Source organism: Tardiphaga sp. 862_B3_N4_1 (genome assembly GCF_051811085.1).
Classification (GTDB): Bacteria; Pseudomonadota; Alphaproteobacteria; order Rhizobiales; family Xanthobacteraceae; genus Tardiphaga; species Tardiphaga robiniae.
In genome coordinates, this window is sequence record NZ_JBPWQB010000001.1 from 1083787 (window position 1) to 1196636 (window position 112850).

Sequence of the window (112850 nt, forward strand, 5' to 3'; positions counted from 1 at the left end):
GAAAACGGGCGCCGTGTGATCACACGGCGCCCGTTTTCTTTTGCGCTGTGAGCGCTTGCGTCAGTTGAGCTTGCGGACGGGGGCGCTGTTCAACCAGCCGCCGATGCCCTCGATCATCTCCGCATAGATCCGCTCGTAGTTTTCCGCGGTGACATAACCGAGATGCGGCGTGATCACGACATTGTCGAGCTTGCGCAGCGGGCTGTCGAGCGGCAGCGGTTCATGGGAATAGGTGTCGATACCTGCACCGGCAATTTTCCCGGCCTGCAAGGTCTCGAGCAGCGCGACTTCATCCACGATCGGGCCGCGTGCTGTGTTGATGAGATAGGCTGTCGGTTTCATCCGCGCGAGATCCACCCGTGACACCAATCCGCGTGAGCGATCACTCAGCACGAGGTGGATCGTAATGATGTCGGCCTGAGCGAACAGTTCTTCTTTGGTGGCATAGGTCACGCCGGCTTTTTCGCAGGCCTCGGGCGTCAGATTGGTGCTCCAGGCAATGGTCTTCATCCCAAGCGCGCGGCCGATGCCGGCGACCTGGCTGCCGAGCTTGCCGAGGCCAATGATTCCCAGCGTCTTGCCTTCGATGTCCTCGCCGACGGTAACCTGCCAGGGCTTGCCGGCCTTCATGCGTGCGTTTTCAAAGCCGATCTTGCGGGTCAGTTCCAGCATCAGGCCGATGGTCAGGCCGGCCGTCGGATTGCCCACCATCGCGGTACCGCAGACGGTGACGTCATGAGCCTTCGCGGCCTCGAAATCGATCGCGGCATTGCGCATGCCGGACGTGATCAGCAGCTTGAGTTTCGGCAGCGCCTCGAACATCGCGCGGGGAAACGGCGTCCGCTCGCGCATGGCGCAGATGATTTCGAAATCCTTCAGCGCTGCAGCCGCTTCGTCCGCTGAGGCGAACGGCTTGTCGAAGACGGTGATCTCAATGCGGTCGGCGAGTGCGCTCCAGTCACCAAGCGTCAGGGCCACGTTCTGATAGTCGTCGAGAATTGCACAGCGCAGCCGCGTCATGGGATCGTCCATCCGGTGTGGTGATGACGGTGTTGAAGCCGTCAGGGGATGGACACATTGCGCGCCTCGCGGGCGTGCGCAAGCGTCTGCATCGTCGGCGGCAGTGCGATCAGCTTAATGTGAGGGCGGGACCGGCGCGGACGGGTCCTTGGCGCGACAGGCGGGGCCCGGGCCGCGCATGTAATGCTGCTCGGGCCGGTAAGGATCGAAGGCGGCGACGAAGAACAGCTGCCAGAACGTCCGGATTTCGTGGAGTAGGCCTGGGCGCGCCGCGCGGGTTTCGGCGGCGGCTGGAGAGGGGACTGATGTAGTGATCGCCATGACGAGGCTCCGCCTGTCTGCCCGCGACTTCAGTCGCGAGGGGCATGATTGATCGCCCTGGGAGCACTCTTGGCGGAAGTCGTTAAAAAGCGGTTTTAATTGTCACAACGGCTGCCTCGAAGAAGCGCAGAGTTACCAAATCCTTAAGACCCCCGGTTGCCCTTTCGGGGCCACGCCGCTACATCAGCGACAACCCATTTTTCACGCCCGCGACGGTTTTCAAGGATCACGATGGCTCGCCAATTCGTCTACTTCATGCAGGGTCTGACCAAGGCCTATCCGACCCGCAAGGTGCTGGATAACGTCCATTTGTCGTTCTACCCGGACGCCAAGATCGGCGTGCTCGGTGTCAACGGCGCTGGTAAGTCGACGCTGCTCAAGATCATGGCGGGCCTCGACAAGGAATACACCGGCGAGGCCTGGGTCGCGCAGGGCGCGCGCGTCGGCTATCTCGAACAGGAACCGCAGCTCGATGCGTCTTTGAACGTCCGCGAGAACGTCATGCTTGGCGTCGCCAAGCAGAAGGCTGTTCTCGATCGCTACAACGAGCTGGCGATGAACTACTCGGAAGAGACCGCCGACGAGATGACCAAGCTGCAGGACGAGATCGAGGCGCAAGGCCTCTGGGATCTCGACAGCAAGGTTGACCAGGCGATGGACGCGCTGCGTTGTCCGCCTGACGATGCCGACGTCACCAAGCTCTCCGGTGGTGAACGCCGCCGCGTCGCGCTCTGCAAGCTGCTGCTCGATGCACCCGAACTGCTGCTGCTCGACGAACCGACCAACCATCTCGACGCCGAGTCCGTCTCATGGCTGGAAGGCCATCTGCGCAACTATCCCGGCGCGATCCTGATCGTGACCCACGATCGCTACTTCCTCGACAACGTGACGTCCTGGATTCTCGAACTCGATCGCGGCCGCGGCATTCCCTACGAGGGCAACTACTCGTCCTGGCTGGTGCAGAAGCAGAAGCGTCTGGCACAGGAAGGCCGCGAGGACGCAGCCCATCAGAAGACGCTGGAACGCGAGCAGGAGTGGATCGCCTCGTCGCCCAAGGCCCGTCAGGCCAAGTCGAAGGCGCGCTACCAGCGCTATGACGAGCTGCTCAAGAAGGCCAGCGAGAAGCAGACCCAGGGTGCGCAGATCACCATTCCGGTGGCCGAGCGCCTCGGCGACAACGTCGTCGACTTCGAAGGCCTCACCAAGGCCTATGGTGATCGCGTGCTGATCGACGATCTGACCTTCAAGCTGCCGCCCGGCGGTATCGTCGGCGTCATCGGCGCCAACGGTGCCGGCAAGACGACGCTGTTCAAGATGATCACCGGCCAGGAGAAGCCCGATAGCGGCACGATCACCGTCGGCGAGACCGTTCATCTCGGTTATGTCGATCAGTCGCGCGATGCGCTCGACGGCAAGAAGACCGTGTGGGAGGAAATCTCGGGCAATAACGAACTGATCCTGCTCGGCAAGAAGGAAGTCAATTCGCGCGGCTACTGCTCGTCGTTCAACTTCAAGGGCGGCGATCAGCAGAAGAAGGTCGGCGCATTGTCGGGCGGTGAACGCAACCGCGTGCATCTCGCCAAGATGCTGAAGTCCGGCGCCAACGTCCTGCTGCTCGACGAACCGACCAACGACCTCGACGTCGACACGCTACGCGCGCTGGAAGAGGCGCTGGAAGACTTCGCCGGTTGCGCCGTGATCATCAGCCATGACCGCTGGTTCCTCGACCGTATCGCGACCCATATGCTCGCTTTCGAAGGTGACAGCCACGTGGAATGGTTTGAGGGCAACTTCCAGGACTACGAGAAGGACAAGATGCGTCGTCTCGGGCAGGATTCGATCATCCCGCATCGCGTGAAATACAAGAAACTGACGCGCTGAGGAGAACTCTCAAATGGCCGACTGGAGCGCGCAGCAGTATCTGAAGTTCGAGGACGAGCGAACCAGGCCGGCACGGGATCTGCTCGCGCAGATTCCGCTTCTCGATGCCCGCAAGGTCGTCGACATCGGCTGCGGACCCGGCAACTCGACGGAGCTTCTGGTCAATCGCTGGCCGCAAGCATCGGTCATCGGTGTCGATACGTCGGCCGATATGCTGCGGCAGGCGCGGGAACGGCTGCCCGCGCAGACGTTCATCGAGGCCAATATCGCCCATTGGGTGGCGCCGGCCGGCTCCGATGTCTTGTTTGCCAATGCCGTGTTTCAGTGGGTGCCGGATCACATCAAGCAGCTGAAGCGTCTTGTCGGTGCCTTGCCTGACGGTGGCGTGCTGGCCGTGCAAATGCCGGATAATCTCGACGAGCCCTCGCACATCCTGATGCGCGAGGTCGCCTATCTCGAGCCGTGGCGCGCGCAGCTCTCGAAGGCTGCGGAGCTGCGCGACTCGCTGCCGAAGCCCGGGGCCTATTACGATGCGCTGCAGCCGCTGTGTTCGCGGGTCGAGATCTGGCACACCGTCTACAATCATGCGTTGGCCGATGCCGCCGCGATCGTGGAATGGGTGAAGGGCACCGGGCTGCGTCCGTTCGTCGATCCGCTGGAGCCGCCGGAGCGCAAGGCTTACATCGCTGAGTATACCGCGCGCATCGCCGCCAGCTATCTGCCGCAGGCGGATGGCAAGGTTCTGCTGAAATTTCCGCGGATCTTCATTGTCGCTGTCAAATAGCTGATGCGGCCAGTTGCCGCGCATTCACGACATCATCGCGTCCAGAACGCGCCGCTATAAGATCGGCGCTTCCATTGCATACCGATTCGACCCATAGCGAGCCCCCCATGTCCATGACGCCCGAAACGCCATTGCCGCCCAGAGGAAAAGGCGGGGCGATGCGACCGATTCCGGCGCTGATCTTTGGCTCGCGCTGGCTGCAGCTGCCGCTCTATATCGGCCTGATCGTGGCGCAGTGCGTCTATGTCGTGCTGTTCCTCAAGGAACTCTGGCATCTGATCGCGCACTCGTTCGACTTCAGCGAACAGCAGATCATGCTGGTCGTGCTGGGCCTGATCGACGTTGTGATGATCTCCAACCTGCTGGTGATGGTGATTGTCGGTGGCTACGAGACCTTCGTGTCGCGGCTCAATCTGAACGGCCATCCGGATGAGCCGGAATGGCTCAGCCACGTCAATGCCAGCGTGCTGAAGATCAAGCTGGCGATGGCGATCATCGGCATCTCCTCGATCCATCTGCTGCGCACCTTCATCGAGGCCGGCAATCTCGGAAGCACCAGCGCGCGCACGACGAACTACACCGAGGTGGGCGTGATGTGGCAGACCATCATCCACATCGTGTTCATTCTCTCGGCCGTTGGCATCGCCTATGTGGACAAGCTCTCGAACGGAGTTGTTCCGCATTCGTCAGAAAACGGTCACGGCAAGCAGGGCCATGGAGGCCACGCGCATTGAAATTGAAGCCGGGCATGTGGACGACACTGCGACCGCTCTCAGTCGTCGTCATCCTGTGCCTGATAATCGGGCCGGTTCCGTTGCTTGCTGCACCTGACGCCGGCTTCACCACCTTCATTGCTTCGCTCTGGCCTGAAGCCCAACAGGCGGGCGTCTCGCGCAAGACCTTCGATGAGGTCACGCGCGGGCTGGAGCCGGACTACAAGCTTCCGGATCTCATTCTGCCCGGCCGTCCTGCGACTGGCGCGCCGTCGCAGGCGGAATTCGTGCAGGTGCCCGCGGATTATGTGAAGGAAGCCAGCATCATCCGGCTGGCCGGCGAAGGGCAGCGGCTGCTGCAGAAGCATCGCGCGACACTCACCGCCATCGAGCAGCGCTTCGGCGTGCCGGCAACAATCATTCTGGCGATCTGGGGGCGCGAGACCGATTACGGTCGGTATGCGTTGCCCTATGACGGCATTCGCGTGCTGGCGACGCAAGCCTATGTCGGTCGCCGCAAGGACCAGTATCGCGGCGAGTTCATCGCGGCACTGAAGCTGATCGAGCGCGGCGACGTATCGCGCAAGGATCTGCGCGTGTCCTGGGGCGGCGCGACGGGGCTCACGCAATTCCTGCCGTCGGAACTGGATAAGCACGGCGTCGATTTCGACGGCGACGGCCGTGTCGATATCTGGAAGTCGGTGCCGGATGCGCTGGCATCAGCGGCGCAGCAACTCACGAACAAGGGTTGGCAGCGCGGTCTGCGCTGGGCCTATGAAGTGCGTGCGCCGGCCAATGCCGACTGTACGATGGGTGTGCCAGAAGTCACCCGGCCGATTGGGGAGTGGATTCGTGCCGGCTTCATTCCGGTCCGTGGCGAGAAGCTCAGCGCGGCGGAGCAGGCGCAGCCCGCATCACTGCTGCAGCCGGAGGGGATCTATGGCCCGGCCTTCCTGACGACGAAGAACTATTTCGTCATCAAGGAATACAATTTTTCCGATCTCTATGTGCTGTTCGTCGGCCATCTCAGTGATCGAATGGCCAATGCGCAACCATTTGCAACGCCGTGGTCGGCTTCGAACCAATTGCGCAGCACCGATATCGAGGCCATGCAGCGGCATCTGACGAAGCTTGGTCTCTATGCCGACAAGATGGACGGCAAGGCCGGCATGAAGACGCGTGCCGCGCTCGGCGCCTATCAGAAGTCAGCGGGCCTCAAGGTCGATTGCTGGCCCAGCGAGACGGTGTTGCGCGCGATGAACGCGAGATAGTTCGAGATCGAAGTCGCCCGAAATCTGATCACTCAACGAAAAACCCGGCCGCGCGAGCGGCCGGGTTTTGAATGTGGATCGCCGCGCAGTGCTACGCGACGGTTAGGTCAGATCAATCGCAAACTTCGACCGGACGCGAACGCCAGACGCCGCGATATTCGTCCCAGACGCGCTGGCGGACGACACGGCATTCCGGTTCGACATAAACCGGAGCGGGGGCGTAGCCGTAGCCATAGGCCGGAGCCGGACGGCTGGCTGCAATGGCGCCACCGAGGAGAGCGCCACCGATCAGGCCACCGGCAACGCCAGCGGCGATGCGGCCACCGTCGGCCTTTGCGGCAGGCGCAACAGCAACCAGCGAACCGGCAACCGTCGCGGCGGCGAGCAAGGCGGAAATCGTCTTCTTCATCTCAAGTCTCTCCAGAAGGGCGCCGCAAGCGACGCACGGTTAAAGGTCTACTCACGCTGCGATTCGAACTGACGGTCTCACTTAGAAGCGCCCAACCGTCAATTCGATGTAAACGTTAGCCAGTCAATGATCCGGAAAAGCGGTTTTTTCGGGCCATTGCAAGCATCACGCACTGGAAATGTCGTAGGTTTCCGATGCGTAACAGGAGATCAGAGTGATCTCAGAGATCACATGATCCCGCGATCTCAGCCGCACACGCGGACGCGGCGAATGCGCCAGCCATAGCCGTCCCAGAAACGCTGACGTTGCCAGAAACAATCGCCGTAATAGCCCGGGCCGGCCACATAGGCAGGACGGCCGTAATAGCCGTAGCCGGGACCATAGTATCCCGAGCCGGCAGCGATCGCGCCGCCAAGCAGGGCGCCGCCAATCAGACCTGCAGCCACCGCGCCACCGCCGCCATGTCCACGCCAGTGCTGCGCGCTTGCCGATGTCGGAGCCATGGCGGAAGCGGCCAGGGTGGCAACGGCGGCAATGGCCATCAGAGTTTTCTTCATGGCATTCCCTTTCTCAATCGGGCTGCGCTCACACATAGCGCTGCCTGACGTGAAAAGTTTCATACTTCACTTGAATGATCAATGAACGGGACCGCGCGATCCAGGTTACATCTTGATATTAAAGCCATTCCGGACGGAGGTCCGCGACCCTCCCCAAGGGCATGCCGCGTTGCAGGCGGTTACTGGACAGGGGCATCTGTCGGCTAGCCGTCTTCTGATCATGGCGCTTGCGAGCGCTCAGACGAATTTTAGATTCGTTCCAATTTCTTCCATGCGATCAGTAGTTTGGAATAGCTTCAAAGTCGGCGTTTTCCTTTTGCATCGGGTCGGTCTCTTACATATCCAAGAGGGGTCCTGACCTGCGAGTTCGCCTTCATCTCATGATCGTTTGTTCCTGCAACGTCTTTTCCGACCATGATGTTCGTAGTGCCGTTGCCGGAGCGCGTCCGCCGCGTACGCCGGGGCAGGTCTATGGATGCCTCGGCTGCAGCGCCCAGTGCGGACGGTGCGTACGGACGATCAAGAAGATCATGGACGAAGCGCTGGGCGCCTGTGCCAAGTCCTGCTGTGCCGGCTGCCCGCATACGGCGGCCCATGGGCAGTCTCACACCGAGACTCATGCGCATATCGAACTGGCAGATATTGCCTCGATCGAAGCGGCAGCCTAAGCACTTATAAATTCAACAGCTTTCCAGCTTTTCCACGCTCCTTCCCGAATTGAGCAAAGAAGGGTTGTCCTGTCGGTGAATCTGATTTAGAAACGTTCTAAATTCAGACGAGGGCCTGTTTCGGACGGGTTCAGCAGACAGGAGAACATCATGAAGGGCGACCCGAAGGTCATCGAATTCCTCAACAAGGGCCTGCGCAGCGAGCTCACCGCGATCAGCCAGTATTGGCTGCACTTCCGGCTCCTGAATCACTGGGGCTTGGTCGACATGGCCAAGATGTGGCGCAAGGAATCCATCGAAGAGATGAATCACGCAGATCGTTTTACCGATCGCATTCTCTTCCTGGACGGCTTCCCGAACATGCAGGTTCTCGATCCGTTGCGCATCGGCCAGACGGTCAAGGAAATCATCGAATGCGATCTCGCTGCCGAAATCGGTGCCCGCACGCTGTATGAAGAAGCCGCCACCTATTGTCACGGCGTCAAGGATTACGTCTCGCGTGATCTGTTCGAGAAGCTGATGAAGGACGAGGAAGGTCACATCGACTTCCTCGAAACCCAGCTCGATCTGATCGAGCGGATCGGTATCGATCTCTACACCCAGAAGCACATGGGTGGCCTTGAGAGCGAGTTCTAGGCCAGGATCATCCCCGGCGTCTCAATAGACGCCGGACAATGTCGTCCGCCCCTGTTCCGGCAGGGGCGGTTTAGGCATATCGCATTTGGAGAATGCCGCGCGGATCGCGGCAGTCGATCCCTCCAGCGGATATTCTACGGCCGTTCGACCCCCGTTGATCGACCTGATCCGGACATACAACGTCTTCGCACCGGCAAGCTCGCTGACGAAGGTCGCGATCTCTGCCCTGTCTTCGATGACGATGATCTGGTTTCCCCGCACCACCCGCGAGCCGACGTCGTCGTGACCAGGTTTTCCATCGAAGCGATAGCCGAGCACCGTGTTGCGGTTGCTGCCGATCTTGAAATCAAAGGCGAAGCGGATCAGCGGCGCGCCATCGATGCATGTCAGCAGCAATGACGAGACACGTGGAAAATCCACATTGCTGTTTGACGCTTCGGCAAAGACATAGGCGCTGGGCAATTCGGCGCCGGTGATGCGGTCGATCTGGTGCGGGATCAACCATTCGCCCGCATAGGTTTCGTCCCGTTCTGTCACGAATGGATCGCGCGCGCAGCCGCCTAGGATGACGCCCGCGACCGTCATCAGCTGAATCAACGCAACGCCACGCACAACGCTCTCCCCAAGCGTCGTCATTATACAACCTTAAGTGATAATTTCAAATAGGGGTTGTGCGTGGATGGCCGCGGCTGCCGGAGCTCCTTTTGGCTCCGGACGAGGCCGACGAGCTACAGCTGCTGGCGATAGGCGACGTCGATCTGTTCCTGGGTCATCGGTTCACCGAGTTTGGTCTGGTCGTGAACCATTTCCGAGATGCTCGGCATCACCGAGCGCTTCACCTGCACCTCCGGCGACCACAGCTTCGAACGCATCAGCGCCTTGCCGCAATGAAAATAGGCTTCGGTCACGGTGATGCTCAACACCGCGCGCGGGAGCTTGCCGAACTCCTCCATCGACGCCATCAGTTCCGGGTCTTTAATCAGCCTGGCGACGCCGCTGACACGCAAGGTGTCGTCGATGCCCGGAACGAAGAAGATCAGCTGCACGTGGCCGCTGCCCGCCATCAGATTCTGGAACGTATCGATGCGATTGTTGCCAGGACGATCCGGCATCTGCAATTCGGTCGGCGAGGCAATCCGAACGAAGCCGACGCCGCCACCGCGCGGCGATGCATCGACAGTCCCGTCGGGACCCGACGAAGCAAGCACGCAGAATGGCGATAGCGAGATGAACTTGCTGGAATGCATGTCAAGCGTCGGTCGCGCCTTGGCGATCACGCGTGGATGCGGCGTTGGATAAATGGTGCGGAGTTCGTCTGCTGCGACGTCGGTCACGTCTGCTCTCCCGATGCAATTTGATGGTGCAAAACTAGCATGGCGGCGCCTTGCAGAAAAGTCGCGCAGACAGCACCGCAACCGACGCCGGAGTCACCATGTGACTCCATAACGTATGTGGTTTGTCGATTTGGCCCGTTCGCTATGAGTCTGTGGCGTCTTTGTGTGGCCCGGGCCAATTGATGACGCCGGCCCACCAATTCAACCGTGTGCGTGTCACAAGTGCAAGCGATGCGGCGATTTCAATGACGCCGCGGCGATGATGAGTTCGCGCGCGAAGGGCACCCAGGCGGGCGTGACGAGCAACAACTTCTCCGGCATGGCGAGATACGGCAATGCCGGCGCCATTGGACGCGTTGACGTCAGTTGGATCATTCACCTGTCTTCGCGATCAGGCCTTGTCGATGATGTGGGTGTTGGGACGATCACTGCCCGAGGCAGTTTCCTCGTGCCACTGCCCTTTTTCGTCCTCATAGGCGATCACCTCGGTGCGTCCCGGCACTCTCTGCTCGGCCGCGGCGCGCTTGGCGGCTGCGGTGGCGAGTGCGTGCGTCGCATACGGCTCGGAGAAGACGGCGCCAACCTTATAGGCCCAACCGCCATCATGCTCGACGATCACATAGGTCACTTCCGTCATATCGATCTCTCTTTATCCTGTAGCGCCCGCGGCGAGGTGACGGCGGGGCCAGAGTGACCTAACGCGCCGCGCGCAGAATTAGCCTCAAATTGGGCCCGATTGCCTGTGGATTGCAAGGCCGCACCCTGGCACCGTTTCGTGATCGTCATCACGCGGCGTCAGCCGGAACGAAACAGCTGATGATGATCTCGCCGCGATGGCGCACATACCAGACGACGGCTTCGCCAACGGGGTTGCCGCGATCGCGGATCACGGCGCGCGTCGGCACCTCCGTCCATATGCCTTCGATCGGCACCCAATAGGAGCCGTTGCGGACGTCATATTCGGTGCGATGGCCGTCGGAGATATCGCAACACGGCACGCCATTAGGGCTGATGACGCTTTTGAACCAGTTCCGGATATCGTCGGGCACATCGTTGAACTGGCCGCGATCGATGGCGTGAGCGGTCGTCGCCATCACGGTAAGCGCTGCCAGCAGCACCACTTGAATCAATCCCCGCATGCGAACCTCACGGTGTTGCATCACGCGCGGACGCCGGGTGCCGCACGGGACGACTCGGATTCTTGCGATGATTAAGCCCGAGCTATGGCGGCGACGCCTGCCCAAAGATTATACCCGGCGCGACGAGCTGGGGATCGCTGCGCTGCAGTATCGATCTGTTGGTCTCCTGGCTCGCGCTGCCATGCTAGCATCTGTGTCAAGCGGCCCGATCAAATGGCTGCGCCGGGGAGGATGACGATGCCCAGCCGTTCTATGCGCGCGTTGTGCGCTGCTGCTGTCGTGACATGTGCTTCGCTTGCTGCCGTGACCGCGTTCGCCGCTGATTATCCGGCGCCAAAGCAGGGCGACTGGATCGCGAAGGATTTCAAGTTTCATACTGGCCATGTGATGCCGGAGTTGAAGCTGCATTACACCACGGTAGGCGAGCCGAGCGGCCAGCCGGTGCTGGTGCTGCATGGCACCGGCGGTTCGGCGCAGAGCATATTGACGCCTGCTTTTGCGGGTGAGTTATTCGGCGCGGGCCAGCCGCTCGATGCCGCAAAATACTACATCATCATTCCCGATGCGCTCGGCCACGGCAAATCGTCAAAACCCTCTGACGGGATGAAGACTGCATTTCCGAAGTACAATTACGACGATATGGTCGATGCCCAGCACCGGCTGCTGATCGAAGGGCTCGGCATCAAGCATGTGCGGATGGTGATCGGCAATTCCATGGGCGGCATGCATGCGTGGATCTGGGGCGCTAAATATCCCGATGCGATGGACGCTCTGGTGCCGATGGCATCACAGCCTACGGAAATGAGCGCACGCAACTGGATGATGCGGCGCGTGATGATCGAGACCGTGCGCGCCGATCCAGATTACAAGGCCGGCAACTACACATCGCAGCCTGGCATGATCAAATTTGCCAGCGTGATGTATGGCATCGCGACAGCTGGCGGCACGCTGGCCTATCAGATGCTGGCACCAACCGGCGAGGCCGCCGACAAGAATGTCGATGACCGGCTCAAGGCGCCATTTGTCGCCGATGCAAATGATTTCATCTATCAGTGGGAATCGTCGCGCGACTACAATCCATCAGCAGGTCTGGAGAAGATCACATCCGTCGTGCTCGCGATCAACGCTGCCGATGACGAGCGCAATCCGCCGGAGACCGGGCTGATGGACGCCGCGCTGAAGCGGATCAAAAACGCGAAGATGCTGCTGATTCCGGCGAGCACCGAGACCCGCGGTCATCTCACGACAGGCGGTGCGAAATTCTACAAACAGCAGCTTCAGGATCTGCTGCAGACCGCACCGCAGCGGACCATGTAAAAAGTAAAGGCGACGGGCCGGCATTGCGGCGCGTCGCCTGATCTGTTGTTGCGCGTCCGTATCGAACGACGCAGCGGTGCTAGTCGTCCTTGTTCTTCTTGCGCTTCTTCTTTTTCTTGCCGTCGTCGGTTTCATCGGACTCATCCGCGATGGCGGCTTCGGCCTCGATCATCGCGGCGACACGTTCAACGGCTTCCTGCTGCTCGCGCAGCAGCGCCTCTTCGCGCTCCTGGGCTTCGCGCAGGCGCATCTGGCGGTGGTCTTCCCAGGCGTCGAACACCATGTGCAGCCACGGCATGATCTGCTCGAGGCTCGGCAGCGTGCCGGGAGGACCCTGCTCGCCGCGCGGCCCGGCTTCACCCTGCACACCGGGTTTGCCCTGAAGGCCCTGTTCACCCCGTGGTCCCTGCGGCCCGGCCTTGCCCTGCGGTCCGATCGGACCAGGCTTGCCGTCGGCGCCAGCCTTACCATTGACGCCAGCCTTACCCTGAGGGCCTGCTTCGCCGCGCTTGCCCTGCGGCCCCGGCTTGCCATTGGCGCCGGCTTTGCCGGCCAGGCCCGGCTTGCCCTGCGCGCCGTCCGGCCCCGGCCGTCCGGGATGGCCCTGCGGTCCGGGAAGTCCCGGTTCGCCGCGGGGGCCGCGTAATCCGGTTTGGCTGATCGTATCTTTTGCCACGCCTCACACTCCGTATTGATTCTGTCCGGCCGCTTTTAACAGGGGATGGATGACGGCTTCAATTCGCCGCTGCTGCCATGCCACCACAGACATTGCCGGTTGCGCTTCACCACATGCGGACTAGCATCGGCTGTCGCTCGACCTGCTGGCACCCGCGCCAGTTTGGCGTGGCGGCGAACAGACGATCAGGGAGGAGAACATGCGGAGAGGGCAGGTTCTGTGGTTGCTATGCGGCGCTGTGGCGCTGCTGGGGGCACCTGCGCCGGCCGCGGCTGCCGGACAGCTCGCCGTCGCGGTGGCCGATTTCGACTATAGCGACACCTCGGGCGAGGAGGCCGACCAATCCGCGCAGCATCGCGACCGCATGACCATCTTCGCTGCACTGCTGCGCGACGGGCTGGCGCAGCGCGACTACCGCGTGGTGCGCCCGGCCTGTCCGCAGCCCGCCTGCACTGCCATCAGCATGGCGCCCGACGATCTCGTCGCCGCAGCGCGGCGCGACGGCGCGCGTTACCTTGTCTATGGCGGCATCCGCAAGATGAGTACGCTGGTGCAATGGGGCGAGGTGCAGTTGTTCGATGTCGAGCGCGAGCAGCTGGTGATGCGTCGCGCCGTCACCTTCCGCGGCGATACCGACACAGCGTTCCGCCGCGCCGCCGATTTCGTCAGCGAGACGGTGAAGGATGCGATGGCCGGCCGATGACCGTCGTCAGAACGTGCAGGATCGCGTTCAATGCGCCGCTGGACGCGTCGCGCAGCCTGCGGGTTATCGATCACGCATCCAGTAGCGAAGCCACACACTCGATCTCGATCAGCATTGCCGGATTGGGCAGCGCCTGAACCACGCAAGTGGTACGCGCCGGATACGGCGGCGGTCCGAAGGCTTCAGCATACAGAGCATTCATCGCAGCCACGTCGGACGCGCGCGTCAGCAGCACGTTGACCTTGACGAGGTGCGAGATGTCGGTGCCGGCATCCTTCAGCACCCGTTTGATCGTGCGCACCACAAATCCGAACTGCGCCTCGAATTGTTCCGGTAATTGGCCATCAGCGTCGAAACCGGGAATGCCGGAGACGAACAGGAGATCGCCGACCCGCGCCGCATAGGACAGCGGCGGCGCCTTGATTCCGGGAGGGGGCGGGAAGTGCTGGATGGGCATGATCAGGCCTCGCGCTCATGTGTGACGGGCTAGCGTAGCAGGTCTAGGCAAGGTGCGCCCGCGAATTGCCGGGCCCTGTCGAACCGGAACGGGATCCGCGGCGACTTACGCTCTCATCAGGGCAACGGGCGACGACATATGAAATCTTATCTGGCGCTGCTGACCTTGTTGGCCCTCACGAGCGCAACGCATGCCGGCGAGATACACCTAGGGGCGTCCATGCAGGTGAAACCGGATTCGATCTGGTTCGAGGATCGCCCGAATCTGGCGCGATGGCAGGCACTGAAGAAAGCCGGCGATTCAAAAGCTCTGGCGTCGTATCAGGAGGGCCTGCTGCAGGCGCGCGAGGCATGGCAGTTCACCAGGCCGCTCACTGTCAGAATTCGCGGCTTTGAGCCGAAGGCGCATCTGGTCGATGTCGAGATGCAGACCGAAGGCCGGCTGCAGGGCTCCACATGGGTGCTGGATAGCAGCGCGCTCCAGCAATAGCGCCATCAGCTAGCCGTGCGCCGGCACGTCGGCCCCATCCGCTGAATACTGTTTGATCTTGTTACGCATGGTGCGAACGGAGACGCCGAGCACGCGGGCGGCATGGGTGCGATTGCCGTCGCAGCGCGCCAGCGTCTGCAGCATCAGTTCGCGTTCGACCTCATGGACTGTCGCGCCGATCAGCATCGTCACGACCTCGCTGGGATCTGACGAGGGGGCAAACATGTCCATTTCAGCCGGCGAATCGTCACGCGGGCGGCGAAGGGACTCGTAAAGGGATTCCTGGATCATGGGTATCTCCCGATCAACGCCTGCTTCGTTGCGCGAAGCAACAACATCGAGAACGAACAGCCCCCAGCCGTTGCGTTGCGGCAGGTTGGGCGCGATTGGTTAACGAAAGGTTAATCAATGGGTACCATTGGATGTGCCGCCAGAGTTTTGCAACAAAGAAAGTCGCTTTGTCTGCCCTTGGCGCCTTGGAACCCGGCATTTCGATAAGCGCAGAGGACGCGCGTGCCTTTGATGTCAGTGAGGATAGGGGAGTGGTGCGAGCACAGCCAGTGATCGCCGATTATGACGCCATGCCGCGGGTACTGCATTGGTCGCTTTCAAGGTTACGATTGGTTCAGGCCGTTACCCAATCTACGCTTTCTCGATCTGTCGCATGAGCGTGCGACGTGTGCCCCATGCATCGTGACCGAGCATGCCCACCGCCATTGCGACGACGAACACAATCACCGGACGGCCTAGCCCCGCGAGGTTGACCAGCGCGGGGCCAGGACAGAGCCCCACGAGGCCCCAGCCGATCCCAAACAGCGTGGTCCCGATAACAAGCGGTGTGTCGACGTCCCTGCGTGTCGGCCACAGGTTCTTTGCGGCAAGGACAGGTGTGCCGCGCCGCCGCGCCAGTGCGAAGCCAAGACCGGTGACCGCGACTGCGCCGGCCATCACGAAAGCCAGCGTCGCGTCCCAAGCCCCGAAGATATCGAGGAAGCCGAGTACTTTCCCGGTGTCCGTCATGCCCGAGATCAGGAGGCCGATGCCGAACACGAGACCGCAAGCAAAGCTGACGAAAACAAGTAGCATTGCATCAGCCTCCGATACCGTGACGCACGACGGCGACCGTGGCGATCGCTGCGGCCATGAAGATCGCTGTGGCGACGATTGAACGTGCTGACAGGCGTGCGATACCGCATACGCCATGGCCGGATGTGCAGCCGCCGCCCATGCGGCTGCCGAAACCGACCAGAAGCCCGGCGATAACGATGACGATCAGGCTCGCCGGCATCGCTGGTGCTGGCAATGGTGTGCCCGAAACCGAAGCGAGCAGGGGCGCTGCCAGAAGTCCGGCGACGAAGGCGATGCGCCAGCCGCGATCGCCGGCACCGGGTTGGAGTAGCCCCCCGAAAATGCCGCTGATCCCGGCGGTGCGCCCGGTCAGCAGCATCAGCATGGAGGCAGCGAGCCCGATCAGCGCGCCGCCGCCGATTCCAGAAAGAGGCGTAAGGTGATGCATGGCTCTGGCCTCCACCGACGGTGTGGTCGTTCAGTGGTGGATGTTATCACACTGCTACGGAGATCTTGTAGAGCCCGTAGACGATCCGCTCCTTGCCGGTCGGGCCGGATTTGGGCGCCCAGCTGAAGTAGCGCACCCGCGAGTCCAGCGTGCGCTCTGAAAGACTGTTGACGCAGCCGACATAGGCGTTGAGCTTTTCGGTGGCGGATGAGCTTTGCGCTGCGGCGCAGTCGATGCCGGTGGCATTCAGAGCAAACGTGAAACCCGTGGGAACAGCGAATGCGCGAAAAGAAATCATCGACCAAATCTCCAACGTCTTGCGGCGGTAGGTTTCGTGATGGCGGCGAAGATAGGGGAGAGGTGCATCTGCAGCCAGCTATAGCCGCGCATGGCGTTATGTCGCCGTCACGGCGTTGGTCGCGATGGAGGTCCTGATTGGTTCCCGGAGCAAAGAAATACAGGTTGGAACAGGTTTTCCGGTTGGGACGAGTAGCGGAATCGATTGCTGCTCGGTTTAAGAAATTCGCGCGTCTGAGCGCGAAAACGTCGCATCAGAACGCTTGAACTGTATTTCCGGTCATCTCAGCGCGCCATTCGAAGAAAGCCAAGCTGCCATCCTCATTCGGGTGAGGGGTGAGGATGCGTAAGGTATCGCCCGGTGTTATCGTGGTATCTTGAGAACGAATTTGACGAGGAGTCTTGTTACCGGAGATTGGTGGATTGAATAATGGGACATAGCAATAGGTGACCCAAAATTGTCTGCCGTCTACTAAACTTCCTTCTTCTAGTAGACGGGTCTGGGCATCTGCCGCTTTCGGAAATTCAAAGAGCTGATTAGTTGCGCCGATCGATACAGTGAAGATTAAGGTTTCATCGATCGTCGGTGAGGCAATCAGGTGGACGTTCGATGAAGCTGGTTGAGGGGTACGCAATAGCGAAGTCCCTCTAATGAAGATGCGCCATTCTATGCTGCGACCATGGCCGATAGGCGCGCCGGTCCAAGTAGCTTTGTGACGGGAATCGCCAGTTGCTTTTATGGCGTTCGATAGTGCGCCCTGTGCAGTGTAGTCAAACCCGAAGTGGCGTTTCCAAGTGGGCTTGTCAGGTCTTGGACAATGAACCGAAGCTTTGATCTCGCTCATGCCGCGGACCATCAGATATAGGTCCGGGTTATTTTTCCCTGTCCAGAGGTGCCAAACGCTTGAATGTGCAGAGCCGCCAGCGCCCGCTGCGAAGCGGACGCTATGTCTTCTTCCCGATCTATGTGAGGAAGTGGGTGCGGTCATAGGGAGGCTACAACGCCTTATTACTCTCCTTCACAGCCTCGGCCTGCACATAGACCTGCTGGCCCATGTCCTTGAACTTCTGGCTCATGCTGGCCATGCCGTCCTCGATCACGCCAGACATCGACATGCCCATCGTCGCTGTGCCGCCGAGGTTCAGTGCGGCTTTCTCGTTGTCGCCGAGGGTCGCCGCGTAGTCGCGCACGTCCTGCGTGATCTTCATCGAGCAGAACTTCGGTCCACACATCGAGCAGAAATGCGCGACCTTGTGGGCGTCCTTCGGCAGCGTCTCGTCGTGATAGGCGACGGCGGTTTCCGGGTCCAAGCCGAGATTGAACTGATCCTGCCAGCGGAAATCAAAACGGGCGCGTGACAGCGCGTCGTCGCGCATCTGCGCGGCGGGATGGCCTTTGGCAAGATCCGAGGCATGCGCTGAGATCTTGTAGGTGATCACGCCGACCTTGACGTCGTCGCGGTTGGGCAGGCCGAGATGCTCCTTCGGCGTCACGTAGCACAGCATCGAACAGCCGAACCAGCCGATCATGGCGGCGCCGATGCCCGAGGTGATGTGGTCGTAGCCCGGCGCGATGTCGGTGGTCAGTGGCCCCAGGGTGTAGAACGGCGCTTCGCCGCATTCCTTGAGCTGCTTGTCCATGTTGATCTTGATCTTGTGCAGCGGCACATGGCCGGGGCCTTCGATCATCACCTGGCAGCCCTTCGCCCATGCCACCTTGGTGAGTTCGCCCAAGGTTTCGAGTTCGGCGAACTGGGCGCGGTCGTTGGCATCCGCGATCGAGCCGGGACGCAACCCGTCGCCGAGCGAGAACGACACGTCATACTTGCGCATGATGTCGCAGATTTCCTCGAAGTGGGTGTAGAGGAAGCTCTCCTGGTGATGCGCCAGGCACCACTTGGCCATGATCGAGCCGCCGCGCGAGACGATGCCGGTGACGCGGTTGGCGGTGAGATGGATGTAGGCCAGCCGGACGCCGGCATGAATGGTGAAGTAGTCGACGCCCTGTTCGCACTGCTCAATCAGGGTGTCCTTGTAAAGCTCCCAGGTCAGCTTGACCGGATCGCCGTCGCACTTCTCCAGTGCCTGATAGATCGGCACGGTGCCGATCGGGATCGGCGCATTGCGCAGGATCCATTCACGGGTGGTGTGGATGTTGCGGCCCGTCGAGAGGTCCATCACAGTGTCGGCACCCCAGCGGATCGCCCACACCATCTTGTCGACTTCTTCCTCGACCGACGAGGTCACGGCGGAGTTGCCGATATTGGCATTGATCTTGGTGAGGAAGTTGCGGCCGATGATCATCGGCTCCAACTCGGCGTGGTTAATATTGCAGGGGATGATGGCGCGGCCGCGCGCGATTTCCGAGCGCACGAATTCCGGCGTGACGAACAGCGGCACTTCGGCACCGAAGCTCTCGCCATCGGCGCGCGCGGCCTCGGCGCGCTCGAGCTGGACCTTGCGGCCGAGGTTCTCGCGCTCGGCGACGTAGATCATTTCCTTGGTGATGATGCCGGCGCGGGCGAACTCATATTGCGTGATCATGTGATCGCCGGTGCCGCGCAGCGGCTTGTGATAGGCCTTGAACGACTTCGCAGCATGCGCTGCGCCCACATTGCCGTTGTCTTCCGGCTTGATCTCGCGGCCCTGATATTCCTCGACGCCGCCGCGTTCCTTGACCCAATCGAGACGCGCGCGGGAAAGCCCGTTATTGACGTCGATCAGCACGTCCGGATCGGTATAGGGACCCGACGTGTCATAGACCGGCAGGTTCGGCTCGCCGGCGCCTTCCGAGAGAATGATCTCGCGCAGCGGCACGCGCAGGTCCGGCGCGCTCTCCGGGATCGCGTAGATCTTGCGCGACGAGGGCAGGTTGCCGGTGGTGACGGCGGGCAGGGTGGTGTCGGGATTGGAGCGGATGTTCATGGACTAATCCTCCGTTGTCGTTCTTGAAATGTCAGGCGGCTTTGGCGGATGCGCCAAGCCATTGATGGACGCGAGCGTCCGGGTCTGCGTGTTGGGTGACGTCGCTGACGACGGCGATGGAATCCGCGCCAGCGGCAAAGATCTCTGCGGCTTGTTCGAACTTGATGCCGCCGATCGCCACCAGCGGCAGCGTGCCGATGCGCTTCTTCCAGACCGAGATTTTCGGAATGCCCTGCGGCGCGAAGCGCATGGATTTCAGCGTGGTGAAGAAGATCGGCCCGAGCGCGACGTAATCCGGCTTCGCGCTTAATGCGGTTTCAAGTTCGTCCTCGTCATGGGTCGAGAGGCCCAGCGTGATGCCGGCCTTGCGGATCGCGGCAACATCGGCCTCGGCCAGATCTTCCTGGCCGAGATGCAGATGCTGCGCCTTGAGGTCGATGGCGACGCGCCAGTAGTCGTTGACCACCAGCTTCGTCTTGGTGCCGTTGGTCACGGTCAGCGCCTCGCGAAACAGCGTGGTCGCCGCTGCGTCGTCGAGATCCTTGGCGCGAAGCTGCACGGTGCCGACGCCCAGCTGCGTGAGGCGCTTCACCCACGCTACGGTGTCGACGACGGGATAGAAACGGTCAGGATACGGCATGCCAGAACGGTGTCCCGATGACTGGAGTGGAAGGAGAAGCGAAATCGCGCGCGCCCATCAGGCCGGCCTCGAAGCCGGTGCGGCCGGCCTCGACGGCGAGGCGGAAGGCATTGGCCATGGCGACGGGATCGGCCGCCTTGGCGACGGCGGTGTTGAGCAGCACGGCGTCATAGCCGAGCTCAAGCGCTTCGGCGGCATGTGACGGCGCGCCCAAGCCGGCATCGACAACGAGCGTGATATCCGGCAGGCGGTCGCGCATCAGCTTCAGTGCGTCGGCATTGATGATGCCGCGTGCGCTGCCGATCGGTGCCGCCCATGGCATCACCACCTTGCAGCCGGCATCCACCAGACGCATCGCGACGCTGAGATCCTCGGTGCAATAGGGGAACACCTCGAAGCCGTCCTTGATCAGGATATCGGCGGCTTCGACGAGACCAACCACGTCGGGCTGCAGCGTGTCATTGTCGGCGATCACCTCGAGCTTGATCCAGGACGTGCCGAACAATTCGCGCGCGAGCTTTCCGGTCGTGACTGCCTCGCGCACGCTGCGGCAGCCCGCGGTGTTGGGCAGCACGGTGACGTCGAGTTCGCGGATCAGCGACCAGAACGCATCGCCGGTCTTGCCGCCGGCGGATTCACGCCGCAGCGACACGGTGACGATGCCGGCGCCGGAGGCGCGGATAGCGTCTTGCATGATCGCGGGCGACGGATAGAGCGCGCTGCCGATCAGCAACCGTGATTTGAATTCCTTGCCGTAGAAACTCACCATCAGGAATCAGCCTCCCTGCCGTGGCGTGATGATCTCGATCTCGTCGCCTGCCTTGAGTGGCGTCTGTGCCCAGGCGCTGCGTGGCACGACGTCGAAATTCAGCGCAATGGCGCAATGGGTGCCTTCGTAGTCCAGTTCCTGCAGCAGCGCACCTACATGCGACGCCTCGATCTCGCGGTGCTCGCCATTGACGATCACTTGCATTGCATCACCTCATTATCGATCTCGCCCCGCTTGATATAGTTGAGCGTCAGCTCCGCCAGCGCAGGCGCCAGCAGGAAGCCGTGGCGATAGAGGCCGTTCACCGCAATCGTGTTCTTGTCGATCGCAATGCGCGGCAGGTTGTCGGGAAAGGCCGGACGAAGTCCCGAGCCGAATTCGAGAATGCGCGCTTCGGCAAAGGCCGGATGAACCGCATAGGCAGCGCCGAGCAATTCGAGCGCGGAGCGCACGCTGACACCGGTGTCCTCACCTTCGATGGAGGTCGCGCCGAGCATGAAGCGATTGTCCGCGCGAGGGATCACGTAAAGCGGCCATCGCGGATGCATCAGGCGGATCGGGCGCGATAGCTGCACCTCCTCGGTCTCGACGATGATGATTTCGCCTTTGACGCCGCGCAGCTTCGGCGTGCTGGCATCATCACGCGCCGCGAGCCCGCGGCAATCGATCACCAGACCGTCGAGATCTTTCGGCTGCTGCTCGCTGTTGTATTTGATGATGCCGCCGGCGGCGGTGATCCGCGCATGGAGTTGCGGGAGCACGCGGCGCGGCTCCACATGGCCTTCGCCGGGATAGAACAGCCCGTCGCGAAACCGTCCTTCGAGCGACGGCTCGATCTCGGCGACGCCTGCTGCATCGAGCCGCGTATGGCCGGAAGTCATCTTGGCGAAGCGTTCGAAATCGGCGCGGTCGCGCGCATGCGCCACGACCAGCGATCCGTTGAACGGTGTGTCAGGCAATTCCTCGCGCCACAGATCGAGCGCGCGCAAGCCCAGGCGGGAGACGACCGGCTCGGAGACCTCGGCTTCGCACCAAGGCGCCAGCATGCCGCCGGCCCAATGGCTGGTGGCGTCGCGCATGCTGGCATCGCTGCGCTCATGCAGCGTCACGGCGTGGCCCGCTTTGGCCAACATCAACGCCTGCCAAGCGCCGGCAATGCCAGCGCCAATGACTGATATCGATTGACCCGCCACGGGAGAGTCCCCGCGCGGAGATTGCGTAGTCTGAAACATCCCTGTCCCTTCGCCGGCATGACCCGGATCAGGTTCAAAGGGTCACCGCGGTCTCGCGCGTCTCTTCCGGAACAGGAAAAGTGCAAGCTTGCGGTATCTCAGCTCCTCGTCGGAGCCCCCCTCGGAACGACTCTAATGTAAACCTATGGATGGGCGTGTCAACGCGCCCCGGGAATCCCTTGACGTGTAATCCCTTGGGATTCCACCCGATCACGCACAATTACGGCTTCGGAGCCTGCGCGTTGGCATTGGCCGTGTTCTGCAGGTGCAGGCGCTCGGCATCCTTGGCGAAGAGTGGCTGATGCGGCGGCGCAGAAACCTCGTGGCGCTGGCGCTTGGCGGCATAGTAGTAGCCGCCGGCATAGTAGGACACCGCGCGGTTGTGATTTCCGTTCGCGGCGCGGTAGGCGCCGGCGAGATATTTCACCGCGTAAGTGAGATTGGTGTTGGGATCGCGGAGGCCTTCGGCGGTGCCGGTGTAGCCAACGCCGCGCGCGGTCGCGAGCTTGATCTGCATCAGGCCGATGGTGCCGCCGCGGCCGATCAGATTGGGATGATACTTGCTTTCGCGCACGATCACACGATGCACCAGCGCCTCGGGCACGCCATTGGCCTGGGCATGGGTGGCAACCATGGCGTCGTAGTCGGCACGCTGCTGCGCGGATGCCAGTTGCGGAAGAGCGGCAACAGCCAGAATCGTCGCCAGGGACAGAGAAATGCGTTTCATGAATGGTCTCGAAAATTTCGTTCTCCGCCAGTAGCGGAGGCAGTCTTTCAGACGGCCTAAACCATCCGATTCAATTATCCGAGATGAGGGCTCGAATTGAGTCTTTCTGTAGGCCTGATTCGCGAGTTCCGCCCGATATTTACCCCAAATTATGCCCTGTCGTGATTTGCTGCGGTATTCCAGCGCTTTTCTTGCGACTCTCCAGGGGCATGCCGAGCATGACGATGTCCGCCACCCATCCCGTCGTAACGCGCAAAACGATGCACGGGCTGCTCCCGCTCTGGGCGGGGATTGCGGTCTATACGCTGTGGCTCGCGGCGGGCAACGCCCTTCTGAGAGATCCGGATGCGTATTGGCAGATCGCAGTCGGGCAGTGGATTCTCGATCACCATGCGGTGCCGACGACCGACATCTACTCGTTCACGATGTACGGCCAGCCATGGATCTCGACCCAGTGGCTGTCTCAGGTCCTCTACGCGGTCGCCTATGCTGGCGCGGGCTGGACCGGCGTGGTGGTGCTTGCTGTCGCTGCGCTGGCCGTGACAATGGCGCTGTTGGCGCGCTTTCTCGATAAGCGCCTGCCGGCCACGGTGACGATCATTTTCGTCGCGACGGCGCTGGCGCTGATGGCAGGGCATGTTGTTGCGCGGCCGCATCTGTTGGCGATGCCGGTGATGGTGGCATGGGTCGCCGGCCTTGTGAATGCGATGGATCGCAGGAGTGTGCCATCCTTCTGGCTGCTGCCGCTGATGGCGCTATGGGCCAATCTGCATGGCGGCTTCATTCTCGGATTGGCGCTGATCGGCCCGATCGGGATCGATGCGATCTGGCATGCACCGAAGACGATGCAGCGCGCGCTGCTGCTGCGCTGGGCGCTGTTCGGCGTGGCCGCGCTCGTGGCGAGTTGCGTGACGCCTTATGGCTGGGACTCGCTGCTGGCGTCGCGTCGCATTCTCAATCTCGGTGAAGCGCTGGCGCTGATCGGCGAGTGGCGGCCTGCAAATTTCAATCATGCCGGGCCGCTGGAACTGACCGTGCTGGTGGCGTTCGCACTGGCGCTGTGGCGCGGCATCACGCTGCCGCCGATGCGCATCGTGCTCGTGATCGGCTTCGTGTTCATGGCGCTCAGTCACGTGCGCAACGCCGAAGTGCTAGCGCTGCTGGCGCCGATGGTCTTGGCGACGCCGCTTGGTCGACAAATCGGTGGACCTCAGACGCCAGAAGCCAATCATGTATCGCCGCAGCGCGGCTTGTTATTCGCGGGGATTACGATCTGCCTGATCGCCGGGACATTCGTGTTGGCGTCCGTGCAGCGCTACATGCCGCTCGAGGCGGCTGCGCCCGCAAAGGCGGTGACTGAACTCCAGAAGCTCAAGCTCCGCCGCGTGTTCAACGACTACGACTTCGGCGGCTATCTGATCGCGCGTGGGGTGCCGACCTTCATCGATGGCCGTACCGAATTGTTCGGGACGAAGCTGATGGTCGACCACAACAATGCCAGCGGTCTGATCGAGCCCGACAACCTGTTCCGGCTGCTGAAGGATTACGACATCGAGGCGACGTTGCTGCGAACCCAGAGCGCAGCAACCAAGTTGCTCGATCGCGTCGATAGTTGGGAGAAGGTCTATAGTGACGACATCGCTACGATCCATCTGCGCAAGCCGGGTGCGGTCCACAGCGTTGCGCCAGCGGTGAAGGCGAACTGAGCGCTACGCTGCGGCTCTGTCCGTATCGCGTGCCGGCAGCGTGATGCGGACGATCAGGCCACGCGGCTGACGATCCAGCAGTGTCAGTTCGCCGCCATGGGCCAGCGTTACGGCGCGGGCGATCGACAGGCCGAGGCCGAAGCCGGCAGCTTCATGATCCATGTTGCGGGCGTCGTCGCCGCGCACGAAGGGCTGCAGCATCGCGCTCTTTTGTGCGTCCGAAATGCCAGGACCGTCATCGGCGACGTCGATGATGGCGCCGCCCTCGGACATCGTCAGAGAGATATTCGCTTCCGAGCCGAACTTCACGGCGTTCTCGACCAGGTTGGTCACTGCGCGATGCAGATCGTCGGGCCGGGCCATCGCCATGGCATGGGAGGGGCCCTGATAGGTCACCATATGCCCGATGTCGGCAAATTGGTCGGCGATCAGCTGCAGGGTTGTGGCGATATCCGTCAGCGTCATCTCTTCCAGCCGGCGGTCGTTGCGCAGGAACGAGAGCACCGCTTCGAGCATCGATCGCATCTGGTCGAGGTCGCGCAGCATGTGGCGGCGATGGCCGTCGTCCTCGATGAATTCCGAACGTAGACGCAGCCGGGTGATCGGCGTGCGCAGGTCGTGGCTGATCGCGGCCAACATCTTGGTGCGGTCGTCGATCAACGTGCCGATGCGCTCGCGCATCCGGTTCAGCGCGCGTGCCACCGATCGGATTTCTTCGGGGCCGCGCTCGGGCAGGGGCTCAGCCGAGCCGTTCAGGCTGAACTCTTCCGCTGCCTTGGCAAAGGCCGAAAGCGGCGCGGACAGCATGCGGGCCGCCCACAGGCCCAGCAGCGTCAGGCTGATCACCACGAACAGAAACGTGAGAACCCAGGGACCGCCTAGAAAGAAGCCTGGTCGTCGCTCCGGCAGACTACTGAAGGAGAACATGTCGCCGTCCGGGAGGGTGACCCCGATCCGGTCCGGCGCGCCACCGATCGTCAGCAGTCGCGCGTCGGAACCAAGCAGCCGGCGTAAGCTGTGACGCGGATAGTCGGGGCCATTGTCGGTTGTGACCGTTGCATCCCGAGGGACTGGCCGGATGTCGAATTTAGGAAAGGCGTTTTTCAGATTGACCAGAAGTTCCGGGCGATCGGCGATCGGTGTTGCTTTCAGCAAGCGAACAATCGCGATCAACTCGCCGTGGCCACGATCCCGCTCCTGATCATTCGGGTCCGGTCTCATCAGCGTGAACAGCAGCGAGAGAACGATGTGGATAGCCACGATCGACATCACCACCAGGGCGGTGATCTGGCCGCTGATCCGACGCAGATTGAGGACGCTGAACATCTCGATGAAACTAGTTGGTCGTCGCCGTCGCGACCGCTTCCACCGTCGGCGTAAACATGTAGCCGCCCGAACGCACCGTCTTGATCATTTGCGCGTCCTGCGGGTCGATCTCGATCTTGCGGCGGATACGGCTGACCAGCACGTCGATGCTGCGTTCGAACGATCCGGCGCTGCGGCCTTGCGTGAGATCGAGCAGGCTGTCGCGCGACAGTACCCGACCGGAGCGCTCGACAAAGGCGCGCAGCAGATCGAATTCGGCCGAGGTCATGGCGACGCGCGCGCCTTCGGGATTACGCAATTCGCGTAGGCGCAGGTCGATCTGCCAGCCGGCGAATGACAGCGCCGTGGCGTTCGGCGTGGCGCTGGCATTGAGCGCCGTGGCCTGTCGGCGCAGCACCGCATTGATGCGTGCCAGCAATTCGCGCGGATTGAAGGGCTTTGGCAGGTAGTCGTCGGCCCCCATTTCAAGGCCGAGAATGCGGTCCACGTCTTCGCCGCGCGCGGTCAGCATGATGATCGGCAGTTGCGACTCGGCGCGCACCTTGCGGCACAGGCTGAGGCCGTCTTCGCCGGGCAGCATCACGTCGAGGATCAGCAGGTCGACACGGGTGTCGGCCATCACCTTTTCCATCTCGCGCCCGTCGGCAGCGGTGGTGACGTTGCAGGAATTGGTACGCAGATACTTCGCGATCAGCGTACGGGTTTCGCGGTCGTCTTCTACGACCAGGATGTTCGGTACGTTTGCCATGCGAACTCTTTTGGCCGGGATCGGCGCGGGCTGCAGAAGTTTTTTGTTTCGGACTATTGCTGGTGGCTGAGGCGCAACAAACCGCAACATGTCAGCAAGGCAATAACAAGACCTCGTTAAGAAGGTTAACCGCAAGTTGCGAGCACTAAGCAAGCACCTTGGAGCAGATCATGACCTCTATCTCGGCTGCGTCCAGCAGTTCCTACCAATCCCCCCTTCAGAAACTGCAGCAGGAGCTGCAGGCCGAGCTTTCCTCCGGAAAGATCAGCAGCGGCGATCAGGATGCGCTGTCCTCTGCTTTAACCGATATCGACTCGTCGCTGCAGGCCGACCGTTCGAGCCAGAACAGCGGCAGCCGGCCGTCGCCGGACGAGATGAAATCGAAGATCGACGATCTCATCAGTGCCCAGGTGTCCAGCGGCAAGCTGACCTCGGACCAGGCCACCGAATTGCAGGGCGTGTTCCAGTCGGCCTTCGCCGATGGCGGCCCGGGTGGGGCAGGCGGCGCTCGCGGTGCCGGTGGTCCACCTCCTGGCGGTGGACCCGGCGGCCCACCGCCGGCGGATAGCGCCGATAGTACCGACAGTACCGATGATACGGACAGCGCGACCAGTATCTCCGATATCATGAAGCAGTTCCTGGACTCGCTGAAGCAATCGCTGGAGGCCTCGTCTTCAAGCTCCTACAGCGCGAGCGGCACCAGCGCTACAGCATCCAGCAGCAAGGCGTCATTCACCGCCCTGCTGATCGACTACCAGACCTGATACGAAGACCGCGACGCTTACGACCAGGCTGACGCCACCATCTTTCCCGCAAGGGAAAGGTGGTGGTTTCTTTTGTGCAGGTCACTTTCGCGCTATTGCCGGAACAAGGAACACGTCCGGGCATTGTTACCCCTTCAATTGATTTATGGAGGCGACAATGACTCCCGACGTCATGACGAAGCCGCATAGCCTGATTGCGAGCGACCGGATCGAGGGAACGGCGGTACGACGTCCGAATGGCGAACGCATCGGTCATATCGAACGTCTGATGATCGACAAGATCAGCGGCAAAGTGTCCTACGCGATCCTGAGCTTCGGCGGCTTTCTCGGCCTCGGTTCGAACCTGCTGCCACTGCCTTGGGCGCGACTGACCTTCAATCGTGAACTCGATGCTTATCAACTTGATATCAGCGAAGAAGAATTGCGCAGCGCGCCGTCATTCACCGAGAAACGCGAGTTCGACTGGGGCGACAGGTCGCAGGAGGAAGCGCTGCATCGCCACTACGGCGTCGCACCCTATTGGGGCGAATTCTAACGACCAATTTCGGTGGAACCGGAACAGTCATTGTACCTCCGCGTTGGTTTTGGACGACCCACAACGACAGGAGGAACATATGTTCAAGAAATACATGACGGCTGGTATCGTTGGTTCGGCGTTGCTGGCAACCGCAGCTTTCGCGCAGAGCCCGAGCGCAACTACGACAACCACAGCCCCGGCAGCTGCGCCGGTCACCGCATCTGATACGACGTTCAATGGCAACTGGCGTACATCGAAGGTGGTCGGTCTGAGCGTATATAACGAAGCCAATGAGAGCCTCGGTTCGATCAACGATCTCCTGACCGACAAGCAGGGGAACATCAAGGCCGTGGTGATCGGCGTCGGTGGTTTCCTCGGTGTCGGCGAACGCCTGATCGCCGTGCCTTATGACAAGATCAAATTCGTGAACGAGCCGGTCGCAACAATGGCGTCTTCAACTGGCGGTTCATCGGGCATGAAGTCGACCACGCCGCCAAGCGGCATGACCACGGGTGCAGCCACCTCGGGTGCAGCTCCCGCAGCCGCCAAGGCTAATCCTTGGTACCCCGACCATGCGGTGCTCAGCGGCGCCAGCAAGGATCAATTGAAGGCGATGCCTGAGTTTAAGTATGCGATGTAAGGCCTTTTTGCGTCACGTTATGATAACGCGAGCCAAGAACCAGTAAGCTGACGATAAGGGCGCGCCCGTTTTGCGGGTGCGCTCTTCACCGCGTCATCGCGTTGAATCTACAGCCCCGGTAAGGCCGTCACATTCACATTGATGGCGCCATCGGCTTCCGCGATCACCCGGAGTGTTTTGGAATCGAAGGCGATCCCGCCAAGGCGGAGGCTGCTGATCTCGGCGCCGACGCGGATGCCGTTTTCGTTCTTCTGGAAGTCGGCGATGACGGCGGCGATCTTCTTTTGCGCGTTCGAGGCAAAGGGCTTCAGATCGATGGTCGCACGTTCAGCCAGCGTCTTCTGTAGCAATGGCATGGCTGCACGAGCTGCCGCGCCGAGCAGGCCGAAGGCTGCTTCTGATTCAACGCCAAGTTCCAGATCGGTAAAGCGCAGCGTCTGTGCCGCCTGATCAAGCGCAGGCTTGCCCCAGACATGGACGGTTGCTTCGCCGCCAAGACCGAACCAGCTCTGCTTCTCCTTGGCATTCACCAGCAACGAGATGAGCAGGCGGTCGCCGGATGCCGAGACAGTTGCCTTCTTCACCGTCACTGCGACCGCGCCGGAATTGTCTTCCGGAAATGTCTTGCCGACGAGTTGCGCCTCGATGATCTTGTTCAGTTCGGTGAAAGGCATGTCCACGGGCACACCGATGCTGAGTTTGCCGGGGCCGGGCGGCACGATGGTGAGTGTGGCAGGGAACGGACAATTCGGCTGCGTCTGCGTTGAGGTCACGCGTGTTTCGGCCTCGACGCCGAGTGTCAGCGTCAAATTGCTGGCATCGATGCGCGGCTGGGCGGCGACGGCGCGCGTCGGCTTCAGTTCGATGAACAGGTTCTGCAATGCGCTCGCACCTTGCAGCGGGATCGACCGGCAGAGTTTGGCCCATTCGCGCCGGGCATTCTGTTCGAAGGCAGGATCGTTGCGCAGGCGCTGCTGCAGGGCGATGATCTGCTCGTTGACCGCATTGTCGATCATCGGCTTGACCTGCGCGGGCACATTGATGCGGGCACCGGCGACCGCGACATTGGTGTCGCCGAGTGTCACCTGAGCGGTCAGGTTCGGGTCGATCCGCCAGTTCGGCGTCAGCCGCGGCTGCGCCGAGACCACCACATTGCCGCGGATTTCCGCATTGGCATTGACGTTCTTGATGTTGATGTTGCCAAGCTGCTTGGCAACATTGCCGCCGAGCAGGTTGCCGAGCGCGCCGCCCAGCGCATCGCGCACATTCGTCGAGATGGCGCCGGTGACATTGAGCGTGCCGCTCAGTGGCGTGGACATGGTCAGCGTGTCCTGCGCGCCAGTCGCCGCGATCGGACCGCGTGCGGCGGTCCACTTGATATCGGCATCCTGCAGCAATTGCTGTACAGGATTGTCAGCCGTGCCGTTGAAGCTGCGCGGTGCGCCGCGATCGGCGGCATCGCGGATCGCGGTGAGTGCAATGGCGACCGGCGCGATGATGCTTGAACTGCGTGCGGGTGAGGGTGGCAGTGGCGGCAATGCGACCAGCACCGGCGCCGATCCGGTGCCGCGCGGAGCCACATAGTCCATCACCTTGAGTGCGACCACGAAAAAGACGGCGACCAGCACCGCGCCGATGAGAATTGGTTTCAGACGCATGATGTCCCCGCTCGAAAACGCGGGGACATTACAATGCTGTGGTGACGCGCGCCAGTTATGAACCGTGCCCGACTTTAGCCACGCTTGCCGCTTGCGCTGTCCGCACGGCGATCCATCGGCAGAACGATCACCTTGGTGCCGACTGTGACGCGGGAATACAGATCCGACACGTCCTGATTGGTGAGGCGGATGCAGCCCGACGAGACCTGCGTGCCGATGGTCTCCGGCATATTGGTGCCGTGGATGCGATAGATGGTGCCGCCGAGATACATGGCGCGGGCGCCGAGCGGGTTGCCGGGACCGCCGGCCATGTGGCGCGGCAGATAGGGCTGGCGTGCGATCATTTCAGCGGGCGGGGTCCATGCCGGCCATTCGGCCTTGCGAGTCACGGTTTGTACACCGGACCATGTGAAACCATCGCGGCCGACGCCGATGCCGTAGCGGAGCGCCTGACCGTTGCCGAGCACGTAATACAGATAGGTGTTCGGCGTATCGACGATGATCGTGCCGGCGGCCTCGCGGGTCGGATAGTTGACGATCTGCCGCCTGAAGCGCGCGGGCTGTTCGATGGCAGAGCGCTCGTCATCCATCTGCGGCGACTGCACATAGGGCGCAGGCTCGCTCTGGACCGGCGGCGCCATGAAGAACGGAAACAGCGGCAGCGGCGTTGCGGCTGCCGGATGGGCAAAGGAGAATGCGCCGGCAAGGAGCGCGCCGATTGCAACGGCAGCACGGCGAATTTTTCGTTCGAAAGAAGCGAGGGTGATCATGGGAATCTCCGTTTGAGCGCCTGTAAATGAGCGCCCGTTCGGCGCCTCGTTGGCAGGAGATGTACCCAGCGGCCGTTTCAGGAGATTTGCGTCAATTCTGCAAAACGGTTTCGTCGCGGCGGGGAAATGTGTCGTCGCGGGGGGAGGCGGACAACATTGTTGCACCGGGAATGACCGCCGGCGCGCTGATTTGAATCAAGCGCGCCGGGCTTCAGTGGTCACTCGTTAACGGTGGTATCCGGGCGCCAGGTCAGCAGCCGGTTTTCGATCATGGTCAGGATCCATTCGGCCAGCAGCGCCACGATCGCGATAACGATCATCGCGGCGAACACGCCGTTGGAATCGAACGAGCCCTGTGCGGTCGCGATCAGCAGGCCCATGCCTTCGCGGGCGCCGAGGAATTCGCCGACGATGGCGCCGACCAGCGCGAAGCCGAACGAGACATGCAGGCTGGCGAGAATCCAGGACAGCGCCGAGGGCAGCACCACAGCGCGGGTCATCTGCCAGTTGCTGGCGCCGAGGATGCGTGCATTGGCGATCAGGTTCTTGTCAGCCTCGCGTACGCCCTGGAAGGCATTGGCGAACACCACGAAGAACACCATCACGACGGCCAGTGCGATCTTCGATGCCGCGCCAAGGCCGAGGGCCACGATGAAGATCGAGCCGAGCACGACGCGCGGGATCGAATTCGCGACCTTGATGTAGATCGAGAACACGTCTGACAGGAGTTGGTTACGCCCCAGCGCGATGCCGCACAGGATGCCCATGGCTGAGCCGATCAGGAAGCCGGCGCCGGCCTCGTAGATCGTGACCCAGATCTGTTTCCAGAGCGGGCCGATCGAGGTGCCGTTCTCGGTCCAGTCTATCAGTTTCAGGACGATGCCGGAGGGCTGGCCGAAGAAGAACGGATCGATCAGCTCGAAGCGCACGCCGAATTCCCAACCGCCGATCAGGAATACGAGAACGGCAAGCCGCAGTACCAGCACGAGGCGCTGATGGCGGCGCATGCGCTGGACGGCGGTCTCGATGCGGCCGTCGGTGGCAAGGGGTGTGGTGATTGTCGTTTCGGTCATTCTAGTGTCCCGCCCGGGCGCGCAACACTTCCTCGCGCAGGTCGTCAGAGATCTTGCGCGCAATGGCGATGAAACGTTCGTCGTAGCGCAGCGTCGCGACATCGCGTGGACGCGGCAGGTCGATGGTGTGGACGGATTTTACCCGCGCCGGTCGTGTGGTCAGCACCGCGACGCGATCGGCGAGCAGGATGGCTTCGTCGAGATCGTGGGTGACGAACAGCACCGCCGATTTCGCCTGCGCCCAGAGCTGCAGCAATTCCTCCTGCATCAATTCCCTAGTCTGCACGTCGAGCGCGGAGAATGGCTCGTCCATCAGCAGCACCTGCGGATTGTTGATGAAAGTCTGCGCCAGCGCCACGCGCTTGCGCATGCCGCCGGAGAGCTGATGCGGATGATGATGTTCGAAGCCCTTCAGGCCGACACGAATGATCCAGCCGCGCGCGGTGGCCTCTGCCTTGTCTTTCGCCACGCCGCGAAACAGCGGCCCGGCCATGACATTGCCGAGCACGTCGCGCCACGGAAACACGGCGTCCTGCTGGAACACGAAGCCGACGCGGCGATCGACACCGGTCACCGGCGCATCGAACAATGTGACCTCGCCGCCTTGTGGGCGGGCGAGCCCGGCGATCAGTCCGAGCGTCGTCGACTTGCCGCAGCCGGTCGGGCCCACCACGGCCATGAATTCACCGGGCGCGATGGTGAGGTCGAAATCCTCAAGCGCGGAGAGAACGTCACCCGAAGGCGTGACGAAGCGGCGCGCGACGTTCTTCAGCGCGACGGCAGAGGGTGCGGGAGCATTCATGATTGCATTCGCTTTATTATCAGAGTCGTTGTTGAAGTCGGCGGGTAAAGCGCGCTCGTTCTGCTCCCTCCCCCCTTGCGGGGGAGGGTCGGGGAGGGGGGTCCACAAGTGACGTCCCTTGTGGCTACCCCCACCCCCGGCCCCTCCCCGCAAGGGGGAGGGGAGAAGGGCCTCAGTTCGTCGCGTTGGCTTTGACCACGAAATCCGTGGTGTACGTCTTGGCGAGGTCGATGGTCTTGCCCTTGAGGTTGGGCGAGAAGCTGTTCAGCACGCTCAGCACCGATTCCGGCGCACCCGCCGGCATCATGCCGTCGACCGAATATTGCGGCTTGCCTTCCTTCAGGCCTTGCACATAGAGGTCGAGCTCGCCGGCATAATAGTCCTTCGGCATTTGAGCGGCGATTTCCTCCGGCGAGTGGCTGTTCATCCACTTCAGCGTCTTCACGAAGGCATTGACGACCTTCTGTGCCGTCTCCTTGTTCGCTTCCATCCAGGCGCGGTCCATATAGAGACACGCGGCCGGATAATCGCCGCCGAGCGCAGCGCGGGTGCTTTCCGGCGTCCGCAGATCGATGCCGACTTTGGCCGTGCCGTTCTTCACCGCGCGCGCCACCGTCGGCTCCGTGGTCATGCCGGAAACGATCTTGCCCTGCTGCATGGAAGCCAGGAACGTATCGCCTGCGCCGACCGGCACCAGTGTGTAGTCCTGCATCTTCAGTCCCGCCTTGGCGGCGAGCGCGCGGGTCAGGAAGTCGGTGGCAGAGCCGAGGCCGGTGACGCCGAGCGCCTGGCCCTTCCAGTTGGCGGGATCCTTCAGCTTGTCGGCGTCGGCGGCTTTCACCAGCACGACTTCGCCAGGCGCGACGGCGAATTGCACCACCGAGGTGATGAACTTGCCCTTGGACTGCAAGTCGATGGTGTGATCGTAGAAACCGACCACGCCTTGCACTTCGCGCGCGAGCAGGGCGGTCGCCGCCTGTGAGCCGGAGGTGGAGTTGAACAGTTCGACGTCGAGCCCCTGTTCCTTGAAGAATCCGAGCTGCGCCGCGAGTTTCGCCGGCAGATAGATCTGCTTGTCGATACCGCCAACCATGATCTTGATCGGGGTTTGCGCCGCAGCAGGGGCTGCAAGTGCAGCGGCGAGTGATACAGCCGCAATGGCTGCGGCAAAGAATTTGCGCATAGGCGTTTCCTGACTTCTGAATTCGGCGCTGGTCTACTGCGCGGGCGGTTGTCCCGGTCCATGCGCAAGCGCTCGTAACGGGGCATCAGGCCCCGGCCTGCGTCAAACTGTCAATCGGTTACTGGCAGGTCACAACAGCAAAAAGCGCCCGCTCGGGAGAGCGGACGCCATAGGTGAGAAAGCTTTATGGGATTAGGGCTCTACAGCACGCCAAATACGATAGCGCCGACGAAGGCGATTGCCGCATAGGCGGCCACAACGCTCAGTTGGCCGAACATAGTCATGGGAACCCTCCCTTTGACGTTGTCGCGCGGAGTAACGCGAAAGCTGGCGGTCCGTTCCCGCAGAAAAGAGAAGGAAGTCGACCAACTGCGGCCGTAGCGGTACGAGCGTCGGCAACATGGTAAATCAAACGTGAATTCAATGCGTTGAAGAGTCTTTAAAACATTTCGACCACCTTGCGCGAATGACGCGCAGAGTTCGTTTGTATCTCGTCGGCTCCGTCGTCCTTGTTTCGCTTGCGGGTTGCGGACGCGGTCTGTTTCAGACCCAGGAACGTGAACCATGGCGTGCCGAGGCAGAGGTCGCATGTCTCAAATCCGGCACGGTGAAAGAGGGCGCTGATCTCGTTCGGATCAACCCGATTTCCGGGCCCGGTGTCTGCGGCGCTGAATTTCCCTTGAAGGTCGCAGCCCTCGGCGAGGCCAGCAGCAGCTACGGTTTTGCCGATGAAACCTTGCGGCCGCCTGGCGGCATTAGCGGTGCAAGCCAGCCGCATTGGCCGGTCCAGCAGCAGCCACAAACCATGGCGCGCCCCGCCAGCAGCTATCCGAATTCCTATCCGCAAGCCGCGCCGCAGCAGCCGTCCTATGGCGGTTCATCCTATGGCGGCGCTGCCAATAACGGACCGATCTCGCTGAACGCGCCGGGCGTGCCGCCGGACAATGAAGACGAAATCGAATTGCCGCCAGAAGGTTCGCCCCAAACGATGCGCGCGCCGCAACAAGAGCAGCCGCGCGCGCCTTACGGCCGCTATAGTTCAGGTGTGCAGCAGAGCCAGCCGCCGCAGGACTATGCCCCACAGCGTCTTGGACCGGGACAGGGCAATGTCACGGGCTCGGTCGGCCCCGTCGTCGTGAAACCGACGGCGACGCTGGCCTGTCCGATCGTCTCGGCACTCGACAAGTGGCTCGCGGAGTCCGTGCAGCCGGCAGCGATGCGCTGGTTCGGCGTCCGCGTCGCCGAGATCAAGCAGATCTCCGCCTATTCGTGCCGTGGCATGAACGGCAATTCGCGCGCGCACATCTCCGAACATGCATTCGGCAACGCGCTCGATATCTCTGCCTTCGTCCTCGCCGATGGTCGCAGCGTCTCGGTGAAGGCAGGCTGGAAGGGCATGCCGGAAGAGCAGGGCTTCCTGCGCGACATCCAGGGCGGCGCGTGCCAGGTCTTCAACACCGTGCTAGCGCCGGGCTCCAACGTCTATCACTACGATCACATTCACGTGGATCTGATGCGCCGGCCCAAGCGCCCGGTGATCTGCCAGCCGGCGGCCGTGTCGGGCGAGGAGATTGCCGCGCGCGCGCAAAGCCGCAATCCCTATGCCGGGCGCAACAACAATGACTACGGTGGCGTGACCGGCTCGATCGGCCGCACGGCCAAGAAGTCGACGCGCAAGTCGCCCGATGACGAGGACTTCTACGAGAACGAATAGACCGGCTTGTCAGATGCGGTAGGCCGCGAGGAACATCCGCACCGCACTGTCGACGACCTTGTCGATCTCCGCGCGCGTCGGTGTCGGCTTGGCCTGGAAGATGAAGGGCTGAAACAGCGTCGCCTGGCAGGACATCATGAATTGCGCGGCGGCCAGTTCGGTATCCTTGATTTCCAGTTCCTTCGCAGCGACGCGGGCATCGAGATAGGCCGCGACCTGCCGGATCGCGTGCGCCAGCACCGCTTCATAAAAGCGTTTGCCGACATCGGGCATGCGTTCCGCAATCGCCATCACGGTACGGATCGCCGAGCCGCCGCCGGGCCGACACAGCAACTGGATATAGGCGCGGCCGAACTCGCCGAGGGTGGTCACCGCATCGCGTTCCGGATCGAGATTGAAGACAGCTTTGCCCTGCTCGAGCTTCTCCTGCTCGACGATCGACTCAAACAGCGCGCTCTTGTCGGTGAAATAGACGTAGAGCGTGCCCTTGGAGACGCCGGCGGCACGCGCGATCTCGCCCATGCTGGCGCCGTCGAAGCCCAGATCCAGGAAGACTTTTCGCGCACCGTCGAGAATTTGGCGGCGCTTGGCGCTGTCTTCCTCGCCGACAGGCGAGAGGGGGGCAGGGTGGGAGGCAACCATTCGTTCAGCCTGTTCGATGAATCAGCGGGATATCGCCCGCGATGAAGCCGGAATAACGCGAAATCGTGATGAACTGACCAAACTCTATCTTGACCGAACCGTTCGGTCAATTTACATATTGCCGCAGCAAGCGGGGACCCGGCATGTCCGATGGTGTCCGCATTCTCACGTTTGAGGAGGCCGGAATGGCCGGACCACGCGACCAGGCTGCCCGTATCATTCGCCCCGAAGGCGAGACTGACAGCGCGCCGGTACGCGTCGTGTCGCCCGCAGCGGATGAACCCGCAGCCCGCGGTCCTGCGGATGCGCCCGCACCTGAACAGCCCGCCACAGCAGCACCGGCCGCGACCGCGCAGACCGCTGCGCCAAAATCCGGCAAGAAGAGAAAAATGCTGCTCGGCGTCGGCGCGCTGCTCGCCATCGCGGGCGTCTATTATGGCGTGAACTATTATCTGGTGGGCCGCTTCATCGTCTCGACCGACGACGCCTATGTCCGCGCCAGCAACACCACGCTGGGTGCGCGCGTATCGGGCCACATCGCGCAGATCCTGCCGGGCGACAACGTCGCGGTGAAGGCCGGCGAGGTGATCTTCAGGATCGATGACGGCGACTATCGCATCGCCGTCGATGCCGCCAAGCGCAAGATCGACACCCAGAAGGCCACCATCGAACGGATCGGCCGTCAGGTCGGCGCGCAGGAAAGCGCCGTCGAGCAGGCACAGGCCCAGCTCGCATCGGCTGATGCCGCCGCCAATCGCGCCACGCTCGAATTCGACCGTCAGGAAACGCTGAGCAAGCAGGGTTTTGCCTCGCGCTCGGTCTACGAGACCTCGCAGTCGAACCGTGATCAGACCTCGGCTGCCGTCAAGGCCGCGAAGGCATCCGTCGACTCCGCCAAGAGCAGCGTCGAAGTGACGAAGGCGCAGCAGAACGAAGCCCGCGCGCAGCTCGCCGAATTGCAGAGCGCGCTGGACAAGGCCGTGCGTGATCTCGACTTCACGATCGTGAAGTCGCCGGTGGATGGCATCTTCTCGAACCGTCTCATCTCGACCGGTGATTTCGTTTCGATGGGTCAGCGTCTTGGCAATGTCGTGCCGCTCAACGACGTCTATATCGATGCCAATTTCAAGGAGACGCAGCTGCGCCGCCTGAAGCCGGGCCAGCCGGTCTCGATCGAGCTCGACGCCGATAGCAGCCGCGCCATCGAAGGCACTGTGGAAAGCCTCGCGCCAGCCGCAGGCTCGGTGTTCACGCTGCTGCCGCCGGATAACGCCACCGGCAACTTCACCAAGATCGTGCAGCGTGTGCCTGTGCGTCTCAGGGTGCCGGCTGACGTTGCCAAGGAAAACCTGCTGCGCGCCGGCATGTCGGTCTATGTCCGCGTCAACACCAAGCCGGGTGCAGAACCCGCGCGCTAAGTCAGGACAAGCAGATGTCCACGACAACCACCGTGTCAGGCGCACCGCCGGCCGCTCCGGCTGCGGACTATGTCGCGCCGAAACGCCTGATCGCGTTTCTGATCATGGTGTTCGGCATGTTCATGTCGATCCTGGACATCCAGATCGTCTCGGCATCGCTGTCTGAAATCCAGGCCGGATTGTCCGCGTCGTCCAGCGAAGTCTCCTGGGTGCAGACGGCCTATCTGATCGCGGAAGTGATCGCGATCCCGCTGTCCGGTTTCCTCTCGCGCGCGCTCGGCACACGCTTGTTGTTCGCCATCTCCGCCGCCGGATTCACCTTCGCCAGCCTGATGTGCGGCTTCACCTCGTCGATCGAGCAGATGATCCTGTGGCGCGCGATCCAGGGCTTCCTTGGCGCCGGCATGATCCCGACGGTGTTCGCCTCGGCCTATACGGTGTTTCCGCGCTCGAAATTCCACATCGTCGGCCCGATCATCGGTCTCGTCGCGACGCTGGCGCCGACCATCGGCCCGACGGTGGGCGGCTACATCACCGATGCGCTGTCATGGCACTGGCTGTTCTTCATCAATGTGGTGCCGGGCATCGGCATCACCATCGGCGTGCTCGCGCTGGTGGATTTCGACGAGCCGCATTTCGAACTGCTCGATCATTTCGACTGGTGGGGCCTCGGCTTCATGGCGGGTTTCCTCGGTTCGCTGGAATATGTGCTGGAAGAGGGGCCGCGGAACGACTGGTTCGGCGACACCTCGATCGCGATCTTTGCCGTTGTCTGCGTTGTGAGCTGCGTGGCGTTTTTCTGGCGCGTGTTGACGGCGAAAGAACCGATCGTCGACATCCGTGCCTTCACGGATCGCAATTTCGCGCTGGGCTGTCTGTTCTCGTTCTGCGTCGGCATCGGGCTCTACGGCCTGACCTATCTCTATCCGCGTTATCTCGCCGAGATCCGCGGCTACAGCGCGCTGATGATCGGCGAGACCATGTTCGTCTCGGGCGTTGCGATGTTCCTGACGGCGCCGCTGGTGGCGCGTCTGATGCAGAAGATCGACATGCGCTATCTCATCATGACGGGATTGGTGCTGTTCGCTGCCGGCACATGGCAGATGACATGGGTGACGCGCGATTTCGATTTCTACGAATTGCTGCTGCCGCAAATCCTGCGCGGCATCGGCATGATGATGGCCATGGTGCCGATCAACAACATTGCGCTCGGCACGCTGGCGCCGCAAATGCTGAAGAACGCCTCCGGCCTGTTCAACCTGACGCGCAATCTTGGCGGCGCACTCGGCCTCGCGCTGATCAACACCGTGCTCGATCACCGCACTGATTTCCACATCACCCGGCTGCACGACAAGGTCACCTGGGGCAATGCGCAGGCGGTCGAGATGCTCAACATGTTCACCCAGAAGTTCCAGGGCATGGGCGACGCCTCGCGGATGGCCATGAAGCAGCTGTCGCAGATCGTGCATCGTCAGGCCGTCGTGATGAGCTTTGGCGACGCGTTCTTCGCGCTGTCGGCGTTCTATGTCGGTCTCAGCCTCATGGTGATGCTGCTGAACAAGCCCAGCAATCCCGCGGCTGCAGGCGGCGGACACTAGAGCGTTTTCGAGCGGGATGCCGGTTCGCGTCAAGAAAACGCGTCAAAACAAAAAGCTAGAGCGGCTGGAGCAGTTCTATCGCCAATCAGCGATTGAAGCCGGCCATCATGTTGCCAAAAGTCGCCGGCACATCTATAAAACTACCTTCCATTGCTCGAACCCGAGGGAGAGTCTGCATGAAGTCGATTGATCTGCTCTCCGGAATTCTCGGTTCGGTGCACGCATGCGGATTTATGCGGGCTCATTGAGCCCCGGTTCCGCCTCTGCCGGTCGGGCCTGATGTCCCGATCATCCTGATCTTTCCCGTTTCTGTACTTTTAGGACGCTCGCGCTCGGTCTGGCCGTTGCGCGTCAAACCATGGAGCCGGTCTGCGCAGGGGCGGTGCCGGATGAAGTCATGACTCTGAAATCGAAGGACCGCGCCGCCGCTATCCGCGTGGTGATCCCTTTCGTGATCCGGCATTGGTTCCGGCAGCCCGGACGGGCGGCGACGGTTGCCGTCGGTCTGCTCGGCGCAACGGTGGCCGATCTGTTCATGCCGCTGTTCTCCGGCCAGCTGGTTGATGCCGTCACCAAAGGTGGCGTCGATCCGGCGGCCCGGCAGGCGGCATTCACAGCCTTTGGCGCCATCGTGGCGCTTGGCGCGACGTCGATGCTGCTGCGGCTACTCGGCATCCACGCCATCGTTCCGTTCACGCTGCGCATCATGTCGGATCTGTCGCGCGAGGCATTCGCGCGCGTGCAGCGTTTCTCGACCGACTGGCACGCCAACAGCTTTGCGGGCTCCACGGTGCGCAAGGTCACGCGCGGAATGTGGGCGGTCGATCTGCTCAACGACACGCTGTTGATGGCGCTGCTGCCGTCGCTGGTGGTGTTGCTTGGCTCGATGCTGCTGCTCGGCTGGCACTGGCCGGCGCTGGGCGGTGTGATCGCTGTCGGTACGGTGGCCTATATCGCGATGACCGTGTGGTTCTCCACGCGTTACATCGCGCCGGCCGCGCGCGTGTCGAATGCATGGGACACCAAGGTTGGCGGTACGCTGGCGGATGCCCTGACCTGCAACGCCGTGGTGAAATCCTTCGGTGCGGAAAGCCGCGAGGACGATCGGCTGGGGCAGGTCGTCGGCCGCTGGCGCGTGCGCGTGGCGCGCACATGGTATCGCTACAACACCACGAGCACGGTGCAGCTCGCAGTGCTGCTCTGCGTGCGCACGGCGGTGATCGGCGGCGCGCTATGGCTGTGGCTGAACGGGCAGGCCACGGCGGGCGATGTCACCTATGTGCTGACGAGCTATGTCGTGATCCACGGCTATCTGCGTGATGTCGGCATGCACATCAACAACCTGCAGCGTTCGGTGAACGACATGGAGGAGCTTGTCGCGATTCATGATGTCGCGCTCGGCATCGCCGATGCTCCCGATGCCCAGCCGATTGCCATCACGGGCGGGCGCATCCTGTTCGATGATGTGACGTTCCACTATGGCGGTCATGCCACGCCGCTCTATGACGGCCTGTCGGTGGACATCCGCGCCGGCGAGCGCGTCGGTCTGGTCGGGCGTTCGGGCTCCGGCAAGACGACCTTCGTGAAGCTGATCCAGCGGCTCTACGATGTCTCGAGCGGTCGCATCATGATCGACGGCCAGAACATCGCCGAGGTCACGCAGGAGTCGCTGCGCAGCCGGATTGCGATTGTGCAGCAGGATCCGATCCTGTTTCACCGTTCGCTGGCCGACAACATCGCCTATGGCCGGCCCGGTGCCAGCATGGCGGCGATTGAACAGGCGGCGCGGCTGGCGAATGCGCATGACTTCATCACCCGGCTGCCGAAAGGTTACGGCACGCTGGTCGGTGAGCGCGGTGTGAAACTGTCGGGCGGCGAGCGGCAGCGTGTCGCGCTGGCGCGCGCATTCCTGGCGGATGCACCGGTGCTGATTCTGGACGAGGCGACATCGAGCCTTGATTCAGAGTCGGAGGCGTTGATCCAGGAGGCGATGGAGCGGCTGATGAAAGGCCGCACGTCGATCGTGATCGCGCATCGCCTGTCGACGGTGCGCAGCCTCGATCGCATTCTGGTGTTCGATCACGGGCACATCGCGGAAGAGGGCACCCATGCGACGCTCACAGCGCGACCGGGTGGCATCTATCGCGGCCTGTTCGAACGGCAGGTGCTGGATCTCGATCGCACCGCCGCCGCGGAATGATATCAGGAAGGAACGGGGGCCGCCGTTGGCCCTCGTTCGCATTTTGGCGCATGTCGTGAATGCGTTCGTCCCCGGTGGGCGAGCCGATCGTGGCGACACCCGCACGGCGACGCCCGTCGTCGCAAAATCGGATGTCGTTGACAGTTCCTGCTTTGCGCAACACTCTGTCGATCCTGCGACCAGTATAGACCGTATTGGGGCTCGACGATGGATTGCTCGCCGGACATTCAGACATGGTCGACTGCTCTCGTCGAGCCGGAACGACGGCTGGATTACTGGATTTCCGCTGTCTGCGAAGGCTTTCTGGAGATGGATATCGCCAGCCTCGCGCCCGCGAGCTTTGCGTCCGAACTACAACGCGGGCAGCTCGATGTGATTGGGGTCAATCAAGTTCGAGGCGATCCCCAGCATGTCTATCGCACCAGACGCGCCATCGCGCGCGGCCAGTCCAATTTTTACTATCTGCTTTGCAAGACCGACCGGAACTGGTCGGCCACGCAATCCGAGAGAACGGCGATGTTGCGCCCCCATGATCTTCTCCTGGTGGATTCGCGGCGCCCCTATGAATTTCATTTTCCGGTGACGTCGGACACGATTTCGCTGGAGCTGCCGATGGGATGGGTCGAGCGCTGGCTTACCGCGCCGGAGCAGCATCTTGGCCGGGTGATTGATGGACAGTCTGGCTGGGGACTGGCACTGAGCGGCTTCGTCCGGCAATGGTCACCGGAATTGGCCGTTCGCAGTCCGCTGCCGGCGCCCCTCCTCGTCGATCAATTAGGAGCCCTGCTGGCTCTGACACTGGAAGGCGATGTGACGCAGTCGCCAGCGGAGACGTCCGGCACGGCCGCGCTGATTGATCGGATTCGTCGCGCTCTGCGCGAACGCTATGCCGAGCCCGGCCTCACTGCAGCGTCGATTGCCACGCAACTGCAAATCTCGGAGCGCACGCTGCATCGCGGTCTCGCCAGCGCGTCCGTGACCTTTAGCGGGCTGCTCGCTGACTGCCGCATGTCAATGGCCCGCAAGATGCTGGCCGAGCCGCGCTTCGACCGTGTGAGTATCGGTGGCATCGGCCAGAAGGTCGGCCTGACGGATCCATCACACTTTATCCGCCAGTGCCGCAAATATCTGGGGGTGACACCCGGCGAGTTCAGGCGCCGACGATAGCCTGTGACGCAAATCGTCGATTAGGCTGGCACAATCCGGCCATCTGCCCGGCATGTCAGTGATTATGAATGTCCGGGAAACATCGGGAGGATTGCATGGCAGATCTATACGTCCTGGTTCACGGCGCCTGGCACACGGGACAGGAGATGGACGCGGTCGCCGGTCATCTGCGGGCGAGCGGGCATGTCGTTCATTGCCCGACGGTCGCTGGCAACAACGCGAATGACGACCGCAGCACAGTTGGGCTTGCGCAGGCTATCGCTTCGATCGCTGATTATATCGAGAAAGAAAATCTGCGGGACATACGCCTTGTCGGACACAGCTATGGCGGCATGGTGATTTCGGGCGTCGCGGACCGTATGGCAGAACGCATCAAGCGGCTGGTCTATGTCAACGCCTTCGTTCCGCTGGACGGACAGTCGCTCAACGACATGGTGCCGCCGCATTACCTTGGCCTGTTCGATTCCATCGCTGCCGCCAACAACAACGCGGTGATGCTGCCGTTCGAAATCTGGCGCGACGCTTTCATCAACGATGCCGATTTCGGACTGGCGAAGTCAGCCTATGAGCAACTCAATCCGCATCCCTACAAGACATTCACCGACAAGATTTCGCTGAGCAAGCCTCTCGCCGAACTTGCGGTCGGGAAATCCTACGTGAATTGTCAGCAGGACATTGCGCTGCCACACAGCCTGCCATGGCATCCCCGACTATCCGAACGTCTTGGTCTGTTTCGGCTGGTCGAATGTCCGGGTAGCCATGAAATGTTCTTCAGCAATCCTGCACGCCTCGCAGAGGCGATCATTCAGGCAGGACGGGACTGAAGCAGGTGTGGTCATCGGCGCCAAAACTGGCGAAGGGCCCGGCGTTTTGCGCCGGGCCCTTCGTTGTTCAGAAAGTTATCAGCCGGCCTGTAAGCCGGGTTCTGTAGGGCATCGCCGATTTGCACCGGCGATACGTGACGGCCATTCCTCTGGGACCATAGTTGCCTATGGCCTCAAGCAACCTACCCGGACAGCGAGCAAGACATTGCCCCGCAGTGTTATCGCTCAAGGTGAGCGAACTGACTGCTTTGCCGTCCCTATTCGGTTTTGCTCCCGGTGTGGTTTGCCATGCCGTTTCCGTTGCCGGATACGCGGTGCGCTCTTACCGCACCTTTTCACCCTTACCCGCCTTCGCAGCTTGCGCTGCTACGGCGTGGCAAGCCCGAAGGCTTGTCGCGCCGAAGTCCCGAAGGGACGTAGGAGGGCGGTTCGTTCTCTGTGGCACTTTCCCTGGGGTCGCCCCCGCCGGACGTTATCCGGCACCGTATGTCGATGGAGCCCGGACTTTCCTCTCCCGCAGCCTTTCGACCATAGCGGGAGCGGCCGTCCAGCCGACTGACGGCACAGGCATGGAGGCTCAGGGCCGTGGCGTCAAGCCAGGAACGCGCGCAGTCTTTGCCAAAATAAATTATCCTGAAGATGTCGTTCTGCTGCCGGTCCGTTCGACTGACCGCATGATCCCGGAAAGTGGCAACCAGTTTTCGGACCCGATCATGCCCATGTCACGGCGAATGCGCCGCTCAAGAGGAGAGAACGCAATGCAGTATCTGCTGATGATCTACCAGAACGAAGCCGAGTACGCGAAAATGGACGCCGCCACAGGCAAGAAGATGCTTGAGGAATATGGCGCGTTCACCCAGTCCATCGTCCAGAGCGGCAATTTTAAGGCCGGTGACCGGCTGCAACCGACGACCACAGCGACCACGGTGCAGGTGCGCGACGGCAAGATGCTCACCACCGATGGTCCGTTCGCCGAGACGCGCGAACAGCTCGCTGGTTACTATCTGGTTGACGCCAAGGATCTCGATGCCGCACTGGCGATTGCGGCGCGGATTCCCAGTGCGCGGGTCGGTTCAATCGAGGTGCGGCCGATCTGGGTCTATAACTGACACCATGACGCTGGCCGAAATCGACAGGATCTTTCGCAACGAGGCGGGTCGCGCGCTGGCGACGCTGATCCGCCTCGTCGGCGATTTCGATTTGGCTGAAGATGCGTTGCAGGATGCTTTCGCGGTTGCGCTTGAAAGATGGCCAACGGCTGAGCCGCCGGCAAATCCGCGCGCGTGGCTTGTCAATGTCGGCCGCAACAAGGCGATCGACCGTGTCAGGCGGCTGGTCTCGTTTCGCGGCAAGCAGCAACAGGTGACGCACGAGCTGTTGCTGAATGCGGGCACAGATGACGATCGCTGTGACGACGCCGTTCTCGACGACGACATGCTGCGGCTGATTTTCATCTGTTGCCATCCGGCTTTCGCCGTGGAGGTGCAGGTGATGCTGACGCTGCGAACCGTCTGTGGATTGAGTACCGCTCAGGTGGCACGGGCGTTTCTGATCGGCGAAGACGCCATGGCGCAGCGTCTGGTCCGAGCCAAACAGAAGATCCGCATCGCCGGAATTCCCTATGAAGTGCCTGTGCGAGATGCGCTCGAACAGCGCCTGCGCGGCGTGTTGGCCGTGATCTATCTGGTTTTCACCGAAGGCTACGTTGCCACATCAGGTGACGATCTGATGCGGCCGGACCTGGCGCGGGAAGCAATCCGGCTGGCTCGTTTGCTTGATGCGCTGATGCCGCAGCGCCGCGAGATCAAAGGCCTGCTGGCGCTGATGCTGCTGCACGACGCGCGCCGCTCCGGTCGTGCGACGGCAGATGGCGATATCGTGCTGCTGGAAGCGCAGGATCGGTCGCTGTGGGATCACCAACAGATTGTCGAGGGATTGCGGCTGGTCGAGGACGCGTTGCACGCTCCGGGCCGACCCGATGACTATGTGGTGCAGGCCGCGATCGCGGCGCTGCATGCGCAGGCGCCAAGCTATCAAGCCACCGACTGGCCGCAGATCGCCGGGCTCTACGAAGTCCTGCTGCGGATCAGGCCATCGCCGGTGATCGAGCTCAACCATGCCGCCGCGGTGGCGATGGTCGATGGTCCGCTGCGTGCCCTGAATCTGGTCGACGCATTGCAGGCGAGGGGCGGACTCGACGGCTACGATCTGCTGCCGGCCGTGCGTGCCGACCTGTTGCGCCGTCTTGGCCGGCGCGATGCCGCCCGCGATGCGTATCATCGGGCCAGTGCGGCCACACAACTTGAGCCATTGCGCCGGCTTTACGCGCGGCGATTGGCTGAGCTGGATCGGCAGGAGCCGGCGGAGGATTAGCGCGCGGCGATCGTCGTCTCCGCCGGCAGGCTGGTGAGCAGGGCCTGCAGCGTGGTCAGCGTCGAGTGATCCACGAGACCGTCGACGCGCTCGGGACGGAAATGGCGCTGGAAGGCGGTGACCACTTCCATGGTCGGAGCATTGTACTGGCCATCGGTCTCGATGCCGTAGCCATAGCGCGCCAATGCATGCTGCAGCGCCAGTACGTCGTCGCCTGCAGTGCCGAGTTTCATGGTTTCGCCGCGCACGATCGGCGCCGGCATCACCCAGTGGCCGACACCGGAATTGGCCAGCGAGTGCCACGGGAATTTCTCGCCGGGATCCTTCTTGCGCGAAGGCGAGACGTCGGAATGACCGAGCACGCGATGCGGCTGCAGGTCATGACGCAGCACGATGCCGCGGCATAGCGCGGTGACAGCGGCGATCTGCCGGCTCGGAAAATCCGGATAGCCCCAGTCATGACCGCGATTGATGATCTCGATGCCGATCGAGCAGGAATTGATGTCCTCTTCGCCGGCCCAGAAACCGACGCCGGCGTGCCAGGCCCGCTTGGCTTCCGGCACCGTCTGCACGATGCGGCCGTCCTCGAGCACGATGTAATGCGCAGAGACATCGGTGCCCGCGCTGCACAGGCGCGCGATCGCGCCTTCCGGATCGGGCATGCCGGTATAGTGCAGCACGATCATGTCGGGCACGAGGCCCTTGTTACGCTCACCGAAATTCGGCGACGGGATCACGTCGGAAACGACGGATGAATCCGGGGTAAAGGTCGGCATGTCCGCGGCGCCCTTGGGAATCGGGAGGGCGCGTTGACGCTTGGAGTCGGATCCAGCGGGTGCGGACGTAGGTGAAGCCATCAGAAAACTCAAATCAGTCACGAGAACAGCGGCACATATCGGTTGCGCCGCAGGCGCGTACTATCCCCGACCGGCACCTTGCTATGCAACGACTGCATGACAGTTTTGCCCCATTTTTATCCACTGTGGGCTTAAAGCATCAGCACTACGATGAAACCGGCACTTGCAATTGATCAACTGCTCTCCAACCCATCAACGCTTTCTTAACGCTAAGTGCCGTTACTGAGTGGTGAAGAGCCAACCTGAAAAGGGAGGCCAAAGTTCCATTTTGACGTTCAAATCCCATGGCAATCCCGACAAATCCATGCGGACGTCCGGCCTTTCCCGCGCCAAACGCGGGTGGTGCGTCGAATGGAACCCGCAATCGCGCGGCGACCTGGCTTTTCAGGAGGAAAAGCCAGGCGGCGCGCCGACAGTTGAGGCGACATGGGCCTGTTCGTGTCCAGTTTGATTTTGCGCCTCGATGCGAAGGAACGGAACGCGCTGTCTGCACGCCTCCGGCCGGCGCGCGCATGAGCACGCCCGATACAAGACATATCTCCGTTCTCGGCGTTGAAGCCGTCGACATGCTGAGCCCGCGCGCCGGTGGTATTTATGTCGATGCCACATTCGGCGCAGGCGGTTATTCCCGCGCCATTCTCGCGACCGAGGGAACCCGCGTCATCGCCATTGATCGCGACCGGACCGCCATCGCCGGTGGTTTCGATCTGGTCGACGCGTCTGACGGTCGTCTTACGTTGGTCGAGGATCGCTTCTCCAATCTCACCGATGTGTGTGCCGCCCAGGGCGAGCCGCTCGTCGATGGCGTCGTGATGGATGTCGGCGTCTCGTCGATGCAGATCGATCAGGCCGAACGCGGCTTCTCGTTTCGTTTCGACGGCCCGCTCGACATGCGCATGAGCCAGCACGGGCCGACCGCGGCCGATGTGGTGGCGAAGGCCTCCGAGGCGGATCTTGCCAATATCATCTATATCTTCGGCGAGGAGCGGCATTCCCGCTCCGTCGCGCGCGCGATCATTGCGGCGCGCAAGGAAGCGCCGATCGAGACGACGAAGCAGCTCGTCGATATCGTGCAGAAGGTCGTGTGGGCCAAGCCCGGCGAAATCCATCCGGCGACGCGCACGTTCCAGGCGCTGCGCATCTTCGTCAATGCAGAGCTCGACGAACTCCACACTGCGCTCGCCGCCGCCGAACGCGTGCTGAAGCTGGGCGGCCGGCTGTCGGTGGTCTCGTTCCATTCGCTGGAAGACCGCATCGTCAAGAATTTCATGACCGAGCGCAGCAAGACCGGCGGCGGTTCGCGGCATCTGCCCGAGGTCGCGCAATCCCGTCCGCGCTTCTCGCTCGTCAACAAGCGCCCGATCACTGCTGGCGACGAAGAACTCAAGGCCAATCCGCGCGCGCGCTCTGCGAAGCTGCGCGGCGCCGAGCGTACCGACGCGCCGGCACAGGATGCCGGCCCGTTGCCGGGCTGGCCGACGCTTGCCTCTGTGATGAGGGGAGGCTGACCATGCGGATCATCCACCTTCTCGTCATCGCCGTTCTCGTCTTCGCCGCCGCCTATGTCTATCGCATCAAGATGGAATCCACGGTGCGCACCGAGAAGGTGCTGCGCCTGCATGCCGATATTCGCGAACAGCGCGATGCGATCGCGTCGTTGCGCGCCGAATGGGCCAAGCTGGATGCGCCGATGCGGCTGCAGGGTCTGGCCGAACGTCATCTCAAGCTGCAGCCGGTGACGGCGCAGCAATTCGACACGATGAAGAATCTGCCGGATCGGCCGCCGAATTTTGCCAAGCCCGGTGAGCCAGATCCGATTGGCGCGATGATCCACACCATCGATCCGGATATCGTGACCGGCTCGTTGCCGGCGCCGGAGGATCCGCAGTGACAGGTCCGCAACTCGACCCGAACAAACCGATCACCCGGCCGCCGGAGCCCTGGCGCCAGCGTCTGATCCGCAGTCTGCTTTACGGGCGCAACGTTGATCGTGCGGCGAAGGCACGCGCGCGCGTCGGTCTTGCGATGATCGCGTTCGGCGGTGTGTACGGCATCATTGCCGTGCGTCTGATCATGTTTGCCGTCAACGGCGACACCCATGCCGAGCGCCGCTCCACGCGTGACGCCATCGCGACCGCACGTCCCGATATCGTCGACCGCAACGGCGCGATCCTGGCGACCGACGTGAAGTCACCATCGCTGTTCTCGGAGCCACGTCGCATCATCGACAAGGACGAAGCGGTCGAATTGCTCACTGGCGCATTGCCCGATCTCGACGGCGCCGAAGTGCGCGAGCGGATCATGAGCAAGAAGGGCTTTGCCTGGCTGAAGCGCGAGATCACGCCGCAGCAGCAGCGCGACATTCATCGCCTGGGCATTCCCGGTATCGGCTTCCTGCGCGAGAACAAGCGTGTCTATCCGAGCGGCGCGGCGGTCTCGCATCTGATCGGCCTGACCAATATCGACAATCAGGGCATTGCCGGCATCGAGAAATGGCTCGACAGCAATGGCCTCGCGGATCTGCATCGCGCGGGCTTCGCATCCGACCGTCTGCAGAAGCCGGTCGAACTCGCCGTCGACCTGCGCGTTGAACATGCGCTGCGTGACGAACTGCTCAAGGCCAAGGCGAAGTACAGCGCCAAGGCGGCGTCGGGGCTCGTCTCCAACGTGAAGACCGGCGAGATCGTCGCCATGGTCTCGTTGCCCGACTTCGATCCGAACAATCCGAAGGAAGCGCACGATCCCGACCGCATCAACCGCCTGACCACCGGCGTCTATGAAATGGGATCGACCTTCAAGACGCTGACGCTGGCGATGGCGCTGGACAGCGGCAAGGCCAATCTCAATACGATGTATGACGCGCGCTATCCGCTCAGCTACGGCAAGTTCAAGATCCACGACACCCATCCGGTGCCGCGTCCGATCTCGCTCACCGAAGTCTTCACTTTTTCGTCAAACGTCGGTGCTGCGAAGATCGCGCTCGGGCAGGGCGTCGAAGCGCACAAGGCGTTCCTGAAGAAGGTCGGCCAGCTCGATCGCCTGCGCACTGAATTGCCGGAAAGCGCGATGCCGATCGTGCCGAAACGCTGGGGTGAACTGAACACCATCACCATCGCATTCGGTCACGGCATGGCCGTGGCGCCGCTGCAGGCGGTGATGGGCGTCAATGCGATGATCAATGGCGGGCTGCTGATCCCGCCGACCTTCCTGAAGCGCACCGAAGAGGAAGCGCGGGAGATCGGCAAGCGCGTCATCAAGAAAGAGACCAGCGACAAGGTGCGTTACATGATGCGCCTGAATGCCGAGACCGGCTCGGCGCGGCAGGCGGAAGCCAGGGCCAAGGGTTACTATCTCGGCGGCAAGACCGGCACGGCCGAGAAGGTCGTCAACGGCCGCTATTCCAAGAAGCAGGTGCTGAATTCCTTTACCGCCGTGCTGCCGATGGACAACCCGCAATTCCAGGTTCTGGTGATGCTGGACGAGCCGAAGGCGCTGCCGGAAACCCATGGTTTCATCACCTCGGGCTGGAATGCGGTGCCGACGGGCGGCAACGTGATCGCCCGTATCGCGCCGCTTTTGGGGCTCGAGCCGCGCTTCGATCTGGCGCCGTCCGACCGCCTTATTCTTGCGACATCCAAGGTGACTCAGTAACGCCGCATCTGCGCTTTACAGCCGGTGCAAAATGCGGTTTGCGTGGCGTTGCGGAACCCGATGTGTCCCTCGATCTGGCCTGCCCGGAGCAGCATGAAACTACGCGATTTGTTCAACCCTGATGCCGTGATGGAGCAGTCCGCAAGGGACGTCACCGTCACCGGACTGGCTGTGGACAGCCGCGCAGTGAAACCGGGCGATCTGTTCTTTGCACTCGCCGGTGCGAAGACCGACGGTTCGCGTTTCATCGCACAGGCACTGGCGTCAGGTGCAGTCGCCGTCGCCGGTGCCCACAAGCCCGACGATCTGTCCGTACCCTTCGTGCGCACGCCCAATCCGCGCCTTGCGCTGGCTCTGGCCGCCGCCAAATTCTATCCGCGCCAGCCTGCGGTCATCGCCGCCGTCACGGGGACATCAGGCAAGACGTCGGTTGCGTCCTTTGCGCGCGAGATCTGGGGGCGCCTCGGATATGCCTCTGCAAGCATCGGCACCATCGGTCTCGTCTCGCCGAAGCGCACCGTCTATGGCTCGCTGACCACGCCGGATCCGATCTCGCTGCACCAACAGATCGACGAGATCACCGGCGAGGGCGTCACTCATCTCGCGCTCGAAGCGTCGTCCCATGGCCTCGATCAATTCAGGCTTGACGGTGTGCGGGTTTCTGCCGCCGGCTTCACCAACCTGTCGCGCGATCACATGGACTACCATCCGGACGTCGCGCATTATCTCAGTGCCAAGCTGCGGTTGTTCCTCAATCTGGTCGTGGACGGTGGCGTTGCCGTGATCGCGGCCGATCATGAGCATTCGCCGCAAGTGATCCATGCCGCACAGTCGCGCCACTTGCGTCTGATGAAAGTCGGCCGCAAAGGCGACGGCGTGGGCGAAGGTATTCGCCTTGTCGATGCCACGGTCGAAGGCTTCGCGCAGAAACTCACGCTTGAGCATCGCGGCAAGAGCCATCAGATCAAGCTGCCACTGGTCGGTGAATTCCAGATCGAGAACGCGCTTGTTGCGGCCGGTCTTGTGATCGGTACCGGCGGTGATGTCGATCAGACCTTCGCCGCGCTCGAACATCTCGAAGGCGCCAAGGGGCGGCTCGAGCAGGTTGGCACTCACAATGGCGCGCCGGTGTTCGTCGATTACGCACACAAGCCGGATGCACTGGCGAAGGCACTGCAGGCGCTGCGTCCTTACGCAAAGCGCAAGCTCGTCGTGGTGTTCGGCGCCGGCGGTGATCGCGATGCCGGCAAGCGGCCGCTGATGGGCGAGATTGCCGCCGAGAATGCCGACAGCGTGATCGTCACCGATGACAATCCGCGCAGCGAGAATCCAGCGACTATCCGCGCAGCCATTCTGGCCGCTGCGAAAGGCGCCATCGAAATCGGTGATCGCGCCGAAGCCATTCGCGTGGCCGTCGAGGGTCTGCAGCCCGGCGATGCCCTATTGATCGCCGGCAAGGGCCACGAGACCGGACAGATCGTCGGTACCCGCACATTGCCTTTCAGCGATCACGAGGCCGCCGCAGCGGCGCTTGCCAAGAGGACTGCATGAGCGAGTTTCTTTGGACATCGGCCGCGATGGCCGACGCGATGCACGCCACGGTGCAGGGCGCGCTGCCGGCGGGTATCACGGGCATCTCCATCGATACCCGCACCATCAAATCCGGCGAGGCCTATTTCGCGATCAAGGGCGACGTGCATGACGGCCACGCCTTCGTCGAGGCCGCGCTGAAAGCTGGCGCAGGATTGGCCGTCGTCGAAACCGCGCAGCGCGACAAGTTTCCCGCCGATGCGCGCCTGCTGGTGGTCGACGACGTGCTCGCAGCGCTCGTCGAACTCGGCATCGCCTCGCGTGCACGTCTGAAAGCGCCGATCATTGCGATCACCGGCTCGGTCGGCAAGACCTCGACCAAGGAAGCGCTACGCCGCGTGCTGGAAGCGCAGGGCAAGACCCATGCCTCGGTCGCGTCGTTCAACAATCACTGGGGCGTGCCGCTGACGCTGGCGCGCTGCCCGGCGGACGTGCGCTTTGCGATCTTCGAAATCGGCATGAACCACGCCGGCGAAATCGAGACGCTGGTGAAGATGGTGCGACCGCATTTCGCCGTCATCACCACCGTCGAGCCGGTGCATCTGGAATTCTTCGCTGGCGTCGAAGCCATTGCCGACGCCAAGGCCGAAATCTTTTCGGGGCTTGAACCCGATGGCGTCGCGATCCTCAACCGCGACAATGCGCAATTCGCGCGGTTGCAGAAGAGCGCCAAGAAGGCCGGCGTCTCGCGTGTCGTCTCGTTCGGTGCCGACCAGAAGGCTGAGGCGCGGCTGATCGACGTGGCGTTGCATCCGACCTGCTCGGCCGTGCATGCCAATATCCTCGGCCATGACGTCACCTACAAGCTCGGTATGCCCGGCCGCCACATGGCGATGAATTCGCTGGCGGTGCTGGCGGCAGCGTCGCTGATGGGGGCCGATCTGGCGCATGCCGCGCTGACGCTGTCGCAGGTCGTGCCCGCTGCGGGCCGCGGCGTCCGCCATGTGCTCGAAGTGTCAGGCGGCGAGGCGACGCTGATCGACGAGAGCTACAATGCCAATCCGGCTTCGATGGCGGCAGCCATCAATGTGCTTGGCGCAGCAGCCATCGGGCCAAAGGGGCGCCGCATCGCGGTGCTGGGCGACATGCTCGAACTCGGCGCCGATGGCGCGAAACTTCATGCCGGGTTGCTGGATGCGGTGCAGTCCAACGGCATCGATCTGGTATTTTGCTGTGGTCCCCTGATGCGCAACCTTTGGGATGCCCTTTCCACGGGCAAGCGGGGCGGCTATGCCGGGGATGCGGCGGCGCTCGAATCGCAGGTGCTGGCCGCGATCCGCGCCGGTGACGCCATCATGGTCAAGGGCTCGCTCGGCTCGAAGATGAAACCGATTGTCTCCGCGCTCGAAAAGCGCTTTCCCGGCAACGCCGCGCTCGACGACGCCGCGGTATAGGGCGGACTGAATGTTCTACTGGCTGATCGATTTTGCGGGCACCGTGCCGGTGTTCAACGTGTTCCGCTACATCACCTTTCGCACCGGCGGCGCAGTGGTCACCGGCGCACTGTTCGTATTCCTGTTCGGACCCTGGATCATCGACAATCTGCGTTTGCGCCAGGGCAAGGGTCAGCCGATCCGCACCGACGGCCCGCAGTCGCATCTGGTCAAGGTGGGCACGCCGACCATGGGCGGGCTGATGATCCTGTCTGGCCTCGTGGTCTCCACGCTACTCTGGGCCAATCCGCGCAATCCCTATGTCTGGATCGTGCTGGCGGTCACCCTCGGCTTCGGCTTCGTCGGCTTCTATGATGATTATCTCAAGGTCACCAAGCAGAGCCATAAAGGATTCGCCGGTCGCACGCGTCTGCTGATCGAATTTATCATTGCGGGCGCCGCCTGTTTCGCCTTCGTCAAGCTCGGCCGCGATCCGCTGTCGTCCTCGCTGGTGATCCCGTTCCTCAAGGACGTGATCGTGAATTTCGGCTGGTTCTTTGTGCTGTTCGGCGCCTTCATCGTCGTTGGCGCTGGCAATGCCGTGAACCTCACCGACGGCCTCGATGGTCTGGCCATCGTGCCTGTCATGATCGCGTCGGCCTCGTTCGGCATGATCGCCTATCTCGCCGGCAATGCGGTGTTCTCTGATTACCTGCAGATCAACTACGTTGCGGGGACCGGCGAACTCGCTGTGCTCTGCGGCGCGGTGCTCGGGGCAGGGCTTGGCTTCCTCTGGTTCAATGCGCCGCCGGCCTCGATCTTCATGGGCGATACCGGCTCGCTGGCGCTGGGCGGTATGCTCGGCTCCATCGCGGTGGCCGTGAAGCACGAGATCGTGCTCGCCGTGATCGGCGGATTGTTCGTGCTGGAAGCCGTGTCGGTCATCGTGCAGGTCACCTCGTTCAAGCTCACCGGCAAGCGCGTGTTCCGCATGGCGCCGATCCATCACCATTTCGAACAGAAGGGCTGGACCGAGCCGCAGATCGTCATTCGCTTCTGGATCATCTCGGTGATGCTGGCGCTGGTCGGCCTCTCCACGCTGAAGCTGCGGTGAGATCGTGATCCCGGTCACATCCTTCGCCGGCAAGACCGTCGCCGTGTTCGGGCTCGGCGGCTCCGGCCTTGCGTCTTGTCACGCGCTGCAGGCGGGCGGCGCCGAAGTCATCGCCTGTGACGACAGCATCGACAGAATGGTCCAGGCCACGCAGGCCGGTTTCATCACTGCCGATCTGCGCACGGTGGCATGGGGCAGTTTTGCGGCTCTGATCCTGACGCCCGGTGTGCCGCTGACGCATCCGGCGCCGCATTGGACAGTCGTCGCTGCGAAAGCAGCCGGCGTCGAGGTCATCGGCGACATCGAACTGTTCTGCCGCGAGCGCAAGTTCCATGCACCCGATGCGCCCTTCGTTGCCATTACCGGCACCAATGGCAAATCGACGACGACGGCGCTCGTTGCGCATCTGATGCGCGAGGCGGGTTTCGATACGCAGATGGGCGGCAATATCGGTACCGCGATCCTGTCGCTCGAGCCACCGCGCGCCGGCCGTGTTCATGTGATCGAGATGTCGTCCTATCAGATCGATCTCACGCCCTCGCTCGATCCGTCCGTCGGCATCCTGCTCAACGTCACGCCCGATCATATCGATCGTCACGGCACGCTGGCGCATTACGCTGCGGTGAAGGAGCGTCTCGTTGCCGGTGTGCAGGCGGCCGGCACCGCCATCATCGGCGTCGACGACGATTGGTGCAGCAAGGCCGCTGATCGCATCGAACAATCCGGCAAGCGCGTGGTGCGCGTCTCCGTCGAACATCCGCTGGCCGATGGCCTCACCATCAAGGGCAGCACCATCGTGCGCAATGCCGGCGGCGCGCAGAGCGATGTCGTCGATATCGCTGGTATCGGCTCGCTGCGCGGATTGCATAATGCGCAGAACGCCGCCTGTGCCTCGGCCGCAGCGCTGGCGCTCGGCGTCAGCCCGGCCGTGCTGCAGAAGGGCCTGCGCAGCTTTCCCGGTCTTGCCCATCGCATGGAGCAGGTCGGGCGTCAGGGCACGACGTTGTTTGTCAACGACTCCAAGGGCACCAATGCCGACGCCGCTGCCAAGGCGCTGTCGTCCTTCAACGACATCTTCTGGATCGCCGGTGGCAAGCAGAAGGAGGGCGGCATCACCTCGCTCGCCGAATTCTTCCCGCGCATCCGCGGCGCCTATTTGATCGGCGAGGCGGCGAGCGACTTCGCGCAGACGCTGGACGGCAAGGTGCCGTATGAGATCAGCGTCAGTCTCGACGTCGCGGTCGCCAATGCCGCGCGCGATGCCGCCGAAGCCGGGCTGACAGAGCCGGTCGTGCTGCTGTCACCCGCCTGCGCCTCATTCGACCAGTTCCGCAATTTCGAGATCCGCGGCGACCGGTTTCGCGAACTGGTGCTGGCGTTGGATGGGATGAGGGCGGTTTAGTTTTCTTTACCTCTCCCCGCATAGCGGGGAGAGGTCGGATCGCTGCGAAGCGAAGCTTCGTTGCGATCCGGGTGAGGGGCAGGGCACTGACTCTCCACAACTGAGAACTCACGGATCCCTCAGATCTCTCTCGTGCGGAAACGTTGCTGGCCGACCCGATGGTGCTTCGATGGCGCGTGTCCCGTGCCTTGCCCCTCACCCGAAATCCTCGCTTCGCTCCGATTTCGACCTCTCCCCGCAAACGCGGGGAGAGGTAAGCCAGCCCCATTCCCTCCAAATTTTCACAATCCATTAACTGTCTGGCAACCACGATGGCCCATCGATAGGAGTTCATCGACCCGCAGGACGCGCTTATGATCTCTCGCGAACAACGCACGCCGCTCAGCGAATGGTGGTGGACCGTGGACCGCCTGCTGCTGGCGGCGATCATCGCGCTGATGCTGGCCGGGGTGATCCTGTCGCTGGCGGCCTCGCCGCCGGTGGCGACCCGCATCGGGCTTGATCCGTTCCACTTCTTCAACCGGCACATCCTGTTCCTGGTGCCGTCGATTATCGTGCTGATCGGCGTGTCCTTCATGACGCCGCGGCAGATCCGCCGCTCGGCCCTTGTCGTGTTCGCGATCTCCATCGTGCTGATCCTGGCGACCTTGCTGATCGGGCCGGAGGTGAAGGGCGCCAAGCGCTGGATCACCATGCTTGGCATCAATATCCAGGCATCGGAATCCGCCAAGCCGGCATTCGTGGTCATCGCCGCCTGGCTGTTCTCGGAATCCGCGCGCAAGCCGGAAATGCCGGCGACCTCCATGGCCATCGTCCTGCTGATGATGCTGGTGTCGCTGCTGGTGATGCAGCCTGACTTCGGCCAGACCATGCTGATCCTGATGGCCTGGGGTTCGCTGTTCTTCATCGCCGGCATGCGCATGGTCTGGGTATTCGGCCTCGGCGCCACCGCGGCAGGTGGACTCTTGATGGCTTATTTCCTGGTGCCGCACGTCGCCGGCCGTATCAAACGCTTTATGGATCCCGCCTCGGGCGACACGTTCCAGGTCGATACCGCGATGGAAGCTTTTTCGAATGGCGGCTGGTTTGGCCTCGGGCCGGGCGAGGGCATTGCCAAGCGCAGCCTGCCGGACAGCCACACCGACTTCGTCTTCGCCGTCGGCGCCGAGGAGTTCGGCATCCTGTTGTGTCTCGCGGTGCTCAGCCTGTTCGCCTTCATCGTGATCCGCGCGATGTCGCGCGCCTACGCCACCGAAGATCTGTTCTCGCGCTTCGCTGCCTCGGGTCTCGCGATCCTGTTTGGCGTGCAGGCGGCGATCAACATGGCGGTCAACCTGCATCTCATCCCCGCCAAGGGCATGACGCTGCCCTTCATCTCCTATGGCGGCTCGTCGATGATCTCGCTGGCTTATAGCGTCGGCATGCTGCTCGCTTTGACGCGGATGCGCCCGCGCACCGAAGTCGAGGCGATCGACGCCCACGTCGCGCGCACTTACGCGTGATGAGCACCGCGCCCCTCATATTGCTGGCGGCGGGCGGCACCGGCGGACATCTGTTTCCGGCGGAAGCGCTCGGCGTCGCGCTGATGAAGCGCGGGCTGCGCGTCCGGCTCGTCACCGATGCGCGGGCGCTGAAATATAGCGGGCTGTTTTCGCGCGAGATGATCGATGTGGTGCCGAGCGAGACGGTGCGCTCCCGCAATCCCATCTCGCTGGCACGCACCGCGATCATGCTCGCTGCTGGCACCGCGATGGCGCTGAACCTGATGCGCAGCCTGAAGCCCGCAGCGGTAATCGGCTTCGGTGGCTATCCGACTGTGCCGCCACTGTTTGCCGCGCGTCTGTTCGGCATTCCCACCCTCATTCACGATTCTAACGCCGTCATGGGCCGCGCCAACCGCATGCTGTCCGGCAAGGTCAGCGCGATCGCGACGTCGTTGCCCGGTGTGCTCGACCGCGATCCCGAATTGTCGAAGAAGACCACCACCACGGGCACGCCGATGCGCCCGGCGATCCTCGCCGCTGCTGCCGTCCCCTATGCCGCGCCGGATCTCACCGGGCCATTCCGCTTGCTCGTCGTCGGCGGCAGCCAGGGCGCGCGCATCATGGCCGATATCGTGCCGCCGGCGATCGAGCGTCTCGAACCGGCGCTGTGGAATCGCCTCGTGCTGACGCAACAGGTGCGCGACGAAGACATGAGCCGCGTGCGTGCCGTTTACGACAAGCTCAAGATCAAGGCCGAACTCGCGCCGTTCTTCAGCGATCTCCCCGCGCGTCTCGCGTCAGCCCAACTGGTGATCTCGCGCTCCGGTGCGGGCACCGTCGCTGAACTCGGGGCCATCGGGCGGCCGTCCATTCTGGTGCCGCTGCCCGGTGCGCTCGATCAGGATCAGTTCGCCAATGCCGGTGTGCTTGCGGACGCCGGTGGCGCGCTTCGCATCGCGCAGAGTGATTTCACGCCGGATCGTCTGGCTGCTGAAATCTCGGCGCTGGCCGGCGAGCCGTCGCGGTTGACCGCGATGGCCGCAGGCGCGCGCAAGGTCGGCAAGCTCGATGCAGCAGAGCGGCTGGCGGATCTGGTTGCCAAGGTCGCGAAGATTTAGGTCATCGGTTCTGCTACACGTCGTCCCTACGCGGTTCGCCGGGGGGACAATGAGCGGAGAGCATCTTTCTGATATTCCGATGACGCACCGCGAGATCGCGCAGGCTGCGCTCAGGGCGACCGTCGGTTCTGCAACCATCGATTCCATCCGGCCGATTCCGGGTGGCGTCTCGGGCGCGCTCGTCTATCGAGTAGCCGCCGGCGATCGCCGCTACGTATTGCGCATGGAGGGGGCCGCAAGTCCGCTGCGTAATCCGCACCAATATACGTCGATGCGCATCGCCGCACAGGCAGGGATCGCGCCGCGGCTGCACTATGTGGATGAGACCGCACGTGTCGCGGTGATGGACTTCATCGTCGAACAGCCTCTGCAGTCCTATCCCGGCGGTCCCCACGCTTTGGCGCAGGCGCTGGGAGGAATGCTGCGGCGCCTGCAGGGCACGCCAAGGTTCGGGCGCTTCGTCGATTATCCGGATATTACCGCCCGGCTGTGGGCCCATGTCTGCCGCACAAACCTGTTTGCGCCCGGCGTGCTCGATGCCCACACGCAGCGTCTGGCAGACCTCCGTAGCGCCTATACGTGGAATAGCGACGAGGCGGTTTCCAGCCACAACGATATCCTGCCGCGCAACCTTCTGTTCGATGGCGAGCGTCTGTGGCTGGTCGATTGGGAGTCGGCCTATTGCAACGATCCCGTCGTCGACATGGCGACCATGCTCGATAATTTTGCGCCGTCACCTGAACTCGAAGAGGTGCTTTTGCAGGCATGGCTCGGTCACCCGCCCGATCGCAGCTTGCGCGATCGCCTCGAACTGATGCGCGCGCTCACCCGTCTGTTTTATGCGGGCGTCCAGTTCAGCGCCGTAGCGACCGCGTCGCGCTCGGTGCCGGACACGGATCTCTCGGCTCCTACACTTGCGGAATTCCAGCAGGCCTTGCGCGATGGGCGGCTGGCGCCCGACGCGTTGGAGACCAGGCATCTGCTTGGAAAGATGTATCTCGCTGCATTTTTCACGGGCGAGAAACCGCCGGGGCTGCCTCCGCCGATCAGTGCCTTTCAAGTAATGGGCATAGCGGAGGCGTGATGACGAGGTGCTGGAACGCTACAGCCTCACGGTCTCCACCAGGTAATCCAGAAACGCCCGCACGCGCGCCGGCAACTGTCCGCCATGGCCGACGAATACGGCGTGGATCGGTTCGATGTCGCCGGGATTGAACGCTTCGAGCACCGGCACAAGACGTCCGGCTGCGATGTCGGCTTCGACATGAAAACGCGCCAGCCGCGCAAGGCCCATGCCGGCGACGGCGAGGTGCTGCATCGCTTCGCCGTCGCTGACGAGGGCATTGCCTGACGGCATGACGGCGACTGTCTCGCCGCCGATTTTGAACGGCCAGCCGTTCTCCCACTTGGCGAAGCCGAAGCGCAACAGATTGTGATGTGCGAGATCGTCCGGCGTTTTGGGTGTGCCGCGCTCTTTGAGATAGCCGGGCGAGGCGACCACGACCATCCGGCTCTCGCCGAGTTTGCGCGCCAGCAGCCGTGACTCGCGCATCAAGCCAACGCGAATGGCGACATCGGCGCGCTCTTCCAGGAGATCCACCACGAGATCCGTCAGAACGACCTCGACCTTGATGTCCGGATAGCGCTTCGCAAAATCGGGGAGCAGCGGCAGCAGGAGACGCAGGCCGAAGGGCACGCTGGTATTGACGCGCAGCAGGCCGCTCGGTGTGGCGCCGATGGCGGCCTCGCGTTCGGCTGCGCTGATCTCGTCGAGAATGCGTAAGGCGCGCTCATAGAAAGTGCTGCCTTCCGGCGTGAGCTGAAGCTTGCGCGTCGAGCGGTTGATGAGCCGCACGCCGAGCCGTGCCTCCAGTCGCGCCACCAGTTTGCTGACGGCAGAGGGGGTCATTCGGAAGGCCCGCGCCGCGGTCGAAAAACCGCCGAGCTCGACCACGCGGGTGAACACTTCCATCTCGCCGGAGCGGTTGACGTCCAGTCGTGACATCTGGCCGTAATTCGTTGAGTGAATTCAATTCACAAATATTGTTCCTATGCCACGTCTATCTCATCAATGTCAGGAGGTCCACATCTCCCGTCATCGGGCAATTGGCCCGCTTCACCCACGGGACACCACGTTCATGCCTCTTGCACTCTACGCGCTTACCGCCGGCGCCTTCGGAATTGGCGTCACCGAATTCGTCATCATGGGTCTTCTCATCGAGGTCGGCGGCGACCTCGGCGTGTCGATCCCGGCCGCGGGTCTGCTGATCTCGGGCTATGCGCTGGGTGTCGTGCTCGGCGCCCCGATCATGACCATCGCCACCAGTCGCTGGCCGCGCAAAACCGTGCTGCTGGTGCTGATGGGCATCTTCACGCTGGGCAATCTCGCTTGCGCCCTGGCGCCGGACTACTGGAGCCTGATGGCGGCACGCGTGCTGACGGCTTTCGCGCATGGCACGTTCTTTGGCGTCGGCTCGGTGGTGGCGACGAGCCTCGTGCCCGAGAACAAGAAGGCGTCGGCGATCTCCATCATGTTCGCCGGCCTGACGGTGGCGACCATTCTCGGCGTGCCGTTCGGGACGTGGCTCGGGCAGGGCTATGGCTGGCGCGCGACCTTCTACGCGGTGACGCTGGTGGGAATGGTTGCGATGGCCGCAGTGGCGCTGCTGGTGCCACCGGTCAAGGCGCCGGAAGAACACAGCAAGCTGTCCGACGATCTCGCAGTGCTGGCGCGGCCTCAGGTGCTGCTCGGCCTGCTCACAACAATTTTGGGCTGGATCGGCATCTTCGCGCTGTTCACTTATGTCGCGCCGGTCCTGACGAAGATTTCTGGCTTCTCCGATGCGGCCGTGTCGCCGATCCTGCTGGTGTTCGGCGCGGGCGCCATCGTCGGCAATCTGGCCGGCGGACGTCTTGCCGATCGCTGGCCGGCGGGCAGCGTGTTCGGCAGCCTGCTGGCCCTGGCGGTGACGCTCGTGCTGATCACCTTCGCCGCGCATAATCAGGTCGCCGTCATCATCGCTATCGCGCTGCTGGGTGCCACGGCCTTCGCCACCGCGTCGCCCTTGCAGATGGCGGTGCTACGCAAGGCCGAGGGCGCCGGCCAGAGTCTCGCGTCGAGCTTCAACATTGCCGCGTTCAATCTCGGCAATGCCATTGGCGCGTGGCTTGGCGGCGCGGTGATTGCGCATGGCGGTCTGAGCGCGGTGCCATGGGTCGCGGCGCTCGCTCCGCTGGCTGGGGTCGCTGTGGCGCTCATTGCCAATCGTGCGGATCGCGCACCGGCGCCGGTTCCCGCGCCGGCGGAATAGGGTGCTCAAGGCGGATTCGCCTGATCCGCAAGCCAAATTTCCGTCTTTTTCGTCATGGCCGGGCTTGTCCCGGCCATCCACGTCTGTTTGAAGGAGTCATCTGCTCGAACGAGCTTGGATGCCCGGACGTCCAGCGAAGCTCGCTTCGCGCTGCCCGGACATGATGGAACATAGAGACGCCCCATGAGACTGCCGCGCGAAATCGGACCCATTCACTTTGTCGGTATCGGCGGCATCGGCATGAGCGGCATCGCCGAGGTGCTGTGCAATCTCGGCTACACCGTGCAGGGCTCGGACGCTTCCGAAAGTGCCAATGTCAATCGTCTGCGCGAAAAAGGCATCACCATCCATGTCGGCCACAAGGCCGATAACGTGTCGGGCGCCGACGTGCTCGTCGTCTCCACGGCGATCAAGCGCGACAATCCGGAACTGATGGCCGCGCGCGCGCAGCGCATTCCGGTGGTGCGCCGCGCCGAGATGCTCGCCGAGCTGATGCGCTTGAAGAGCTGCGTGGCCATCGCCGGCACCCATGGCAAGACCACGACGACCTCGATGGTAGCCGCATTGCTCGATGCCGGCGAACTCGATCCCACCGTCATCAATGGTGGCATCATCAATGCCTATGGCACCAATGCGCGGCTCGGCGCCGGTGAATGGATGGTGGTGGAGGCCGACGAGAGCGACGGCACCTTTCTGAAGCTGCCGGCCGATGTCGCCATCGTCACCAATGTGGATCCCGAACATCTCGATCACTTCAAGACCTTCGATGCCGTGCAGGATGCGTTCCGCCACTTTGTCGAGAACGTGCCGTTCTACGGCTTCGCTGTCATGTGCATCGATCACCCCGTGGTGCAGAGCATCGTCGGCAAGATCGAGGATCGCCGCATCATCACTTACGGGCAGAACCCGCAGGCCGATGCGCGGCTCGTTGACCTCAAGCCCGCCAATGGCGGCTCGTCCTTCAAGGTAGCGTTCCGCGATCGCAAGGCCGGCACTGCGCATGAGATCGATAATCTGCTGCTGCCGATGCCGGGTCGTCACAACGCACTGAATGCCACGGCGGCGATTGCCGTCGCGCATGAACTCGGCATGTCCGATGAGGCGATCCGCAAGGCCATCGCCGGCTTCGGCGGTGTCAAGCGCCGCTTCACCAAGACCGGCGAGTGGAACGGCGTCACCATCATCGACGACTACGGCCATCATCCCGTGGAGATTTCCGCCGTGCTGCGTGCCGCGCGTGAAAGCACCGCGGGCAAGGTCATCGCCGTGGTGCAGCCGCATCGCTACACGCGCCTGCAGTCGCTGTTTGAGGAATTCTGCACCTGCTTTAACGACGCCGACACCGTGATCGTCGCCGACGTCTATCCCGCCGGCGAAGCGCCGATCGAGGGCATCGATCGCGACAATTTCGTGCTCGGCCTGCGCGCCCACGGCCATCGCGAGGTGATCCCGCTGCAGGAGTCGGCGGCGCTTGCTGGTCTTGTCGCAGGCGTAGCGAAGTCGGGCGATACGGTCGTGTGTCTCGGTGCCGGCAACATCACGCAATGGGCTTACGCATTGCCGGGCGAATTGAAGGCGCTGGGGTGACTTGATGGGGCATACGCTGCAGAAGAGTTCGTCATGGCCGGGCTTGTCCCGGCCATCCACGTCTTTACTGCGTGATGAGAGGATACAGGTCGTCCCAGTTCGGATTGTCGATCATGATCTTCCGAACCTTCCACGCCCGCGGCCAGTGCTTGATGTTATGCTCGCGCTGAATGGCGTCGCGGATGTCCTCGAAGCGCTCGAAATACACGAGCAGCTTGAGATCGTACCGCTTGGTAAAGCCATCGACGAAGCCGGATCTGTGTTCGTGGACGCGGCGCACGAGATCGTTGGTCACCCCGACATACAGGATGCCATTCGGCCGATTGGTCATGAAGTACACGTAACCACCTGCCATGTTGATAGCTCGAAAGGCGTGGATGGCCGGGACAAGCCCGGCCATGACGGAGTTACATTTTCGCCTTATCACATTTGCGAGCGCTCCGCCCTTTTTAGTAGTAGTCTTCACTCTCTCTCGTCATGGCCGGGCTTGTTCCGGCCATCCATGTCTTCTTCCTGCGCAATAACATGACCTTCCCCGACATCACCCCCCAACTCAAATCCGCGATGCCCGATCTGCGCGGGCGTCTGCTCGCGAACGAGTCCCTCGCGCCGCTGACATGGTTTCGCGTCGGTGGTCCCGCGCAGGTGTTGTTCACGCCAGCCGACGAAGACGATCTCGCTTACTTCCTGTTGAAGCTGCCGAGCGATATTCCGGTCACCGTCGTCGGCGTCGGCTCCAATCTCATCGTGCGCGATGGCGGCATCAAAGGTGTCGTCATTCGCCTGAGCCCACGCGGCTTCGGTGCAGTATCAGCCGATGGCGACATCGTCAGCGCGGGCACCGCCGCGCTCGACAAGCGCGTGGCGGAGACGGCGGCAGCGGCGAATGTTGGCGGGCTGGAATTCTACTTCGGCATTCCCGGCTCCATCGGCGGCGCGCTGCGGATGAATGCCGGCGCCAATGGCGACGAGACCAAGGATGTACTGATCGAAGCAACCGGCATCGGCCGCGATGGCACGAAGCACGTCTTCGATAATGCCGGCATGCAATTCGTCTATCGCAATTCCGGCGTCTCACCGTCGATCATTTTCACGTCAGCAAAGTTTCGCGGGACGATCACCGATTCCGCCGCGATCCGCGCGCGGATGGACGAGGTGCAGGCGCATCGCGAGACCGCGCAGCCGATCCGTGAGAAGACCGGTGGCTCCACGTTCAAGAACCCGCCCGGTCATTCGGCCTGGAAGCTGGTCGATGCCGCCGGCTGCCGCGGTTTGCGTGTCGGCGGGGCGCAGGTGTCGGAAATGCACTGCAATTTCCTGATCAACACCGGCGATGCCACGGCGAGCGATATCGAAACGCTCGGCGAGACAGTGCGCGCGCGCGTTCTGGCGCAGTCGGGCATCGACCTGCACTGGGAAATTAAGCGGATCGGCGTCGCGCCGTAATACTATTTGTCTGATACATTTCCTTGACGCGAACCGGCACCGCTTCGCTCGGAAACGTTTTGGCTGCTATTTCGGCGGTGGCGGTAGTGCCGACGCCGGTCCGGCCTCGCTGATGCTCAGCAGATTCTCCAGCGGCGCAGGGGCGACGCGGAAGGCGCCGTCGAACGGATGCTCCTGCAGCGCGATAATGCCGAGCGCGACGATGGCGCCGCTGGCGAACACCGTGAGCGCCGCGAGCATGGCCCGCGGACGTTCCAGATGCACCAGCGCCAGCGCCAGTTGCGTGATCAGCCCGAGCAGCAGCACCGACGTCCATTTCAGATCGTTGGTGTGGTCGGTCGACAGGCTGAGCCGGTCATTGCGCGCGGTCCCCGCGCGGATCGAGGCGCCCATCAGCGCCCCATGCACCGTGTTGCTGGCATCGCGCGTGATGGCGGGATCGCTGATTTCGCGCAGCAGGCTGTCGTAGGCCACATCGGTGCGCGGCGACTTCAGGCCGAGCAGCATTGCCGGCCATTCCTCCGTCACTTCCGATGTCACATAGGCCTTCAGCGCGGCGCGTATGTTGGACATGTCAGTGACCGATGCCACGCTCAGCGTATGGATGTTGCGCAACTCGCCGGCCTCGATCTGAACGGCGCGGACGGCCTGGCGGTTGCGGTCACCGACGTCGCTGGCAAGGAAGCCCGTGAGCAGGCCGAACAGGATGGCCACCGAGGAAAAGAAGGGCGCGACGATACCGTGGAGGGACTTCAGCCGCATCGACAGCAGCCGGCTGGAGGTCAGCCCCACGAGGATCAGTGCGACTCCGTAATAGATGGTGCCCAGCGTCGCGAAGATGCCGAAGGTAGAGAGTTCGAGCCAGGCTCTGATCATCAGGTCGCTTCCATGTCACCGCGGGGCGGGCTCGCAAAACCGCCCCCGACAAGGCATTATATGACTCGGCTAGCGTGATGCTATTGCCTTGTCGGCAGCGGCGCGATTCGCGGATGGGTTCGGAGACGACACGATGACGGAGCAGGCGAGACCTCAGCGGATCACCATCATGTTTGGTGGCCTGAACAAGGAGCGTCTGGTGTCGGTGGCCTCCGCACAGGCCCTGCACAGCGCGTTGCCCGATGCGGATCTGTGGTTCTGGGATGCCGATGACCGCGTCTACGAGACGTCGGGCACGGCGCTGCTCTCCCATGATCGTCCGTTCGAGGATCCGTTCAAGCCCGGTGGCAGCAGCATCGGCGTGCTGACGCAGGCGCTCGACAAGGCCCAAGCCGAGAACCGCGTGCTGGTGCTCGGCATGCATGGCGGCGCTGCGGAGAATGGTGAGCTGCAGGTGATGTGCGAAATGCGCGGCATCCCGTTCACCGGTTCCGGTTCGGCATCATCCAATCTGTCTTTCGACAAGGTCGGCGCCAAGCGCTTCGCGGCCATCGCAGGCGTGCCCATCGTGGCGGGTGTCGCATTGAACGACATGGAAGCCGCGCTCGCCGAATACGGCAAGCTGATCGCCAAGCCCGCACGTGACGGATCGAGCTACGGCCTGATGTTCGTCAATGCGAAGCAGGATCTCGTTGCTGTGCGCAATGCGGCCAAGACCGAGGACTATGTGATTGAGCCGTTCGTCGCCGGCGTCGAGGCGACCTGCGCCGTGCTTGAGCAGGCCGATGGCTCGCTGATCGCATTGCCGCCGATCGAAATCATCCCGGCTGATGGCGGTTTCGACTATGAGGCGAAGTATCTCGCCAAATCGACGCAGGAGATCTGCCCCGGGCGTTTCACGCCGGAGGTTTCCGCGGGGATCATGGATTTCGCGGTGAAGGCGCACCGCGCGATGTCGTGCCGCGGCTATTCGCGGTCGGACTTCATCGTGTCGGCCAAAGGCCCAGTCTATCTGGAGACCAACACGCTCCCGGGCCTGACCAAAGCCTCGCTCTATCCCAAGGCGCTGAACGCGCAGGGGATCAGTTTCGTGGATTTTTTGAACGGCCAGATCGAGCTCGCGGTGAAACGGGCAGGCGGCTAACCAGCCAGTTATCTCACTCCGTCATGGCCGGGCTTGTCCCGGCCATCCACGTCTTCGCTTTTCGCCAAGGCGTGGATGCCCGGCACGAGGCCGGGCATGACGGAGTTTAATCGCTGGCCGTCCACAACACCCGATCGCCGCGTTAATTCCGGCAACCCCGCGACGCCGGCCATGAAGCTGCCGCAGTTCCCTCGGGCGCATCGGCCACACCTCGGCTAAAGTCTTCCACAGCCGCATCAAATCGCACTCTGCGCCCATCCCCTTTACACTTTGTTTACCAGGAAGGCCGAAGGTTAACGCTGGCGGCGCGTGTGCGCTTGGCTGCCGAGGCGTGAGCTTTGCGGGGACTCCGTGACGACGCGTATCGATGGAAAACCGGCCTTTTTCAAAGGCTTGAATCCATCCCGGCAGGACCGAGACGTCACTCACGCCTCAAGTCCCGCGCCAATGCGGACGTAACCTGTGACGAGCTCGTGGTATGGATGGTGGAGGACGCCTCTCTCGGTCGGTGCGACCCTTGAGGCCCCAAGCTGATCTTAAAATGGCTGCCCTTGGGGCAGGCATTCTGCTGCGCGAGCAGCTGAGCCCGCTCGCCCGCTTCTGGGCCCGTTTTCGTGCCGCCAAGCCTGCCGTCCGCGAACAGAGTTCCAATCGCTTCATCGCGACGCTTGAGCGTTACGCGCCGCGCCGCGTCGGAATTGCGGCCACCGTGTTGATGCTGACGGGCAGCCTCGCGCTTGGCGTGGTCAAGGGCAATCACGTCGACGAAATGGTCGAAGCTTTTAGCGATGCGCGCAACGCTGCGGCCAATGCCGCCGGCTTCCGCATTGCCTCCGTCATTCTCAACGGCCGCAAGCAGCTGACCCAGGACGAGATCCTGGCCATCGGCGGCGTCAATGGTCGCTCCTCGCTGTTCTTCCTCGATGCAGCGGCTGTCCGCGACAAGCTCAAGGCCAATCCGTGGATCGCTGACGCCAATGTGCTGAAGCTCTATCCGAACCGTCTGCAGATCGATGTCACCGAACGCACGGCTTTTGCGCTGTGGCAGGAGGACGGTCGTCTCTCGGTGATCGCCGATGACGGTGCCGTTCTCGAAAACTACGTGTCGCGCCGCTTCATGTCGCTGCCGCTGGTGGTGGGCAAGGGCGCCGACAGCAACGCCAGGGATTTCCTCGCGCTGCTGGATCGCTACCCACAGGTCCGCTCGGTCACCAAGGCCGCGATCTTCGTCGGTGAGCGCCGCTGGAATCTCCGCCTGAAGGATGGCCTCGACATTCGCCTCCCGGAAATCGACGTCGGCAACGCGCTGGCCATGCTCAGCAAGCTCGACAAGGAAGATCGCCTGTTCTCGCGCGACATCGTCGCCATCGACATGCGGCTGTCGGATCGGCTGACCGTGCGGCTGTCGGAAGACGCAGCGAAGGCGCGCGAAGATCTGTTCAAGGCACAAGACAAGTCCAAGAAGAAGGCTGGCGCGGCATGACCGGTCTCGATCGCAACCAGGCGCCGAAAACGCGTCAGATGGCGGCCAACCGCACCGCGCTGGTGGCGTCGCTGGACGTCGGCACCAGCAAGATCGCGTGCATGATCGCGCGTCTGCGGCCATCCGCGCCGAACGAAGCCCTGCGTGGCCGCAGCCATGCGGTTGAACTGATCGGCTACAGCCAGATCCAGTCGCGCGGCGTGAAGTCCGGTGCGATCGTCGATATGGGCGAGGCCGAGCAGGCCGTCCGTCAGGCGGTGGCGCTGGCCGAACGTATGGCCAAGGTTCGCGTCGAATCCGTGCTGCTGTCGGTCTCGGCCGGTCGCCTGCAGGGCCAACTGATTGAAGCGTCAGCCGATATCAAGGGCGGCGCCGTCACAGCGTCCGATATCGCACGCGTCACCTCGACCGGCATGCGCCACGCAACGCCGCCGGGCCGCACGGTGCTCCATGCATTGCCGGTCGGCTATTCACTCGATGGCGTGAAGGGCATTCGCGATCCCAAGGGCATGGTCGCCTCGCAGTTCGGCGTCGATATGAATGTCGTCACTGCGGACGCGACGGTCGCGCGTAACCTGATGCTGGTCGTCGAGCGCTGCCATCTCAATGTCGAAGCCATGGCTGCGGCGCCCTATGTTGCAGGTTTGTCCGTGCTGACCGACGACGAGACCGATCTCGGTGCTGCGGTCGTCGAGATGGGCGCAGGTACGACAACCATCGCGACCTATTCCGGCGGACGCTTCGTGCACGCCTCGGGATTTGCGGTCGGCGGGCAACACATCACCATGGATCTCGCGCGCGGACTCGGTGCTTGCATCGCGGATGCCGAGCGAATCAAGACGTTATATGGCACGGTGCTGACGGGTGGCTCCGATGCGCGCGAACTCATGAACGTGCCGACGGCTGGTGATAACGATCGCGATTTTCCGCAGGTCGTGTCCCGCGCCACGATCGCGAACATCGTGCGTCAGCGTGCCGAGGAGATTTTTGAAATGGTCAGGGACCGGTTGGCGGATTCGCCCTTCGCTGCAGAACCGCGCGCACGCGTGGTGCTGTCAGGCGGCGCGTCGCAGCTCACGGGCCTCGCCGAACTCGGCAGCCAGATTCTCGGACGGTCCGTTCGCATTGCACGACCACTCGGCTTCGGCCGGCTGCCCAATGAAGCCAAGAGCGCTTCGTTCGCGGTGCCGTCGGGCCTGCTGGTGTATCCGCAATTCGCTCATCTTGAACATGTCGAACCGCGGCATACGCGGCAGCTCAAGACAGGGACCAGTGACGGTTATTTCGGAAAGGTCGGACGATGGCTTCGAGAGGGCTTCTGATGAAATTTTTCCGGCCAGTGTTTTTTCCATCTCCGACGCCATCGGCCACCGGCCAATGGCATGACCACACAACGCGCGCGTAATCGAGAGGCAACCTCATGACCATCAATCTCAACGTTCCTGATATCAGCGAGCTGAAGCCCCGCATTACCGTGTTCGGTGTCGGTGGCGCTGGCGGCAACGCCGTCAACAACATGATCACCGCCGGTCTGCAGGGCGTCGATTTCGTCGTCGCCAACACCGATGCGCAGGCGCTGACCATGTCGAAGGCCCAGCGCATCGTGCAGATGGGCACGCAGGTCACCCAGGGACTCGGCGCCGGTTCGCAGCCGGATGTCGGTGCGGCCGCCGCGCAGGAAGTCATCGACGAAATCCGTGATCACCTGACCGGCGCCAACATGGTGTTCGTCACCGCCGGCATGGGCGGCGGCACCGGCACCGGTGCAGCGCCCGTCATCGCCAAGACCGCGCGCGACATGGGCATCCTCACCGTCGGCGTGATCACCAAGCCGTTCCACTTCGAAGGCCAGCGCCGCATGCGCACCGCCGAAGCCGGCATTGCCGAGCTGCACAAGGTGGTCGACACGCTGCTGATCATCCCGAACCAGAACCTGTTCCGGGTCGCCAACGAGAAGACCACCTTCGCCGACGCTTTCGCGATGGCCGACCAGGTTCTCTACTCGGGTGTTGCCTGCATCACCGACCTGATGGTCAAGGAAGGCCTCATCAACCTCGACTTCGCCGACGTGCGCGCAGTCATGAAGGAGATGGGCAAGGCGATGATGGGCACCGGCGAAGCCACCGGTGAGAAGCGCGCGCTGACCGCAGCGGAAGCTGCGATCGCCAACCCGCTGATCGACGATAGCTCGATGAAGGGCGCCCGCGGCCTGCTGATCTCGATCACCGGCGGCAAGGACCTGACCCTGTTCGAAGTCGACGAAGCCGCGACTCGTATCCGCGAAGAAGTCGATGCCGACGCCAACATCATTGTCGGCGCCACCTTCGACGAGAGCCTCGACGGCGTGATCCGCGTGTCGGTCGTCGCCACCGGCATCGAGCAGGCCATGCTGGCTCGCAATTCCTCGGCCCCGGTCACCACCGTGACCTCGGCCGTTGCTGCTCCTGCCGGCAACGGCGCTCCGGATGCCCGCCTGGCCGATCTGACCGCGCGTCTTCGCGCGGACAACCAGCGTCTCGCTGCCGCAGCGGCTGCCAAGTCTGCCGGCGCTCCGGCGCCCGCTGCCGCGCCCCGTGCACCTGCGACCAGCCATGAGCGTGCCGCGCTCGCCGCCATCGCCGCTGCCGTGGCTCCGGAAGCCGCTGCGCCGCAGCAGTATGGCGATGTGATGGTACGTCCGATCGCGCAGAAGCCCTCGCTGTTCCCGGAAGCGCCGCGTCAGGAAGCCCCTGTCGAAGCGCCGATCCCCGAACAGTTCATTCCGCCATCGGCCGAACGTGCTCCGCTGCGCGCTCCGCGGATGCCGAAATTCGAAGAACTGCCGATGCCGGCCCAGAACGAGATCCGTCAGGCACGCGGCGAATCGGAAGAGGAACCGCAGAAGGCTCGCCTGTCGCTGCTGCAGCGTCTGGCCAATGTCGGTCTCGGCCGCCGCGACGAGGAAACGGAAGCGCCGGTCTCCGGTCGTCCGTCGGCCCCGCCGATGGCTCCGATGCCGCCGCTGCCCGAGCGTAAGCCACAGCGCAGCGTCGCCCAGCAGATGGGTAACGAGCCGCCGGTGTCCGAATACGCCCGCCGTCCGGCCCCGCAGGGTCTTGATTCTCATGGCCGCCCGGCACCTGTTGCGCCGGCGCCACAGGGCGATGATCATCTGGATATCCCGGCCTTCCTGCGCCGCCAGACCAGCTGACCTTTGTTACAATCGTGACGACGACAGAAGCCCCGGCTGGATCAGCCGGGGCTTTCGTTTGTGACAGCCACCAAAAGGCGTAGGATTTCTTAACCTATTGATAGTAAGTCATTAATCTTTACCGTCGCGCTCTGCCAAGGCTCGAAACGGCCGTGGAACCGGCAGAAATTTTGGTTAACCCCTGGCCTGATTGCGGCAAAGGTGGGGTAACAATCGGTAAAAAAGCGTGAGTTGGCGCACTTTGTGGCAGGGGTTAATGTGACTGCGACTCGGGGACTCAGGAGGCCGCAAGGTTCGACTGAGAGAGTCCCTCTCATGACGAGAGGCTACTTGGGTGGGTACCTTATGACTTTCAGCCGACAGACAACGCTTGGATCGCAAGCCACCGTTACCGGTGTCGGCGTCCATTCTGGAAAGCCTGTCAGTCTCACGCTTGGACCTGCGCCCGTCGATGCAGGTTATATTTTTGTTCGCACCGGTCTTGAAGGTGCTGATCGCGAAATCCAGGCCGACGCCAAATCCGTTATCGCCACCGAGTTTGCCACCGTGCTCGGCGATCGTGAAGGCCCAATCGTTTCCACCGCCGAACATGTTCTCGCTGCGCTGCGCGGCATGGGCATCGACAACGCCACCATCGAAGTCGATGGACCGGAAGTGCCGATCATGGACGGCTCCGCAGCCGCCTTCGTCGCCGCCATCGATCAGGCCGGCGTTGTGGAGCAGGGCGCCCGTCGCCGCTTCATTCAGGTTCTCAAACCGGTGCAGGTTGCCATCGGTGACTCGTTCGGCGAAATCCGCCCCCACGCTGCGGGTTTCCGCGCCGAAGTCGAAATCAGCTTCGCCAATCCGGTGATTGGCCGCCAGAGCTACGTGCTCGATCTCAATCCCGAATCCTTCCGCCGCGATATCGCCCGTGCCCGCACCTTCGGTTGCATGAACGACGTGGCCCGCCTCTGGAGCGCCGGTTTTGCGCTCGGCGCGTCCTTCGAGAATTCCGTCGTGTTCGACGATGACAAGCTGCTCAACACCGAAGGCCTGCGCTACAGCGATGAATGCGCCCGCCACAAGGTGCTGGACGCTGTCGGCGATCTCGCGCTGGCAGGTCTGCCGATCCTCGGCGCTTACCGCTCGGTGCGCGGCGGCCACAAGCTCAACAACGCCGTGCTCTGCGCCCTGATGGCCGATCGTTCGGCCTGGAAGATCGTCGAAGCCGATGCCGTCCCTGTCCGCCGCGGCCGCGCCAGCGCCGATGTCACCTCGGGCATGCTTGGCGGCATGATCGCCCCGGCTTTCGGCCCGGACGTTTCCTAAGATCGGGCTTTCTGGCCTTCTTCTACCCGCTGCCGGTATTTTGCGTTGCGCTTTTGCGGGCGCGTAGACCTTTGCGGGCACCGAGACATCCCCGGTAACCATAACCGCCTGTATCTCCACATTCTTCGCCTTAATCCGGGCGAAATGGCTCCGTATCCGGTTGGTTAACGGATGTCATTCGGGTAGATAGAGCACGCGGTCAAGCGAAGCTGCGGGCGCGTATCCGGTTGGTCCGTGATTGTGCGCGTACCGCGCAGACACCGCATGAAGGCGTCAGGTCTCAGATATATGTCGGCACAGCGCATTACGCTCGAATCCCGTGATTCCCTGCTCACCCGCTTCGGCCGCCATGTGCGGTTGGCGTCGGGCCTCATCGTGCTGGCCGTGCCGCTGAGTGGCTGCGGCACCGGCGCACTGTGGGACAAGTTCGGCACCAAGGACGACACTTTCGTCGAGGAGCCCGCCGACAAGCTCTACAATGAGGGCTTGTACCTCATGAACAACAACAAGGATCCCAAGGCCGCCGCGAAGAAATTCGAGGAAGTCGATCGTCAGCATCCGTATTCGGAATGGGCGCGCAAGTCGCTGCTGATGTCGGCCTATGCGGCCTACGAATCCGCCGACTACGACACCTGCATCGGCTCGGCCACGCGCTATGTGACGCTGCATCCCGGTAGCCCGGATGCGGCCTATGCGCAGTATCTGATCGCCGCCTCGCATTACGACCAGATCCCGGACATCTCGCGCGACCAAGGCCGCACCGAAAAGGCAATGGCTGCGCTCGAGGAAGTGGTCCGCAAATATCCGACCTCGGAATATGCGACCTCGGCCAAGAAGAAGCTGGAAGGCGCACGCGACCAGATTGCCGGCAAGGAAATGGAAATCGGCCGCTACAATCTCGACAAGCGCAACTACACCGGCGCCATCAACCGCTTCAAGACGGTGGTGACGCAGTATCAGACCACGCGTCACGTCGAGGAAGCGCTGATGCGCCTGACCGAGGCCTATATGGCGATCGGCGTGGTCGGCGAGGCGCAGACGGCTGCCGCCGTGCTTGGCCACAACTTTCCTGACAGCAAGTGGTACAAAGACGCCTACAATCTTGTAAAGTCCGGCGGTCTCGAGCCGAGCGAGAACAAAGGGTCTTACCTGAGCAAGGCCTTCAAGAGATTTGGCCTCGGTTAGGAACTGACCTCCCATGCTGGCCCGTCTGTCGATCCGTGACATCGTCCTGATCGAACGGCTCGATATCGAGTTTTCCCGCGGTCTTGCTGTGCTGACCGGTGAAACCGGCGCCGGCAAATCCATTCTTCTCGATGCTTTCGCGCTGGCCCTCGGCGGCCGCGGCGATGCCGGCCTCGTGCGCCACGGCGTCGAGCAGGGCCAGGTGACGGCCGTGTTCGACCTGGCCAAGGGCCACCCGGCGCTGACGATTCTCAAGGACAACGGTTTCGACGACGATTCCGGCGAGATGATTCTGCGCCGCGTGCAGCTCGCCGATGGTCGCACCCGTGCCTTCATCAACGATCAGGCGATCTCTGTGCAGACCATGAAGGCGGTCGGCGCCGCTTTGGTCGAGATCCACGGCCAGCACGACGAGCGCGCCCTGGTGGACGCCGCCACGCATCGCCGGCTGCTCGACGCTTTCGCTGGGTTGGAGAAGGACGTCACCGCGCTGGAGACACTCTGGGACGCCCGCAAGACCGCTTATGCGGCGCTGGAGACCCATCGCGCCAATATGGAGCGCGCCGCCCGCGACGCCGATTATCTGCGCCACGCCGCGGACGAGCTGAAGAAGCTCAACCCGAAGGACGGCGAGGAGAGCAAGCTTGCGGAGCGCCGCACCGGCATGATGCACGGCGAGAAGATCGCGGCCGATTTACGCGAGGCGCAGGAGGCCGTGTCCGGCCATCATTCGCCGATCTCGTCGCTGGCCGCCGCCGTGCGCCGGCTGGAGCGCCGCGCCGGTTCATCGCCGTCGCTGGTCGAGCCTGCGGTGAAAGCGATCGACGTCGCCATCAACGCGTTGGAAGAAGCCGATCAGCATCTTGCCGCCGCGCTCATCGCTGCCGATTTCGATCCTGCGGAACTCGAGCGCATCGAGGAGCGGCTGTTCGCGCTGCGCGGCGCCGCGCGGAAATATTCGACGCCGGTCGACGGGCTCGCCGCGCTGGCCGCGAAATACTTTGCCGATGTCGCCACCATCGACGCCGGCGCCGGCCAGCTCAAGGGGCTGGAGAGTGCGGCGTCGGAGGCCGACAAGAAGTATAGCGCTGCGGCGAGCAAGCTTTCGGCCGCGCGCATCAAGTCCGCCGAGAAGCTCAACAAGGCCGTCATCGCCGAGCTCGGCCCGCTCAAGCTTGAACGTGCGAAATTCATCACCCAGGTCGACAGCGATGCGGCGACGCCGGGTCCACACGGCATCGACCGTGTCGAATTCTGGGTTCAGACCAATCCCGGAACCCGCCCGGGCCCGATGATGAAGGTCGCCTCCGGCGGCGAACTCTCGCGCTTCCTGCTGGCGCTCAAGGTGGTGCTGTCGGACAAGGGCTCGGCACCGACTCTGGTGTTCGACGAAATCGACACGGGGGTCGGCGGTGCCGTCGCCGACGCCATCGGCGCGCGCCTGGCGCGGCTCGCCGGCAAGGTCCAGGTGATGGCCGTCACCCACGCCCCGCAGGTGGCAGCGAGGGCCGACCAGCATCTGCTGATCTCCAAGGATGCCCTCGACAAGGGCAAGCGCGTGGCGACGCGCGTCAACACGCTGGCCGAGGATCATCGCCGCGAGGAAATCGCGCGGATGCTCGCCGGCGCGGAGATTACCGCCGAAGCGCGGGCCGCAGCGGAGCGGTTGCTCAAGGGCGCGGCCTGATTTGAACGTCATTCCGGGGCGCTCGCCTCTTGGCGAGCGAACCCGGAACCGCGACGTGCACCTTGTTTCACCATTGTACTCCGTCATGCCCGGCCTTGTGCCGGGCATCCACGTCTTTACAACAGCGCTTCAAGGCGTGGATGGCCGGGACAAGCCCGGCCATGACGAACATCGGTGACCGCGTATGGCAAAACCCGCAAAAACTCCCCCCGACATCTCCACGCTCACGAAGCCCAAAGCGAAGATCGAGCTGATGCGGCTGTCGCTGGAGATGGAAGCGCACAACAAGCGCTACTATCAGGACGACGCGCCGACGGTGTCGGATGCGGACTACGACGCGCTGCGTCGCCGGGTCGAGGCGATCGAAGCCAAATTCCCCGATCTCGTCACCGGCGCGTCACCGACACAGACGGTCGGCGCAGCGCCCGCGCGCGGCTTTGCCAAGGTGCAGCATGTGATGCCGATGCTGTCGCTGGGCAATGCGTTCAGCGATGAGGAAGTGACAGAATTCGTCGAGCGCATCCAGCGCTTCCTCAAGCTCGATGAAATCCCTGCCATCGTCGCCGAGCCGAAGATCGACGGTCTGTCGCTGTCGCTGCGCTACGAGAATGGCGAACTGATCCGCGCCGCCACGCGGGGCGACGGTTTCACCGGCGAGGATGTCACTGCCAATGTCCGCACTATCAAGGACATTCCAACGACGCTGAAAGGCAAGCACATCCCTGCCGCCTGCGAATTGCGCGGCGAGGTCTATATGCTGAAGAGCGATTTCCTTGCCCTCAACAAGAAGCAGGAAGAGGCCGGCGACACCGTGTTCGCAAATCCGCGCAACTCGGCAGCGGGCTCATTGCGCCAAAAGGACGTGGCGATCACCGCGTCACGTCCGCTGAAATTCTTCGCCTATGCCTGGGGCGAGATGTCGGATTATCCGATGCCGGAGCCGACCCAGCACGCGATGATCGCGTGGCTGGACAAGGCCGGTTTCACTGTCAATCCCGAGATCACATTGTGCAAGAGCGTCGACGATGCGCTCGCCTTCTATCGCCGCATCGGCGAGATCAGGGCCAAGCTCGGCTATGATATCGACGGTGTCGTCTACAAGGTCGACCGCATCGACTGGCAGGCGCGGCTCGGTTTCGCCGGCCGCGCGCCGCGCTGGGCGATCGCACATAAATTCGCGGCCGAGCAGGCGACGACGGTGCTGGAGAAAATCGATATCCAGGTCGGCCGCACCGGCGCGCTGACGCCGGTGGCGCGGCTGACGCCGATCACCGTTGGCGGCGTCGTAGTGTCGAATGCAACGCTGCACAATGCGGACTATATCGCCGGCATCGGCAATGACGGCCAGCCGCTGCGCGACGGCGTCGATATTCGCGAAGGCGACACCGTCATCGTGCAACGCGCCGGCGACGTCATCCCGCAGGTCGTCAATGTCGTCCTCGACAAGCGCCCGAAGAGCGCAAAGCCGTATGAATTTCCCACCAAGTGTCCGGTCTGCGGCAGCCATGCGATCCGCGAGAACGACGAAGTCGTCACGCGCTGCACCGGCGCGCTGGTCTGCCCGGCGCAGGCAGTCGAGAAGCTCAAGCATTTCGTCTCGCGGCTGGCCTTCGACATCGACGGGCTCGGCGACAAGCAGATCCAGGAATTCTACGACGAGGGCATCATCATGCATCCCGTCGATATCTTCACGCTGGCCAAACGCGACGAGCGCAACACCAAGAAGCTGCGAGACCGTGAAGGTTACGGCGAGACCTCGGTGCGCAACCTGTTCGCCGCCATCGATGACCGCCGCAAGATCGAGCTCAATCGCCTGATCTTCGCGCTCGGTATCCGTCACATCGGCGAAGGCAATGCCAAGCTGCTGGCGCGACACTACGGTTCGTTCGCTGCGTTTCGCGAGGCGATGCTGGCGGCTGCTGCGGGGCAGGGCACCGAGGAGAATACGTCCGAAGCCTATTCCGATCTCAACGCCATCGACGGCGTCGGTGAAATCGTCGCGGACGCGGTCGTCGAGTTCTTCGCCGAGAAACGTAACGTCAAGGCGCTCGACGAATTGCTCGGCGAGATCGAGGTGCTCGATGTCGCACAGGCCAAGACCGATACGCCGGTGGCTGGCAAGACCGTGGTGTTCACGGGCTCGTTGACCAAGTTCACGCGTGATGAAGCCAAAGCCGGTGCCGAGCGCCTCGGCGCCAAGGTCGCAGGCTCGGTGTCGAAGAAGACGGACTATGTGGTGGCCGGCGAGGACGCAGGTTCGAAGCTCACCAAGGCGCGCGATCTCGGCGTTGCAGTGCTCACGGAAGATGAGTGGCTGGCGCTGATCGGGGGGTAAAGACCCGCACGGTCATTCCGGGGCGTGCGTCGCCCGCGAAGCCGGCAGAGCGCGAACCCGGAATCTCGATATGTTCGGCGCGGTTGAAGACTCCCATGCTGAGATTCCGGGTTCACGTGCGCGAAGGCGCGCCCGCGCCCCGGAATGACGAGGGTAGGGTGCACAGAGGCGCCCAAACATTTTTTCCTATATCCCGTTGACAACATCCCCATCAGGTTTATATTCCCCTTCGTCCTGCCCCACCGAGAGGGGCGATCGCGATCGTCACGTTCGCGGGCAGGATGCGGTGGACGCCGGAGATGCGGCGTTACGCGGTTCATGGGTTGACGTCTGTCTTCGGGCAGGACGGATCTGCGCCAGCACTGCCACTGGCAAGGAGACGTCCGACCTTGGGATGGAAAGACTCCCTGGACAGTGTGACGGACGACCAAGTCAAAACGTGTCCGGCCTATTCGCTTGAGGCTCCCTTCCCATCGCCTTGGGACTTTAATTCGGTGATCGGATCGTTCGCTGAGGCAAAGTGCAAGCAACCGAAAAAACACCGCATGCGGAACGTCGGGCAATCGCTCGGCGCCTCCGAAAGTCCTGATGCACTCACTTGCGGAAGACCGCATTTCGCATCAGGCCCAAGGGTGCAACGGGCACCCGGCGTTCCGCACGCCCTCTCACAGGGGGCAGGGAATGCGACAGACGACGGCGCCCCCGCGCCGCAAATAATGGGGGTGATGACGCATGTCTGAAGAGCAGTGGCTGTTTGACAGTTGAATCAGGAGAGACGTGGCGCTCCGTGATCACGACATACTCAGTCGTCATGCGCGGGCTTGTCCCGCGTATCCACGCCTTCGCGACAAAGGAAGACGTGGATGGCCGGAACATCTAGCGAAGCTCGCTTCGCGCTGTCCGGCCATGACGTGGAGAGAAAAGCGCTCCTACAACAACCCGCTCTCTTCGCCTTCGGCCTGCTCGATCAGTTCTTCCGTCACCACGGTCTTGCGGCGGGGGACCAGAAAGATCATCGCGGCTGCGCAGCCGCAGGACAGCACGACGAGCGCAATGTTGAGCGGCACCGGCGTTGCGAAATGGCCGCCGAGCCAGGCGCCGAATTGCGAGCACAGCGAGCCCAATCCCATCTGCAGGAAGCCCATCATGCCCGATGCCGTGCCCGCGGCCTGCGGCCGAATGCTGAGGGCGCCGGCAGCGCCGTTCGACATCACGAAGGCATTGCCGAACATCACGATCATATGGGTGAGGAACAGCCAGGCCGGATTCTGGTTCAGCCCGGTGAGGCCCCAGACCACGTTGAGCATGGCGCCGCCGAATTGCAGCGCGAGGCCGAACCAGATTAGTTGTTCGATGGTCCGGCGCGGCGCAAAGCGGACGCAGCAGAGATTGCCGACGAGATAAGCAAGACCCGATGTCGCGAACCACGCGCCATATTCGGCCGATGTGCGGCCCATCTGCGTGACCACCACATAGGGACCGCCGCCGGCAAAGGTGAAGATGATCCAGGATGCCACGACATAACACAGCAGATAGCCGATGAAGGTCCGGCTGCGCAGCAGCACCCGCGAGTCGGCGATGAAGCCGCCGCCGCTCACGTCACTGGCGGCGCGCCGTCTGGTCTCGGGGAGAAAGAATGCGATCGCGAGCGTCACGACCAGCGAAGACGCGGTGACCACATAGAAGATCGCGCGCCAGCCGAAGCCGGTTTCCAGGAGACCGCCGGCCAGCGGGCTCAGCATCTGCGCGATCATCATCACCGCGATGACGAGACTGATCATCGCGCCGACGCGTTCGCGCGGATAGAGATCCCTGATGATGGCGCGGCTCATCACCATGCCTGTTGCGCCGCCGAGCGCCTGAAAGAACCGCGCGGCGATCAACTGCGGCAATGTGAGCGCAAAGCTGCTGCCGATGCCGGCGATTACCATCAGGCCGAGACCGGCAAGCAGCACCGGACGCCGGCCGAACTTGTCCGACAGAGGTCCCATGATCAGTTGCGAGAAGGCGAGGCCGACCATGTAGAGCGACACCGTCATCTGCGCGATGGAGATGTCGGCACCGAAGGTGCGCGCGAGTTCGGGCAGCGCCGGCACCAGCATATAGAGCGAGATCGGCGCGATGCCGGTCATCACCACGAGCAACAGCAGCATTACCCGCGATTTGGAGAGGTCGACGGCGTCGACTTTTGGAAAAGGCGGGCTGTAATTCACGTGGTGGCTGTTCTCTCGCTATTGCGGCTGCGTCAGCGGCTCTGTCGCCGCTTCCAGCCAGACGCGCGTCGCTTCATCGTCGAGCAGCGGCATCACCTCGCGGCGAACGCGGGCGTGATAGTCGTTGATCCATTTGAGTTCGCGCTTGCTGATGCGATGGGTATTAATTAGCCGGCGATCGATCGGCGCCAGCGTCAGCGTCTCGAATTCATTCATCGGCAGTTCGGCGCCCTCGATATGGGCTTCGACCACCAGTTCGAGATTCTCGATGCGAATGCCGAAGGCGTCGGTCTTGTAGTAGCCGGGCTCATTGGAGAGGATCATGCCGCGCTTGAGCGGCGTGGTGCCGAGCTTGGAGATCCGCGCCGGGCCTTCATGCACCGACAGATAGCTGCCAACGCCGTGGCCGGTACCGTGGGCGAAGTCGAGGCCGGCATGCCACAGAAACTGCCGCGCCAGCGTATCGAGCTGCGCGCCGGTGGTGCCGTCGGGAAACGCCGCGCGCGCAATGGCGATATGGCCGCGCAATACGCGGGTGAAGCGGTCGCGCATCTCGTCGGTCGGCTCGCCGATCGCAATCGTGCGGGTGACGTCGGTGGTGCCGTCTTCATATTGCGCGCCGGAATCGATCAGCAGCAGATCGCCGAGCGCGATACGGCGATTGGTCTTGCGGGTGACGCGGTAATGCACGATGGCGCCGTTCGGCCCGGTGCCGGCGATGGTCGGAAACGAGACATCCTTCAGCGCGCCGGTCTGGCGGCGGAAGGTCTCCAGCGCCTCGACGGTGTCGATTTCGGTGAGCTTGCCCTTCGGTGCCTCGCGGTCGATCCAGGCGAGAAACCGTGCCAGCGCCACGGCGTCGCGGCGATGCGCGGTCTGTGTGCCCTTGATCTCGACGGGATTCTTCACTGCCTTGAGCAGAGCGATGGGATCATTGCCGCGCACGGGCTTGCCGCCACTAGACGTGATCAGCCGGCTCAGCGCATCGGCGGCGGTCGCATTGTCGAGTGCGATGGATGCGCCGGAGCCGGCGAGATCGCTCAGCGTCGCAGTCAGCGCATCCGGCTCCTGCACATCGGCCGAGACTTCCAGATGGTTGCGCGTGCTGTTGGAGAGCTTGCGGTGGTCGATGAAAATCTGCGGGCGGCCGTGTTTCGGTACCAGCGCATAGGACAGCGGCAGCGGCGTATGGGAGACGTCCGCGCCGCGGATGTTGAAGGCCCAGGCCACCGCATGGGAATCCGACAGCACCAGCGCATCGACACGCAGACGCTCCATCTCGCCGCGGATCTGGGCGAGCTTGTCGGCTTCGGAAACGCCGGCATAGTTGAGCGGGTGAATCGATACCGCGCCGAGCGGCGGCGCCGGGCGCTCGGCCCACACCGAATCGAGCGGATTGCTGTCGACCGCCACCAGTTCGGCGCCGGCCTTGGCGCAGGCCGCTGCCAGCCTCTCGGCTGCCGCAGAAGTGTGCAGCCATGGATCAAATCCGAGGCGGTTTTCGGGCTTCAGGTGATCCGTAAGCCAGCTCTCCGGCGGCGGCTCGACCAGCGACTGGATGCTCCACGCATTCACATCGACTTGTTTGGCCGCCTGCAGCGTATACCGGCCATCCACGAACACGGCGGCGTCCTGCAACAGCACGATCGCCATGCCAGCCGATCCGGTGAAGCCGGTGAGCCAGGCCAGCCGCTCGTCGGAGGGCGGCACATATTCGTTCTGCTGCTGATCGGCGCGGGGAATCACGAAGCCTGTCAGTTTCCGGCGCAACAATTCCTCGCGAAATGCGGCCAGCCGCGCAGTCAGCGCCACGCCGCTTTCGGGCTCTTCGAACGTCTGGAAATGGGCTTCGAACATCGCGGGATCATCCTATGGGTGCGCTGTCAGGCCTGCAATCGAGGGGCAGGGTTGCGCAGATTTGGCACAAGTTATGCTTGAAATCTGATGGTTGTGTTCAACCGGATGGAACAACGTCCCCCGGCTTGTGTTGTCGGTGCGATGCTTGGCCATTCAGAGTGTCTCAACTCAACGAAGAGGGGATACACAATGCCTGCTTTTACGTTCGAGAAAATTTCGCCACCCCCCACGCTTGGCCATTCCCAGCCTACCCAGGTGCAGTCCACTCAAACTCCGCCCAGTCAGCCAAATCAACGCAGCGGTATCATCCAGATTCTGGGCCGTTTCGTCGAAGCCCGCGTGACGCGCGTCGAGCGGCTGGAAAATGCAACGCTCCGTCGCCGCGACGTGCCGCCCCCGAAGTAGCAAACCCAACCGTCAGCTTTGGCCAGATCGCCCGTCATTATTCCGGAGTTCGGAAAATGACGAAAGGCGTGTCAGCCTGCGCGCTGCATCAACAGGCTGCTCCAGCCCTCGATGATCTGATGCTTGCGGAGCACCAGTCCGCGGGCGCGATACGCGGCGATCACGCTCATCGCCTGATGCGGCAACAGGCCGGATAGGATCACCATGCCATTGCGCGTGAGATGCCGGCTCATGTCGGTCGACATCGCGCGGAGTGGATTGGCGAGGATGTTTGCGAGGATCAGGTCGAACGGCGCGCGATCGCCGAAAGCCGGCGACGAGAAGCCCGTTGCGCAAACAGTATCGACGAGATTACCGACGCCGTTGAGCCGCATGTTCTCGCGCGCCACCTTCACAGACATCGGGTCGATATCGGTCGCCAGCACGCGGCGTTTCGTGGCCTTCGCAGCAGCGATCGCCAGCACGCCTGTGCCGGTACCCAGATCGAGCATCCGTTTCGGTGCCTTCGCGCGCAGCACATAATCGAGATAGATCAGGCAGCCGCGCGTAGTACCGTGATGGCCGGTGCCGAAAGCGAGTGCGGCCTCGATTTCGATCCCGAGTTGATTGGGCCGTACTTGGTCCCGGTCATGCTGGCCATGGACGATGAAGCGGCCGGCGCGCACTGGCACCAGACCCTTGAGGCTCTCCTTGACCCAGTCCTTGGCCTCGATGCTGTCGAACACGATGCTCGCCGCCACGGTGTCATTCGAGGCGAGGCTGACGAGGTCGCGGATCGACGCCTCGTCCGGCGGATCGGCGAAATGGACGGTGACGTCCCAGCGGCCCTCGGGGCTCTCGAATGCAGCAATCGCGGCCTGTCCTTCCTCGAAACTCTCGGTGAGGAGATCGACGATGCGCTTGGCGCTGAATTCGTCGCCGACGGCGAAGGTGGCGCGGCTGGTTCCTTGAGGCGTGGTCATCGCGGGTCCGGATAGCGTCGTGAACAGGATCTGCACAGCTTAGGCGCGCTTGGTACAGGGTTTATCCATGCGGCGATACCCGGTCTGTGCCCCGACAGCGCACAGGGTTATACGGCGATAATACCGCCGCTATCCCGCGATTTTCGACAGGCTTGTTCAGGACCCATCCACCGCCTGTCCACAGGCTTATCCACAGGATCTCCTCAGCCGAACAGCGCCCGGTGGTCCCTGAGGATCGCCTTGGCCGCATTGTGGCCAGGCGCGCCCGTCACGCCGCCGCCGGGATGCGCGCCCGAGCCGCAGTGATAGAGTCCCTTTAGCGGACCGCGGTAATCCGCATGGCCGAGCATCGGCCGCGCCGAGAACAGCTGGTTCAGCGAGAGCGCGCCATGGAAGATGTCGCCGCCGAGCAGGCCGAAGTCGCGCTCCAGATCGAGCGGTGACAGCGCCTGCCGGCCGATGACGCTGGCGGCAAAGCCGGGTGCGTAGTCGTCCACCGTCTTGATCATCAGGTCCGCGACCTCGTTACGATGGTCATCCCATGATGCGCCGTTGGGGAGTGTCGGTGCAACATGCTGGCAGAAGAGACTGGCGACGTGCTGGCCCGGTGGGCTGAGGCTGTCATCAAGAGTGGAGGGGATCAGTACTTCGACAATCGGCTGGCGGCTCCAGCCGTGCTGCTTCGCATCGAGCCAGGCACGATCCATGTAGGCGAGACTTGGCGCGATGATAATGCCGGCCGAGAGATGATCGCCGTTGCCCGGCAATGCGGTGAAGGAGGGCAGCGCGTTCAGCGCGACATTCATGCGGAACGTGCCGGAGCCATTGCGCCAGTTGCGGATGCGATCGAGGAACGGCTTGGGCAGCGCATCCGCCGGCATCAGCCGTGTATATAGCAGCTTCGGATTGACGTTGGAGGCGACATATTTCGCGCGGATGCTCTCGCCATTGTCGAGGATGACGCCGACGACCTTGTCGTTCTCCACGAGGACTTCGCGCACGCCGTTGTCGAGTTCGATCTGCACGCCGTGCGAGCGTGCCGCGGCGGCCATAGCCTGCGTGATCGCGCCCATGCCGCCGATGGCGTGGCCCCAGACGCCTTTCTTGCCGTTCACCTCGCCGAAGGCATGGTGCAGCATCACATAGGCCGAACCGGCGGCATAGGGGCTCGCATAGTTGCCGACCACGGCATCGAAGCCGAACAATGCCTTGACCAGATCATGTTCGAAAACGTCGTCAAGCATCTCGCCGGCGGAGCAGGTGAACAGATCGAGCAACACGCGCTGCTGCTCGATGGTCAGTGCGTTGAGAATCTTCGCGGTGCTGAGCGCATTGATGGCTTCGCTGATCGCGCCGAGACCGAAACCTTGCACGACGTTCGGCGGTGAACGCAGCACAAAGTCCCTGAGCACGTCGGCGATGACTTCGAGCTCATGCGAGAACGCGCCGATCCGCTCGGCATCGCGCGCGTTGAGCTTGGCAACCGACTGTTGCGTGCGGCCTTCACCTGTCAGGAGATAGCTGCCGTCCGGGGCGGGAATGAAATTCTGCGCCTTGCGCTCGACGATCCGCAGGCCGTGTTCGGCGAGCTTCAGATCAGAGGCGATCTGCGGGTTGAGCAGGCTGACAGTGTAGGCCGCGACCGAATTGCGGAAGCCGGGGTGAAACTCCTGCGTCACCGCGGCGCCGCCAACCACGGAACGTCGTTCGACCACCTTCACGCGCAACCCGCTCATGGCGAGATAGGCCGCGCAAGTGAGGCCGTTATGGCCGGCGCCGATGATCAAAACGTCGGTGTTTGACATGTCCGCTTCAACAAAGCCTGCTAGAGCGTTTTCTTGCGAAGTGGCGACCGGTTCGCATTAAGAAAACGCGTCAAACGAAAATAGGGCCCTCTTTATCGAAGAGGCGCGCGCGCGGCACAAGGCCGCCCGTCACGATTGTGGTTCCATAGTTAGCGCGCATTGCCCGAAACGGTGCCATATGCTCCATTCCCGCCCGCCGGTCTCCTGCCGGATTCTCGCCTTTCTGCCGCGCAATATGCTGGAGCCTTCATGAGTTCGTCGCAGCCCGTCGCCGCCCCAAACTCGGCCTCCCGCAATCGGCTTCTTCTGGTGATTTATACCGCGGCGATCTTCACCAGCGCGCTGTTGTTGTTCTCGGTGCAGCCCCTGTTCACCAAGATGGTGCTGCCGCGGCTTGGCGGGTCGCCGGCGGTGTGGTCGGTGGCGATGGTGTTCTTCCAGTCGCTGCTGCTCGGCGGCTACGCCTATGCCCATTACCTGATGCAATTGCGAAGCCGGCTGGTGCCGATCGTCGTTCATCTCGTGCTGCTCATCGTTGCGCTGCTGACGCTGCCGCTGTCCATCGCATCGGGCTGGGGCACGCCGCCGGAGAGTGGCTATGCGTTCTGGCTGCTCGGCCTGTTCGCTGTGTCCATCGGTCTGCCGTTCTTCGCGCTCGCTGCGAACAATCCGCTGCTGCAGGCCTGGTTCGTGCGCACGGGCCATCCCAATGGCCACGATCCGTATTTTCTCTATGCGTCGTCGAATATCGGGAGCTTTCTCGCGCTGCTGACCTATCCGGTGCTGCTGGAGCCGATGTTTTCGCTGCGCACGCAGAACCTGATCTGGACGTCCGGCTATGGCCTGCTGATCCTGCTGATCGCCGGCTGCGGCGTGTTGCTGTTGAAGTCGCCGCCGGTTGCCGTCGTTGCACCGGGTGCGGATGCCATCGACGCGCCGGCGCCGAGCTGGGCGCTGCGTGCACGCTGGATTTTCCTTGCCGCTGTGCCATCCGGCCTGCTGATCGCGGTCACCGCGCATATCTCGACGGACGTCGCTGCGGCACCGCTGCTCTGGGTGCTGCCGCTGTCGCTTTATCTGCTGACCTGGGTGCTGGTGTTCCAGTCGCGCCCGCTGCTGCCGCACTCATGGGTCCTGATGTTGCAGCCTCTCGCAATTGCCGGCGTGGTTGTCCTGCTCGCAGTTGGCGGCGAACAGAATCTGCTGCTGACCCTCGGTGGTCATCTGTTGTGCTTCTTCATTATTGCCATGGCGTGCCATGGTGAATTGGCCCGGCAGCGTCCGGCTGCCCGGTATCTCACGGGCTACTACGTCGCACTCTCATTCGGCGGCATGGTGGGTGGTCTGTTTGCTGGCCTGATCGCGCCATTCACATTTTCATGGATCGCGGAATACCCGATCCTGATCGCATTTGCCGTGCTGTGCAGGCCGTCTTTGCCGGAGCGGTATTCCGGCTGGGCGCGCTGGTACTGGATCGCACTGGTCATCGCCGCCGTGGTGCTGATTGCACCGAGCTATACGACTGGCAAGCTGTTTACATGGATCGAAGCCCAGCGCGTCTATGTCGTCAGCACCGTCGCTGTCGTCGGCATGATCGTTGCGATCCTGCTAAGGGCCGATCGGCTCAAGCTCGTGGCGATCACCGTTCTTGCGCTGGCGCTGATCCGTTTCTACCCGGCAGACGACGGCCGGGTTGAAACCGTGCGCAGTTTCTTCGGTGTGCACAAGATCGTGGTGACGCCGAACAACCAGTATCACGTGCTGATGCATGGCACGACGATCCATGGCGCCGAGAAGTATCTCAACGACGATGGCACGCCGGTGACCGGCCGGCCGGAGCCGATCTCCTACTATTACAAGGACGGCGGCATCGGGCAGGCGATCACTGCGGTGCGTGCGCGCAAGGGTGCGCCACTGCGCGTTGCGGTGATCGGGCTAGGTTCGGGGTCGCTGACCTGCGCGTCGGCGCCCGGCGAGGACTGGAAGTTTTTCGAGATCGATCAGTCGATGGTCGATACCGCAAGGGATCCGAAATATTTCAGCTACATCCAGAAGTGTGAGCCGGACGTCAAACCGGTGATCGGCGATGCAAGGCTGACTTTTGCGAAAGAGCCTGACGGCGTCTACGACCTCATCATCGTCGATGCCTATTCGTCGGACGCGATCCCGATCCATCTGGCGACCGAGGAAGCGATGGAGATCTACAAGGAAAAGCTCGCCCCGCAGGGCGCCGTCGTCATGCATGTGTCGAACCGGCATCTCGAACTCGCTAGCGTCGTCGTCGGCATCGCCGACGCCAATGACATGAAGAGCTGGGTGTATTCTGAGGATTCCGGCCGCGACAACGAATATATCTTCTCGACCAATGTGGTCATCTCGGCCCATGACGCCGCCGATGTCGGCTCGATCGCGACGTCATCGCAATGGGCCCTGACCGAGGCGAACGACGATCAGCGGGTCTGGACCGACGATTATTCCAACGTGCTCGGCGCCGTGTGGCGCCGGCTACGGGACGGGGACAACTAACCCCTCAGTAGTCGCCGAAGAAGCCACGCGGCTGATACGGCCGCGGCGCGGAGGCCTGCGGCGGGTATTGCCGGCTGTAATAGCCGCGATTGGCGTAATACTGCTGGGTCTCGGCTTCCGTCATGCGGCGATAGCCGGGAGGGGCCGGATAGCGCTGACCGTCATTGCCATCGGCCGGATAGATGTAACGATCGTCATCCGCCGGCTGTACCTGACGCGCGACGCGGCGGTTCGGTGCCACGGCCTGCGGAGTGAGATCCATGGGATTGCCGGCGGCGTCATAGGACGGTGTGGCGGGTGCGATGTCGCGGCGGGCGACGGCAGATGGCTTCGCCGGGCGCGGATTGCGGGCGAGGGCGACCTGCGAGGAGCCTGTCAGTGTGACGGTGGTGTTGAGCACCCCGTCAGCCTTCACCATGGCAAACAGGGTCGCAGCATTCTCACGCGACAGCCGGACACAGCCGTGGGAGGCCGGCGAGCCCAGGCGGCTCACGGAATCGGTGCCGTGGATGGCATGGCCCTTTTTGGTGAAGAAGATGGCATGGGGCATTGGCGCGTCGTCGAATTCCTTGGAGAAGTGATCCTCCTCCATGCGGAATGTCTGGAAGCTGCCATTCGGGGTCTCGTAGGACGGAATGCCTGACGACACCGGCCAGCGATATTTCTCGACGCCGTCCTGAACGACGGTCAGCTGCTGGGCATCCTTGTCGACGGTAATGGCGATCTTGGCCTGCGCAGTGCTGGTAGCGGCGAAAACGGCGAGACCCGCAAGGGTCATATAAAACGAACGCATCTTACCTTGGCCTCCGGGCCGTAACCTGTTGTACCGCCTACCGTCCCGCCTCCAATATGCATATGGGGCGACCCGGGTGCCAGTGACAGTTTCGTGCATCCTTAATGTTGGGCTAGGCGGCACCAAGGCGGCGACCGGGCCGAAAGAGGGCTCAGCCCGACCCGAGGATGCGCGATAGGAAGCTTCTCAGGAAGGCAGATGGAACCGGTTCCTAGGTCGCGCGTTGCCCTCCCACAATCGCAAGCGGCGAATTCTCGTCGCTCAGAGGGAAGCTCCAGATGACCGTTAAGACCGCTGTGTTGCCGATCAGTTCATCGATGAAGACCCGCCTGGCGTTCGCCGCGGGCGTGCTGGCTCTGGTCGCCATGCCGCATTTTGCGCAGGCGCAGGGCGTATTCCGGGGTGGTGAGCAGGGGGCCAACCAAGGTTACCGTGACGGCAATCGCGCCGCGGGACCGGTCGGCGGTGTGGTCGGTGGCGCAGTTGGCCTTGGCGTCGGCGCGGCCGTGGGCGGCGTCAAGGGCGTGCTCGGTATTCCCGAGGGTCGACGGACACAGTGCCGCGGCTATTACAACCGCCATGGCAAATTCCGCTGCTATCGCTAAGCGGATATTGATTTGAAATGAAAATGGCCCGGTTCAAACCGGGCCATTTTTGTTATCAGCGATTTCAGTTTTTCAGTTTGTAGCCGGTCTTGAAAATCCACCAGACGACGAACATGCAGATCACCAGGAACATGCAGGTGACGCCGATGCTCCAGCCGACGCTGACGTCGGAGATCTCGTAGAAGCTCCAGCGGAAGCCGCTGATCAGATACACGACCGGATTGAGCAGCGTGACGGTCCGCCAACCCGACGGCAGCATGCTGACGGAGTAGAAGCTACCGCCCAGGAAGGTTAGCGGCGTCACCACCAGCAGCGGGATCGCCTGCAGTTTCTCGAAACCGTCAGCCCAGATGCCGATGATGAAGCCGAACAGGCTGAACGTCACTGCCGTCAGCACCAGGAAGGTCAGCATCCACCACGGATGCAGGATGTGCAGCGGCACGAACAGTCCGGCGGTGGCCAGAATGATCAGGCCCAGCAGGATCGACTTGGTCGCAGCAGCACCGACATAGCCGAGCACGACTTCGACGTAAGATACCGGCGCCGACAGCAATTCATAGATCGTACCGGTGAATTTGGGGAAGTAGATGCCGAACGAGGCGTTGGAAATGCTCTGCGTGAGTACCGACAGCATCACGAGACCAGGCACGATGAAGGTGCCGTAGCTGACGCCCTCGATGGAGGTGATGCGCGAGCCGATCGCAGCGCCGAACACCACGAAATACAGCGAGGTGGAAATCACCGGCGAAACGATGCTCTGCAGCACGGTGCGCCAGGTGCGCGCCATTTCGAACAGATAGATGGCGCGGACAGCTCTGAAGTTCATGTTACTTCCTCACCAGGCTGACGAAGATGTCTTCGAGCGAGCTCTGCGTGGTGTCGAGATCGGAGAAGCGGATGCCGGATTCGCGGAGATCGCCGAGCAGGCTGGTGATCCCGGTGCGCTCGCTCTTGGTGTCGTAGCTGTAGATCAACTGGTGGCCGTCCGCTGCCAGTTCGAGGTTGTAGTGAGCCAGGCTGGCTGGAATCTCCGTGACCTTGCCTTGCAGATACAGCTTGAGCTGCTTCTTGCCGAGCTGCTCCATCAGCTTGGTCTTTTCCTCGATCAGGATGATCTCGCCTTTGTTGATGACGCCGATGCGGTCGGCCATCTCTTCGGCTTCTTCGATGTAATGCGTGGTGAGGATCACCGTGACGCCTGCGGCGCGCAGCGTGCGCACCACTTCCCACATGCCCTTGCGGAGCTCGACATCGACGCCGGCGGTGGGCTCGTCGAGGAACAGGATTTGCGGCTCGTGCGACAGCGCCTTGGCGATCATCACGCGGCGCTTCATGCCGCCGGACAGCGTGATGATCTTGTTATCCTTCTTGTCCCACAGCGAGAGGTCTTTCAGGATTTTCTCGATCAGCGCCGGGTTCTTCGGTTTGCCGAACAGGCCGCGGCTGAAACTGACCGTGGCCCAAACCGATTCGAAGGCGTCGGTGTGCAGTTCCTGCGGCACCAGCCCGATCAGCGACCGCGCGGCGCGATAGTCCCGGGCGATGTCGTGACCATCGACCATGACCTTGCCGGAGGTGGCATTGGCGATGCCACAGATGATGCTGATCATCGTCGTCTTGCCAGCGCCGTTCGGCCCCAGCAGCGCGAAGATCTCGCCGCGGTTAATATCGAGGTCGATACCCTTCAGGGCCGTAAAGCCCGAGGCATAGCTCTTGGTCAGATTGGAAACGGAAATGATGGGAGACATCGGCGATATGATCGTTCGAAAAGGGGAAGGCAGAGGACCGGGCGGTCATACCGGGACACACGAACGGCGCAGCCGAAACGGCTTTGTCGGGCGCGGGGTGCGTACATAGGAATGAAGATGCGCCGGCGCAATCGCGGAACAGGCAATTTTAGGGCTATTCTGCGGCTTCGTAGTCGATCTCGACAATCGTGCCACCGTCGGCCGCATCGGCAAATGCAGGGTCGCTGGTTAATTGCTCGATGGTGCGCGGCGTAGGAAGGCCGCTCGAGCCGTCCGGATTGCGCCAGTCTCCGGCCGCGTATTCGAGCGTTTCCTCGGCTTCCTCGATGGCTTCATCGAGGGTGTCACCGGCGGTCACGATGCCGGGCAGGTCGGGAAAGGAAACGTTGAAGGTGCCGCTGGCATCCTTCTGAATGAGCGCAATATAGACCGGCATTGTCAGACGCGTTCCACGAAACTGTCGACGACCTTCTTCTCACCGGCCTTCTCGAACACGATGGTGAGCTTGTTGCCGTCGATCTTGGTCACATTGCCGTAGCCGAACTTCTGGTGGAAGACGCGATCCTGCAGCGTGAAGTCGGACTCCGTGCCGGTGGACTTCGCGATCAACTCGCCCTCGATAGTCATCGGCCGCTTGTTTCGCGATGAAGAGGAGCCGCCGAAAGGCGACTGGCCTTCGCTGAAGCCGCTGCCGCCTTGTCCGCCGCCGCGTGAACGGTTGGCCTGCGCGCGCTGCCAGCCCGGTGTCGAATAGCTTGAGCCGAAGGACTCCACATTGTCGAAGCGCGATGCGCCGTAGCTGCCTGCACCGCCCCAGGCCGAACCGCCCTTTGATTCCGTGATCTCGACATTGGCCGCCGGCAATTCATCGAGGAAGCGCGACGGCATCGTCGTGTTCCAGGTGCCGTGAATGCGCCGGTTGGTCGCGAAATAGAGCTTGGCGCGGCGGCGTGCGCGGGTGATGCCGACATGGGCGAGGCGGCGTTCTTCCTCAAGCCCGGCGCGGCCCTGATCGTCGAGCGCGCGCTGATGCGGAAACAGGCCTTCCTCCCAGCCGGGTAAAAATACGTTGTCGAATTCGAGGCCTTTGGCGGAATGCAGCGTCATCACCGACACGGCATCCTCGTCTGCACCGCCCTCGCGGTCCATCACCAGCGAGATGTGTTCGAGGAATCCCTGCAGGTTCTCGAACTCCTCCATCGAGCGCACCAGTTCCTTGAGGTTTTCAAGACGGCCAGCGGCGTCGGCGGAGCGATCCTTCTGCCACATATCGGTGTAGCCACTCTCGTCGAGCACGACTTCGGCGAGTTCGGTATGCGGCATCACTTCGCTTTGCTTGCGCCAGCGTTCGAAGCTCATCATCAGGTCGCGCAGGCTGCCGCGCGCCTTCGGCTTCATCTCGTCAGTCTCGACAACCTGACGTGCAGCCTCCGACAGCGGAATGCGACGCCGGCGGGCATGATCGTGCAGCATCTGCACCGTGGCATCGCCGAGGCCGCGCTTGGGCACATTGACGATGCGCTCGAAGGCGAGATCGTCGGCCGGCGAATTGATCACGCGCAGATAGGCCAGTGCGTCGCGGATTTCGGCACGCTCATAGAAGCGTGGACCGCCAATCACGCGATAGGGCAGGCCGAGCGTGACGAAGCGGTCTTCAAACTCGCGCATCTGGAACGAGGCGCGGACGAGGATGGCGATGTCGTTGAGCTTGTTACCCTCGCGCTGCAACTGCTCGATTTCTTCGCCGATGGCGCGGGCTTCTTCCTCGGAATCCCACGAGCCGGTGACGGTGACCTTCTCGCCATCGACGTCCTCGGTGCGTAGCGTCTTGCCGAGGCGGCCTTCGTTATGCGCAATCAGATGCGAGGCGGCGGCGAGGATATGGCCGGTCGAACGATAGTTGCGCTCCAGCCGGACGACCTTGGCGCCGGGAAAATCATGTTCGAAGCGAAGGATGTTGTCGACCTCGGCGCCGCGCCAGCCGTAGATCGACTGGTCGTCGTCGCCGACGCAACAGATGTTTTTGAGTGGCACGGCCGGTTTGCTGTCTGCCGATGGCGCGTCCGCTTCCGGCAGCAAGCGCTGACCGGGCGCCTGCGACAGCAGCCGCAGCCACAGATACTGCGCGACGTTGGTGTCCTGATATTCGTCGACGAGAATATATTTGAAGCGCTGCTGATACTGCTTCAGCACGTCCGGATGTTCGCGGAACAGCCTGATACATTCCAGCAGGAGATCGCCGAAATCCGCAGCGTTGAGTGTCTTCAACCGATCCTGATAGGCGGCGTAGAGCTTGCCGCCCTTGCCATTGCCGAACACGGCGGCTTCGCCTGACGGCACCTGCGATGGCGTCAGTCCGCGGTTCTTCCAGCCGTCGATCAGGTTGGCCAGCATCCGCGCCGGCCAGCGCTTGTCGTCAATATTGTCAGCCTGCAGGAGCTGCTTGAGCAGTCGGATCTGGTCGTCGGTGTCGAGCACCGTGAAATTAGATTTCAGCTGCACCAGTTCGGCATGGGTGCGCAGGATGCGGCCACCGATCGAGTGGAAGGTGCCGAGCCACGGCATGCCTTCAACCGCCTGGCCGAGCATGATGCCGAGCCGGTGCTTCATCTCGCGCGCGGCCTTGTTGGTGAAGGTCACCGACAGGATTTCACCGGGCCGCGCACGGCCCATGCTGAGGATGTGGGCGATCCGCGAGGTCAGAACCTTGGTCTTGCCGGTGCCGGCACCCGCGAGCACCAGGACAGGGCCGTCGAGCGTCTCGACGGCGTCGCGCTGCTCCGGATTGAGCCCGCTCAGATACTGTGCCGCTGGCACCGCAGCAGCGCGCGCACGCGCGCCAATGCCGCCCGCCGCCGGCTGGTAGGCAGGAAGATCGTTGGCGGGCATTTTGCGTGCGTCACTCATGCGAATCGTATTCCGCCCACGTTGGCACCGTGGGGCCTTAAAGGGGAGCCTTCTTAGCAGGATAGGAGGGCATATAGGAGCGAGAGGCTTCTGGCGACAGACTTATCCCCGCATGGGGCTCATCTGACGCCCGTTGGCAGGCAGGAGCGCTCTCGTTTCAGTGATGCTGGCTGGTACGTGGGTCGGGAACTTTCGTTTTCGCTCCGGCTTGTTTCAGCATCAAGCGCGACGGCGAATGCCGCGTCAAAAACCAAAAACTGAGGTTTGTGCCATGTTCAGCTGGGTCGTTACCTTCCTCGTCATTGCTCTCATTGCCGGCATTCTCGGCTTTGGCGGCGTCGCCGGCGCCTCCATCGAAATCGCCAAGGCGATCTTCTTCATCGCCCTCGTCCTGTTCCTGATTTCGGCCGTTGTGGGCCTCGTCCGCGGCCGCACGCGCGTCTGACGGTTATTTCTTCGAGGGCATCCCGATCGATCGGCCGATGCCCTCGGGGCGATCTACGGATCGGTGCGCATTGGCCAGCGCCTGCACGCGGGCGCTGATATCAGGCGGAAACGGCGCAACCTTCCGGGCCGTCATGTCCATGTGGAGCGTCATGTTTTCCGACGTCGCCGACAGCCATCCATCGGTGGCGTGGCGCAACTCCTTGAAGGTGTGAATGCGCTTGTCGTCCGCAGCGACAACCAGGATCGACACCTGCGCGGGATCACCGAGATGGATTTCCCTGACATAGCGAACATGGCATTCGGCCGTGAAGGTCGAGTTGTTGCGCGCCCTCATATATTCGGGACCGATCCCGATCTTGAGCCATAGATCGTCGATCGCCCGGTCGAACAGCACGTTGTAATAGGCCATGTTGAGATGGCCATTATAGTCGATCCATTGCGGTTCGATCTGCATGACATGCGCCCGGAAAGGGACGGGTTGCAGCAGATCGTCGGTTGGCTCAATCATCGGTAATTCCTGTCCCGCTCTCACGTCTCTTGACCCGTTATACAACCTTTGCCACGGTCCCGCCGCGTCGGAGGGACTGCTGTGGCTAGCATTGCGAACAATTTGAAACGACCGGAGCCGAAGGCCTTGGCCACGGCGCTTGAAGCGCTGACGGCGCGTTTTGGCAATCGGCTGGTGACGTCGCAGGCGGTTCGCGAGCAGCATGGCCATACCACGACATGGCTTGCCAACCAGCCGCCGGATGGCGTCGTGTTCGCGCAGGAAACCGCGGATATCCAGGACGTAGTCCGGATTTGTGCAGCGAACAAAGTTCCGGTGATCGCATTCGGCACCGGCACGTCGCTGGAAGGTCAGGTCAATGCGCCGGCAGGCGGCATTTGCATCGACATGCGCGACATGAACCAGATTCTGGAAGTGCACAGCGAAGACCTCGACTGCGTGATCCAGCCGGGCGTCACGCGCAAGGCGCTCAACGAAAATCTGCGCGATCAAGGCCTGTTCTTCCCGATCGATCCCGGTGCCGATGCGTCACTTGGCGGCATGGCGTCGACGCGCGCCTCCGGCACTAACGCGGTGCGTTACGGAACGATGCGCGACAACGTGCTCGCGCTCAAGGTCGTGCGCGCCGATGGTGAGATCATCAAGACGGGCACCCGCGCGAAGAAATCTTCTGCCGGCTATGACCTGACGCATCTGTTCGTTGGCGCCGAAGGCACGCTGGGCATCATCAGCGAGCTGACCGTCAAGCTGCGTGGCATTCCTGAAACCATGGCTGCCGCGTCATGTTCGTTCGCCACGGTGGCAGGTGCCTGTCAGGCGACGATTCTCGCGATTCAGACCGGCATTCCCGTTGCAAGGATTGAGCTGCTGAATGAGGCGCAGGTTCGTGCCTGTAATTCCTATTCCAAGCTGACGCTGCCGGAAACGCCGCTGCTGCTGCTGGAATTCCACGGCAGCGAGGCCGAAGTGGCCGAGCAGTCGCGAAATTTTCACGAGATCGCACTGGAATGCGGCGGTGGCGATTTCTCCTGGACGACGAAGCCGGAAGATCGCACCAAGCTCTGGCAGGCCCGTCACGATGCCTATTGGTCGGTGAAGAGCATGCGGCCGGGTTCCGACGTCGCGGCCACCGACGTCTGCGTGCCGATTTCCAAACTCGCGGAATGTGTCGCTGCGACGGAAGAGGATCTCGCACGGCTTGGCCTGTTGGCGCCCATCGTCGGCCACGTCGGCGATGGCAACTTTCATTGCTCGATGGTCTGCGATCGCAACGATGCCAACGAGGTCGCCCGCGCTGAGGACTTCATGCATCGCCTCGCTCAACGGGCGCAGGCGATGGGGGGCACCTGCACGGGTGAACATGGCATCGGGCAAGGCAAGCAAAAGTATATGCAGGCCGAACTGGGCAGTGAGGCGCTCGACGCGATGCGGGCGCTCAAGAAGGCACTCGATCCCGACAATATCTTCAATCCCGGGAAAATCCTGCCGCAGGCGTGACGCCAGATTGCCGCGTCCGGTCAGGCCGAATGCGGACGGGAAAATTCGGCAGTAGCGGCGATGCTTAACTATTCTTAAAAAGTTTAAAGTTGTAGATATAATTATATACCAGCATGGATTGCGCTTTTCGGTTACGGAGGGTGCGATCAAAAAGCTTTGACGCAGAATGCGTCCAATAAAAAAGGCATCATCCGATGCGGCTACCGTTTTTCTATGGTTGGGTCATCGTCGCCGTCACGTTCGTTTCCATGGCCATCGGGGTCAATGCGCGGACATCGTTCTCGCTGTTCTTCCCGCCAATTCTCCAGGAGTTCGGCTGGGACCGTGGCGTCACCGCCGGTGCCTTTTCATTCGGCTTCCTGATTTCCGCGATCATGAGCCCGCTGATGGGCAGACTGATGGACCGCGGCGGCCCGCGAGCCGTCATGGAACTTGGCACCGTGCTGATGGCTGCTGGCCTATTGCTGGCGCCGCTGACGACGCAGCCGTGGCATTTGTACATGACCATCGGCGTTCTGGTCGGCGCAGGCAGCGTCTGCCTCGGCTATTCCGGACAATCGCTGTTTCTGCCGAACTGGTTCAGCCGCAAGCGTGGCCTCGCGGTCGGCCTCGCATTCGCCGGCGTCGGCATCGGGTCTGTGACCGTGCTTCCCTGGGTGCAGGTGATGATCGAGCAGACGGGTTGGCGCACCGCCTGCACAGCGGTCGGGCTCGTGGTGCTGGTCGTGCTCGTGCCGATCAATTTGTTGTTGCGCAAACGCCCGCAGGACATGGGGCTCTTGCCGGATGGCGATCAGGCGCCGACCTCGTCGGCGAAACATGTATCCAATGTGGTTGATCCGGTTTGGGCCAGTATCGACTGGACGCTGGCACGCGCCATACGAACGACGCGGTTCTGGTGGCTCGCACTCGGCCTGTTCGGCGGGCTGTATGCCTGGTACGCGGTTCAGGTCCATCAAACCAAGTATCTGCTCGACATCGGCTTCACGCCGGGTGTCGCCGCCTGGGCGCTCGGTATGGTCAGTCTGTTCGGTGTGCCCGGCCAGATATTTCTGGGCCATTTGTCCGATCGCATCGGCCGCGAATGGATCTGGACCGTCAGCGGTGTCGGTTTCGCAATCTGCTTTGCGTCCCTGATTGCGCTGGAGTCCGTGCCGAGTCTGGCGCTCGTCTATGTCATGGTGATCTCGCAGGGCCTGCTGGGCTATGGCGTGACGTCCATCATGGGCGCCGTGGTTTCCGAGATTTTCCAGGGCGAGCATTTTGGCAGCATTTTCGGCACGCTCATGCTGGCCGCGCTGGCCGGCGGCGCCGCCGGTCCCTTGGTGACAGGTGTCCTGCACGACCACTTTGGTACCTATACGCCTGCATTTGCCCTTGGAATCGCAGTCAGCTTCCTCGCGACCTTCGCGGTCTGGATGGCGTCGCCGGGCAAGGTAAGGGCGGTGGCCGGACGTTTGCACCGCGCCCATGGCGCCGCAAAACCGCTGGAGCAGGGTGCTTCGACTTAATCGAAGCCGGGCGATTTGCCGCAAGCGGACGGCGAGGGATGGCCGATCTGGCCATGTATTGCGTGCTGTGACTTCGCCACAGTTGGTTCTATAAATAGATGCGTTCCCGCGTATTTCTGCGTGGCCCTGCAACGTCTGTAAGGCGTATTGCCCAGTGACGTGCTGCAATGCACTTTGCCTGGCAGGCAGGCGGACATTCTGCCGGAGCGCTTGAGGGGAGATTCGGTGCAGACGACACTGCTCGGCCTGGCAATTGCATTTATCCTGGCGCTGGTTGCTGCTCTGGTCGGCCCCTATTTCGTCGACTGGAATCAGTTCCGCCCGCAATTCGAGGCTGAAGCCACGCGCGTGGTCGGTGCGCCCGTTCGCGTCAGCGGCGGGCTGGAGGCGCGGCTGCTGCCGGCGCCGTCGCTACGGCTGCAGTCGATCACGGTGGGCAGTCCCAACGATCTCGGCAGGATCCGTGCAGACAATCTCGATGTGGAATTCAGCCTGAGTTCGTTGATGCGCGGCGAATGGCGCGCAACAGAACTCACCATCGGCGGCGCCGCGGTCGATCTCGGCCTCAATGCGCAGGGGCGTATCGAACTTCCGGCTTCCACCGGGCCATTCAATCTTGGCGCGCTGGCGATAGACCGGTTGAACGTCACCGGTCGCGTCGCACTCCACGACGCTGCGAGCAAGAGCACGCTCGAACTCTACGACGTCGCCTTCAGCGGCGATGTTCGCTCATTGGCGGCCGGCGCCATGCGCGGCGATGGCAATTTCCTGTTGTCGGGCGCGCGCTATCCGTTCCGTTTGTCCTCCGGCCCGACAGGTGACGGTAACGGCACGCGCGTTCGTTTCACTGTCGACCCCGGCGAGAAGCCCTTGTCCGTCGATCTCGATGGCGTACTCAACTTCGACAATCGCACGCCACGCTTCGACGGCGCACTGACTCTCGCAAGCCCGGCCGGCCTGAAGGCGAATGGCGCGGGCGATCAACTGTCAACGCCGTGGCGCGTCTTCGCCAAGGTCAAGGCCGATCCGGCCGTTGCGCATATGGAAGCGCTTGAAGCCAGCTATGGCGCGGAAGAGACCGCTTTCAGGTTCGCTGGTCTTGCTGACATGCGCTTTGGCACATCGCCACTGCTGCATGCGGTGCTGTCGGCCAAGCAGCTCGATGCCGATCGGCTGCTCTCCAGGGATCAAGCGACCAACGATGCGGTGACGCCGTTGCCGGCGTTGCGCAGAGTGTTGTCGAGCATGCCGATGGCGCCCTTCGCGACACAGATCGAGATTGGCGTGGAGCAGATCATGCTCGGCGGAAAGCCTGTGCAGAATATCGGCGCTGACCTGCGTAGCGATGCAGCAACATGGACGGTCGATCGTCTCGAGTTTCGCGCGCCAGGCGCGACCCGCGTCACGTTGAGCGGCGGCGCAGCACAGCCAGGTGCATCGAGCGGCTTCAAGGGGGCGATCGCGGTCGAGTCGTCCGATCCGGATACGCTTGCTGCGTGGCTCAAGGGCCGAACAGACGTCGGCTTGCGCAATCAGAAGCCGCTACGCATTCGTGGCAATATCACTTCGGTGTCCAATCGCTTGGCCATCGAGGCACTGAAGGCGGAGATCGACGGGGGTACGATCGAAGGTCGTGCTGCATATTCGTATTCCTCGGCTGCTGGCGGCTCCCGCTTCGATGCCGACCTGAAGGCCGACCGGCTCGATCTCGACGCAGCGGTGGCTTTGATCCGATCGCTTGGCGAGCCGCAGGCCGAGTGGCCAGATGTAGGGCAGGTGTCACTCGATATCGGTCGTGCTGTGTCAGCCGGGCAGGAGATGCGCCCGTTCGTGGCGCAACTGGCCTACAGCCCAAAGACGATCTCGGTCGATCGCTTCAAAGTCGGTGAAGCCACCGGCCTGATGCTCGACGGCCGCGCGTCGTTCGATCGCATGGAAGCCACGGGCGGACTGACACTCAACGCCACGTCCGCATCGATGAGTCAGATCAGCAACTTGCTCACGCCGCTGGCGCCGTCTGTTGCGGCGAGGCTCAGCGCCATGACCGCGACGCCCGGCGCGGTTCGAGTCAAACTGTCGCTCGATCTGGCAAAGGATCAACAACGCGCCGATCGCACAAATGCGCGCGCCGTATTCGATATCGATGCGGCGCAGGTGAAGGGGACGACGACGTTGACCGCATCTGCTCCCCTAGCGGCGATGCGTGGCGTCGACCTCAATGAGCTGTCGCGCAGCGATGTGACACTCGAGTCTAAATTGGCCGGGCAGGGCGGGCAACTTCTCGCATTGTTGGGCCTGAGTAACGTGATCGCCGCAAGCGACGCCGTTGTGAATTTCGAAGGATCGGCAAAAGGACAATGGCGCGCGCCGCTGCGCGTCACGGCAAAACTGTCCGGCGCGGATGTCGATGCCGATGTTCAGGGTAGTGCAGAACCTTGGGCGGGATCACCGAAAGCATCGCTCGCGCTTGCGATACGTCGCGCCAATCTGGCGCCGCTGGTCGCTCTCAAGCCGTCGGATGCGGCCGCGCAGAATGTCAGCCTGTCATCGCGGCTCACATTGAACGGCGACAAAGTTACGTTGGAGGATATCGACAGCACACTGGCTGGCTCGCGCGTGCGCGGCCGTATTGCGCTGACGCTCGGTGCCGAGAAAGCCATCGATGGTCAGATCGGCATGGATGCGATCGAACTTGGACCGGCCTTTGGTCTCGCTGTGGGCACGAGAGGTCGCGACGCCACGGATCCGCTCGGGCATGGTGTGCTGCAGGGATGGCGCGGGCAGTTGGCCTTTCAGGCGCTGCGCGGGACATTGCCTGGCGGTGTTGAATTGCGTCCCATCAGTGGCACTGTGAAGAGTGATGGCCAGGCCCTGACGATCGATACGATCAAAGGGTCTGTCGGTGGCGGCGAGATCACGGCCGATGTCGATCTGAAGCCATCGATCAGCGGATATGCGCTTGGCGCCCGTGTGCAATTTTCCGGCGTAGATGGAGCGGCGTTGCGCTATCGCTCTCTGACAATGCCCGGGGGCAAGACGTCGCTGCGGATGACGCTGGCCAGTCAGGGGCGGAGTGCCTCGGCTCTGGAAGGCGCATTGTCCGGCAGTGGATTGCTGACGATCGACGGGGCGCGCATCAATGGCCTCGATCCACGTGCCTTTGACATTGCCATTCGCGCCAGCGATTCTGGGCAGGCCACGAATGACGTCAAGTTGCGTCAGATCGTCGATACAGCGATCACCGGCGGTGCATTGTCCGTAACTTCGGTGCAGGTCCCGTTCAGTATCAAGGATAGCCGCCTGCGCGTTGGTGCGACGACGCTCGATGGCGAAGGAGGGCGTGCCATCGTGTCAGGAGGTTACGATATCGTTGCCGACCAGGTGGATATGCGCGCGACATTGACCGGCACGAGCGCGGGGACGTCGAGCGTTCGACCGGAAGTTCAGATCTTCGCGGTGGGAACGCCTGATAAGCTTGATCGCACGCTAGATGTGGCGGCGTTATCATCCTGGCTCGCAGTGCGCGCAATCGATCGCGAGACGCGCCGGCTTGATTCGCTTGAACGCGGTGAGTTGCCACCGGCGGCTGTGCCCGTTGCCGTTCCCCCGCCGTCCGCCTCGCTGCCCGTCGACACGCAGACGCCTGCGAGCGATCCACCGACAGCCTCTGCGCCCTCCGATGTGCTTCTTCCCGGTCGCGATCCGCGCCGTCTTGCACCGAAGGCTGCTACGCCTCGTCCTGCGACACCGCCTGTTGCGAGTCAGCAGGTTGCGCCGCTGCCAGCACCCATTGAAGTTCGTCCGGCACCCGGTGCTGCGCGCGCACCAAGGCCGAGGCCCGCGCCTCCGCTAGTACTGACACCGCCGACCGCGAGTTCAGCGCGGCCGACGTTCTGACGATGACTCAGCAAACACGACCGACGGCGAAGCGATTCGCTGAAGGTCGGCTGTGTTTACGCCGAGAGATTGTGCTCCGGCATCCGCTGTTGCGGAACGGCACGTGTACGGAAGTAATCGAGCACGAACAGCCGAATCGCGGACGACAAATTGCCCTGTTGACGGTTTGTGTCGATCTCACCAACCAGCTCGGAAAGCGTCATGTCGCGAAGATTCGAAATCTCCTTCATGCCGTTCCAGAACGCCTCTTCGAGACTCACGCTGGTCTTGTGACCCGCAACAACGATCGATCTCTTAACTACGGGCGATTTCATGATGCGTCCTCGCCATCGATGTGATGCTGATCCAGCACGTTGTTCGCACGGACTGTGCGCTGCTCCTGCAATGTTCGTTCTGACTTAGTTCGTCCGAAGCGCGCACGGTTTATATCGGCTTGTTTTGCCGATTCCTCTCGTGCAGTGCGCTTCTTGAAGCGATTGAGATTGATCAGGTCACCCATGATCGCTCCTGTCTTTAAAAAATGATGGGGTGGGAAACGTCGTCTTCACCATCCAGTAGTTGTACGAGACGAGGGTGAATTCGGTTTCGGTATCCATCCTAAAATATTCTCCGTAGTTCCAAACAAGCTCCGCAGAAAAATGAAGTCATCTACGAAGCGTAACCAGATCACCTTCTGCTGTATCACAAGGAAAAACGCGTCTGATATGCGACCATTCTAACCATTTAGCAGATATGAATTATAACTATTTCCTTCTGGAGTTATTCTCAACAAGCTGTGAGCAAATATTCTTGCTTACCCAGGATGTATCATTTTGGCCGGCTGAACAAGAAGATCGAACTCTGCTGCACTAACAAAACCGAGCCGCAGCGCTTCCTCCTTCAATGTCGTTCCGTTTGCATGAGCAACCTTAGCTACTTTCGCCGCGTTATCGTAACCGATTTTCGGTGCGAGTGCAGTCACGAGCATCAGTGATCGTTCCATCAACTCATGAATTCGTTTTTCATCGGCGCGAATGCCGTTGATGCAGTGCTCTGTGAAGGATCGCGCAACGTCTGCCATCAATTGGATGGACTGCATCATGCAATGGGCCATCACCGGCTTGTAGACATTGAGCTCGAAGTGACCCTGACTGCCGGCCACCGTAATTGCCGTGTGGTTACCGAATACCTGACAGCATACCATTGTCATTGCTTCACATTGTGTCGGATTTACCTTTCCAGGCATGATCGATGAGCCAGGCTCGTTCTCCGGAAGTATCAATTCGCCAAGTCCGGAACGCGGGCCAGATCCGAGCAATCGGATGTCGTTTGCAATCTTAAATAGACTAGTTGCAACTGAGTTGATCGCACCGTGTGCAAACACATAGGCGTCGTTTGATGCGAGTGCTTCGAATTTGTTCGGTGCAGTGATGAAAGGCAGCTTGGTAATTGTTGCTGCGTGCTTCGCGAACAACTTCGCAAAACGAGGCTTGGAGTTGAGGCCGGTCCCGACTGCAGTTCCACCTTGGGCGAGCGGGTAGAGATCCTTCACGACGCTTCGTAGGCGTTTGATGCCGCTTTCGATCTGTGCGGCATAGCCTGAAAACTCCTGCCCGAGCGTGAGCGGCGTCGCGTCTTGTGTATGTGTACGTCCGATCTTCACGATCTTTGCGAAGGCTTTTTCCTTCTTGCGCAACGCAGCATGTAGTTCGCTTAGTGCGGGGATGAGGTACTCAACAATACCCTGCGTTGCCGCAATGTGCATCGCAGTCGGAAACGAATCGTTGGACGATTGACTCATGTTGACATGGTCATTGGGATGCACTGGCTTCTTGGCGCCGCGTTCACCGCCAAGAAGCTCGTTCGCACGATTGGCAATGACCTCGTTGAGATTCATGTTGGTCTGCGTGCCGGAGCCGGTTTGCCAGACGACCAATGGGAAGTGATCATCCAGTTTCCCGTCGATGACTTCGCGTGCTGCGCTCACAATGGCCTTTGCAAGCTTGGGCTCGAGAAGTTTGAGTTCGCGATTGGTTTCGGCCGCCGCCAGCTTGACGATGCCGAGCGCGCGAATGATCGGCATCGGCATGCGATCGTGACCGATCTTGAAATTCTGTCGCGACCGTTCCGTTTGGGCTCCCCAATAACGATCCGCTGCGACCTCGATCGGACCGAAGCTGTCGGTTTCGGTGCGGGTGGTGGCGGAGGTCTTCGAGGATTTGGCCATGGGTACGGTCCTTGCGATGCCGCGCTCCCTGCAGAGACTTCTGGCGGGTGCGGCGCATAAGAATGGGGCCGCGCGAACGCGGCCCCGGCACCTTACAACGTCTTGCGATTATTTTTTCCGGAAGCGGTCTAAACGGACGACTTCTGCACCTTCGCCCGATTTTGGCGGTTCTTCCTCTGAAGCAGGCGCGGGCGGAGCCGGAGGGGCGGCGAGAGCAGATGCCGCAGTGGCTGCGGACGACGCACCGGCAGCCGGGGTCTCTACAGCGGTTTCGGTTTCGAACTGCAGGCCGAACTGCACCGAGGGATCGTAGAAACTCTTGATGGCGTTGAACGGCACGACGAGGCGCTCGGGGATGCCGTTAAAGGACAGGCCGACCTCGAAGCGATCTTCGGTGACCACGAGATCCCAGAACTGATGCTGCAGGATCACCGTCATTTCCTCTGGATACTGGGCCAGCAGGCGCGGCGACAGTTTGACGCCGTCGGCCGTTGAAACGAAGGTGATAAAGAAGTGGTGCTCGCCCGGCAGGCCATGCTCGGCAGCGTCGATCAGCACGCGCCGCAGAACGCCACGAAGGGCGTCGCGCGCCAGCACATCGTATCGAATATGATCGGTTGCCATCGGTCGGTCCCGTCGCTTGTCTTGGTCATGGCCATATATGGAGTGAGGGCGAGGCCGGAGGCCGACTCGCGTCACATACTGTTCTATCTATTCTATCCCGGTCTTGACCCGAGGTCAGCAGCCGGAAAAGCTGGCGCCCTCTATATATGACGCAAATTGGACGCGATACAGCCGGGCGGTCATTTCAACCGCCGATTGGCGTGGAAACAGGCAAAAATCGATTGGCCCGATGGGCGGATGGCCCTAGTTCTGGATCATGCGTCCAAGTTCACCACAGGCTGATGCCCCCATTGCGGAACTCGCGTCGGCATCGCCGCCGGGACTGCTGACGCTATTCCTTGCCTTTGCAAAGATGTCCCTGGCCGGTTTCGGTGGTGTTCTGGTTTGGGCGCGCCGGGCGATCGTCGAGCAGCACGGCTGGATGACGCCCGAGGAATTCAATGAGACTTTCGCACTTTGCCATTTCTTGCCGGGGCCGAATATCGTCAATCTGTCGGTGGTGTTCGGGGCGCGGTTTCGCGGTGTGCCTGGCGCTATTGCAGCCTTTGCGGGATTGCTGGGTCCGCCCGTGGTCATCGTGACCATTCTGGCGATCCTGTATGCACGCTTTGGGGATATCGAAGCGCTGCGGCGCACACTTGCCGGCGTCTCATGCGCTGCCGTTGGACTGCTGTTCGCGGTGATTTTCCGAATGATGCTGCCTCTTCTGAAGAAGCGTGAGCCCGTCAGCCTGGCGCTCCTGATCGCCGTTTTCGTCGCCGTTGGCGTGATGCGATGGCCATTGCCGACCGTTCTTCTGGTGTCGATTCCCGTCAGTATCGGCCTGACCATGTTGATGCGACGGCGGGCGGCAGCATGAACGATGCCACTCCCGGATCGCTTGTCACGCTGGCCTGGTCGTTCGGGCTGATGTCGCTTTTTGCCGTGGGCGGCGCCAATTCGGCCATTCCCGAAATTCATCGGCTCGCGGTCGATGTCAACCACTGGATGTCCGACAAGCAGTTCGCGGATGTGTTTGCGATCTCGCAGCTGTCGCCGGGGCCGAATGTTCTCATTGTGACGCTGATCGGTTATCAGGTCGCTGGCATCCTCGGTGCGATGGTTGCAACACTGGCCATGTGCGGGCCGACGGCCGTGTTTGCTTATTTTGTCAGCCAATTGCTTGCGCGCTCGGGCCACGCGCAATGGCCGGGAATCGTACAGGCCGCGCTGGTCCCCTTATCGATAGGTCTCATGAGCGCGAGCGGGTTGGTTCTGCTGTTCGCTTCTGACACCACCTGGACGGCGTTTCTGGTAACGGGGAGCGCCGCCGTTTTGGCGTTTGCCACGCGGCTTAACCCGCTATGGTTGTTAGTTGCCGGGGGCCTTCTTGGTTTCGCTGGCGTTCTCTGACGAAAATCGCTAGCAAGCTTGACCACGGAGCCGTTGGGCGGTCTCCGAACGATGTTGTTTGGGCTAAATGCTCGTGACAGGGGAACGTACCAATGAGTGATGCGCCGAGCCATGCGCCGGAGAAATCCATCTTACCGAGCTGGGTCAAAGGCCCTCAAGACTTTATCGGCGGCCTTGCTTTGGTGGCGATTGCTGCATTTGCTCTGTGGGCATCCAGCGATCTGCAGGGCATGCATGGCTTCTCGTTCGGAGCAGGTACCGCGCCGCGGATGTTCGGCATTCTGCTGCTGGGTCTTGGTGCAGCCGTAACCGTTGTCGGCATTTTCACAGAGGGCCCCGGGCTCTCCAAGTTCCACTGGCGCGGTCCGTTTTTTGTGGCGCTGGCCATTCTGGTTTTCGCGGTCGGCATTCGTCCGATGGGCATGATCTTCGCGGCGATGTCGAGTTTTCTGATTGCTGCGCTCGGCACGCCCGAGACGCGCTGGAAAGAAACGATCATCGTTGGCGCCTGCCTAACGGGCTTCTGCGCCTTGCTGTTCCCGTATGCGCTTGGTCTGCCGTTGCAGATGTGGCCGACATTTCTGATCCGCTAAGAACGAGGGCGTCATGGGTGATCTTTTTTCGAATCTCGGTCTTGGCTTCAGCACCGTCTTCCAGTTCGTGCAGTGGACGCCGGCGTTCCTTGGCGGAATGTCGATCCCGCTTCCGATCAATATTCTGCTGTGTCTGATCGGTGCGCTGGTCGGTACGCTGGTCGGCGTTCTGCCGGGCATCGGTACCATTGCCACCGTGGCGATGTTGCTGCCGATCACGTTCGGTCTGCCGCCGGTCGGCGCGCTGATCATGCTCGCCGGCATCTATTACGGTGCGCAATATGGCGGTTCGACCACGTCGATCCTGGTCAATATTCCGGGTGAAGCAGGTTCGGTCGTAACTGCGCTCGACGGCTTCCAGATGGCGAAGCAGGGCCGTGCCGGTCCGGCGCTCGCGATTGCAGCAATCGGCTCGTTCTTTGCGGGTTGCGTTGCGACGGTCCTTATCGCTGTGCTCGGCGCGCCGCTCACCAAGCTCGCGCTTGCGTTCGGTCCTGCAGAATACTTCTCGCTCATGGTGCTCGGCCTGATCTTTGCCGTGGTGCTTGCCAAGGGCTCGGTGCTGAAGGCGATCGCGATGATCGTATTCGGTCTGCTGCTGTCCATGGTTGGCTCCGACATCGAGACCGGTGCGTCGCGCATGTCGTTCAACATCCCTGAACTCGCTGACGGCCTAGGCTTCGCTACGGTCGCCATGGGTCTGTTCGGCTTTGCGGAAATCATCCGCAACCTGGATGCGGGCGGCGAGGAAGATCGCCAGCTCGTGCAGCAGAAGGTCACGGGCCTGATGCCGACCAAGAAGGATTTGAAGGACTCTGCGCCGGCAATTCTGCGCGGCACGGTGCTCGGCTCCATTCTCGGCATTCTGCCGGGCGGCGGCGCGGTCATCGCATCCTTCGCGGCCTATACGCTTGAGAAGAAGCTGTCGAAGGATCCGAAGCGTTTCGGTCGCGGAGCGATCGAAGGCGTTGCGGCGCCGGAAAGCGCCAACAACGCTGCAGCGCAAACCTCGTTCATCCCGCTGCTCACCCTCGGCATTCCGCCGAACGCGGTGATGGCGCTGATGGTCGGCGCGATGACCATCCATGGCATCGTGCCGGGCCCGCAGGTGATGCAGAAGCAGCCGGAACTCGTCTGGGGCATGATCGCCTCGATGTGGATCGGAAACCTGATGCTGCTCGTCATCAACCTGCCGATGGTCGGCATCTGGGTTCGGCTGCTTCGTGTGCCGTATCGCCTGATGTTCCCGTCGATCGTGGTGTTCTGCAGCATCGGCATCTATTCGGTGAACAACGCACCGATGGACGTGGTGCTCGCAGGCGTGTTCGGTTTGCTCGGCTACTGGTTGATCAAGCATGACTTTGAACCGGCGCCGCTGCTGCTCGGCATGGTGCTTGGTCCGCTGATGGAAGAGAACCTGCGTCGTGCACTGCTGATCTCGCGCGGCGATGCGACGGTGTTTTTCACCCGTCCGTTGTCGGCCACCCTGATGGCAATCTCGGCGTTCCTGCTGATCCTCGCTGTGCTTCCCGCACTGCGAAAGAAACGCGACGAAGTCTTCGTCGAATCCGAGAGCTGACGAATCTCTCCACACATCTGCGTCGTTACGCCACGGCCCGAAGTCGAATAGACTTCGGGCCTTTGCTTGTATTCAGTCCCGCGACTGTCGTTATTTTCGCGGCAAAAACATTTTCGGAGGAAACCAAATGAAGCTGTTCAATCGCAGAGTTGCGATCAGTGGCCTGGCGGCCGTCGCCGGCTTCGGCGCACTGGCAACCACTGTTCAGGCGCAGGAATACCCGACGCGCAACATCACCATGATCGTGCCGTTCGCGGCCGGCGGCCCCACCGATGTGATCGCGCGCATCGTCGCTGCGGACATGTCGAAGACGCTGGGCCAGCAGATCATCATCGAGAACGTCGTCGGCGCTGGCGGCACGACCGGCGCGACGCGTGCAGCGCGTGCGGCCAATGACGGCTACACGATCATCACCGGCCACATGGGCACCCATGCTGCGGCGGTGCCGCTGTATCCGAAGCTCGCTTATCACCCCGAGAAGGATTTCGAGCCCGTCGCGCTGCTCGCCGGCACGCCGATCCTGATCCTGGCGAAGAAGGATTTCGCGCCAAAGGATCTCAAGGAATTCGTCACCTATGTGAAGGCCAACAGCGACAAGTTGAACATGGCCCATGCCGGCGTCGGTTCTGTGTCGTACTCGTCCTGCGAATTGCTGAGCTCGGTTCTGGATATCAAGCCGACCGGCGTGCCGTTCAATGGCACCGGTCCGGCGATGAACGCGCTGGTCGGTGGTCAGGTCGATTATATGTGCGACCAGATCGTCAACGCGGTTCCGCAGATCAAGGGCGGCACCATCAAGGCCTATGCCATTGCGACGCCCGATCGTAACCCGTCGCTGCCGGACGTCCCGACCACCATCGAAGCCGGTCTGCCGAAGTATCAGGCCTCGGCCTGGAACGCGATCTTCGCACCCAAGGGCACGCCTGCCGCGATCACTGCCAAGCTGAACGCCGCGGCCGCCAAGGCGCTGGACGACGAGAACGTCAAGAAGCGTCTGCTCGATCTCGGTTCGGACATTCCGAAGCCGGAAGCCCGCACCCAGGCTGCGCTCGGTTCGCTGGTGAAGAGCGAAGTCGAGAAGTGGTCGGCGGTATTGAAGCCCGCGATGTGATCGGAACCGGCTAACCGGTTGATTTCAAGGGCTGGATCCCCAGGGATCCAGCCCTTGCCGTTTGCGGGGCAGGGACACACTTTTTCGGGTATAATCCGGGAATCGGCGTGTCCGACCACCGGACGAGGCGATAAGTTCGCCCGCTCACAAGCCCGCAAGATCGACCATGAACCAGTATCACGACCTGCTAGAGCGAATCCTGAGCGACGGTGCCGAGAAGCACGACCGCACCGGCACAGGCACGCTGTCGGTGTTCGGCCATCAGATGCGCTTCAAGCTCAGTGATGGTTTCCCCGTGCTGACCACCAAGAAGCTTTCGCTGAAGGCGATCATCCACGAGCTGCTGTGGTTTTTGGCAGGCGATACCAATATCAAATATCTCAAGGACCACGGCGTCTCGATCTGGGATGAATGGGCGGACGCCAATGGTGATCTCGGCCCGGTCTATGGATCGCAGTGGCGCTCATGGCCGGCGCCCGACGGACGGAGCATCGACCAGATCGCCAATGTGGTCGATATGATCAAGCGCAATCCGGACTCGCGCCGGCTGATCGTGACGGCGTGGAATCCCGCCGAGATCGACAAGATGGCGCTGCCGCCATGTCATTGTCTTTTCCAATTCTATGTCGTGAACGGCAAGCTGTCGTGCCAGCTCTATCAGCGCTCGGCCGACGTCTTCCTCGGCGTGCCGTTCAATATCGCCTCCTATGCACTGCTGACGATGATGATCGCGCAGGTCACGGGTCTCAAGCCCGGCGACTTCGTTCATACCCTTGGCGACACGCATCTCTATTCCAACCATCTGGAGCAAGCGCGGCTGCAGTTGACGCGGCCGACGCGTACGCTGCCGGTGATGAAGATCAATCCGGACGTGAAGGACATCTTCGCGTTCCGCTATGAGGACTTCACCCTCGAAGGCTACGATCCGCATCCGCATATCAAGGCCGAGGTTGCGGTGTGACCGCAACGACGGCTGTCCCTCAGATTGTCTTCGTCTATGCCGTCGCCGAGAACGGCGTGATCGGGCAGGGCAATGCCATTCCATGGCGGCTCAAGTCCGACATGCAGCGCTTCAAGGCGCTGACGATGGGCAAGCCGATTGTGATGGGGCGCAAGACGTTCGAGTCGTTTCCGAAGCGACCGCTGCCGGGCCGCACCAATATCGTCATCACGCGCAATGCCGACTATCAGGCCGCTGGGGCTGTAGTCACCGCGTCGCTTGCCGATGCGCGCGCGGTGGCGACTGGCGATGCGCTGCGGCGTTTGGTCACTGAGATTGCCGTGATCGGCGGCGCCGAGATCTATGCCCAATGGATGGGGATCGCCGGCCGTCTCGAAGTGACCGAAGTTCACGCGCAGCCGACCGGCGATACCTTTATGCCGCCGGTCGATCTCACTGTGTGGGAAGAAGTGGCACGCGTCAGGAATGCGGCGGCGGGCGAGGACAGCGTCGATTTCTCCTATGTGACATATTGCCGGAGAGCGCCTCGTTAACCGCGTTTTCCGCCCGTTAACATTGACTTTCGCGGCCTCGGGCATAGCTCCAGCGATCAAGAACCCCGCGTTGTAAGAGCTGGGGTCGTCCCCTATAAAGCCTGCAGACGTGGCGAGACCGGTATGTCCGGCCGCGCAGAGGAGAGTGTTGAATGCCGTGGAAGAATCAAGGCGGAGGCCCATGGGGCTCTGGTCCGAAGGGACCCTGGGGTTCTGGTCCGCAATCATCCGGACCGAGGCCGCCTGATCTTGAGGATCTGCTGCGCAAGGGGCAGGACCGCCTGCAGTCGATGCTGCCCGGCGGCTTCGTCAGCGGCATGGGCATCGCGCTCGTGCTCGCCGTGGCGCTCGTGATCTGGGGGCTGTCCGGTTTCTTCCGCGTGCAGTCCGAAGAGCTCGGTGTCGTGCTGCGCTTCGGCAAGCATGTCCGCACCGTGCAGCCCGGCCTGAACTATCATCTGCCTTATCCGATCGAGACCGTGCTGTTGCCGAAGGCGCTGCGCGTATCGACGCTGTCGGTCGGCATGTCGATCCTGGAAGACACCGGTCGCCGTGGCCGCACCATCCGCGATGTGCCGGAAGAGAGCCTGATGCTGACCGGCGACGAGAACATCGTCGATGTCGACTTCACCGTGTTGTGGCGCATCAAGCCCGACGGGGTCGGCAACTTCCTGTTCAACATCCAGAACCCCGAAGGCACCGTGAAAGCGGTCGCCGAAAGCGTGATGCGTGAAGTCGTGGGCCGCGCCAACATTCAGCCGATCCTCACCGGCGCACGCACCACCACCGAAACCCAGGTGCAGGAACTGATGCAGAAGACGCTCGACGGCTATAGCGCCGGCGTCCTGATCCAGCAGGTCCAGCTGCAGAAGGTCGATCCGCCGGCACAGGTGATCGATGCGTTCCGTGACGTGCAGGCGGCGCAGGCCGACGCCCAGCGTCTGCAGAACGAAGCCCAGACCTATACCAACCGCGTCGTTCCCGATGCGCGCGGTCGTGCTGCGCAGATCCTGCAGGTCGCCGAAGGCTATCGCGAACAGGCGATCGCCGAAGCAAAGGGCCAGAGTGCGCGCTTCCTGAAGGTCTACGACGAGTACAAAAAGGCGCCTGACGTAACCCGTCAGCGTATCTATCTCGAAACCATGGAGCGGATCTTCGGCGGAGCCGAGAAGCTGGTCTATGACGGCGGCCAGGGCGCCGGTGCGTCGCAAGGCGTCGTGCCTTACCTTCCCTTGAATGAACTGACGCCGCGGCGTCAGCCTCCGGCGCCATCTGGTCAGCCTCAGCAGAGCGGGAGCACCCGATGAAAACCGGCATCTCAGGTATCGTTGCACTGATTGTAGTGCTGGTGCTGGTCATCGTGGGCTTCGGCTCGATCTATACGGTGCGCCAGACTGAACAGGCCCTTGTGGTGCGACTCGGCGAGCCCGTTCGCGTGGTCACCGAACCCGGTCTGAACTTCAAGATCCCGTTCATCGACAGCGTGATCTCGATCGACAAGCGTATCCTCGATCTGGAAAACCCGGCTCAGGAAATCATCGCCAACGACCAGCGTCGTCTGGTGGTCGATGCCTTCGCTCGCTACAAGATCAAGAATGCCCTGCGCTTCTACCAGAGCATCGGCTCGATCCAGGCTGCGAACATCCAGCTCACCACGCTGCTCAACGCGGCCATGCGCCGTGTGCTCGGCGAGGTCACCTTCATCCAGATCGTGCGCGACGAGCGCGAGAACCTGATGAACAAGATCCGCGAGCAGCTCGACAAGGAAGCCGACGGTTACGGCATCTCCGTCGTCGACGTTCGTATCCGCCGCGCCGATCTGCCGGAGGCGAACAGCCAGGCGGTGTATCAGCGGATGCAGACCGAGCGTCAGCGGGAAGCTGCTGAATTCCGCGCCGGCGGTGGCCAGAAGGCGCAGGAGATTCGCTCCAAGGCCGATCGTGAAGCAACGGTGATCATCGCCGATGCGAATTCGACGGCTGAACAAACCCGCGGTGCGGGCGACGGCGAGCGCAACCGTCTGTTTGCCGAATCCTACGGCCAGGATCCGGAGTTCTTCGCGTTCTACCGCTCGATGACGGCTTACGAGAACGGATTGAAGAGCAACGACACCCGCTTCCTGCTGCGGCCGGATTCGGAGTTCTTCCGCTTCTTCGCCAATCCGTCGGGCAAGCCCCCCGCGGCAAAGCCGCAGTAACGGCGTCACTGGTTAAGCTTACGCGGATACCTGTTTTGCGTTCGCTGCCACTCTGATCTAAAGGATGAGGCGCGCCATCGTGGCGCGCCTCATTTGTTTTCAGAAAAGCGCCAAGAAAACTGCCAAGAAACTGCGGCCAGGGTGCGAACGTTCGGGAGTTGAAGTCGGATGAGGTCCATAGCGTTTGCCGACTTCCTCATCGGCATCGGAATCCTGTTCGTGTTC

Annotated in this window: 107 protein-coding genes, 1 other RNA gene and 1 riboswitch (1 of these 109 running past the window's edge); of the genes, 59 read left to right on the top strand and 49 right to left on the bottom strand. The window is 62.3% G+C overall.

All coding sequences use genetic code 11. The features are described 5' to 3' along the window. Nucleotides 1-60 precede the first annotated feature (60 nt). Together AB8B02_RS05070 and AB8B02_RS05075 are read right to left on the bottom strand one after the other, a co-directional pair. The gene (locus AB8B02_RS05070) at nucleotides 61-1020 is read right to left on the bottom strand and encodes a D-2-hydroxyacid dehydrogenase family protein (RefSeq protein ID WP_439063310.1); all 960 of its coding nucleotides are present in this window, start codon (nucleotides 1018-1020) and stop codon (nucleotides 61-63) included. Nucleotides 1021-1134: 114 nt separating this feature from the next. Further along, complete coding sequence (locus tag AB8B02_RS05075) at nucleotides 1135-1341, bottom strand: hypothetical protein (protein WP_089267387.1); 207 nt, start codon at nucleotides 1339-1341, stop codon at nucleotides 1135-1137. Between the two features lie 231 nt (nucleotides 1342-1572). On the opposite strand from AB8B02_RS05075, the gene ettA reads away from it, so the two are divergent. The 4 genes from ettA to AB8B02_RS05095 all read left to right on the top strand — a co-directional run bounded on the left by ettA (nucleotide 1573) and on the right by AB8B02_RS05095 (nucleotide 5990). Beyond that, nucleotides 1573-3222: an energy-dependent translational throttle protein EttA gene (gene ettA, locus AB8B02_RS05080; RefSeq protein WP_089267386.1), complete on the top strand. Its 1650-nt coding sequence runs from the start codon at nucleotides 1573-1575 to the stop codon at nucleotides 3220-3222. A gap of 13 nt (nucleotides 3223-3235) precedes the next feature. Then, nucleotides 3236-4006, top strand: coding sequence for a trans-aconitate 2-methyltransferase (gene tam, locus AB8B02_RS05085; protein ID WP_089267385.1), 771 nt, complete (start codon nucleotides 3236-3238; stop codon nucleotides 4004-4006). A 107-nt stretch (nucleotides 4007-4113) separates the two neighbouring features. Then, nucleotides 4114-4740: a TIGR00645 family protein gene (locus AB8B02_RS05090; protein WP_439063311.1), complete on the top strand. Its 627-nt coding sequence runs from the start codon at nucleotides 4114-4116 to the stop codon at nucleotides 4738-4740. Nucleotides 4741-4754: 14 nt separating this feature from the next. Then, a complete protein-coding gene (locus AB8B02_RS05095; protein ID WP_439064595.1) occupies nucleotides 4755-5990 on the top strand; it encodes a lytic murein transglycosylase in 1236 nt (411 codons plus the stop codon). Between the two features lie 112 nt (nucleotides 5991-6102). On the opposite strand, the gene AB8B02_RS05100 is transcribed toward AB8B02_RS05095, so the two are convergent. Together AB8B02_RS05100 and AB8B02_RS05105 are read right to left on the bottom strand one after the other, a co-directional pair. Next, entirely contained in the window at nucleotides 6103-6399 is a 297-nt protein-coding gene (locus AB8B02_RS05100; protein ID WP_068732235.1) for a hypothetical protein, read from the bottom strand. Between the two features lie 245 nt (nucleotides 6400-6644). After that, nucleotides 6645-6956: a hypothetical protein gene (locus AB8B02_RS05105; RefSeq protein ID WP_439063312.1), complete on the bottom strand. Its 312-nt coding sequence runs from the start codon at nucleotides 6954-6956 to the stop codon at nucleotides 6645-6647. Between the two features lie 380 nt (nucleotides 6957-7336). Between AB8B02_RS05105 and AB8B02_RS05110 the strand changes: the two genes are divergently transcribed. Then, nucleotides 7337-7624: a (2Fe-2S)-binding protein gene (locus AB8B02_RS05110; RefSeq protein WP_068732239.1), complete on the top strand. Its 288-nt coding sequence runs from the start codon at nucleotides 7337-7339 to the stop codon at nucleotides 7622-7624. Nucleotides 7625-7774: 150 nt separating this feature from the next. Next, nucleotides 7775-8260 (top strand): bacterioferritin, encoded by a 486-nt coding sequence (gene bfr / locus AB8B02_RS05115; protein WP_068732242.1) that lies wholly within the window; start codon nucleotides 7775-7777, stop codon nucleotides 8258-8260. A gap of 21 nt (nucleotides 8261-8281) precedes the next feature. Here bfr and AB8B02_RS05120 read toward each other — a convergent pair whose 3' ends face one another. The 5 genes from AB8B02_RS05120 to AB8B02_RS05140 all read right to left on the bottom strand — a co-directional run bounded on the left by AB8B02_RS05120 (nucleotide 8282) and on the right by AB8B02_RS05140 (nucleotide 10733). Next, the gene (locus AB8B02_RS05120; protein ID WP_439063313.1) at nucleotides 8282-8896 is read right to left on the bottom strand and encodes a hypothetical protein; all 615 of its coding nucleotides are present in this window, start codon (nucleotides 8894-8896) and stop codon (nucleotides 8282-8284) included. Between the two features lie 92 nt (nucleotides 8897-8988). Continuing rightward, nucleotides 8989-9594, bottom strand: coding sequence for an MSMEG_1061 family FMN-dependent PPOX-type flavoprotein (locus AB8B02_RS05125; RefSeq protein ID WP_068732246.1), 606 nt, complete (start codon nucleotides 9592-9594; stop codon nucleotides 8989-8991). A gap of 216 nt (nucleotides 9595-9810) precedes the next feature. After that, entirely contained in the window at nucleotides 9811-9969 is a 159-nt protein-coding gene (locus AB8B02_RS05130; protein WP_175367212.1) for a hypothetical protein, read from the bottom strand. A 16-nt stretch (nucleotides 9970-9985) separates the two neighbouring features. Further along, complete coding sequence (locus AB8B02_RS05135) at nucleotides 9986-10231, bottom strand: DUF2188 domain-containing protein (RefSeq protein WP_068732250.1); 246 nt, start codon at nucleotides 10229-10231, stop codon at nucleotides 9986-9988. 148 nt (nucleotides 10232-10379) lie between these two features. Then, a complete protein-coding gene (locus AB8B02_RS05140; RefSeq protein WP_439063314.1) occupies nucleotides 10380-10733 on the bottom strand; it encodes a hypothetical protein in 354 nt (117 codons plus the stop codon). A gap of 252 nt (nucleotides 10734-10985) precedes the next feature. Between AB8B02_RS05140 and AB8B02_RS05145 the strand changes: the two genes are divergently transcribed. Then, a complete protein-coding gene (locus AB8B02_RS05145) occupies nucleotides 10986-12050 on the top strand; it encodes an alpha/beta fold hydrolase (protein WP_439064596.1) in 1065 nt (354 codons plus the stop codon). A 79-nt stretch (nucleotides 12051-12129) separates the two neighbouring features. Here the strand turns inward: AB8B02_RS05145 and AB8B02_RS05150 are convergent, their stop codons facing one another. Then, nucleotides 12130-12726 carry a collagen-like protein gene (locus AB8B02_RS05150; RefSeq protein WP_231077604.1) on the bottom strand — a complete coding sequence of 199 codons (597 nt, stop codon included), beginning with the start codon at nucleotides 12724-12726 and terminating at the stop codon, nucleotides 12130-12132. Nucleotides 12727-12925: 199 nt separating this feature from the next. On the opposite strand from AB8B02_RS05150, the gene AB8B02_RS05155 reads away from it, so the two are divergent. Continuing rightward, nucleotides 12926-13429, top strand: a complete 504-nt coding sequence (locus AB8B02_RS05155; protein ID WP_089267378.1) for a DUF2380 domain-containing protein — start codon at nucleotides 12926-12928, stop codon at nucleotides 13427-13429. 70 nt (nucleotides 13430-13499) lie between these two features. Here the strand turns inward: AB8B02_RS05155 and AB8B02_RS05160 are convergent, their stop codons facing one another. Then, entirely contained in the window at nucleotides 13500-13886 is a 387-nt protein-coding gene (locus AB8B02_RS05160) for a RidA family protein (protein WP_439063315.1), read from the bottom strand. A 138-nt stretch (nucleotides 13887-14024) separates the two neighbouring features. Between AB8B02_RS05160 and AB8B02_RS05165 the strand changes: the two genes are divergently transcribed. Continuing rightward, nucleotides 14025-14375: a hypothetical protein gene (locus tag AB8B02_RS05165; RefSeq protein WP_439063316.1), complete on the top strand. Its 351-nt coding sequence runs from the start codon at nucleotides 14025-14027 to the stop codon at nucleotides 14373-14375. Between the two features lie 9 nt (nucleotides 14376-14384). Here AB8B02_RS05165 and AB8B02_RS05170 read toward each other — a convergent pair whose 3' ends face one another. From AB8B02_RS05170 to AB8B02_RS05220, 11 genes are all read right to left on the bottom strand, one after another. Continuing rightward, the gene (locus AB8B02_RS05170; protein ID WP_089267375.1) at nucleotides 14385-14606 is read right to left on the bottom strand and encodes a helix-turn-helix domain-containing protein; all 222 of its coding nucleotides are present in this window, start codon (nucleotides 14604-14606) and stop codon (nucleotides 14385-14387) included. Nucleotides 14607-15017: 411 nt separating this feature from the next. Then, a complete protein-coding gene (locus AB8B02_RS05175; RefSeq protein WP_120289015.1) occupies nucleotides 15018-15461 on the bottom strand; it encodes a DUF6691 family protein in 444 nt (147 codons plus the stop codon). Nucleotides 15462-15465: 4 nt separating this feature from the next. Next, nucleotides 15466-15891, bottom strand: coding sequence for a YeeE/YedE family protein (locus tag AB8B02_RS05180; RefSeq protein ID WP_439063317.1), 426 nt, complete (start codon nucleotides 15889-15891; stop codon nucleotides 15466-15468). 46 nt (nucleotides 15892-15937) lie between these two features. After that, the gene (locus tag AB8B02_RS05185; RefSeq protein WP_439063318.1) at nucleotides 15938-16189 is read right to left on the bottom strand and encodes a DUF3829 domain-containing protein; all 252 of its coding nucleotides are present in this window, start codon (nucleotides 16187-16189) and stop codon (nucleotides 15938-15940) included. Nucleotides 16190-16442: 253 nt separating this feature from the next. Beyond that, nucleotides 16443-17033 carry a hypothetical protein gene (locus AB8B02_RS05190; protein ID WP_439063319.1) on the bottom strand — a complete coding sequence of 197 codons (591 nt, stop codon included), beginning with the start codon at nucleotides 17031-17033 and terminating at the stop codon, nucleotides 16443-16445. Nucleotides 17034-17184: 151 nt separating this feature from the next. After that, on the bottom strand, nucleotides 17185-19113 hold the full coding sequence (thiC, locus tag AB8B02_RS05195; protein WP_231077599.1) for a phosphomethylpyrimidine synthase ThiC: 1929 nt from the start codon (nucleotides 19111-19113) through the stop codon (nucleotides 17185-17187). Nucleotides 19114-19144: 31 nt separating this feature from the next. Beyond that, nucleotides 19145-19753 (bottom strand): thiamine phosphate synthase, encoded by a 609-nt coding sequence (locus tag AB8B02_RS05200; protein WP_231077598.1) that lies wholly within the window; start codon nucleotides 19751-19753, stop codon nucleotides 19145-19147. Next, nucleotides 19740-20522, bottom strand: a complete 783-nt coding sequence (locus AB8B02_RS05205) for a thiazole synthase (RefSeq protein WP_439063320.1) — start codon at nucleotides 20520-20522, stop codon at nucleotides 19740-19742. Before AB8B02_RS05205 ends, AB8B02_RS05200 begins: the two co-directional genes overlap by 14 nt. A gap of 6 nt (nucleotides 20523-20528) precedes the next feature. After that, nucleotides 20529-20726: a sulfur carrier protein ThiS gene (gene thiS / locus AB8B02_RS05210; RefSeq protein ID WP_068732274.1), complete on the bottom strand. Its 198-nt coding sequence runs from the start codon at nucleotides 20724-20726 to the stop codon at nucleotides 20529-20531. Next, complete coding sequence (locus AB8B02_RS05215) at nucleotides 20717-21754, bottom strand: FAD-dependent oxidoreductase (protein WP_439063321.1); 1038 nt, start codon at nucleotides 21752-21754, stop codon at nucleotides 20717-20719. Before AB8B02_RS05215 ends, thiS begins: the two co-directional genes overlap by 10 nt. Beyond that, a riboswitch (TPP riboswitch) is annotated at nucleotides 21742-21886 on the bottom strand. Its footprint overlaps the gene before it by 13 nt. 88 nt (nucleotides 21887-21974) lie before the next feature. Continuing rightward, nucleotides 21975-22481 (bottom strand): transglycosylase SLT domain-containing protein, encoded by a 507-nt coding sequence (locus tag AB8B02_RS05220; protein WP_439063322.1) that lies wholly within the window; start codon nucleotides 22479-22481, stop codon nucleotides 21975-21977. Nucleotides 22482-22699: 218 nt separating this feature from the next. Between AB8B02_RS05220 and AB8B02_RS05225 the strand changes: the two genes are divergently transcribed. After that, nucleotides 22700-24187: a hypothetical protein gene (locus tag AB8B02_RS05225; RefSeq protein WP_439063323.1), complete on the top strand. Its 1488-nt coding sequence runs from the start codon at nucleotides 22700-22702 to the stop codon at nucleotides 24185-24187. 3 nt (nucleotides 24188-24190) lie between these two features. Here AB8B02_RS05225 and AB8B02_RS05230 read toward each other — a convergent pair whose 3' ends face one another. Together AB8B02_RS05230 and AB8B02_RS05235 are read right to left on the bottom strand one after the other, a co-directional pair. Continuing rightward, nucleotides 24191-25513 carry an ATP-binding protein gene (locus AB8B02_RS05230; RefSeq protein WP_120289024.1) on the bottom strand — a complete coding sequence of 441 codons (1323 nt, stop codon included), beginning with the start codon at nucleotides 25511-25513 and terminating at the stop codon, nucleotides 24191-24193. A gap of 10 nt (nucleotides 25514-25523) precedes the next feature. Continuing rightward, the gene (locus AB8B02_RS05235; protein WP_089267366.1) at nucleotides 25524-26261 is read right to left on the bottom strand and encodes a response regulator; all 738 of its coding nucleotides are present in this window, start codon (nucleotides 26259-26261) and stop codon (nucleotides 25524-25526) included. Nucleotides 26262-26431: 170 nt separating this feature from the next. Here AB8B02_RS05235 and AB8B02_RS05240 point away from each other — a divergent pair, with 170 nt between their 5' ends. From AB8B02_RS05240 to AB8B02_RS05250, 3 genes are all read left to right on the top strand, one after another. After that, on the top strand, nucleotides 26432-27025 hold the full coding sequence (locus AB8B02_RS05240; RefSeq protein ID WP_439063324.1) for a hypothetical protein: 594 nt from the start codon (nucleotides 26432-26434) through the stop codon (nucleotides 27023-27025). A 157-nt stretch (nucleotides 27026-27182) separates the two neighbouring features. Continuing rightward, complete coding sequence (locus tag AB8B02_RS05245) at nucleotides 27183-27560, top strand: PRC-barrel domain-containing protein (RefSeq protein ID WP_439063325.1); 378 nt, start codon at nucleotides 27183-27185, stop codon at nucleotides 27558-27560. Nucleotides 27561-27639: 79 nt separating this feature from the next. Next, nucleotides 27640-28182: a PRC-barrel domain-containing protein gene (locus AB8B02_RS05250; protein ID WP_439063326.1), complete on the top strand. Its 543-nt coding sequence runs from the start codon at nucleotides 27640-27642 to the stop codon at nucleotides 28180-28182. Nucleotides 28183-28289: 107 nt separating this feature from the next. On the opposite strand, the gene AB8B02_RS05255 is transcribed toward AB8B02_RS05250, so the two are convergent. The 5 genes from AB8B02_RS05255 to AB8B02_RS05275 all read right to left on the bottom strand — a co-directional run bounded on the left by AB8B02_RS05255 (nucleotide 28290) and on the right by AB8B02_RS05275 (nucleotide 33668). Further along, complete coding sequence (locus tag AB8B02_RS05255; protein ID WP_439063327.1) at nucleotides 28290-29840, bottom strand: DUF4403 family protein; 1551 nt, start codon at nucleotides 29838-29840, stop codon at nucleotides 28290-28292. 74 nt (nucleotides 29841-29914) lie between these two features. Beyond that, on the bottom strand, nucleotides 29915-30610 hold the full coding sequence (locus AB8B02_RS05260; protein WP_439063328.1) for a L,D-transpeptidase: 696 nt from the start codon (nucleotides 30608-30610) through the stop codon (nucleotides 29915-29917). Between the two features lie 218 nt (nucleotides 30611-30828). Continuing rightward, nucleotides 30829-31617 (bottom strand): ABC transporter permease, encoded by a 789-nt coding sequence (locus AB8B02_RS05265; RefSeq protein ID WP_439064597.1) that lies wholly within the window; start codon nucleotides 31615-31617, stop codon nucleotides 30829-30831. A gap of 67 nt (nucleotides 31618-31684) precedes the next feature. Beyond that, nucleotides 31685-32485, bottom strand: a complete 801-nt coding sequence (locus AB8B02_RS05270) for an ABC transporter ATP-binding protein (protein WP_439063329.1) — start codon at nucleotides 32483-32485, stop codon at nucleotides 31685-31687. A gap of 172 nt (nucleotides 32486-32657) precedes the next feature. After that, nucleotides 32658-33668 carry an ABC transporter substrate-binding protein gene (locus AB8B02_RS05275; RefSeq protein ID WP_439063330.1) on the bottom strand — a complete coding sequence of 337 codons (1011 nt, stop codon included), beginning with the start codon at nucleotides 33666-33668 and terminating at the stop codon, nucleotides 32658-32660. Nucleotides 33669-34134: 466 nt separating this feature from the next. On the opposite strand from AB8B02_RS05275, the gene AB8B02_RS05280 reads away from it, so the two are divergent. Next, complete coding sequence (locus AB8B02_RS05280) at nucleotides 34135-35382, top strand: extensin family protein (protein WP_439063331.1); 1248 nt, start codon at nucleotides 34135-34137, stop codon at nucleotides 35380-35382. A gap of 9 nt (nucleotides 35383-35391) precedes the next feature. Here the strand turns inward: AB8B02_RS05280 and AB8B02_RS05285 are convergent, their stop codons facing one another. Continuing rightward, nucleotides 35392-36024 carry a TetR/AcrR family transcriptional regulator gene (locus AB8B02_RS05285; RefSeq protein ID WP_309946654.1) on the bottom strand — a complete coding sequence of 211 codons (633 nt, stop codon included), beginning with the start codon at nucleotides 36022-36024 and terminating at the stop codon, nucleotides 35392-35394. A 185-nt stretch (nucleotides 36025-36209) separates the two neighbouring features. Between AB8B02_RS05285 and AB8B02_RS05290 the strand changes: the two genes are divergently transcribed. The 5 genes from AB8B02_RS05290 (at nucleotide 36210) to AB8B02_RS05310 (ending at nucleotide 43231) form a co-directional block, all read left to right on the top strand. After that, nucleotides 36210-37442: an HlyD family secretion protein gene (locus AB8B02_RS05290; RefSeq protein ID WP_439063332.1), complete on the top strand. Its 1233-nt coding sequence runs from the start codon at nucleotides 36210-36212 to the stop codon at nucleotides 37440-37442. A 14-nt stretch (nucleotides 37443-37456) separates the two neighbouring features. After that, on the top strand, nucleotides 37457-39040 hold the full coding sequence (locus AB8B02_RS05295) for a DHA2 family efflux MFS transporter permease subunit (protein WP_439063333.1): 1584 nt from the start codon (nucleotides 37457-37459) through the stop codon (nucleotides 39038-39040). A gap of 397 nt (nucleotides 39041-39437) precedes the next feature. Then, nucleotides 39438-41240: an ABC transporter ATP-binding protein gene (locus tag AB8B02_RS05300; protein WP_439063334.1), complete on the top strand. Its 1803-nt coding sequence runs from the start codon at nucleotides 39438-39440 to the stop codon at nucleotides 41238-41240. A 207-nt stretch (nucleotides 41241-41447) separates the two neighbouring features. Beyond that, entirely contained in the window at nucleotides 41448-42407 is a 960-nt protein-coding gene (locus AB8B02_RS05305; RefSeq protein ID WP_439063335.1) for a helix-turn-helix domain-containing protein, read from the top strand. A gap of 95 nt (nucleotides 42408-42502) precedes the next feature. Beyond that, nucleotides 42503-43231, top strand: coding sequence for an alpha/beta hydrolase (locus tag AB8B02_RS05310; protein ID WP_068732308.1), 729 nt, complete (start codon nucleotides 42503-42505; stop codon nucleotides 43229-43231). Between the two features lie 74 nt (nucleotides 43232-43305). On the opposite strand, the gene rnpB is transcribed toward AB8B02_RS05310, so the two are convergent. Further along, nucleotides 43306-43790: RNase P RNA component class A (gene rnpB / locus AB8B02_RS05315), an RNA gene on the bottom strand. A gap of 199 nt (nucleotides 43791-43989) precedes the next feature. Here rnpB and AB8B02_RS05320 point away from each other — a divergent pair. Continuing rightward, entirely contained in the window at nucleotides 43990-44340 is a 351-nt protein-coding gene (locus tag AB8B02_RS05320) for a YciI family protein (RefSeq protein ID WP_068732310.1), read from the top strand. A gap of 4 nt (nucleotides 44341-44344) precedes the next feature. Then, nucleotides 44345-45604, top strand: a complete 1260-nt coding sequence (locus tag AB8B02_RS05325) for an RNA polymerase sigma factor (protein WP_439063336.1) — start codon at nucleotides 44345-44347, stop codon at nucleotides 45602-45604. Here the strand turns inward: AB8B02_RS05325 and AB8B02_RS05330 are convergent. Beyond that, complete coding sequence (locus tag AB8B02_RS05330; RefSeq protein ID WP_439063337.1) at nucleotides 45601-46461, bottom strand: N-acetylmuramoyl-L-alanine amidase; 861 nt, start codon at nucleotides 46459-46461, stop codon at nucleotides 45601-45603. The two genes, AB8B02_RS05325 and AB8B02_RS05330, sit on opposite strands and share 4 nt — an antisense overlap. Before the next feature lie 512 nt (nucleotides 46462-46973). Between AB8B02_RS05330 and rsmH the strand changes: the two genes are divergently transcribed. The 10 genes from rsmH to AB8B02_RS05380 all read left to right on the top strand — a co-directional run bounded on the left by rsmH (nucleotide 46974) and on the right by AB8B02_RS05380 (nucleotide 59277). Beyond that, nucleotides 46974-47969 carry a 16S rRNA (cytosine(1402)-N(4))-methyltransferase RsmH gene (rsmH, locus tag AB8B02_RS05335; RefSeq protein WP_439063338.1) on the top strand — a complete coding sequence of 332 codons (996 nt, stop codon included), beginning with the start codon at nucleotides 46974-46976 and terminating at the stop codon, nucleotides 47967-47969. Between the two features lie 2 nt (nucleotides 47970-47971). Then, nucleotides 47972-48352: a cell division protein FtsL gene (ftsL, locus tag AB8B02_RS05340; RefSeq protein WP_089267351.1), complete on the top strand. Its 381-nt coding sequence runs from the start codon at nucleotides 47972-47974 to the stop codon at nucleotides 48350-48352. Beyond that, on the top strand, nucleotides 48349-50112 hold the full coding sequence (locus tag AB8B02_RS05345; RefSeq protein ID WP_231077580.1) for a peptidoglycan D,D-transpeptidase FtsI family protein: 1764 nt from the start codon (nucleotides 48349-48351) through the stop codon (nucleotides 50110-50112). The genes ftsL and AB8B02_RS05345 overlap by 4 nt, the downstream gene beginning before the upstream one ends. 93 nt (nucleotides 50113-50205) lie before the next feature. Continuing rightward, entirely contained in the window at nucleotides 50206-51663 is a 1458-nt protein-coding gene (locus AB8B02_RS05350) for a UDP-N-acetylmuramoyl-L-alanyl-D-glutamate--2,6-diaminopimelate ligase (RefSeq protein ID WP_439063339.1), read from the top strand. Next, nucleotides 51660-53096, top strand: coding sequence for a UDP-N-acetylmuramoylalanyl-D-glutamyl-2,6-diaminopimelate--D-alanyl-D-alanine ligase (locus AB8B02_RS05355; protein WP_439063340.1), 1437 nt, complete (start codon nucleotides 51660-51662; stop codon nucleotides 53094-53096). The genes AB8B02_RS05350 and AB8B02_RS05355 overlap by 4 nt, the downstream gene beginning before the upstream one ends. A 10-nt stretch (nucleotides 53097-53106) precedes the next feature. Beyond that, the gene (gene mraY, locus AB8B02_RS05360) at nucleotides 53107-54189 is read left to right on the top strand and encodes a phospho-N-acetylmuramoyl-pentapeptide-transferase (protein WP_068732324.1); all 1083 of its coding nucleotides are present in this window, start codon (nucleotides 53107-53109) and stop codon (nucleotides 54187-54189) included. Nucleotides 54190-54193: 4 nt separating this feature from the next. Continuing rightward, on the top strand, nucleotides 54194-55591 hold the full coding sequence (murD, locus tag AB8B02_RS05365) for a UDP-N-acetylmuramoyl-L-alanine--D-glutamate ligase (protein ID WP_439063341.1): 1398 nt from the start codon (nucleotides 54194-54196) through the stop codon (nucleotides 55589-55591). Between the two features lie 353 nt (nucleotides 55592-55944). Then, complete coding sequence (ftsW, locus tag AB8B02_RS05370; RefSeq protein ID WP_439063342.1) at nucleotides 55945-57093, top strand: putative lipid II flippase FtsW; 1149 nt, start codon at nucleotides 55945-55947, stop codon at nucleotides 57091-57093. Further along, a complete protein-coding gene (gene murG / locus AB8B02_RS05375; RefSeq protein ID WP_439063343.1) occupies nucleotides 57090-58193 on the top strand; it encodes an undecaprenyldiphospho-muramoylpentapeptide beta-N-acetylglucosaminyltransferase in 1104 nt (367 codons plus the stop codon). The genes ftsW and murG overlap by 4 nt, the downstream gene beginning before the upstream one ends. A gap of 79 nt (nucleotides 58194-58272) precedes the next feature. After that, nucleotides 58273-59277: a phosphotransferase gene (locus tag AB8B02_RS05380; RefSeq protein WP_439063344.1), complete on the top strand. Its 1005-nt coding sequence runs from the start codon at nucleotides 58273-58275 to the stop codon at nucleotides 59275-59277. An 18-nt stretch (nucleotides 59278-59295) separates the two neighbouring features. Here the strand turns inward: AB8B02_RS05380 and AB8B02_RS05385 are convergent, their stop codons facing one another. Then, nucleotides 59296-60198 (bottom strand): LysR family transcriptional regulator, encoded by a 903-nt coding sequence (locus AB8B02_RS05385; protein WP_439063345.1) that lies wholly within the window; start codon nucleotides 60196-60198, stop codon nucleotides 59296-59298. Nucleotides 60199-60331: 133 nt separating this feature from the next. Between AB8B02_RS05385 and AB8B02_RS05390 the strand changes: the two genes are divergently transcribed. Both AB8B02_RS05390 and murC read left to right on the top strand, forming a co-directional pair. Further along, nucleotides 60332-61504 (top strand): MFS transporter, encoded by a 1173-nt coding sequence (locus AB8B02_RS05390; protein ID WP_439063346.1) that lies wholly within the window; start codon nucleotides 60332-60334, stop codon nucleotides 61502-61504. Nucleotides 61505-61687: 183 nt separating this feature from the next. Beyond that, a complete protein-coding gene (gene murC, locus AB8B02_RS05395; protein ID WP_068734093.1) occupies nucleotides 61688-63091 on the top strand; it encodes a UDP-N-acetylmuramate--L-alanine ligase in 1404 nt (467 codons plus the stop codon). 64 nt (nucleotides 63092-63155) lie between these two features. On the opposite strand, the gene AB8B02_RS05400 is transcribed toward murC, so the two are convergent. Then, nucleotides 63156-63491: a GIY-YIG nuclease family protein gene (locus AB8B02_RS05400; RefSeq protein WP_120289047.1), complete on the bottom strand. Its 336-nt coding sequence runs from the start codon at nucleotides 63489-63491 to the stop codon at nucleotides 63156-63158. Between the two features lie 125 nt (nucleotides 63492-63616). Here AB8B02_RS05400 and murB point away from each other — a divergent pair, with 125 nt between their 5' ends. Further along, on the top strand, nucleotides 63617-64537 hold the full coding sequence (gene murB, locus AB8B02_RS05405; protein WP_439064598.1) for a UDP-N-acetylmuramate dehydrogenase: 921 nt from the start codon (nucleotides 63617-63619) through the stop codon (nucleotides 64535-64537). 66 nt (nucleotides 64538-64603) lie between these two features. On the opposite strand, the gene AB8B02_RS05410 is transcribed toward murB, so the two are convergent. Further along, nucleotides 64604-65413: a DUF4239 domain-containing protein gene (locus tag AB8B02_RS05410; protein ID WP_093760512.1), complete on the bottom strand. Its 810-nt coding sequence runs from the start codon at nucleotides 65411-65413 to the stop codon at nucleotides 64604-64606. Between the two features lie 133 nt (nucleotides 65414-65546). Between AB8B02_RS05410 and AB8B02_RS05415 the strand changes: the two genes are divergently transcribed. The 8 genes from AB8B02_RS05415 (at nucleotide 65547) to ligA (ending at nucleotide 77748) form a co-directional block, all read left to right on the top strand. Further along, entirely contained in the window at nucleotides 65547-66557 is a 1011-nt protein-coding gene (locus AB8B02_RS05415) for a D-alanine--D-alanine ligase family protein (protein ID WP_439063347.1), read from the top strand. A gap of 478 nt (nucleotides 66558-67035) precedes the next feature. Continuing rightward, on the top strand, nucleotides 67036-68040 hold the full coding sequence (locus AB8B02_RS05420; RefSeq protein ID WP_089267340.1) for a cell division protein FtsQ/DivIB: 1005 nt from the start codon (nucleotides 67036-67038) through the stop codon (nucleotides 68038-68040). Further along, nucleotides 68037-69362 carry a cell division protein FtsA gene (gene ftsA / locus AB8B02_RS05425; protein ID WP_068734085.1) on the top strand — a complete coding sequence of 442 codons (1326 nt, stop codon included), beginning with the start codon at nucleotides 68037-68039 and terminating at the stop codon, nucleotides 69360-69362. Before AB8B02_RS05420 ends, ftsA begins: the two co-directional genes overlap by 4 nt. A gap of 98 nt (nucleotides 69363-69460) precedes the next feature. Continuing rightward, nucleotides 69461-71230, top strand: a complete 1770-nt coding sequence (gene ftsZ, locus AB8B02_RS05430; protein ID WP_068734083.1) for a cell division protein FtsZ — start codon at nucleotides 69461-69463, stop codon at nucleotides 71228-71230. A gap of 345 nt (nucleotides 71231-71575) precedes the next feature. Next, a complete protein-coding gene (gene lpxC, locus AB8B02_RS05435) occupies nucleotides 71576-72541 on the top strand; it encodes a UDP-3-O-acyl-N-acetylglucosamine deacetylase (protein ID WP_089267338.1) in 966 nt (321 codons plus the stop codon). 288 nt (nucleotides 72542-72829) lie between these two features. After that, nucleotides 72830-73726 carry an outer membrane protein assembly factor BamD gene (locus AB8B02_RS05440; RefSeq protein ID WP_439064599.1) on the top strand — a complete coding sequence of 299 codons (897 nt, stop codon included), beginning with the start codon at nucleotides 72830-72832 and terminating at the stop codon, nucleotides 73724-73726. A gap of 13 nt (nucleotides 73727-73739) precedes the next feature. Next, a complete protein-coding gene (gene recN, locus AB8B02_RS05445; protein WP_439063348.1) occupies nucleotides 73740-75413 on the top strand; it encodes a DNA repair protein RecN in 1674 nt (557 codons plus the stop codon). A gap of 184 nt (nucleotides 75414-75597) precedes the next feature. Further along, nucleotides 75598-77748, top strand: coding sequence for an NAD-dependent DNA ligase LigA (gene ligA, locus AB8B02_RS05450; RefSeq protein ID WP_439063349.1), 2151 nt, complete (start codon nucleotides 75598-75600; stop codon nucleotides 77746-77748). A gap of 929 nt (nucleotides 77749-78677) precedes the next feature. Here the strand turns inward: ligA and AB8B02_RS05455 are convergent. Continuing rightward, on the bottom strand, nucleotides 78678-79901 hold the full coding sequence (locus AB8B02_RS05455; protein ID WP_439064600.1) for a multidrug effflux MFS transporter: 1224 nt from the start codon (nucleotides 79899-79901) through the stop codon (nucleotides 78678-78680). Nucleotides 79902-79979: 78 nt separating this feature from the next. Beyond that, on the bottom strand, nucleotides 79980-81818 hold the full coding sequence (locus AB8B02_RS05460) for an aminopeptidase P family protein (RefSeq protein ID WP_439063350.1): 1839 nt from the start codon (nucleotides 81816-81818) through the stop codon (nucleotides 79980-79982). A gap of 189 nt (nucleotides 81819-82007) precedes the next feature. On the opposite strand from AB8B02_RS05460, the gene AB8B02_RS05465 reads away from it, so the two are divergent. After that, on the top strand, nucleotides 82008-82223 hold the full coding sequence (locus AB8B02_RS05465) for a hypothetical protein (protein WP_139285921.1): 216 nt from the start codon (nucleotides 82008-82010) through the stop codon (nucleotides 82221-82223). A 71-nt stretch (nucleotides 82224-82294) separates the two neighbouring features. On the opposite strand, the gene AB8B02_RS05470 is transcribed toward AB8B02_RS05465, so the two are convergent. Both AB8B02_RS05470 and AB8B02_RS05475 read right to left on the bottom strand, forming a co-directional pair. Continuing rightward, nucleotides 82295-83185, bottom strand: coding sequence for a 50S ribosomal protein L11 methyltransferase (locus AB8B02_RS05470; RefSeq protein WP_309946614.1), 891 nt, complete (start codon nucleotides 83183-83185; stop codon nucleotides 82295-82297). A gap of 203 nt (nucleotides 83186-83388) precedes the next feature. After that, nucleotides 83389-84990, bottom strand: coding sequence for a phytoene desaturase family protein (locus AB8B02_RS05475; protein ID WP_439063351.1), 1602 nt, complete (start codon nucleotides 84988-84990; stop codon nucleotides 83389-83391). 249 nt (nucleotides 84991-85239) lie between these two features. On the opposite strand from AB8B02_RS05475, the gene AB8B02_RS05480 reads away from it, so the two are divergent. Then, nucleotides 85240-87516, top strand: a complete 2277-nt coding sequence (locus tag AB8B02_RS05480) for a fused MFS/spermidine synthase (RefSeq protein WP_439063352.1) — start codon at nucleotides 85240-85242, stop codon at nucleotides 87514-87516. A gap of 4 nt (nucleotides 87517-87520) precedes the next feature. Here AB8B02_RS05480 and AB8B02_RS05485 read toward each other — a convergent pair whose 3' ends face one another. Further along, nucleotides 87521-88309: a L,D-transpeptidase gene (locus AB8B02_RS05485; RefSeq protein WP_175367167.1), complete on the bottom strand. Its 789-nt coding sequence runs from the start codon at nucleotides 88307-88309 to the stop codon at nucleotides 87521-87523. A 278-nt stretch (nucleotides 88310-88587) separates the two neighbouring features. Here AB8B02_RS05485 and AB8B02_RS05490 point away from each other — a divergent pair, with 278 nt between their 5' ends. Then, nucleotides 88588-88914 (top strand): hypothetical protein, encoded by a 327-nt coding sequence (locus AB8B02_RS05490; RefSeq protein WP_089268246.1) that lies wholly within the window; start codon nucleotides 88588-88590, stop codon nucleotides 88912-88914. 64 nt (nucleotides 88915-88978) lie between these two features. On the opposite strand, the gene AB8B02_RS05495 is transcribed toward AB8B02_RS05490, so the two are convergent. The 4 genes from AB8B02_RS05495 to AB8B02_RS05510 all read right to left on the bottom strand — a co-directional run bounded on the left by AB8B02_RS05495 (nucleotide 88979) and on the right by AB8B02_RS05510 (nucleotide 93569). After that, nucleotides 88979-89740: an ABC transporter permease gene (locus tag AB8B02_RS05495; protein WP_068734061.1), complete on the bottom strand. Its 762-nt coding sequence runs from the start codon at nucleotides 89738-89740 to the stop codon at nucleotides 88979-88981. A gap of 1 nt (nucleotide 89741) precedes the next feature. Next, nucleotides 89742-90662, bottom strand: a complete 921-nt coding sequence (locus tag AB8B02_RS05500) for an ABC transporter ATP-binding protein (protein WP_089268247.1) — start codon at nucleotides 90660-90662, stop codon at nucleotides 89742-89744. Between the two features lie 154 nt (nucleotides 90663-90816). Further along, nucleotides 90817-91098, bottom strand: a complete 282-nt coding sequence (locus tag AB8B02_RS05505; RefSeq protein WP_089268248.1) for a type II toxin-antitoxin system HicB family antitoxin — start codon at nucleotides 91096-91098, stop codon at nucleotides 90817-90819. Nucleotides 91099-91100: 2 nt separating this feature from the next. After that, nucleotides 91101-93569, bottom strand: coding sequence for an ATP-dependent helicase (locus tag AB8B02_RS05510; RefSeq protein WP_439063353.1), 2469 nt, complete (start codon nucleotides 93567-93569; stop codon nucleotides 91101-91103). Nucleotides 93570-93840: 271 nt separating this feature from the next. Between AB8B02_RS05510 and AB8B02_RS05515 the strand changes: the two genes are divergently transcribed. Beyond that, nucleotides 93841-94014, top strand: coding sequence for a DUF1328 domain-containing protein (locus AB8B02_RS05515; RefSeq protein WP_439063354.1), 174 nt, complete (start codon nucleotides 93841-93843; stop codon nucleotides 94012-94014). Between the two features lie 3 nt (nucleotides 94015-94017). On the opposite strand, the gene AB8B02_RS05520 is transcribed toward AB8B02_RS05515, so the two are convergent. Next, on the bottom strand, nucleotides 94018-94524 hold the full coding sequence (locus AB8B02_RS05520) for a thioesterase family protein (protein ID WP_439063355.1): 507 nt from the start codon (nucleotides 94522-94524) through the stop codon (nucleotides 94018-94020). A gap of 81 nt (nucleotides 94525-94605) precedes the next feature. Between AB8B02_RS05520 and AB8B02_RS05525 the strand changes: the two genes are divergently transcribed. The 3 genes from AB8B02_RS05525 to AB8B02_RS05535 all read left to right on the top strand — a co-directional run bounded on the left by AB8B02_RS05525 (nucleotide 94606) and on the right by AB8B02_RS05535 (nucleotide 101429). Next, the gene (locus tag AB8B02_RS05525; RefSeq protein WP_338117567.1) at nucleotides 94606-96021 is read left to right on the top strand and encodes an FAD-binding oxidoreductase; all 1416 of its coding nucleotides are present in this window, start codon (nucleotides 94606-94608) and stop codon (nucleotides 96019-96021) included. A gap of 194 nt (nucleotides 96022-96215) precedes the next feature. After that, the gene (locus AB8B02_RS05530; RefSeq protein ID WP_439063356.1) at nucleotides 96216-97532 is read left to right on the top strand and encodes an MFS transporter; all 1317 of its coding nucleotides are present in this window, start codon (nucleotides 96216-96218) and stop codon (nucleotides 97530-97532) included. A gap of 225 nt (nucleotides 97533-97757) precedes the next feature. Next, a complete protein-coding gene (locus tag AB8B02_RS05535) occupies nucleotides 97758-101429 on the top strand; it encodes an AsmA family protein (protein WP_439063357.1) in 3672 nt (1223 codons plus the stop codon). Nucleotides 101430-101485: 56 nt separating this feature from the next. Here the strand turns inward: AB8B02_RS05535 and AB8B02_RS05540 are convergent, their stop codons facing one another. From AB8B02_RS05540 to AB8B02_RS05555, 4 genes are all read right to left on the bottom strand, one after another. Next, nucleotides 101486-101743 (bottom strand): ribbon-helix-helix domain-containing protein, encoded by a 258-nt coding sequence (locus AB8B02_RS05540; RefSeq protein ID WP_068734045.1) that lies wholly within the window; start codon nucleotides 101741-101743, stop codon nucleotides 101486-101488. Continuing rightward, the gene (locus AB8B02_RS05545) at nucleotides 101740-101928 is read right to left on the bottom strand and encodes a DUF4169 family protein (protein WP_068734044.1); all 189 of its coding nucleotides are present in this window, start codon (nucleotides 101926-101928) and stop codon (nucleotides 101740-101742) included. Before AB8B02_RS05545 ends, AB8B02_RS05540 begins: the two co-directional genes overlap by 4 nt. 294 nt (nucleotides 101929-102222) lie before the next feature. Then, nucleotides 102223-103635, bottom strand: coding sequence for a class II fumarate hydratase (gene fumC / locus AB8B02_RS05550; RefSeq protein ID WP_175367164.1), 1413 nt, complete (start codon nucleotides 103633-103635; stop codon nucleotides 102223-102225). A gap of 108 nt (nucleotides 103636-103743) precedes the next feature. Beyond that, nucleotides 103744-104259, bottom strand: a complete 516-nt coding sequence (locus AB8B02_RS05555) for an SspB family protein (protein ID WP_089268256.1) — start codon at nucleotides 104257-104259, stop codon at nucleotides 103744-103746. Nucleotides 104260-104515: 256 nt separating this feature from the next. On the opposite strand from AB8B02_RS05555, the gene AB8B02_RS05560 reads away from it, so the two are divergent. The 10 genes from AB8B02_RS05560 to AB8B02_RS05605 form a co-directional block, all read left to right on the top strand. Beyond that, nucleotides 104516-105118, top strand: coding sequence for a chromate transporter (locus tag AB8B02_RS05560; RefSeq protein WP_089268257.1), 603 nt, complete (start codon nucleotides 104516-104518; stop codon nucleotides 105116-105118). Next, the gene (locus tag AB8B02_RS05565; protein WP_120289067.1) at nucleotides 105115-105651 is read left to right on the top strand and encodes a chromate transporter; all 537 of its coding nucleotides are present in this window, start codon (nucleotides 105115-105117) and stop codon (nucleotides 105649-105651) included. The genes AB8B02_RS05560 and AB8B02_RS05565 overlap by 4 nt, the downstream gene beginning before the upstream one ends. Nucleotides 105652-105743: 92 nt before the next feature. Beyond that, complete coding sequence (locus AB8B02_RS05570; RefSeq protein ID WP_089268259.1) at nucleotides 105744-106244, top strand: tripartite tricarboxylate transporter TctB family protein; 501 nt, start codon at nucleotides 105744-105746, stop codon at nucleotides 106242-106244. Between the two features lie 13 nt (nucleotides 106245-106257). Then, entirely contained in the window at nucleotides 106258-107823 is a 1566-nt protein-coding gene (locus AB8B02_RS05575; protein WP_170849787.1) for a tripartite tricarboxylate transporter permease, read from the top strand. A gap of 127 nt (nucleotides 107824-107950) precedes the next feature. Further along, nucleotides 107951-108934, top strand: coding sequence for a tripartite tricarboxylate transporter substrate-binding protein (locus tag AB8B02_RS05580; RefSeq protein WP_089268260.1), 984 nt, complete (start codon nucleotides 107951-107953; stop codon nucleotides 108932-108934). A gap of 166 nt (nucleotides 108935-109100) precedes the next feature. Next, nucleotides 109101-109895: a thymidylate synthase gene (locus tag AB8B02_RS05585; protein ID WP_089268261.1), complete on the top strand. Its 795-nt coding sequence runs from the start codon at nucleotides 109101-109103 to the stop codon at nucleotides 109893-109895. Further along, nucleotides 109892-110428 carry a dihydrofolate reductase gene (locus AB8B02_RS05590; protein WP_439063358.1) on the top strand — a complete coding sequence of 179 codons (537 nt, stop codon included), beginning with the start codon at nucleotides 109892-109894 and terminating at the stop codon, nucleotides 110426-110428. Before AB8B02_RS05585 ends, AB8B02_RS05590 begins: the two co-directional genes overlap by 4 nt. A 152-nt stretch (nucleotides 110429-110580) precedes the next feature. Next, a complete protein-coding gene (gene hflK / locus AB8B02_RS05595; RefSeq protein ID WP_089268263.1) occupies nucleotides 110581-111735 on the top strand; it encodes an FtsH protease activity modulator HflK in 1155 nt (384 codons plus the stop codon). Continuing rightward, a complete protein-coding gene (gene hflC, locus AB8B02_RS05600; protein ID WP_089268264.1) occupies nucleotides 111732-112625 on the top strand; it encodes a protease modulator HflC in 894 nt (297 codons plus the stop codon). The genes hflK and hflC overlap by 4 nt, the downstream gene beginning before the upstream one ends. A gap of 168 nt (nucleotides 112626-112793) precedes the next feature. Continuing rightward, a protein-coding gene (locus AB8B02_RS05605) for a DUF2065 domain-containing protein (protein WP_068734021.1) crosses the window boundary here: on the top strand, nucleotides 112794-112850 show its 5' end (the start). Its footprint extends 144 nt past the window's final position; 57 of the gene's 201 nt are visible here — the first part of the coding sequence; its start codon is at nucleotides 112794-112796; its stop codon lies off the right edge, out of view.

Bases quoted from the DNA above. Each gene is read 5' to 3' on its own strand.
- AB8B02_RS05070 (WP_439063310.1), bottom strand. From the start codon at position 1,020: ATGACGCGGCTGCGCTGTGCAATTCTCGACGACTATCAGAACGTGGCC.
- AB8B02_RS05075 (WP_089267387.1), bottom strand. From the start codon at position 1,341: ATGGCGATCACTACATCAGTCCCCTCTCCAGCCGCCGCCGAAACCCGC.
- ettA (WP_089267386.1), top strand. From the start codon at position 1,573: ATGGCTCGCCAATTCGTCTACTTCATGCAGGGTCTGACCAAGGCCTAT.
- tam (WP_089267385.1), top strand. From the start codon at position 3,236: ATGGCCGACTGGAGCGCGCAGCAGTATCTGAAGTTCGAGGACGAGCGA.
- AB8B02_RS05090 (WP_439063311.1), top strand. From the start codon at position 4,114: ATGTCCATGACGCCCGAAACGCCATTGCCGCCCAGAGGAAAAGGCGGG.
- AB8B02_RS05095 (WP_439064595.1), top strand. From the start codon at position 4,755: ATGTGGACGACACTGCGACCGCTCTCAGTCGTCGTCATCCTGTGCCTG.
- AB8B02_RS05100 (WP_068732235.1), bottom strand. From the start codon at position 6,399: ATGAAGAAGACGATTTCCGCCTTGCTCGCCGCCGCGACGGTTGCCGGT.
- AB8B02_RS05105 (WP_439063312.1), bottom strand. From the start codon at position 6,956: ATGAAGAAAACTCTGATGGCCATTGCCGCCGTTGCCACCCTGGCCGCT.
- AB8B02_RS05110 (WP_068732239.1), top strand. From the start codon at position 7,337: ATGATCGTTTGTTCCTGCAACGTCTTTTCCGACCATGATGTTCGTAGT.
- bfr (WP_068732242.1), top strand. From the start codon at position 7,775: ATGAAGGGCGACCCGAAGGTCATCGAATTCCTCAACAAGGGCCTGCGC.
- AB8B02_RS05120 (WP_439063313.1), bottom strand. From the start codon at position 8,896: ATGACGACGCTTGGGGAGAGCGTTGTGCGTGGCGTTGCGTTGATTCAG.
- AB8B02_RS05130 (WP_175367212.1), bottom strand. From the start codon at position 9,969: ATGATCCAACTGACGTCAACGCGTCCAATGGCGCCGGCATTGCCGTAT.
- AB8B02_RS05135 (WP_068732250.1), bottom strand. From the start codon at position 10,231: ATGACGGAAGTGACCTATGTGATCGTCGAGCATGATGGCGGTTGGGCC.
- AB8B02_RS05140 (WP_439063314.1), bottom strand. From the start codon at position 10,733: ATGCGGGGATTGATTCAAGTGGTGCTGCTGGCAGCGCTTACCGTGATG.
- AB8B02_RS05145 (WP_439064596.1), top strand. From the start codon at position 10,986: ATGCGCGCGTTGTGCGCTGCTGCTGTCGTGACATGTGCTTCGCTTGCT.
- AB8B02_RS05155 (WP_089267378.1), top strand. From the start codon at position 12,926: ATGCGGAGAGGGCAGGTTCTGTGGTTGCTATGCGGCGCTGTGGCGCTG.
- AB8B02_RS05160 (WP_439063315.1), bottom strand. From the start codon at position 13,886: ATGCCCATCCAGCACTTCCCGCCCCCTCCCGGAATCAAGGCGCCGCCG.
- AB8B02_RS05165 (WP_439063316.1), top strand. From the start codon at position 14,025: ATGAAATCTTATCTGGCGCTGCTGACCTTGTTGGCCCTCACGAGCGCA.
- AB8B02_RS05170 (WP_089267375.1), bottom strand. From the start codon at position 14,606: ATGGACATGTTTGCCCCCTCGTCAGATCCCAGCGAGGTCGTGACGATG.
- AB8B02_RS05175 (WP_120289015.1), bottom strand. From the start codon at position 15,461: ATGCTACTTGTTTTCGTCAGCTTTGCTTGCGGTCTCGTGTTCGGCATC.
- AB8B02_RS05180 (WP_439063317.1), bottom strand. From the start codon at position 15,891: ATGCATCACCTTACGCCTCTTTCTGGAATCGGCGGCGGCGCGCTGATC.
- AB8B02_RS05185 (WP_439063318.1), bottom strand. From the start codon at position 16,189: ATGATTTCTTTTCGCGCATTCGCTGTTCCCACGGGTTTCACGTTTGCT.
- AB8B02_RS05190 (WP_439063319.1), bottom strand. From the start codon at position 17,033: ATGAGCGAGATCAAAGCTTCGGTTCATTGTCCAAGACCTGACAAGCCC.
- thiC (WP_231077599.1), bottom strand. From the start codon at position 19,113: ATGAACATCCGCTCCAATCCCGACACCACCCTGCCCGCCGTCACCACC.
- AB8B02_RS05200 (WP_231077598.1), bottom strand. From the start codon at position 19,753: ATGCCGTATCCTGACCGTTTCTATCCCGTCGTCGACACCGTAGCGTGG.
- AB8B02_RS05205 (WP_439063320.1), bottom strand. From the start codon at position 20,522: ATGGTGAGTTTCTACGGCAAGGAATTCAAATCACGGTTGCTGATCGGC.
- thiS (WP_068732274.1), bottom strand. From the start codon at position 20,726: ATGCAAGTGATCGTCAATGGCGAGCACCGCGAGATCGAGGCGTCGCAT.
- AB8B02_RS05215 (WP_439063321.1), bottom strand. From the start codon at position 21,754: ATGTTTCAGACTACGCAATCTCCGCGCGGGGACTCTCCCGTGGCGGGT.
- AB8B02_RS05220 (WP_439063322.1), bottom strand. From the start codon at position 22,481: ATGAAACGCATTTCTCTGTCCCTGGCGACGATTCTGGCTGTTGCCGCT.
- AB8B02_RS05225 (WP_439063323.1), top strand. From the start codon at position 22,700: ATGACGATGTCCGCCACCCATCCCGTCGTAACGCGCAAAACGATGCAC.
- AB8B02_RS05230 (WP_120289024.1), bottom strand. From the start codon at position 25,513: ATGTTCAGCGTCCTCAATCTGCGTCGGATCAGCGGCCAGATCACCGCC.
- AB8B02_RS05235 (WP_089267366.1), bottom strand. From the start codon at position 26,261: ATGGCAAACGTACCGAACATCCTGGTCGTAGAAGACGACCGCGAAACC.
- AB8B02_RS05240 (WP_439063324.1), top strand. From the start codon at position 26,432: ATGACCTCTATCTCGGCTGCGTCCAGCAGTTCCTACCAATCCCCCCTT.
- AB8B02_RS05245 (WP_439063325.1), top strand. From the start codon at position 27,183: ATGACTCCCGACGTCATGACGAAGCCGCATAGCCTGATTGCGAGCGAC.
- AB8B02_RS05250 (WP_439063326.1), top strand. From the start codon at position 27,640: ATGTTCAAGAAATACATGACGGCTGGTATCGTTGGTTCGGCGTTGCTG.
- AB8B02_RS05255 (WP_439063327.1), bottom strand. From the start codon at position 29,840: ATGCGTCTGAAACCAATTCTCATCGGCGCGGTGCTGGTCGCCGTCTTT.
- AB8B02_RS05260 (WP_439063328.1), bottom strand. From the start codon at position 30,610: ATGATCACCCTCGCTTCTTTCGAACGAAAAATTCGCCGTGCTGCCGTT.
- AB8B02_RS05265 (WP_439064597.1), bottom strand. From the start codon at position 31,617: ATGCGCCGCCATCAGCGCCTCGTGCTGGTACTGCGGCTTGCCGTTCTC.
- AB8B02_RS05270 (WP_439063329.1), bottom strand. From the start codon at position 32,485: ATGAATGCTCCCGCACCCTCTGCCGTCGCGCTGAAGAACGTCGCGCGC.
- AB8B02_RS05275 (WP_439063330.1), bottom strand. From the start codon at position 33,668: ATGCGCAAATTCTTTGCCGCAGCCATTGCGGCTGTATCACTCGCCGCT.
- AB8B02_RS05280 (WP_439063331.1), top strand. From the start codon at position 34,135: ATGACGCGCAGAGTTCGTTTGTATCTCGTCGGCTCCGTCGTCCTTGTT.
- AB8B02_RS05285 (WP_309946654.1), bottom strand. From the start codon at position 36,024: ATGGTTGCCTCCCACCCTGCCCCCCTCTCGCCTGTCGGCGAGGAAGAC.
- AB8B02_RS05290 (WP_439063332.1), top strand. From the start codon at position 36,210: ATGGCCGGACCACGCGACCAGGCTGCCCGTATCATTCGCCCCGAAGGC.
- AB8B02_RS05295 (WP_439063333.1), top strand. From the start codon at position 37,457: ATGTCCACGACAACCACCGTGTCAGGCGCACCGCCGGCCGCTCCGGCT.
- AB8B02_RS05300 (WP_439063334.1), top strand. From the start codon at position 39,438: ATGACTCTGAAATCGAAGGACCGCGCCGCCGCTATCCGCGTGGTGATC.
- AB8B02_RS05305 (WP_439063335.1), top strand. From the start codon at position 41,448: ATGGATTGCTCGCCGGACATTCAGACATGGTCGACTGCTCTCGTCGAG.
- AB8B02_RS05310 (WP_068732308.1), top strand. From the start codon at position 42,503: ATGGCAGATCTATACGTCCTGGTTCACGGCGCCTGGCACACGGGACAG.
- AB8B02_RS05320 (WP_068732310.1), top strand. From the start codon at position 43,990: ATGCAGTATCTGCTGATGATCTACCAGAACGAAGCCGAGTACGCGAAA.
- AB8B02_RS05325 (WP_439063336.1), top strand. From the start codon at position 44,345: ATGACGCTGGCCGAAATCGACAGGATCTTTCGCAACGAGGCGGGTCGC.
- AB8B02_RS05330 (WP_439063337.1), bottom strand. From the start codon at position 46,461: ATGGCTTCACCTACGTCCGCACCCGCTGGATCCGACTCCAAGCGTCAA.
- rsmH (WP_439063338.1), top strand. From the start codon at position 46,974: ATGAGCACGCCCGATACAAGACATATCTCCGTTCTCGGCGTTGAAGCC.
- ftsL (WP_089267351.1), top strand. From the start codon at position 47,972: ATGCGGATCATCCACCTTCTCGTCATCGCCGTTCTCGTCTTCGCCGCC.
- AB8B02_RS05350 (WP_439063339.1), top strand. From the start codon at position 50,206: ATGAAACTACGCGATTTGTTCAACCCTGATGCCGTGATGGAGCAGTCC.
- AB8B02_RS05355 (WP_439063340.1), top strand. From the start codon at position 51,660: ATGAGCGAGTTTCTTTGGACATCGGCCGCGATGGCCGACGCGATGCAC.
- mraY (WP_068732324.1), top strand. From the start codon at position 53,107: ATGTTCTACTGGCTGATCGATTTTGCGGGCACCGTGCCGGTGTTCAAC.
- ftsW (WP_439063342.1), top strand. From the start codon at position 55,945: ATGATCTCTCGCGAACAACGCACGCCGCTCAGCGAATGGTGGTGGACC.
- AB8B02_RS05380 (WP_439063344.1), top strand. From the start codon at position 58,273: ATGACGCACCGCGAGATCGCGCAGGCTGCGCTCAGGGCGACCGTCGGT.
- AB8B02_RS05385 (WP_439063345.1), bottom strand. From the start codon at position 60,198: ATGTCACGACTGGACGTCAACCGCTCCGGCGAGATGGAAGTGTTCACC.
- AB8B02_RS05390 (WP_439063346.1), top strand. From the start codon at position 60,332: ATGCCTCTTGCACTCTACGCGCTTACCGCCGGCGCCTTCGGAATTGGC.
- murC (WP_068734093.1), top strand. From the start codon at position 61,688: ATGAGACTGCCGCGCGAAATCGGACCCATTCACTTTGTCGGTATCGGC.
- AB8B02_RS05400 (WP_120289047.1), bottom strand. From the start codon at position 63,491: ATGGCCGGGCTTGTCCCGGCCATCCACGCCTTTCGAGCTATCAACATG.
- murB (WP_439064598.1), top strand. From the start codon at position 63,617: ATGACCTTCCCCGACATCACCCCCCAACTCAAATCCGCGATGCCCGAT.
- AB8B02_RS05410 (WP_093760512.1), bottom strand. From the start codon at position 65,413: ATGATCAGAGCCTGGCTCGAACTCTCTACCTTCGGCATCTTCGCGACG.
- AB8B02_RS05415 (WP_439063347.1), top strand. From the start codon at position 65,547: ATGACGGAGCAGGCGAGACCTCAGCGGATCACCATCATGTTTGGTGGC.
- AB8B02_RS05420 (WP_089267340.1), top strand. From the start codon at position 67,036: ATGGATGGTGGAGGACGCCTCTCTCGGTCGGTGCGACCCTTGAGGCCC.
- ftsA (WP_068734085.1), top strand. From the start codon at position 68,037: ATGACCGGTCTCGATCGCAACCAGGCGCCGAAAACGCGTCAGATGGCG.
- ftsZ (WP_068734083.1), top strand. From the start codon at position 69,461: ATGACCATCAATCTCAACGTTCCTGATATCAGCGAGCTGAAGCCCCGC.
- lpxC (WP_089267338.1), top strand. From the start codon at position 71,576: ATGACTTTCAGCCGACAGACAACGCTTGGATCGCAAGCCACCGTTACC.
- AB8B02_RS05440 (WP_439064599.1), top strand. From the start codon at position 72,830: ATGTCGGCACAGCGCATTACGCTCGAATCCCGTGATTCCCTGCTCACC.
- recN (WP_439063348.1), top strand. From the start codon at position 73,740: ATGCTGGCCCGTCTGTCGATCCGTGACATCGTCCTGATCGAACGGCTC.
- ligA (WP_439063349.1), top strand. From the start codon at position 75,598: ATGGCAAAACCCGCAAAAACTCCCCCCGACATCTCCACGCTCACGAAG.
- AB8B02_RS05455 (WP_439064600.1), bottom strand. From the start codon at position 79,901: ATGCTGCTGTTGCTCGTGGTGATGACCGGCATCGCGCCGATCTCGCTC.
- AB8B02_RS05460 (WP_439063350.1), bottom strand. From the start codon at position 81,818: ATGTTCGAAGCCCATTTCCAGACGTTCGAAGAGCCCGAAAGCGGCGTG.
- AB8B02_RS05465 (WP_139285921.1), top strand. From the start codon at position 82,008: ATGCCTGCTTTTACGTTCGAGAAAATTTCGCCACCCCCCACGCTTGGC.
- AB8B02_RS05470 (WP_309946614.1), bottom strand. From the start codon at position 83,185: ATGACCACGCCTCAAGGAACCAGCCGCGCCACCTTCGCCGTCGGCGAC.
- AB8B02_RS05475 (WP_439063351.1), bottom strand. From the start codon at position 84,990: ATGTCAAACACCGACGTTTTGATCATCGGCGCCGGCCATAACGGCCTC.
- AB8B02_RS05480 (WP_439063352.1), top strand. From the start codon at position 85,240: ATGAGTTCGTCGCAGCCCGTCGCCGCCCCAAACTCGGCCTCCCGCAAT.
- AB8B02_RS05485 (WP_175367167.1), bottom strand. From the start codon at position 88,309: ATGCGTTCGTTTTATATGACCCTTGCGGGTCTCGCCGTTTTCGCCGCT.
- AB8B02_RS05490 (WP_089268246.1), top strand. From the start codon at position 88,588: ATGACCGTTAAGACCGCTGTGTTGCCGATCAGTTCATCGATGAAGACC.
- AB8B02_RS05495 (WP_068734061.1), bottom strand. From the start codon at position 89,740: ATGAACTTCAGAGCTGTCCGCGCCATCTATCTGTTCGAAATGGCGCGC.
- AB8B02_RS05500 (WP_089268247.1), bottom strand. From the start codon at position 90,662: ATGTCTCCCATCATTTCCGTTTCCAATCTGACCAAGAGCTATGCCTCG.
- AB8B02_RS05505 (WP_089268248.1), bottom strand. From the start codon at position 91,098: ATGCCGGTCTATATTGCGCTCATTCAGAAGGATGCCAGCGGCACCTTC.
- AB8B02_RS05510 (WP_439063353.1), bottom strand. From the start codon at position 93,569: ATGAGTGACGCACGCAAAATGCCCGCCAACGATCTTCCTGCCTACCAG.
- AB8B02_RS05515 (WP_439063354.1), top strand. From the start codon at position 93,841: ATGTTCAGCTGGGTCGTTACCTTCCTCGTCATTGCTCTCATTGCCGGC.
- AB8B02_RS05520 (WP_439063355.1), bottom strand. From the start codon at position 94,524: ATGATTGAGCCAACCGACGATCTGCTGCAACCCGTCCCTTTCCGGGCG.
- AB8B02_RS05530 (WP_439063356.1), top strand. From the start codon at position 96,216: ATGCGGCTACCGTTTTTCTATGGTTGGGTCATCGTCGCCGTCACGTTC.
- AB8B02_RS05540 (WP_068734045.1), bottom strand. From the start codon at position 101,743: ATGAAATCGCCCGTAGTTAAGAGATCGATCGTTGTTGCGGGTCACAAG.
- AB8B02_RS05545 (WP_068734044.1), bottom strand. From the start codon at position 101,928: ATGGGTGACCTGATCAATCTCAATCGCTTCAAGAAGCGCACTGCACGA.
- fumC (WP_175367164.1), bottom strand. From the start codon at position 103,635: ATGGCCAAATCCTCGAAGACCTCCGCCACCACCCGCACCGAAACCGAC.
- AB8B02_RS05555 (WP_089268256.1), bottom strand. From the start codon at position 104,259: ATGGCAACCGATCATATTCGATACGATGTGCTGGCGCGCGACGCCCTT.
- AB8B02_RS05560 (WP_089268257.1), top strand. From the start codon at position 104,516: ATGCGTCCAAGTTCACCACAGGCTGATGCCCCCATTGCGGAACTCGCG.
- AB8B02_RS05565 (WP_120289067.1), top strand. From the start codon at position 105,115: ATGAACGATGCCACTCCCGGATCGCTTGTCACGCTGGCCTGGTCGTTC.
- AB8B02_RS05570 (WP_089268259.1), top strand. From the start codon at position 105,744: ATGAGTGATGCGCCGAGCCATGCGCCGGAGAAATCCATCTTACCGAGC.
- AB8B02_RS05575 (WP_170849787.1), top strand. From the start codon at position 106,258: ATGGGTGATCTTTTTTCGAATCTCGGTCTTGGCTTCAGCACCGTCTTC.
- AB8B02_RS05580 (WP_089268260.1), top strand. From the start codon at position 107,951: ATGAAGCTGTTCAATCGCAGAGTTGCGATCAGTGGCCTGGCGGCCGTC.
- AB8B02_RS05585 (WP_089268261.1), top strand. From the start codon at position 109,101: ATGAACCAGTATCACGACCTGCTAGAGCGAATCCTGAGCGACGGTGCC.
- hflK (WP_089268263.1), top strand. From the start codon at position 110,581: ATGCCGTGGAAGAATCAAGGCGGAGGCCCATGGGGCTCTGGTCCGAAG.
- hflC (WP_089268264.1), top strand. From the start codon at position 111,732: ATGAAAACCGGCATCTCAGGTATCGTTGCACTGATTGTAGTGCTGGTG.